Here is a 115,343-nt window from a genome sequence, read left to right on the forward strand (position 1 = left end):
TTTGCAGGAACGATTCGGCCTCGGCCGGCTGCCCCACACCCTCGCAGATGATGCCAAGGTTCAGCAGGGCCTCGACGTCACGCGGGGATTTCTCGAGGAGTTTAAGGTAGATGGAGATCGCCTCGTCGACCGCGTCGGTTTCGACGTAGAGGAGATCGGCCAGGTTCTTCAGGTAGACGTCCTCGTCCGGCTGCAGACGGACCGCTTCGCGGTAGTGCTTGAGAGCCTGCTCGCAATCGCCCAGCTGGTAGCTCACCGCGGCCAGATCGTTGTGCGCCACCGCGTGGTTCGGGTAGCGCAGCAGGTGCTCCTTGAGCGTCCTTTCCGCCTTTTCCATGTCGCCACCGGAAACAAGCGGCTTCAGGTTCGCGTACGCCTCGTCCGCGCTGAGCGGAGCTGCGGCTGTTTGCGCTGCCTGCGGCTCGGGCGCTTTTTCGAAGCCCTGGAACGGCTGCGAGGTGAACTGCTCCTGTACCGGCATCGCGGTCGCGCGGGGCTCGGACTGGACGGCCTGGCTGCTCGCGGCGATCAGCTTGAGCCCGGTGAACTCTTCGATGTGCTGGATACGGAAGCGCTCCACCGTCTTCAGCAGGAACTCGCGCATGCCGTGGTTCGGGTACCCCTCCGGGATGAAACCGATGCTGTCATGCAGCTCCCTGCGCCAGAGCGGGTGCGGTGCCACCTCGGAGAGCTGGGAGAGCTGCTGTACCGTGTAGTCGGGCCAGATCACCTTGCCGTAGCTTGTATGGTGCGCGAAGTTTTCGTGGGGGATGGCGGTAAAGCAGGTGTCGCCGTAGGCGAGCATCGCGGTCGGGTTGGTTTCCAGCGCCGCGGCCAACTGCTCGTAGGCGTCGCGCCTCATGCGGTCGGTGGCGTCGAGTATGGTGAGGTACCTGCCCGACGCCATCTTGAGCGCCATGTTCACCGCTTTAACCGCGGATGCGGCGGGGACCTTAAGCGTGATGAGGTTTCCGTACCGCCTTTGCAGGTCAGCCGCCACGGCCCATTCGCATTCGTCGGAGCCCTGGTCCACCAGGATGACCTCCATCCTGTCGGCGATGCTCTGCTCCATAAGTCCGCTAAGGCACTCCCTGAGGTGGGATTCGCGGTTGCGGGTGACGACGATGGCTGAAACGAGCGTGCCGTTCTCAACCACGGCGACCGGGCCGCCGTTCGGGCGGGTAACTAGCTGGCTCATGAGTATCTCCATTACGATTTTGGTCGACAGCCTGCCCGATTCGGGTCTCCGCCAGGTGCGGGCGATGCTGATCAGGTTGATCGAAAGCAACTGCCATGCCAGAGGCCGGAGCGCTTGGCGCCGGGCTGGTAATCCTTCGGGGCGGGAAAGGCGGGGCGCGGCTTCGCGCGCCCGACAGAAGGCAGGCGTGTAAGAGCGGTGGCCCCCGGCGACATCTCCGTCAACATTTTGAAAAGATTATATGCTGCGGTTATGTCAATTTCCCGACGGCTTGCGGCGTTGCCGTTGCGGGCGACCGATCACCCGCCGAGCACGATGAGGAAGACGCCCGCCAGCATGATGAGGGTGGGGACGATGCCGCCGCGTTCCTTGAAGAGGTAATGGCCGTAAAGGACGCCGAAGAGAAGGCTCAGGCGTTTCACCGCAATCATGTAGGCCACGTTGGTCAGGTTGACCGCGTAGACGTGGGTGAGCGCCTGCAGCGCGTAGCAGACGCCGGGGAGGAGGGCGGACTTCACCGTGCCGTTGCGCGCGGCCTCTCCCAGTTCGCCGCGCGCCTTGTAAAGGGCGATCGGGGTGACCGCAAGAACCAGGAGCGGCAGGTAGACGGCGGCGAAGAAAAGCGGAGAGGAGGCGGCGATGGCGCGCTTGCCGAGCGTCGAGGTGACGCTGTAGATCGCCGCGACGCCGAGCATGCAGAGGGCGCCCTTTTCCCGCGCGATCGCTTTCAGGGGGGCGAGGAACCCGCTCTCCCCCTGGCCCGATTTCAGCTGGTAGCCACCAAGCGCGATGAGGAGGATCCCGGCCCCCCCCATGGGGGAGATCCGTTCACCCAAGAGCAGAAACGGCACCACCAAAAGGAGTAGCGGCGTAAGCGACAGAAGCGGCAGGGTGAGCGACAGCGGCGAGAGCTTGAGCGCCTTTGTGTAGAGGATGATGGCGATGGTTTCCAAGGGCAGCGCGGTGAAGACGCAAAAATAGAAGTCGTCACCGATTTTCGGCACCGGGATGAAGGGGAGCGGAATCAGAAAGAGCGGCAAGGTGGGGACGATGCGCAGCCAGGTAACCAGGTATTCGTTGCGCCCCTCGAGGGCACGCTTCGTCGTCGCGTCGCTGGTGGCGAGGAAGAAAGCTGAGATCACGGTGAGAGGAAACCATAGGGGCATCATGTCGGAAATGATAACGGAAAAAAGCGGCGCTGCAGCAGTAACCCCGCGTATGCGCGGGAAAGAATGTCGCCGGGCGGTTGACTGGCGCGTAAAAAGGGGCCTAATTAGACATGTGGGGCCGGGGAATTAACCTGTACAGGAGGGTGCCATGTCCAAGAGCATTTTGATCCCGTCCATCGAGCAGAGGCTGCGCGGGCTGATGGAGGTGGGCCGGAGGAACCTGCATGAGCACGGCTTCGTGAACGTGGAGCGGAGCAACCCGACGGTCACCATCACCCGCGAGTTCGGCTGCGAGGGGTATCCGGTGGCGGAAAGGCTGCAAGCGCTTTTGGAGAGCCGCAGCGGCAAGCCCTGGCTGGTGATGGACCGCGCCCTGCTCGATGCGGTAGCGAAGGACCATAACCTCAACCAGGAGATCCTGGAGAACCTGGGGATGAAGAACCGCTTCCTCGACGACATGCTCTCGACCTTCTCGCAGCGCTGGAAGAGCGACAAGGACTATTACCGCCTGCTCTGCCGCCAGATCTTGGCGCTTGCCACCGAAGGAAACGTGATCCTGGTGGGGCGGGGTGCCTCGATCCTCACCCAGAACACCGGCAACTGTTACCACTTCCGGATCGTCGCCCCGATGAGCTTCAAGGTGAAATCGGTCGCCGCCCGCTGCGGCATTTCCGCGGACGAGGCCCAGGACAAGGTCCGGGATAAACAGCACCAGCGCGATGCCTTCCTGAAGGATTTCCTCGGGCGGGACATCACCGATCCGACCCTCTATCACCTCATCTTCAACAACAACCGGTTCACGGCGACGCAGATCGCCACCCTGATGGCCGACGTGGTGCTGCCGCCATCCGGCCGCTGAACTTCCGTCCACCCTGCAACATAACCCTGCGTCCACCAGACATCTTTGACTTCCCCTTTGCCTGACGCTATCATGCTCGGCGATTCGAAAGGGGAGGGGGGCAAGATGGCCGATTTCGCGGTGAGCGAGGAGAAAAACCGCTGGCTCAGGGAAAAGATGGAACAGCTCGGGGTTGCCGAGAAGGATCTGGAAGAGCGCTTCGTTCACGCCTCCGGGCGCGGCGGGCAGCACGTGAACAAGAGCTCTTCGTGCGTGTACATCAAACATCTCCCGACCGGCATCGAGGTCAAATGCATGGAGTCGCGCAGCCAGTCGCTGAACCGCTTCCTGGCCCGGCGCCTGCTTTTGGAGAAGCTGGAAGGTGCCGGTGGCGGCAAGACCAAGAAGGAGATGGCGGCGGAAAAACTGAAGCGGCAGAAAGCGCGCAGAAAACGTCGCGGCACCGCGAAATATGGCACCGATGCTGCAAATGAAGCGGAGATGGGGCCGGAAAGCGGGGAAGAGGCGTCAACCGGACAGGATCTGTGACAATAAATTGACCGCGTTACGGTCACAGAACGCCCTGCTGTTTCTTGCTCCGTTCGTCTGATTTTCCCTTTAAAGCTTCTAAAAATAAAGTTGACAAGGTAATGAGGACAAGGGTATAAATTTCCATTATCCTCAATAAGACCTTTAGCAGACACCTTGAATACCCCAAACTTTCTCATACCGAACCGGCTCGACACCTCTAGAGTAAACCAGGGTTAATAATTCACAGATCCTTTACACGTTAGCGCTCATCAGGCACACCTCGCATGTACATCCATGCCGTTTCGGTGCGACATCCCCGTGCTTTCCATTCAGGCGAACGCCGTTAGCTCTACATTTGCGTCATATCAGGAGAACAGATGAACCTACAGGAACTTAAAGAAAAGAAAATCAACGATCTCACGGCCATTGCCAAGGCGTTGAACATCGAGGGGGCTTCGAGTCTCAGGAAGCAGGACCTGATCTTCGCCATCCTCAACGCCCAGACCGAGAAGAACGGCATGATCTTCGGCGAGGGGGTCCTCGAGACCCTGCCTGACGGGTTCGGTTTCCTGAGGGCGCCGGATTACAACTACCTGCCGGGGCCGGACGACATCTACGTTTCGCCGTCCCAGATCCGCCGCTTCAACCTGCACACCGGCGACACCGTTGCCGGCCAGATCAGGCCGCCGAAGGAAGGCGAGCGCTACTTCGCGCTCCTCAAGGTCGAGACCGTCAACCACGAGTCTCCCGAGGTCGCCCGCGACAAGATCCTCTTCGACAACCTGACCCCGCTCTACCCGGAAGAGAAGCTCATCCTCGAGACCACCCCGGACAACATGTCGAGCCGCGTCATGGAACTGGTCGCGCCGATCGGCAAGGGGCAGAGGGGGCTCATCGTCGCTCCGCCGCGCACCGGCAAGACGATGCTCATCCAGAACATCGCGAACTCGATCGCGCTGAACCACCCCGAGGTGTTCCTGATCGTCCTCCTGATCGACGAGCGGCCGGAAGAGGTTACCGACATGCAGCGCTCGGTTAAGGGCGAGGTCATCTCCTCCACCTTCGACGAGCCGGCCTCCCGTCACATCCAGGTTGCCGAGATGGTCATCGAGAAGGCGAAGCGTCTCGTCGAGCACAAGCGCGACGTCGTCATCCTGCTCGACTCGATCACCCGTCTGGCGCGTGCCTACAACACCGTGATCCCGCCGTCCGGCAAGATCCTCTCCGGTGGTGTTGACTCGAACGCACTGCATAAGCCGAAGCGCTTCTTCGGCGCCGCCCGCAACATCGAGGAAGGTGGCTCGCTCACCATCATCGCAACCGCCCTGGTCGATACCGGCTCCAAGATGGACGAGGTCATCTTCGAGGAGTTCAAGGGCACCGGCAACATGGAGCTGCACCTGGACAGAAAGCTCGTCGAGAAGAGGACCTTCCCCGCGATCGATATCAACAAGTCGGGGACCAGGAAGGAAGAACTCCTCATCCCGCAGGCCTCCCTGAACCGCATCTGGATCCTCAGGAAGGTGCTGCACCCGATGAACGTGGTCGACTCCATGGAGTTCCTGATCTCGAAGCTGCAGGGGACCAAGACGAACCAGGCCTTCCTCGATTCCATGAGCAAGTAAAAAACTATTGAAATTTTGCGGGAGAGGTGCTATTTATGGCTACTTTCCGGCAATACCTATCAAGCTAGATAACGGGGTGCGTCCCCGCGAGGAGGAAGATAATGAAAGAAGGGATCCACCCCAAGTACGAAGAAATTACCGTAAAGTGCCTGTGCGGTAACGAGTTTCAGACCCGTTCCACCAAGGCTGAGATCAGCACCGAGATCTGCTCACAGTGCCATCCGTTCTACACCGGCAAGCAGAAGCTGATCGACACCGCCGGCCGCGTCGAGCGCTTCCGCAAGAGATACAACCTGGAAAAGTAGATGCTTTCGCGTTTGCGAATCCGTTCGGAGGGGATTTTGTCACATGGCGAAATCCCCTTGTTTCGTTTTCTATGACACGATTGCACAACCTGTTGTCTTTTGAAGGATCTTCATGAAGGTTGCCCTTCTGCAACACACCCCCGAGCCCGAGTTGACCATCGCCTTGGCGGCCCGGCTCTGCTATTCGTCGGCAGATATCGAGGCGCTCAAGGAGAAGCTTTCCGGCGCTGACGTAAAAAAATTCCTGGACAAGATCATGTCGCTTGGGCACCAGTCGGTGCTGGAGCACGCCTCGTTCACCTTCGGCGTGGACGGGATCTCGCGCGTCACCAGCCATCAGCTGGTGCGGCACCGGGTTGCCTCCTTTTCCCAGCAGTCCCAGCGCTACGTCTCCCACAAGGAGCGTTTCGCGGTCGTGACCCCCGATTCCATCGCCGGCAACCCCGAGCACCTGAGACTTTTCGAAGCGCAGGTGGCCGCGGTGCATGCAGCCTATGCCGCGCTGGTAGAGGCGGGTGTTCCGGCGGAGGATGCGCGTTACCTGCTCCCGAACGCGACCGAGACCAAGATCATCATCACCATGAACGCCAGGGAGCTTCTGCACTTCTTCGCGGTGCGCTGCTGCGAAAGGGCGCAGTGGGAGATCCGCGCCATGGCGATCGAAATGCTCCGGCTGGTGAAGCCGGTGGCGCCTACCGTCTTCGAGAAGGCCGGTCCCGGCTGCCTTGGTGGCCCCTGCCCCGAAGGCGCCATGTGCTGCGGGAAGATGGCACAAGTCAGAGAGTTTTTCCGGGAAATGTAGTTTTCCTTCGTTTCAACACACGAGGTAACACGTGTCAAAGATCAACATTGGCGGACAGGCGGTTCTGGAAGGTGTCATGATGCGGGCTCCGCGCTCGCTGGCCATTGCGGTACGGCGCCCCGACGGCGACATATCCGTTAAGAGCGAAACGGTGATCCCGCTCTCCGAGCGGTACCCCATCACCAAGCTCCCCATCGTGCGCGGCGCGGTGGCGCTCTTCTCGTCGCTGGCTACCGGCATCAAGGCGCTCAACTTCTCCGCGAACGAGGCGCTTGCCGAGGGTGAGGAGAAGGAAGAGATCAACAACTGGGCCATCGCCGGCACCATGGGTGCTGCCTTCGGCTTCGGCATCCTGCTGTTCTTCATCCTCCCGCTCTACCTCACAAAGCTGCTCGTTCCGGTCATCGGCGACTCGAACATCGTCTTCAACCTGGTCGACGGCGTGATCCGCGTTGCCGTGTTCCTCATCTACATCGTCGGCATATCGAGGATGAAGGACATCCAGCGGGTGTTCCAGTACCACGGCGCCGAGCACAAATCGATCTTCACCTTCGAGGCGGGCGAGGAACTCACCGTCGAGAACGTGCGCAAGTACAGCTGCCTCCACCCGCGTTGCGGCACGAGTTTTCTTCTCATCGTCATGCTGGTCAGCATCGTGGTGTTCTCCCTGATCCCGAAGCTCTGGCCGTTTTATTTCAAGGCCGGTTCGAGGATCGTCCTGCTGCCGATGATCGCCGGGCTTTCCTACGAGGTCCTCAGGTGGACCGCGAAGCACGATAACCACCCGCTGGTGAAGATGATCATCGCGCCGGGGCTTGCCCTGCAGCGCCTGACCACCCGCGAGCCGGACGACAGCCAGATCGAGGTTGCCATCAAGTCCATGCAGGTGGCGCTCGAGCTGAACGGCGGCCACAAGGACGACCGGCTGGTCGTTTAACTTAATAAAACACGTTCTATGTTCTGCGTTCTACGTTCTACGTTGGGAGCCCTAGACATAACTGTCTGCTTTTAACGTAGAACGTAGAACTTAGAACGTAGAACCTCTTTGAGGTTTTAGATGTCCATCTTTGACAAAATCGCAGATCTTGAAGTCCGTTTCGAGGAGCTCGAGTCGCTCCTTTCCGACCCTGAGGTGCTGGCGAACCAGGCCGAGTTCCGCAAGCTCTCCAAGGAGCACTCCGGCCTCGCCGAGCTGATCACCGCCTACCGCGAGTACAAGAAGGTGCTTGCCGACATCGAGGGGAACAAGGAACTCCTTAAGGAGCCGGACCAGGAGATGCGCGAGATGGCCCAGGCCGAACTGCAGAGCCTCGAAGAGCGCCGCGAGCAGTTGGAAAGCGAGATCAAGGTCCTGCTGCTTCCGAAAGACCCCAACGACGACAAGAGCGTCGTTCTCGAGATCCGTGCCGGTACCGGCGGTGACGAGTCCGCCCTCTTTGCCGGCGACCTCTTCCGCATGTACAGCCGCTTCGCCGAAACCAACCGCTGGAAAGTCGAGATCATCTCCGCCTCCGAGTCCGAGCGCGGGGGCTTCAAAGAGGTCATCGCGCTCGTCGAGGGGGATGGCGTCTTCGCAAAACTGAAATACGAGTCCGGCACCCACCGCGTGCAGCGCGTTCCCGAGACCGAGGCGCAGGGGCGCATCCACACGAGCGCCTGCACCGTCGCGGTCATGCCCGAGGCCGAGGACATCGATATCGACATCAACCCCACCGATCTGAAGATCGACGTGTACCGCTCCTCAGGAGCCGGTGGGCAGCACGTCAACACCACCGACTCCGCGGTCAGGATCACCCACCTCCCGACCGGCACCGTGGTGGCCTGCCAGGAAGAGCGCAGCCAGATCAAGAACCGCGCGAAGGCCATGAAGGTGTTGAAGTCCAGGATCCTGGACAACATCCAGATGGAGCAGAACGCGAAGCTTGCCGCCGACAGGAAGAGCCAGGTAGGCAGCGGCGACCGCAGCGAACGCATCAGGACCTACAACTTCCCGCAGGGGCGCATGACCGATCATCGCATCGGACTCACCCTTTACCGTCTCGACTCCATCATGGCCGGTGACATCACCGAGATCGCCAATGCCCTGCGTGCCCATTACCAGATGGAAGCCCTGCAAGCACAGAGCGAAGGGATGTAACTAAGCCGTTCACGGCCCCCTTGAGTCCGCCGGCCTCACCGGTCCACCAGGTCCACAACAAGCAGGTTGCCATGACCACCAACCCAGAAAAATGGGATGTCCTCAAGGTTCTCAACTGGACCAAGGGGTACCTTGCCGAAAAAGGCGTTGAGAACCCGCGCCTTGATGCGGAGTGGATGCTCTGCGACGCACTTTCCCTGGACCGGGTCGGCCTCTACCTCAACTTCGACAAGCCCCTGTCCGACGCCGAACTCACCGCCTACCGTGGTATGGTGGCGCGGCGCGGCAAGCGCGAGCCCCTGCAGTACATCCTCGGGACCCAGGAGTTCATGGGCCTCGAGTTCCGCGTCACCCCGGCGGTACTGATCCCGCGTCACGACACCGAAGTCCTGGTGACCGAGGCGATCGCGAGGGGAGGAGCCGCTGCAAGCATCCTCGACATCGGCACCGGGAGCGGCTGCGTTGCCGTCGCGCTCGCGAAAGCGCTGCCGCAATGCGAGGTGAACAGCGTCGACGTCTCCGGCGAGGCCCTCGAGGTTGCCCGTGGCAACGCCGAGGCCAACGGCACCGCGGTGCAATTTTTTGAGGGCTCCCTGTTTGAACCGTTTGCCGGACGCCGCTTCGACATGGTAGTATCCAACCCGCCTTACATCCCCAACCACGAAATGGCGACATTGCAGCCCGAGGTACGCGGCTTCGAACCGGCCGGAGCGCTCGACGGAGGGGCCGACGGCCTCGACTTTTACCGCAGCATCGTAGGCGCAGCCCCCGAACACCTGAACGCCGCAGGCTGGCTCATCTTCGAGGTGGGTGCCGGTCAGGCCCCGCAGGTTCTTGGCCTTTTGAAGGCAGGCGGCTTCACCGAGGAGACTTTCACGCAGACCGATCCCGCCGGTATCGAGCGGGTCGTCGGCGGCAGGCTGACAGGCCGGACCGCCTAATAAACGAAGAAACAGACAGAGGTAACAGTGGAAAAACTGGTAATCAAAGGTGGCAACAAACTCTCCGGAGAAGTGACCGTCAGCGGGTCGAAGAACGCCGCCCTCCCCATATTCATCTCGACCATCCTGGCACCCGGGTGCCATACCATCAGCAACGTCCCCTTCCTGAGGGATATCAACACCACCATCAAGGTGCTCGAGAAACTCGGTGCCAGGGTCGACGGCCGCGGCAACGTGGTGAAGATCGACACCACCGACCTGAACAGCTGGGAGGCCACCTACGACCTGGTGCGCACCATGCGTGCCTCCGTCCTGGTGCTCGGACCGCTCCTCGCCCGTTTCGGCCAGGCCCGCGTGTCGCTCCCCGGCGGCTGCGCCATCGGCGCCCGCCCCATCAACCTGCACCTGAAGGGTCTCGCCGCGCTTGGTGCGGAGATCACCCTCGAGCACGGCTACGTCGAGGCGAAGGCCAAGAAGCTCAAAGGCGCCCGCATCAACTTCGACATCTCCACCGTCGGCGGCACCGAGCAGCTCTTGATGGCCGCCGCCACCGCCCAGGGGGAGACCATCCTCGAGAACGCCGCGCGCGAGCCGGAGATCGTCGATCTCGCCGAAATTCTCACCAAGATGGGCGCCAACATCGAGGGCGCCGGCACCGACACCATCAGGATCAAGGGTGTCGAGCAGTTGACCGCGGCCGAGCATGCCGTGATGCCGGACCGCATCGAGGCCGGGACCTTCATGATCGCCTCGGCCATCACCGGCGGCGACATCAAGATCAAGAACATGCGTCTGGAGCATCTGGACGCCCTGACCTTCAAGCTGCAGGACGCCGGCGTCGAGATCACCAACAAGGACAACGTGGTTCGCGTCAAAGGGCCCAAGAAGATCAGGAATGTCAACATCAAGACCCGTCCGTACCCGGGCTTCCCGACCGACATGCAGGCCCAGTTCATGGCCCTCATGTGCATCGCCGAAGGCGCCAGCGTGATCTCGGAGAACATCTTCGAGAACCGCTTCATGCACGTCTCCGAGCTGCTGCGTTTCGGCGCGGACATCATCTGCGAGGGGAACAGCGCCACCGTGAAAGGCGTCAAGAAGCTTTCCGGCGCGCCCGTCATGGCGACCGACCTGAGGGCATCCGCCTCGTTGATCCTGGCCGCCCTTGCCGCCGACAACACCAGCGAGATCTCGAGGATCTACCATCTGGACCGCGGTTACGAGAACATCGAGAAGAAGCTCGCCGCCCTCGGCGCCGACATCGTCCGCGTCCCGGACACCGAAGGTCCCTAGTTCGGAAGGGGGCATCCGCCCCCAAGCCTCAAGGCCCCGTGCCGCCGGCTCCAGGTTCATCAGGTCCACAGTTTTAAATGCCATGCTCCACCGGAGTTTTTAAAATGACCGATTACGTCACCATAGCCATCCCCAAAGGCCGCATCCTTCAGGACTCCGTTGCCCTCTTCAAGAAGATCGGCATCGACTGCGAAGAGCTTCTCTCCGACACCCGTAAACTCGTCTTCGTGAACCACGAGCAGAAGATGCGTTACATGATCGTCCGCGCGACCGACGTTCCCACCTACGTCGAGTACGGCTGCGCCGATCTCGGCATCGTCGGCAAGGACACGCTGATGGAGGCCGAAAAGGATCTGTACGAACCGCTCGACCTGAAGTTCGGCTACTGCCGCCTGATGGTTGCCGAGCCGGTGGAACTCTCCAGCAAGGACGATCCCGCCGCCTGGAACAACATCAGGATCGCCACCAAGTACCCGAACGTCACCGAGAAGTATTTCGCGGCGAAGGGGGTGCAGGTCGAGCTGATCAAGCTCTACGGCTCCATCGAGCTGGCGCCGCTCGTCGGACTTTCCGAGCGCATCGTCGACCTCGTTTCCACCGGAGAGACGCTGAAGCAAAACGGCCTGGCCGAGATCGAGACCATCGCCGAGATCACCTGCCGCCTCATCGTCAACCGGGCGAGCCTCAAGACCAAGCACGAGCGCATCTCCAAGATCATCGAAGGGCTCGAGCAGCACATCTAATTATTTTTCAATGCCATGATTTGCGAGGTTTAAAGATGCAGTTCCTCGACATTAGGGAAGCAGGTTTTCAGGCGAAGTTCGACGCCATCGTCGAGCGCGGCGAGGAATCGGGCCGCGAGGTGGAAGAGGTGGTGCTCGGCATCATCTCGGACGTGCGCAAACGCGGCGACGCGGCGCTCCTCGAGTACACGCATCGCTTCGACCGCCTGGAGTGCGACGCCGCCGGTCTCGAGATCACCGGAGCCGAGTTCGAAAAGGCCTTCGCGCAGGTCGACGAAAAAGACCTCGCTGCGCTGAAGGTTGCCGTCGAGCGGGTCGCCCGCTTCCACGAAAAGCAGAAGCAGCAGACCTGGCTTTCCACCGAGGAAACCGACATCATGCTCGGCCAGAAGGTGACCCCGCTCGCGAAGGTCGGCATCTACGTCCCGGGCGGCAAGGCCTGTTACCCCTCCAGCGTCATCATGAACGCGGTCCCCGCGAAGGTCGCCGGTGTCGGCGAGATCGTCATGGTCGTCCCCACTCCGGGGGGCGAAACGAACCCGCACGTCCTGGTGGCCGCCAAACTCGCTGGCGTCGACCGCGTCTTCCGCATCGGCGGCGCACAGGCCGTCGCAGCACTCGCCTACGGCACCGCCACCGTCCCCAGGGTCGACAAGATCACCGGTCCGGGCAACATCTACGTCGCCACCGCCAAGAAGCTCGTCTTCGGCCAGGTCGGCATCGACATGATCGCGGGCCCGAGCGAGATCCTCGTCATCAACGACGGCAGCGGCAACCCGGTCCACATTGCCGCCGACCTCCTTTCCCAGGCCGAGCACGACGAACTCGCCTCCTCGGTGCTCATCACCACGGACCGCTCCTTCGGCGAGAAGGTGGCAGCCGAGGTGGAGCGCCAGTTGAAGGAACTCTCCCGCGAGGCGATCGCCCGCAAGTCCTGGGAGTCCTTTGGCGTCATCATCGTGGCTGGCAACCTCGAGGAGGCCGTCGCCTTCTCCAACCGCATCGCGCCCGAACACCTGGAGCTTGCCGTGGAGAACCCCTTCGAGGTGATGCCGCTCATCACCAACGCGGGCGCCATCTTCATGGGGCACTACACCCCCGAGGCCTCGGGCGATTACCTTGCCGGCCCCAATCACACCCTCCCCACCGGCGGCACCGCGCGCTTCTTCTCGCCCCTTTCCGTGGACGACTTCGTGAAGAAAAGCTCCCTTATCTACTTCACCAAGGGTGGCTTGAAACGAGTCGGCGAGGACGTGGTCAGGATCGCCAAGCTGGAAGGGCTCGACGCCCACGGCAGGTCGGTCAGCTTCAGGCTCGAAGACTGATTTTCAATTCATTGCAGCTTTGACATTCATGCAAGGAGGCGGCATGGCTAGATCGGCAAGTATCGAACGGATCACCAGGGAGACACAGATCAAGCTCTCCCTCGAAATCGACGGCAAGGGCGAGGCGCAGGTCTGCACTTCGGTTCCCTTCCTGGATCACATGCTGGACCTCTTCGCCAGGCACGGCCTCTTCAACCTGAAGGTCGAAGCCCACGGCGACATCGACATCGACTTCCACCACACCGTCGAGGATATCGGCATCGTGCTCGGCAGCGCCTTCAAGGAGGCACTCGGCGACAAGTGCGGCATCCGCCGTTACGGCCAGGCCACCGTTCCGATGGACGAGACCCTGGCGAGCGTCGCCACCGACCTCTCCGGCCGTCCCTACCTGGTCTACAACGTCGACCTTCCCAAGGTGAAGATCGGCGACTTCGACGTCGAGCTGGTACGCGAGTTCTTCCAGGCCTTCGTGAACCACTGCGGCGCGAACCTCCACTTGAACGTGATGTACGGCGACAACGTGCACCACATCGTCGAGGCCTGCTTCAAGGCCGCCGCCCGCGCCCTCGATATGGCCACCCAGATGGACTCCCGTATCGAAGGGGTCATGTCCACCAAGGGCAAGCTTTAAGGAAGGAACGAGATGATCGCGATCATAGATTACGGCATGGGGAATCTCCGCTCCGTGCAGAAGGGGTTTGAGAAGGTCGGCTGCGATGCCGTCGTCACCTCCGACCCCAAAGTGCTCCTGGACGCCGAGCGCGTCGTGCTTCCGGGTGTGGGCGCATTCCGCGACTGCATCAGGAACCTCGAGGAGGGGGGCTTCGTCGAGCCGATCCTCAAGGTCATCAAGGAAGGAAAGCCCTTCCTCGGCATCTGCCTTGGGCTGCAGCTTCTCTTCACCGAGAGCGAGGAGTTCGGCATCCACAAGGGGCTGAACGTCATCCCCGGCAAGGTGCTCCGCTTCCCCGAAGGGATGCAAGAAGCCGGCGAGGAGCTGAAGGTCCCGCACATGGGGTGGAACCAGCTCGACGTAAAGCGTCCCTCCCCGCTCTTCAACGGGATCGACAGCGGTTCCAACGTCTACTTCGTGCACTCCTACTACGTGAAGCCCGAGGACGAGAGCGTCGTCGCTGCGACCACCAACTACGGCATCGACTTCTGCGCCGCCATCTGGCGCGACAACGTCGTCGCCGCCCAGTTCCACCCCGAGAAGTCGCAGGATAAGGGGCTCGCGATGCTGAAGAACTTCGCGGCGATGAAGTAGTCTCCTGCTCCGCTGGTGGGCTTGTCCCCCCTCGCCCTACGGGAGAGGGGCGGGGGTGAGGGCGCAGCAATCTGCAACAATGTCGCTTCGTGGCAACGCCCTCACCCGGCCTTCGGCCACCCTCCCCGGGGAGGGGAGGGATTAGACGGCGAGTGAATATTGAAATATCGATGAGGAATTGAAATGATCATTATTCCGGCAATAGATCTGAAAAACGGCTGCTGCGTTCGTCTTGAGCAGGGGCTGATGGAGAAGGACACCGTTTTCAACGACGATCCGGGTGCGCAGGCGGCCGAGTGGCAGCGCCAGGGCGGCGAGATCCTCCACATCGTCGACTTGGACGGCGCCTTCGCCGGCGAGCCGAAGAACCGCTCCGCCATCGAGTCCATCGTCAAATCCGTCACCATCCCGACCCAGTTGGGCGGCGGCATCCGCGACATAGCCACCATCGAAGCCTACCTTTCCCTCGGCATCGGCCGGGTCATCATCGGCACCGCGGCACAGCGCAATCCCGCCTTCGTAAAAGAGGCATGCGCCAAGTTCCCCGGTAAGATCGTGGTCGGCATCGACGCCAAGAACGGCATGGTAGCGGTGCAGGGGTGGGCCGAGGTAACCGGCATCACCGCAACCGAGCTCGCCAGGCAGTTCGAGGGTGACGGCGTCTCCGCCATCATCTACACCGACATCAGCCGCGACGGCATGATGCAGGGACCGAACATCGAGGCGACCAAGGCGCTGGCCGAGTCGATCAACATCCCGGTGATCGCTTCCGGCGGCCTTTCCTCCTTAAAGGACATCGAGAACCTCATCGCCATCGAGTCCTCCGGCGTCACCGGCGTCATCACCGGCAAGGCCATCTATTCCGGCGCCATCAACCTCGCGGAAGCCATCGCGCTGACCAAGAGGCGGTAACCACCCCTACCCCCGCCCGCAAGGGGAGGGGGAATAAGTTATCCGGAGTTCCAGATGCTGACTAAGAGAATCATCCCCTGCCTTGACGTGAAGGGTGGGCGGGTAGTGAAAGGGGTCCAGTTCCTCGGCCTGCGCGACGCGGGGGACCCGGTCGAGATCGCCGAGCTTTACGACCAGCAGGGCGCCGACGAGCTCACCTTCCTCGACATCACCGCTTCCTCGGACGAGCGCGACATCATCATCGACGTGGTGCGCCGCACCGCGGAGCGCGTCTTCATGCCGCTCACCGTCGGCGGCGGGGTGCGCACCGTGGACGACATCCGGCGCCTTCTGAACGCCGGTGCCGACAAGGTCTCCATCAACACGGCGGCGGTACACCGTCCCGAGTTCGTGAACGAGGCGGCGGAGAAGTTCGGTTCGCAGTGCACCGTGGTCGCCATCGACGCGCGCTCCAAGGCCAACGGCGGCTGGGAAGTCTACACCCACGGCGGCCGTAACCCGACCGGCATCGACGCGGTCGAGTGGGCGCAGCGCATGGAAGAGCTCGGTGCCGGAGAGATCCTCCTCACCAGCATGGATCGCGACGGCACGAAGGACGGCTACGACCTGCCGCTCACCCGCGCCGTGGTCGATGCGGTCAGCATCCCGGTGATCGCATCCGGCGGTGTCGGCGGGCTTTCGCATCTCTACGACGGCTTCACCGAAGCGGGTGCTAGCGCCTGCCTTGCCGCCTCCATCTTCCACTACCGCGAGTACACCATCGAAGAGGCGAAGACCTACCTCCGCGGCCGCGGCGTCCCGGTAAGGCTCTAGATTCCCACAGGAGTAAAAGATGCAAGATCCCAAAGACGACATCATCGCCGCGGTCTACCGCGTCATCCAGGAGAGGAAGGCTAACCCGAGTGAGAACTCCTACACGGCGAGCCTCATGGCCAAGGGGATCGACAAGATCCTCAAGAAGCTTGGCGAGGAAGCGACCGAGGTGGTCATCGCAGGCAAGGGGGGCAAGCGCGAGGAGATCGTCTACGAGACCGCCGACCTTATCTTCCACAGCCTCGTTCTGCTCGGCTTCTATGACATAGATCCGGAAGAGGTGTACTCAGAGCTGAGGCGTCGCTTCGGCATGTCCGGCATAGAAGAGAAAAACTCCCGCGGATAACTGTTCCACACTGGCACAATTGCCTTGACAAAAAAGACGGCAATGGTATATTGCTGGTTCCTTGAATATTGTCTGCCGGCCCGTACCCACAAAGTTTGTAAATCTTGCTAGAGAAGGGGGGGGAATATGAATGCCGGGAGTAAAGGTAAAAGAAGCTGAACCGTTTGAGCTTGCACTGAAGAAATTCAAAAAGCAGTGTGAAAAAGCCGGGATCCTTTCTGAGGTCCGTAAAAGAGAGCACTACGAGAAGCCGAGCATCAAGAAGAAGAAAAAGGCTATCGCTGCTCGCAAACGCGCTCTGAAAAAACAGCGCAAGATGGTCGACTAAGAGGGTTTCATGCAACTGAGGGAGAGACTTAACGCGGAACTGAAGGAGGCGATGAAAAGTCGCGACACCCTGCGTTTATCAACGATCCGCATGGTACTCTCCTCGGTGAAAAACCGCGACATCGAACTCAGGCGTGAACTGAACGATAGCGAGATCACCGAAACCATCGTTACCCTCTGCAAGCAGCGCAGGGAATCCATCCGACTCTTTAAGGAAGCAGGCAGGCAGGAGTTGGTGGATAAAGAGGAAGCGGAGCTCGCGCTCCTTATGGGCTACCTCCCCCAGCAGCTGACACGGGAAGAGCTGGAAGCCCTGGTGATGAAAGTCATCGCGGAAGTCGGCGCTACCGGCGGCAAGGATATGGGCAAGGTCATGAAGACCATCCAGCCCCAGGTCGCCGGCCGTGCAGATGGTAAATTGGTGAGCGAAGTTGTGAAGGAAAAACTCGCGTGAAAAGAATCCCCGGGACTCGTTCCCGGGGGGACTTCAGCGGGTTCGGATGTCATGAGTAGGGGCGAATCGCAGCGATTCCCCCTTCTTTTGCTTTGTGGCTGCTGACCAGGTGTTTGCATGATCCTTCTCGACATCCTTATCTGGGTCGTACTGATTTTCTTCGTGGCAAAGGGATTCTCTAAGGGGCTGGTCCGCGAGGCCTGTTCCCTGTTGGGGCTCGTCACGGGCGGCTGGGCCGCCTTCCGATACTATTCCTCTCTCAGTCTGGGGATCAGGCATTTCATCAACCTCCCCCCGCAGGTGGCGCAGCCGCTGGCGTTCCTCCTCATCTTCATGCTGCTCGGCATGCTCTTCTATTTCCTCGGGCATCTGCTAACCGTCGTCCTCAAGGTCATGCTCCTGGGCGGGATCAACCGGGCCGGCGGCATCGTGTTCGGCTTCCTGCAGGGAGGCTTCATCCTCTGCGTGATCCTGTACCTCGCCACGACGAAGCCGATGCCGGAGAAGGTGAAGGTGTGGATCGGAAGCTCGAAGACCGCAGCCGCCTTCGCCACGACGGGAGCGGACATAGCGGCAGGCTGGGAAGGTGCCGTGGCGAGAAACACCGCGGATAAGGCTAAAGAAAACGGGAGCGCGACATCCGGAGCGCAGGCCTCGCACGGAGCGCATAAGAAATAAAGGATCCGCAGCAGTGTCGATGATACCGGACGACAAGGTCAGGGAGGTACGCGAGAGGGCTCCCATCCTCCAGGTAATCTCCGACTACATGAGCCTCAAGAAGTCCGGGGCGAACTATCAGGGGATGTGTCCCTTCCATGGCGAGAAGACTGCGTCGTTCAACGTGAACCCGGCGCGCGGCATCTTCCATTGCTTTGGTTGCGGCGTGGGCGGAAACGCCTTCGACTTCGTCATGCGCATCGAGGGGCTTTCCTTCCCGCAGGCGGTCAAGTTCCTCGCCAAGAGGGTCGGCGTCGAGATTCCGGAACGCCCCCTGACGAGGGAAGAGAAGCGCAAGGTTGACGAGCAGGAACAGGCCTACCGGATCAACGAGCTGGCCTGCGAGTTTTACCGCGGCGTGCTGGAATCGGACGAGGCGGGTGCTGCCGGAAGGGCCTACCTGGAGAAACGCGGGGTGAGCCCGGAGATTGCCGCCGTCTACCGCATGGGGTTCGCCCCCGCAGGGTGGGACAGCCTCACGCGCTACCTGCAGAGAAAGGGAATAGCCGCGGCGGAAGCGGAAAAGTTGGGACTACTGAGGAAGCGGGAAGGGAAGGACGGCTACTACGACACCTTCCGAAACCGTCTCCTCTTCACCATAGCCGATCTGCACGGACGCCCGATCGGTTTCGGGGGGAGGGTCATGGACGACTCGCTCCCCAAGTACATCAACTCGCCCGAATCCCTGGTGTACCGCAAAAGCGAGGTCCTCTTCGGGGTCGACCTGGCCAAGAAGGGGATGCGGGAAAAGGGAAGCGCCATCGTCGTCGAGGGGTATTTCGACCACCTGGCGCTGTACAAGGCAGGGTTCACCAACGTGGTCGCCACCTGCGGCACCGCGCTGACCCAGCCGCACGTAAAGCTTTTGCGCCGCTACGCCGAGCGCACCTTCATGCTCTTTGACGGCGACGAGGCCGGGCGCAAGGCGACGGTCCGCTCCATGGAGCTCTTCCTGGAAGAGGCGTTCCCGGCACGGGTGGTCGAGGTTCCCTCGGGAGACGACCCGGACACCTTCATCAACCGCGAGGGGGGCGAGGCGTTCCAGCCGCTTCTGGACAAGGCGCTTCCCATCTTCGAGTCGTTCTACAAGGGGCTTTTAAAGCGCCTGGACGTGAGAAGCGTGGAGGGGAAGGTCGCCTTCGTGAACGAGGTCTCCCCGAGGCTGCAAAAGATCGTTGATCCGGTGGAGCGCGGGCTTTACGAGAAGGAGATCTGCCGGGCCCTCGGCATAGACCGGGCCATGCTGCTCCAGAAGGTCGGCATCCCCGCGCGGCAGGCCCCGCGTCCCCCGCAGAAGGGGGCGCCGCAGAAAATCGGCACCGAAGAGGTGCTTTTGACCCTGATGGTGAAGTACCCCGAAGTAGTGTCAAAAGTTCGGGAGCACGGCGCCGATAAGCTCTTCAGCGCCAGCCATCTAAAGCTCGCCGAGTCCATCCTGGCGCAGCCTGAGGACGGGGAACTCGATCTCCCCCTGTTGTTGGAACAGATCGAATCGCACGAGGAAAGAAGCCGTCTCTACTCACTGTTCGTGGAGGACGCGCACCTCGAGGACCTTGACCCGGTCAAGGCCTTCGAGCAGTGCCGCCAGGCTCTGGAACGGAGGGCGCTCAAGGGGGACGGCAAGGCCCTGGCGAGGGAGCTTGCCACGGTCGATCCGGATTCTCCGCGCTACCTGGAGATCCTGGCTGAACTTGAGCGGTTGCGTAATAAAAAATCGAAATTACTATAGTAGGATTCAAGCGGTAGCGGAGCTGGATTCAAGCTGTAGCGGAGCGTGGTAAATGGCCAAGAAAAGCATGGACGAAGTGAAACAGCTCATCGACCTGGGCAAGGAAAAAGGTTTCCTCACCTATGAGGAAGTGAACGACCTGCTTCCGCCCGACATCGTCTCTTCCGACCAGATCGACGACGTGATGAGCATGTTCGGCGATATGGACATCGAGATCGTGGACTCCGCCCAGAAGGTGAAGATCCCGAAGATCAAGATGGACCTCGAGGAAGAGGAAGAGCACGAAGGTAACGAAGAGGAAGTCGAGTTCGAGCCCGGCACCCTCGGCCGCACCAGCGATCCCGTGCGCATGTACCTGCGCGAGATGGGTTCCGTTTCCCTGCTTACCCGCGAAGGCGAAGTCGAGATCGCGAAGAGGATCGAGGTGGGCGAGCGCGACGTCGCCAGCGTCATCCTGAACACCCCCATCACCGTGCGCGAGGTCATCAACCTGGGCGAGCGTCTGCGCAAGCTGCAGATCGGCGCCATCGAGATCTCCAAGGACGTCGAGGAAGAGGTTCTGGAAGAGGGTGAAGAGGATCTTCAGGCCCTGCGCGTGCTCGGCATCATCGACGAGATCAGCGAGATGTCCCAGCGCATGGAGCAGATCCAGACCACGCTCGAAGGGAAGGTTTCCGCCAAGGAGAGCGAGGCGCTCAACGCAGAGCACGGCGAGCTCAAGGTGAAGATGGCCGAGACCCTCAAGTCGCTGCGCCTGAAAGACCGCCACATCGAGAAGATCGCCCAGCGTCTGAAGGAGCTTTCCTGCAAGGTCGACACCGTGATGCAGGAGATCGCCGAGCTCGAGAAGGAAACCAGTACCGTCAAGGACGTCTTCCTCCCCGCGTTCGAGAGCCTCAAGGGGGCTTCCGATGCTGACTTCTCCAAGAAGATGAACATGACCCTCGAGGAGGGGCAGAAGCTCGAGAAGCGCTACCGCTCCAGCGAGGCGAAGCTCAAGAAGATCGAGCAGGAGTCGGGCTTCAAGGCGAGCGAGCTCGCCAACGCCCTCCTCGCCATCGAGGAAGGGGAGCACAAGGCGAAACTTGCGAAGAGCGAGCTCGTCGAGGCGAACCTCCGCCTGGTCGTTTCCATCGCCAAGAAGTACACGAACCGCGGTCTGCAGTTCCTCGACCTGATCCAGGAAGGGAACATCGGCCTCATGAAGGCGGTGGACAAGTTCGAGTACCAGCGCGGCTACAAGTTCTCCACCTACGCCACCTGGTGGATCCGTCAGGCCATCACCCGCGCCATCGCGGACCAGGCCCGCACCATCCGTATCCCGGTGCACATGATCGAGACCATCAACAAGCTGATCCGCACCAGCCGCCAGCTGGTCCAGGAGATCGGCCGCGAGCCCTCCCCGGAGGAGATCGCCGAGCGCATGGCGCTGCCGCTGGACAAGGTGAGAAAGGTCCTGAAGATCGCCAAGGAGCCGATCTCCCTGGAGACTCCGATCGGCGAGGAGGAGGATTCCCATCTTGGCGACTTCATCGAGGACAAGGGCGTGGTATCCCCCCTCGAGGCGGTCATCAAGGCGAACCTTTCCGAGCAGACCTCCCGCGTGCTCTCCACCCTGACGCCGCGTGAGGAGAAGGTCCTCAGGATGCGTTTCGGGATCGGCGAGAAGAGCGACCACACCCTGGAAGAGGTGGGTCAGGACTTCGAAGTCACCCGCGAGAGGATCCGGCAGATCGAGGCCAAGGCGCTCAGGAAGCTCAGGCACCCGAGCCGGGCGAAGAAGCTGAAGAGCTTCGTGGAGTAGTCGACAAGGCCGCACCGGAATCGCCGGCGCGGCCTTTTTTTTTGAAAGAACACAGAGGTACGTGATGAAGAAAAAAGCGGTAATCCTTTACAGCGGCGGACTTGATTCAACGACCTGCATGGCCATCGCCAGGCACCAGGGCTTCGAGCCCTACGCCATGAGCTTCAGCTACGGCCAGCGCCACCAGCACGAACTGGCGGTATGCAAGCAGAACGCACGCCCCATGGGGGCCGTGGACCACATGCTGGTCGAGTTCGACCTGAGGATGATGGGCGGCAGCGCCCTCACCTCCGATATCGCGGTCCCGAAGGAAGGGGTGGGCGAGGAGATCCCGGTCACCTACGTGCCGGCGAGGAACACCATCTTCCTCTCCTTCGCACTCGGCTGGGCCGAGACGCTGGGCGCCTTCGACATCTTCATCGGCGTGAACGCGCTCGACTACTCGGGCTACCCCGACTGCCGCCCGGAATACATCGCGGCATACGAGACGATGGCGAACCTCGCCACCAAGGCGGGTGTTGAAGGGAAGAAGATGACCATCCACACCCCTCTCATCAGTTTAAGCAAGGCCGAGATCATCAGGACCGGGCTCACCTTGGGCGTCGATTACGGCAAGACCCATTCCTGCTACGATCCGACCGAAGACGGCGCCTCCTGCGGCCTGTGCGACTCCTGCCGCCTGCGCCTGAAAGGCTTCGCCGAACTGGGCGTGACCGACCCGGTCCGCTACGCGAAGCGCTGAGGAAAAAGGCATGAGCAAAGTGACCGATCAGAATAAAGAAGCGCAACCACTCACCGACGTGCAGCTGACCCGCGACACCCGCAACATCCCGATCAGCAAGGTTGGCGTGAAGGACGTCTCCTATCCCATCGTGGTGATGGACAAGAACAAGAAGTTCCAGAACACCATCGCCCGCATCAACATGTACGTCGACCTGCCGCACCACTTCAAGGGCACCCACATGAGCCGTTTCGTGGAGATCCTGAACAAGTACCGGGAGGAGATCGCCCTCGACAAGCTCGAACTGATCCTCGCCACCATGAAGGAGAAGCTCGGCGCATCGAACGCGCACCTGGAGATGGAGTTCCCCTACTTCGTAGAGAAAAAGGCACCGGTGTCCAAGGCGAAGAGCCTCATGGAGTACACCTGCACCTTCAGCGCGTCCCTTTCCGACACGTTCGACTTCGTGCTCGGGATCAAGGTGCCGGTCACCTCGCTTTGCCCCTGCAGCAAGGAACTCTCGAGCTACGGCGCCCACAACCAGCGCTCCATCATGACGGTGCAGGTGCGCTACAGCGAGTTCATCTGGATCGAGGACCTGATCGAGGTGATCGAGGAGTGCGGTTCCTCGCCGGTTTATTCCCTGTTGAAAAGGGAGGACGAGAAGTTCGTCACCGAGCGGGCCTACGAGAATCCGCGCTTCGTCGAGGATATGGTGCGCGAGGCGACGGTGCGGCTGCTATCTATGGAAAATATCACGTGGTTTTCCATAGAGGCAGAAAACTTCGAGTCGATCCACAAGCACTCCGCCTACGCCGCCATCGAACGCGACAAGCGATAATCCTCGGCGGGCAAGTCAACGACTTGACTTGCCATGCTGTGGATAACTTTGTTGATAAGCCGGAAAACTGTGGACAACCCTAGCTTTTAATCCTTCATTTAACCTGCTTAAGGTTTACGCATCTAATGAAACGCGCGCTCGCCATCTTCGCCAAAACTCCACTCCCCGGAAAGGTCAAGACACGTCTGTCTCCGTCCCTGTCGCCGCAGCAGGCCGCCGACCTTTACCGCTGCATGCTCCTGGACACCCTGGAGCGGGTGGCGGCGCTTGACGCCGAAAAGATCCTCTTTCACGACGGGGAATCCGCATTCTTCAGGGAGACGGCGCCGGGAGTGTCGTTGGTTGCCCAGGCAGCCGGCGGTCTCGGCACGAGGCTTGAGCATGCCTGCGATACGCTCAGGTCGATGGGTTACGGGCCTTGCGTGGTGATCGGCACCGATGCCCCGGACCTTCCCGTCGCTTACATCGAGGAGGCCTTCAAGGCGCTGGAGCAGGGGAGTGATGCGGTGTTCGGCCCGGCGGGGGACGGCGGTTACTACCTGGTTGGCTTGCGGGGAGGGTACGGGTCCCTGTTTCGGGACATCCCCTGGTCCACCGAGAAGGTGCTTGAGAAGAGCCTCGTGCAGGCGAAGTCCTCCGGGTTCTCCGCCCCGCTGCTTCCCCCTTGGCATGACCTGGACTGCTACGAGGACCTGCTGCGCCCGGACCTCATGGACCCGGCCAACGGGGCCATCAGGACTCAGGCCTTTATCGCCGGACTCGACCTCGCCCTTCCGACGGCAGCCGGCGCCCTCTGACCGGCCACGGCTTGACAAGGTTCCCATACCTGTTTTCATCTATGCGGCCGGCAAAACTTCCCCGCCTGCAAAAGGCTTGACCATGCCACTCTCCCCCATACAGATCCTGAACGATATCTTCGGCTACAAGGCCTTTCGTCCCCGGCAGCAGGAGATCGTGGATACGGTCATCTCCGGCAGGGACGCCTTCGTGCTCATGCCGACCGGCGGCGGCAAGTCGCTTTGCTTCCAGGTCCCCGCCCTCTGCCTTCCCGGCACGGCCATCGTGGTATCACCCCTGATCTCGCTGATGAAGGACCAGGTCGACGCGCTGCGTGAAAACGGCATCGCCGCCGCCTGCTACAACTCCTCACTCGGCGAGGCCGAGGCGCGCCGCGTCCTGGCCGAGCTGCACGCGGGGGAGCTGAAGCTCCTCTACGTGGCGCCCGAGCGGCTTCTTTCCGACGGTTTCATCGAGCGGATCAAGAGCCTCGACATCTCCCTCTTCGCCATAGACGAGGCGCACTGCGTCTCACAGTGGGGGCACGACTTCCGGCCCGAGTACGCCCAGCTCGGCATCCTGCGCGAGATCTTCCCGCAGATCCCGATGGTTGCGCTCACCGCGACCGCCGACGCGCAGACCCGCGGCGACATCCTCTCGCGCCTGGGGCTGAAGGACGCCACCTGTTTCTTCACCGGCTTTGACCGCCCGAACATCCGCTACACCGTCGTGGAAAAGAACAAGCCCTTCAGCCAGTTGATGGGTTTTCTCGCCAGCCGCAAGGACGAGGCGGGGATCGTCTACGCCCTCTCGAGGAAAAGGGTCGAGGAGGTGGCGAGGAAACTCTGCGAGGCCGGCGTCAAGGCCGCGGCGTACCATGCGGGGCTGCCGGACCGCGAGCGCCACGAGGTCCAGGAGGCCTTCCTGCGGGACGACGTCAAGGTCGTGGTGGCGACCGTCGCCTTCGGGATGGGGATCGACAAGTCCAACGTCCGCTTCGTCGTGCACTACGACATGCCGAAGAGCATCGAGAGTTACTACCAGGAGACTGGCCGTGCCGGGCGCGACGGACTTCCCGCCGACGCGCTCCTGCTCTTTGGCTACGGCGACATCGCGGTCGCCCGCGGGCTTATCGGCAACGGCGGCAACGAGGAGCAGAACCGGATCGAGCTGCACAAGCTGAACTGTATGGTGGGATTCGCCGAGGCGCAGACCTGCCGTCGTCGCGTCCTGCTAGGCTACTTCGGGGACAAGCTGGAGCACGACTGCGGCAATTGCGACATATGCGAGAGTCCGCCCGAGCGCTTCGACGCCACCGAGGACGCACAAAAGGCCCTTTCCTGCGTCTACCGGGTGGGGCAGCGCTTCGGCATGGGGCACGTCATCGACGTGCTGCGCGGCTCGCAGAACCAGAGGATCCTGGAGCTGAAGCACGACCACCTTTCCACCTTCGGAATAGGGAAGCACCATGCACAGGATGTCTGGGGGAGCCTTCTGCGCCAGCTGATACACCTTGGCTACCTGGAGCAGGACATGGCGAATTTTTCGGTGCTGAAGCTGACGGAATCGGCGCGTCCCCTGTTGCGGGGTGAGGCCAGGCTTGAGCTCGCGAAGCCCAGGGACACGAGGGTGGTCGAGAAGAAGAGTGCGGCGAAGAAGCCGAGCTACGATGGCGCGCTCTTCCAGGAGCTGCGGGAGCTGCGCAAGCATATTGCGGACGAGCAGCAGGTGCCCCCATATGTCGTCTTCCCCGATGCGACCCTTGCCGAGATGGCGGCGCAGATGCCCAAGGACAAGTGGGAGCTCTTGAAGATAACCGGCGTGGGGCAGCACAAGATGGCGCGCTACGGCGATGCGTTTTTACGTGTGATAAAGGAACACGGGCAGGCGGGGGAGTCGCAGGGCGGCGATTGAGTAAGCGGCCGCCGCAACTGGCATTGCGGCGGCCGGAGCAGGTTACCTCATGACCTCGATCTGGTATCCGCACTTGCCCAGGTGACGGATCACCTCCTGGATGTGCTCGGCACCGCGCGTTTCCAGTTCAACCAGCACCTCGGTCTTCCCGATCGGCAACGACTCGGAGCGCCGGTCATGGGTGATGATGGAGATGTTGGCCCGTGCCTCGGCGATCTCGGTGGCGAGCCGCGCCAGGGCGCCCGGGACGTCGTCCAGTTCCACCTTCAGCTTCAGGTAGCGCCCCGCCGCCAGAAGACCGCGCTCGACCACCACCGCGATGGTCTTCACGTCGATGTTCCCTCCCGAAAGAAGCGCCACCGTCTTCCCGGAAAGCTTCTTCACCTTCCCGTTCAGAAGTGCCGCAAGGCCCACCGCACCGGCCCCCTCCACCATCAGCTTGTTCCGCTCCATGAGCGAGACGATGGCAAGGGCGATCTCCTCCTCGTCCACCAGCACGATCTCGTCGACGTACTCCTTCACCACGGGAAAGGTATCAATCCCTGCCGTCTTCACCGCGATGCCGTCGGCAAGGCTCGCCCTGATCGGGATGGTGACGACTTCGCCCGCCTTCACGGCATGACGCATCGAAGGGGCCGCTGCCGATTCCACGCCGATCACCCTGACATGGGGATGCGTCTCCTTGATGGCACGCGCGACCCCCGCGATCAAACCGCCCCCACCGATCGGTACCAGCACGTTCGCCACGTCCGGTATATCCTCGAGGATCTCGAGGGCGATGGTCCCTTGGCCCGCCATGACGAGGGGGTCGTTGAAGGGGTGCACGAAGAGGGCCCCGGTCTGTTCCGCCTGCCTAAGCGCTGCGGCGCACGCCTCGTCGAAGTTCTTCCCTTCCAGCACGACTTCCGCGCCGTAATCGCGGGTTGCGAAGACCTTTTGGGGCGGCGTGCTCTCCGGCATGTAGACCACCGCCTTCACGCCGAGCAGGTCGGCGGAGAAGGCGACACCCTGGGCATGGTTACCCGCCGAGGCGGTGATCACGCCGCCGGCTAAGGCCTCGCGCGGCTGTGCCGTCATGAAGTTGAGCGCGCCGCGGATCTTGAAGGCGCCGGTGCGCTGCAGGTTTTCGCATTTGAAATAGAGGGGGAAGCCGAGCCGCTCGCTGAAGTGGTGGGCGTGGATCAGTTCCGTGCGACGCACCCTTTTCTTGAGCCGCTGGGCCGCGTCGAGGATCAATTCGTAATCAAGCATCTAGTCTACCGTCCAATCAATGTGTATGGTCGTGATGGTGCCCCGAGCAACTGCCGTGCGGGTGCTGGTGCGGGTGCGCATGCGCGTGCGCCACTGCGGAGGCGCGCGGCCGGTGCCGGAACTGTTTAGCACCCTGCACCTCGGTGCAGCGGGTCTTTTCCAGTTGCAGCGTGGTGTGGGAGATGTGGAAGTGCTGGAAGAGCTTCTCCTCGATCTTGCCGATGATCTTGTCGTGTTCGTCCTGGTACTGCTCCGGAACCACAACGTGCGCGGATAGCGCGATGATGTGCGAGCAGATGGTCCAGATGTTCAGGTGATGCACCTCTTCGACCCCCTCCACCTCGCTGATGGCGAAGGCCACCTGCTTAACGTCTATCCCGCGCGGCACCCCTTCCAACAGGATGTGCACCGATTCCCGCATCACGCGCCACGAGCCCCAGAAGATGATGAAGCCGATGCCCATGGAGATGATCGCGTCGAGAAGGTACCAGTTGGTGAAGTACATGACGATGCCGCCGACGATGACGCCGACCGAGGCCGCCGCGTCCCCGATCACGTGCAAAAACGCGCTGTGCACGTTGAGGTCGTCGTGGGAATGCGAGTGAAGTGCGCTGGCGGAGAGCAGGTTCGCAACCAGGCCCACCACGGCGATGATCAGCATCTCCAGGCTCTTCACCGCCTCGGGATGCATGAAACGGCCGACCGCCTCGTAGCAGATGATGCCGGCGATGATGAAGACGGTGCTGCCGTTTATGAAGGAGGCGAAGACCTCTGTGCGGTGCCAGCCGAAGGTGCGGGTGTCGCTCACCGGGTAGGAGGCGAGCTTGATGGCGCCCAGGGAGAGGAGCAGGGCGAAGAGATCGAGGAACACGTGCGCCGCGTCGGATAGGAGTGCGAGCGAGTTGGTCCAGATGCCTCCGACCAGTTCCGCCACCAGGGTCAGCGAGGTGAGGACTATGGCGTACTTGAAGCGTCCGGTGATGCTCTGGTCGAGATGGGTGTCGGCGTGGGCGTGCATGGTGTACCCCGGCGGGAGGGGCTAAAGCCCCTCCCTGGTGCAGTAGTTAGAAGCTAATGGCTCCCTTCAGCGAGTAGATGGGGCGCTCCTGGTATTCGACCTCGGCAGTAATGCCGAGAAGCGGGAACGGAGTGATCTTTACGCCGCCGAAGATGCGCGGCTGGAACACATTTTCCGTGTCGAGCGGGGCACCCGCAGCGGCCGCCATGGCCTTCAGGTCACCCTTTGCCTCGCTGTTCACCCATACCCCGCCCACGCCGGCGTACGGCGTGAGGAACAGGAACCCCTTGCTGATGGAGGCGTCGATCCCCGTGGTCTGCAGGTCGAGATCGCTGACGCCGGAGAGCCTGGTGTAGGTGGCGCGTACGCCGAGCGCCGGCGTCGCAGCGGTCCCTTCCAGAATCGCCTTGCTCACCTCGATGCCCCAGAGCTTGATGTTGGAGTCAGGAACATAAGAGTACATGGCGCCGACATCGATGCCGAAGGGAAGCCCCTTCCTTGCGCGCAGTTTCGGAATAACGAGGTACGACGGTGCATCGTTGCCGAAGGCTGCTTCCCAGTAGCCGCTGCCGCTGATGTCGATGGCCGAAACCTCTATCCCAGCATCGAAACCGGTGATGCCGAGCGGCTCCGCGGGTGCGGTATTACGGTAGGAGAGGGCGGCGCCCGCCTCCCTGGTAAGGTCCTTGAAGGCTTTCTGGGAGATGGCGCTGGAGAAGTTTATATCTCTGGCCATGGCCTGGGTGCCCCCCAAAATGGACAGGGATAATGCAAGTAAAGCTACGATTTTTTTCACAATTCGCCTCCTTTTCATTATACGGAACAATGCCCTGAATCTTAACAGAGCTGACTATGCGGGTCAATGCGTTAGCGGCGTGGTACCTTGCAATTTTGAATATATACTGCTATCTTTCGGGCTAAATTTCAGTCGGAGGTTTTTACAAATGGAACCGATGCACCATCGTCTCATCATCTTAGGATCAGGTCCCGCGGGCTACACCGCAGCGATCTACGCGGCGCGTGCGAACCTGAACCCGGTCCTCATTACCGGGCTGCAGGCGGGGGGGCAGTTGATGACGACGACTGATGTGGACAACTGGCCGGGCGATGTTGATGGGGTCATGGGCCCCGATCTCATGGAGCGGATGCGCCAGCACGCCGAGCGCTTCGGTACCCAGTTCATCTTCGACCACATCAACAAGGCACAGGTGATGAAGCCTCCCTTCGTCCTCGAAGGGGACAGCGGCGTGTACACCTGCGACGCCCTGATCATCGCCACGGGCGCCTCGGCGAAATACCTGGGGCTTCCGACTGAACACGCCTTTAAAGGTAAGGGCGTTTCCGCCTGCGCCACCTGCGACGGCTTCTTCTATCGCGGTAAGCCGGTCGCCGTAATCGGCGGCGGCAGCACGGCCGTAGAGGAGGCCCTCTACCTCTCCAACATCGCAAGCCACGTTACCGTTGTGCACAGAAGGGACAAGTTCCGCGCCGAAAAGATCATCGCCGACCGGCTGATCGAGAAGACCAAAAACGGCGGCAACGTCACCATCGAGTGGAACCATCAGCTGGAAGAGGTGCTGGGGGACGCGTCCGGCGTGACCGGAGTTCGCCTGCGCCACAAGAGCGGTTCGGACAAGGTGATTGACGTGCATGGCTGCTTCATCGCCATCGGACACCAGCCGAACACCCATCTTTTCGAGGGGCAGCTCGACATGGACGAGGGTTACATCCGCACTGCCTGCGGTTACGAAGGTAACTCCACCGCGACCAGCACCCCGGGGGTCTTCGCCGCCGGTGACGTGCAGGACAGAAACTACAAGCAGGCGATCACCTCGGCCGGCACCGGCTGCATGGCCGCTCTCGACGCCGACCGCTACCTCGAAATGCTGAAAGCCTAATTACCCTTCCTTTTCCCTCCCCTCCCGGGGGGAGGGAGAAGGCAAGAGGGTCGCCGAACCAGAAGCAGCGCACCACCGCAGCGACCGCAGGAACTCACCCTTCACCTTCAGTTGGGGGTTCTCATGCTTGCCAAGGTCTTTTCCAGCGCGCTTGTGGGTATAGATGCCATTCTCGTCGACGTCGAGGTGGACATCGCCCAGGGGCTTCCCCAACTCTCCACCGTCGGCCTACCCGACGGCGCGGTCAAGGAAAGCAAGGACCGCGTCAAGGCCGCCCTCAAGAACTCCGGCTACGATTTCCCCAACCGCAAGATCACCGTCAACCTCGCCCCCGCAGACGTAAGGAAGGAAGGAGCCTCCTTCGACCTCCCCATTTCCATCGGCATCCTCGCCGCCACCGGTGTCATCAAGGAAGGGCTTTTGAAGCGCTACATCCTCTTGGGGGAGCTGTCGCTGGACGGCGGCGTGAAACCGGTCCGTGGCTGTCTCTCCGTCGCCGTCGCCGCACGCGAGGCGGGGCTCGCCGGGATCATCATCCCCGCCGAGAACGTTGCCGAGGGAGGTGTCGTCGAGGGGGTCGATGTGATCGGTGTGACGGAGCTCGCCGAGGTGGTGGAGTTTCTGAACGGCAACCGGGACATCGTCCCGTACCGCGCCGACATCGACGCCCTCTTCGGGCAGGGAGGCGACCCCGGCGACGATTTCAGCGAAGTGCGCGGTCAGGAGCACGCGAAGCGCGCCCTCGAGGTGGCCGCGGCCGGAAGCCATAACCTCCTGATGATCGGCCCGCCCGGCTCCGGCAAGACCATGCTGGCGCGGCGCATCCCCTCCATTCTCCCCCCCATGCTTTTCGAGGAGGCGATCGAGACGACCAAGGTCTACAGCGTCATGGGGCTTTTGGAGCGGGACCACGCGCTCATCTCCACCCGTCCCTTCCGCTCCCCGCACCACACCATCTCCGACGTGGGGCTGATCGGCGGCAGTAACACCCCAAAGCCCGGCGAGGTGTCGCTTTCCCACAACGGGGTGCTCTTCCTGGATGAGCTCCCCGAGTTCAAGCAGCACGTCCTCGAGGTGCTGCGCCAGCCGATGGAAGACGGCCGGGTCACCATCTCCCGCGCGCTCTCCTCGGTCACCTATCCCTCCCGCATTATGCTCGTCGCCGCCATGAACCCATGCCCCTGCGGCTACCTCTCCGACCCTGTGCATCAGTGTTCGTGCACGCCGCTCATGATCCACCGTTACCGTTCCAGGGTTTCCGGGCCGCTCCTGGACCGGATCGACATTCACATCGAGGTGCCCGCCGTCAAGTACCGCGACCTTTCGGACCGTGGCGAGACCGAGAGTTCGGCGGCGATCGCCCTGCGTGTGTCGAGGTCGCGGGAAGTCCAGAAGGAGCGCTTCAAGGGAACCCGCGTCAGGAGCAATGCGCAGATGACCGCCAGGATGATCCGCAAGTTCTGCGAGCCGGATGAGGCCGGAAACCGTATGCTTGAAGTGGTCACCGACCGCCTCGGTCTCAGTGCCAGGAGCTACACGAGGATCCTCAAGGTGGCAAGGACGATAGCCGACCTCGAGGGCGTCGAGAATATCCAGGAGCACCACATCTCCGAGGCGATCCAGTACCGCAGCCTTGACCGGAAGACCTGAACGCTGACTGCCGTGAGACGGAAAAGGGGGACTGGCACCTACGGAGCCAGTCCCCCTTCTGCGATCGGGCGTGAAAAACTGTGGGATAGGAAATGCCTCAAAGGGCTCTTTAGGTCGTGTATTTGCTGATTTCACGTATTTATGTGACTGAACTCACATGATGTGAATGCATCAATGGTTGCGTATGGGGGGCGGCTGGTATACTGTTAGCTGTCGTTTATGACAGTTCATTGCTATTTTGATACTTTCCTAAGCTGCGCCTGTGAGTGAGCTATGCATAACATAGACATAAACGTGCACATGGTCGAACCGAATCCTGAAATGGAGATGGTTGCCGCAGCGAAGAAAGCGCTGGGAGAGGCGGGACTCCGCTCCGCGCGCTTCCCGGAACCGCTGGAGTCCACCTTCGACAGGTACTACTGCGAAAAAACACTGAAGCACGTGCGGGTCGCCCTCCTCACGGGCCTCATGCTCTACGCGGTGTTCGGGGTCGTCGACCTCATGCTTTTGCCCGCCGACCGGGCGCACATGTGGACCATCAGGTACGCCATCGTCTGCCCCACTGTCCTTGCCGGTCTCGCCTTCACCTATTCTGCCCACCTGAGACGCTTCACCCAACCGGTCCTCTGGCTGGTGATGCTGGTGGGAAGCCTCGGCATCGTCGGGATGGTCTACTACGACCCGACCCCCGCCAAGAACTACTACTACTCCGGCCTCTTGCTCCTCATCATGGGCGCCTTCACCTTCGTGAGTCTCAGGCTCCGCTACGCCGTCAGCTGGGCGGTGGCGACCACGCTCGCTTACGAGGCGGTGGCGATCTTCATCAACAAAACCGATGAAACCATCCTGATCCAGAACAGCTTCAGCATCGTGGCAACCATCATCATCGGCGCCTTCTCGAACTCCCTCATGGAGAACTACCTGCGCCGCGACTTCCTGAACGCCAACCTGTTGGAGCACGAAAACCGCCAGCTCCAGAAGGCGACCCTCGAGCTGCGACGCCTGTCGATTTCCGATGCCCTGACGAACCTCGGCAACCGCAGGCACTTCGAGGTCATGCTCGACCAGGAGTGGGCGCGCGCCATGCGTACCGAGATGCCGATCTCCCTCATCCTCCTCGACATCGACTTCTTCAAGAACTTCAACGACAACTACGGACATCAGGCCGGAGACAACTGCCTGAAGGCGGTGGCCGACGCCATCGGCGCCCATGCCCGGCGCTCGGCCGATACCGCTGCACGTTACGGCGGTGAGGAGTTCGTGCTGCTTCTGCCTGGGCTCGCACTGGAGGAGGCGGCAGCCGTCGCCGAAGATTGCCGGCGCGCGGTCGAGGCGCTCAACACCACCCACGGCCATTCCGAGGCCGCGGAGGTGGTGACCATCAGCGCAGGAGTGGCGTCCATGGCGCCGCTGCGGGAAGCCAACAGACTGGATCTTGTCGAGGCGGCGGACAAGGCACTGTACCGCGCCAAAACGAAGGGTAGAAACCGTGTCGTCTGCTGGGAGGGTGAAGAGCATTGCTCCCCCAAGGCCTATTCCCATGCTGCCGTATAAAGACAATTAGCCTTCCTTCCTCCTTCTGGGTGCGTCCATGTCGCCCCCGCGTGTTCCCCCTTCCCAGCTTCTTTCCCACTCGCTTGACCTTGCCGCCTGAACCATTATCATTCATGAGTCTAAAAGGGGACGACAATTCATCTTCGCGGACGAGCGCTCCGTCGTTGCCAACCGGCAGGCGGAGCGGCGGTCGGATAGGAGGCAGGCATGGATTCGGAGGTACGGTTTAAGGCGCTGGTGGTCGAGAAAGCGCCGGATGGCTCTTTTACCAGGAGCATCGCGCAACGCCGTGTGGACGATCTCCCCGAGGGGGAGCTCCTGGTGCGGGTGTGCTACTCCTCGCTCAACTACAAGGACGCCCTGTCGGCCACGGGGCATCCGGGGGTGACCAGGCAGTTCCCGCACACCCCTGGGATCGATGCCGTGGGGGAGGTTGTTTCCTGCAGCGATGACGCCTTCGCGCCGGGAGACGAGGTGATTGTTACCGGGTACGACCTCGGGATGGAGACCGACGGCGGCTGGGGGGAGTACATAAGGGTTCCGTCGAAGTGGGCGGTGCACCTCCCGCAGGGGCTTTCCCCACGCCGGAGCATGATGCTCGGCACTGCGGGGTTCACCGCGGGGCTCTCGGTGTTGAAGCTCGAGTGGGCGGGGGTGAGGCCGGAAAGCGGCGAGATCCTCGTCACCGGGGCGACCGGCGGCGTCGGGAGCATCGCGGTCAGCATCCTCGCCAAGGCGGGATACCGGGTGGTGGCGGCTACCGGCAAGGCGGCCGACGAGGCGTTTCTCAAGGAGTTGGGTGCGGCACAGGTCATTTCCCGTGAGGAGGTGACCGCGGGAGTGGAGCGCGCCCTGATGAAGGAGCGCTGGGCCGGGGCGGTGGACGTGGTGGGGGGAGAGACCCTCTCCGCGGTGCTTAAGTCGACGCGCTACGGGGGGACCGTCACCTGCTGCGGCCTGGTAGGCTCGGCCGAGCTCCCAGTGAACGTCCATCCCTTCATCCTTCGCGCCGTGACGCTCATCGGCATCGACTCTTCGCATTGCCCTTCGGTCCCGAGGCAGGAGGTGTGGCGCCGCCTGGCCGGGCCCTGGGAGCCGCAAATGCTCGATAGCATGGCGACCGAGGTGACGCTGGACGGATTAGAGGAGAAGATCGGGCTGATCCTGCAAGGCGGTGTCAGGGGGAGGGTCGTGGTGAGGTTGTGAACGGATTTTCCTCTCAAGCAGCTCCGGAGTCTGTCGATAAATCAGGCATCTAGTCAAGACTTGGTCCCGGGCGAGGCCGCGGTGACGCAAAAGTGAGGCCGTATGCAGTGGTTCAGAGATTCCTCCATTCGCACGAAGCTTGTTTTATCGTTCCTCATCCTCCTGTTTCTCACCGCCATCCTGGGGGGATTCACCATCTTCAGGCTCGGGTCCATAAGCGACTCCGCCGGCAATCTGGCCCAGCGCCAGATGCCGAGCCTGCTTTCGATTTCAAAGATCAAGGACTACTTCGGGAGCTATCGGCGCGGCGAGCTGCTCCAGATCGTGTCGGATGACACGAAGGACGTGCAGAAGTACGTCAAGAGAAACGCCGAAATGCAGGAGAAACTGAAGGGCGAGATGGCGAGCTTCGGCAAGCTCATGGACAGCCCCGATGAAAAGCGGCTCTTTGACAAGTTTTCCGAGGAGTTGACGCTCTACCTCGCGGAGGATCCGGAGATCAGCGCACTGGCCCAGGCGAACAAGGACGTCGAGGCCGGCACCCTAATCCGCGGCGCCTCAAGCACCCATTTCAATGCCGCGCTGAAGGCGCTCGACGAGCTCATGGAGGTGCAGGTCAAGCAGACCGTGGCCGAGACCGAGACCATGGATCAAAGCAGTTCCGGGGCGCGCAAATGGGTGATCGTTGCGCTGGCGGCCTGCCTCGTGATCGGCATGGGCATGGCGTACGTCATCGCCTACCTGATGAGCACGCCTCTGCGCGATCTCGCGGTGAAGGCTGAGCAGATCGCACAGGGTGATCTGAACGTCGACGTCGAGTGCTCCTCCGACGACGAGATCGGTCACCTGGGCGGGGCTTTCGCCACTATGACGAAGAGTCTCAAGGGGGTGATCGGGCGCCTCTCCGAAACGGCGCAACGCCTCTTCGATGCCTCAAACGTGCTGAGGGGGAGCGCGGAACGGATCTCCGTGGGGACGGAAGAGGTCGCAGCCCAGGCGACCACCGTCTCCGTGGCCAGCGAGCAGATGGCTGCGACGTCTGCGGACATAGCCCACAACTGCCACCTTGCCGCCACCAGCGCCCGCGACGCGGCGGCAACCACCGAGGAAGGTTTCCAGGTGGTGCAGCGTACCGTTCAGGGGATCCGGCAGCGCGGTGAAGAGGCGCGGGCGAACTCGAAGAACATCGAGTCGCTTGCCGAGCGTTCCGACCAGATCGGCGCCATCGTGGCGACCATCGAGGATATCGCCGATCAGACCAACCTCCTCGCCCTCAATGCCGCCATCGAAGCGGCGCGGGCCGGCGAGCAGGGTAGGGGCTTCGCCGTCGTGGCCGACGAGGTGCGCGCGCTGGCCGAGCGGACCACCCGCGCCACCAAGGAGATCAGCGACATGATCAAGGCGATACAGAACGAGACCAAGACCGCCATCGTGCTCATGGAAAACGGCGTGCGCGGCGCCGAGCAGGAAGCAACGGCGGCGGCCCAGCTCGAGGCGTCGCTGCAGATGATCCTCGCCCAGGTGGACGCCGTGAGCACCCAGGTGAGCCACATCGCCACCGCGGCAGAGGAGCAGATGGCGACCACCGGGGAGATCTCGAGCAACATCCAGCAGATCACCACGGTAGTGAACGAGACCTCGCGGGGCGCGCAGGAATCGGTTTCCGCGGCCTCCGGCCTGGCGCAGCAGGCGGAGGAACTGCTCGGCCTGATGCGCCAGTTCCGCACCTGAGGCACCTGCAGCGGGCCTTCGCATCAAGGGAAAACTCGAAACGAAAAGGGCCGCGTGAGCGGCCCTCTTTGCACCTTTTGTCTCCTACCTTTTCTCAGCTCACCTGCACCTCGATGCGCCGCGGCTTCGCGATCTCGGCCTTCGGTATGCGCAGGGTCAGGATGCCGTTAACGAAATCGGCCTTCGCCTTGCCGTGGTCGAGTGTTTCCGGGATGGTGAACTGCCGGAAGTAGCTGCCCAGCTCGAACTCGCGGTAGGCCGGGGTCCCGGGCATGGAGACCTCCACGGGTGCGCTGATGGTGAGCACCCCTTTCTCCACGTTCACGTCGATGCTGTCCTTCGCCGCACCGGGGAGGTCGGCGGTGACGAAAAGTCCTTCCTCGGTTTCGATGATGTTGACTGCGGGGCGTATGAACCTCTCGTTGGACCTCGTCTCCTCACGGGGCTGTACGTTCATTGCGTCGTTTCTTTCCGTCAAGCTGTTGGGTGCCATAGTCATGACCTCCTTCGTCATTGATTTATCGTTACGATAGCTTGATCTCGATTTTCTTCGGTTTCGCGTGTTCCGCCTTGGCCATGGTGACGGTCATGATGCCGTCCTTGCACTGAGCGGTGATCCTGTTCGGGTCGATGTCGACCGGGAGCTCGAGCGTGCGGCTGAACTTGCCGGAGCCGAGCTCGGTGCGGTGGATGATCCCCTTCACTTCCGCGAAGGGCCGGCGCTCGCCGCTGATGGTCAACGTGTTCCTGAGCACGGAGAGATCGACGTCCTTCGGGTCGACGCCCGGGAGCAGCGCCTGCACGTACACGCTCCCCTCGTCCTCGCTGAAATTCACCATCGGGAAGCGGCGGGCGGTGGTCGGGGAAAGGAACGTCGGTCCAAACGGCCGGCTGAAGCCTACGCCACGGAACGCTTCGTCAATCTCTCTCCTAAGGTTGTCCAGCTCTCTGAAAACATCCCAACTTGCCATGTGGAATACCTCCTTTCGTGATCGGTGTGATCCGTTTCTGCGCCTAAAATAATCATCATTTTTGCGGTGTCAAGGGGGTGCACGGTGCGGAAAGTGACGCTCGTCCGGCTGCTTGCGGAGGGGCGCGCCCCTGCTGGGTGCGGTATACTCACCGCATCAAGCCAAAGGGGGTGGCACATGCACTCGGTGGGTAACGCGGAATTACTGAAACTGCACAAGATCGCTTTCCTGTGTTCGCGGCGCTTTCCCCGGGAGGCGGCGGAGAGGGCCTATCGGTGGGCGGACGAGCAGCGCGAGGCGGGGACCTGCGTAATCTCGGGGTATCACTCCCCGGTGGAGAAGGAGGTGCTCTGCAGGCTGTTGCAGGGCGCCCAGCCCGTCATCATCGCGATGGCGCGGGGGCTTAACAGGCTGGCCCCGGAATGGGAGGGGGCGATCGACGCCGGACGCCTGCTGGTCATCTCCCGCTACGCGCAGAGCGTCAGCCATCCCTGCGAGTCGAAATGCTATCAGCGCAACCTGTTGATGGCTGACCTGGCCGACTCTATTGTCATAGCGCATGTCGCGTCCGGCGGGAGCCTGGAGCGGCTGTGTATGGATTATCCCGACAAGATCGTCCTTCTCTAGCAGCGCACCCTCTGAGAATCCTAAAAATAAAAATATTGACAACTCTGGCTCCCTCCTTTATAAACGAATTCAATTTTCAAAACCAACGTGTGACCCCACCCGAGCATCGCATCAAATAACCGATTTCAAGTCAGGTTTTGCCTGCAGCTGAGCGGTCGTGATGGAAGACGTTACAGCTCTGTGAGCTTTTGCGCCTTCGATGAAAGTGGATGTCATTGTATTTGAATGCCGGGAGGGAAGCCTCCTTCAAACCGAGGCGGTAGTGACGCAGAAAAAACAGAAGGTGAAGGAGCAGTTCCACCTTTTTCTCACCAAGAAAAGGCTCAAGGCGACCCTGCAGCGCAACCTGATCCTGGATGCGTTCGTGGACCTTGATCGCCCCACTCATATGGACGAGCTGTACCTTATCTTGCGCAGCAAGCACTCCCACATAGGGCATGCGACCGTTTACCGGGCGCTGCGGCTCTTCGCCGCCGCTGGCATCGCCCGGGAATTCAGCCTGGGCGACGGGCTCACCCGCTACGAACTCGCGGGGCACGGCAAACGGCATGACTACCTGGTCTGCAGCGACTGCGGCACCGTCACCGAATTCGACAACAGCTCCATCGAGGAGCGTCAGTTGGCGGTCGCCCGCAGCATGGGCTTTACGGTGGAGGCGCTGAAGATCGAACTGCGCGGTGTGTGCAGCCGCTGCCTGACACAGTCGGGCTGAAAGTCCGGCCATACGGTCATAGCATAACCGTCATCCCTGTTTCACGGCACATATGCAGTGTCACGGTCTCTTCTTTTGGAAGAACCGTGGCAGTGATAAAGGGACAACTGTTTTTTTAATTCACTAATGAAATTGGCATTCAGTTTTATAAACTGGGTCCGATAACTTTAAAAAGACATACGTCACAAGCTGATCCAGTAATTATCGTGCTTGCTCTACGTTTGATGCAGCAGCGTGAGTAACAAAGAGAAAGAGGAGGGAATCTATGTTTCAGATGAAGAAGATGAGTGTCGCCGCCGCGTTCCTTTTGGGGAACCTGTTCCTAAGCTCCGGTGCTGCCTTCGCCCTGCACCCGGATCTCGTCGTTCCGGAAAAGGTGGAGTGCAAACATAAGGCATGCCAGGAGATCCTGCGTCTTGGGAACAAGTACCAGGTCGAGGGTCTCTTCTCCAAGGAGTTCCAGGAGGGGAAGGCGGAGTGCACCCGCATGGACGTGGCGCTCGCCGTGCATCTTCTGACCGAAAAAATGGCGGAGAAGGTGCTGAAGGAAGGGAACCAGGCGGTGGACAAGGAGGACCTGGTGCTGCTTAGCGACCTCAAGGAAGAGCTGCGCGCCGAGATGCTGCTGGTCAACACGAGAACCTTCCAGAACCGCCACGAGGATCTCGGCACCAAGTTCACCGCCCTCACCAGGAACATAGCCCTTTCCGGCGGCATGGTCGGCGTGCTGCAGGGCTCCATCGGCAACAGGCCCAAGGACAGCACCGATGTCGTGGGGCGTGCCGACCTCGTCTTCAACTTCAAGGTGGGGGACAACACGATCGCCGTGATCGACGTGGAAGCCACCGGCGGCGACGGCATCGACGCCAAGGTCCCCTCCTTCTCTGGGCTGAACGGCGTTGCCGGTTCCACCGGAGACCGGGTCCGTTTCCGCGAGGCCTGGATCGAGCACTCCGCGCTGAACGACCACCTGCTGCTGACCGCCGGCAAGGTGGACCTCTCCAACTATTTCGACTCCAACACGGTAGCCAACGACGAGAACAGCCAGTTCCTCTCCCCCGCCTTCGTCCACTCCGCCGTGCTCCCGTTCCCGGCCAACGGCCCCGGCGCGAGAATCCTGGCGAAGCTCGCCGAGCCTATCACCCTCGGGATCGGCTACGGCAGCGGAGACGCCGACAGTACCGACAACTCCGACAGCGCGAACATCTTCGACCACGGCTTCGGCATCGCCGAGCTTACCTACAAGCACAAGGTGGGGGAGCTCGAGGGGAACTACCGCGTCTATGCCGCGGTGGACGGCGCCGAGCCGGACGGTGCAAGCAAGCTGACCAAAAAGAACGCCTACAGCTTCGGCGTGAGTTTCGATCAGCAGGTTACCGACAAGCTGACCCTGTTCGCCCGCTACGGCGAGCGTGACCGGGACGTCTACGCCGTCAACCAGGCCTGGAGCGTCGGCGGGCAGTACCAGGGGGCGGTTCCCGGACGCAAGGACGACGTGCTAGGTTTCGCCTACGGCCAGGTGAAGGGGGCAGGAGCGGTGGCGGACGCCCAGGAAAGGCTCGCCGAGCTTTACTACAACTACAAGGTGAGCGAGCAGATCCAGATCTCGCCGGTGGTGCAGTACCTGGCGAACCCTGCGGGGATCAGGGCGAACGACGATGTGGTGGCGCTGGCCCTTCGCACGAAGATCAGCTTCTAAAAGAGACCGGTTACCGGCTTAAGTACAAAGGCAAAGGAGCAGTCATGATTCCACTGGGACTTTTGAGCGCAGGAGAAAACGGCCAGATCGTCGAGATCATGCTCGGCAAGGGAGAAGGCGTGAGCGGCGCCGGGCAGGACAAGACCTCGGTCCGCGTGGAGGAAATGGGGCTGCGCATAGGCAAGAACGTGGAGATGCTGACCAACGGGGGCAACACCATCCTGCTCAGGGTGGACGAGGCGCGGATCGCCCTGGCCCGCCGCATGGCGATGAAAATCATGGTGAGGAGATAATGCGATGAATCTGGCAAAGCTTAAGCCGGGGCAGAAGGGGAAAATCACCTCGATCGGGTCGATAGGCCCCCTGAAACGGCGGCTCATGGACATGGGCGTGTTGGTCGGGGAAGACGTGAAGGTACTGAAGGTGGCCCCAATGGGGGACCCGATCGAGGTCAGCATCAAGAGCTACAACCTTTCCCTCAGGAAAAAAGAGGCGGAAGGGATCGCGGTGGAGGTGGCAGGGTGAGTACGCAGCTCAAGTACAAGGAAGAAGAGGAAACGGCAGGCAGCGCCCCGGCGACGGCACGTACCATCACCGTGGCGGTGGCCGGAAACCCCAACTCCGGGAAGTCGACCCTCATCAACGCCATAGCGGGGACGAGGCTCCACGTCGGCAACTGGGCGGGCGTGACCGTCGAGAAAAAGGAGGCGCTCTTCGAGTTCGGCGGCAGGAAGATCCGTCTCGTCGACCTCCCCGGCACCTATTCGCTCTCTCCCTACTCCCAGGAGGAGATCGTCGCGCGGGATTACCTGGTGCACGAGCGTCCCGACCTGATCGTGAACGTGGTCGACGCCACCAACCTGGAGCGTAACCTCTACCTCACCGTACAGATCATGGAACTCGGCATCCCGGTGGTGATGGCGCTCAACATCTACGACGAGGCGCAGGAGAAGGGATACCGGATCGACGTAAAGGGGATCGAGGAGATGCTGGGGATCGCCGTGGTCCCCACCTCGGCCACCAAGAAGACCGGCCTGGACGAGCTGCTAAAGAGGGTGCTTGCCGTGGCGGACTCCCCGACCGGCAGCGCACCGAGAAAACTCAATTACGGCGAGGACGTCGAGACCGCCGTCGATTACGTCGCCGAGGCGCTCGAGCGGAACTACCCATCTCTTCTGGAGCGTTACCCGAAGCGCTGGCTCCTTTTGAAGATCATGGAACAGGACAGCCAGGTGCTGGAAAAGGTGAACCTTGCCGACGAGAGTTTCCTGGACGAGGCGCTGCATCACCTGAAGCGCGCCCACGGCGAGGACATCGAGTCGATCATGGCCGACGTCCGTTACTCGCTCGCCTCCGGGCTCACGCGGGAGATCCTGGAGAAACCGGAGCTGCGCCAGACCGAGCTCACCGAGAAGATCGACCGCATCGTGCTGAACCGCTTCCTCGGGATACCGATCTTCATGCTCGCCATGTGGCTGTTGTTCAAGCTCACATTCGACCTATCCGCCCCCTATGGGGACTGGCTCCGCGCGATGACCGAGGGCCCCTTCAAGCGCTGGGCCTCCGCCATCCTGACCCCGCTGGGCGCACCGGACTGGACCGTGTCGCTCGTGAACGACGGCGTCATCGCCGGGGTCGGTTCCGTCATCGTCTTCGTGCCGGTGATCTTCGCCATGATGTTCTTCATCACCTTCCTGGAAGGTAGCGGCTACATGGCGCGCGCCGCCTTCGTCATGGACCGCACCATGCATTCCATCGGCCTGCACGGCAAGTCCTTCATCCCGATGCTGCTCGGGTTCGGCTGCAACGTGCCGGGGATCTACGCGACGCGCACCCTGGAGAACCCGAAGGACAAGGTGCTGACCGCGCTCCTCGTGCCGCTCATGTCCTGCGGCGCACGCCTGCCGGTGTACGTGCTTTTCGTCGGGATCTTCTTCCCGAACAACTCGGGCACGGTGATCTGGTCCCTGTATATCATAGGGATCCTGCTCGCCGTGTTCATGGGGCTCATCTTCAAGAGGACCCTCTTCCGCGGCGAGGCGCCCATGTTCATCATGGAGCTTCCCCCGTACCGCATGCCGTCCTTCAGCAGCCTGTGCGTGCACACCTGGGAGAAGGGGAAACACTTCCTTTTCAAGGCCGGTACCTACATCTTCGCCGTCTCGGTCCTCGTCTGGTTCCTTTTGAACCTCCCCTGGGGGGTCGAGCACAAACGCGACTCCTACCTCGGGCAGGCGGGTGCGGCGGTGGCTCCCATCTTCCAGCCGGTCGGCTTCGGCACCTGGGAGGCGGCGTCCTCCCTCATCACCGGCGTCATCGCGAAGGAGATCGTCGTCGGTACCATGGGCGAGATCTACGCGCCCAAGCACGGCGAGGAAAAGAAGGAGATCCCTACCCTGAAGGAGGATCTCAAGGAGATAGTAACCTCCTTCGGGGAGGCTTCGGTTAAGGCAATGAAGACGCTTCTCTATCTCCCGCAGCCGGAAGAGAAGGAGGAGGATCAAGGTGGGTTGAAGCTCGCCATCGGCGGGGCCTTCACGCCGCTCACCGCCTATGCCTTCATGGTGTTCGTTCTCCTCTACATGCCGTGCGTGGTAGCCATCGCGGCGATGCGGCAGGAGTTCGGTACCTGGAAATGGGCTGCGGTGGGGCTTTTGTACCAAACGGCGCTCGCCTGGGGTGCGGCGCTTATCGTCTACCAGGGGGGACGTCTCCTGGGATTGGGAGGTTGATATGGGAATTGCCGACGTTGTCATCGCGGCCGTCATCGTGGCCGGGGCATGCTACATCCTTTACGCGACGCTTTGGAAGAAGAAGGGGTGCTGCGGTTGCGAGGGTGGAAGCTGCTGCAAGAAATGATCAGGTGAAAAGGCTACGGGCCGGAGGGGTTTCCCTCCGGCCCGTGCTGTTTCGGGTGGCTGCTGCGGGATTAGGCGTAGGTAGAAAAGCCTTCCTGCGGGTTCACCGTCGCCGCCTGCTGGGCGAGTATGTTGGCCATCTGCATCTGCGCTGCGGCTGCGTTTTTGACCAGTTCCATGGAAATTGACTGCTGCATGAGTGATGCGGCGCCTGCTACCTGGGCGGCTGCTATGGTACTGACATCCATGATTCTTACCTCCTGCCTCGTCTACCTCGGCCGTTGCAACACTTATCGGCCCGGCATGCCGAAACTTTAGGGGAACATGGTCCTCCGTGACCTCCGCGGCCCTCTCCCCCCTTGTTATTCCTTCAACGTGGTGTCGACGCGGATTTCGCCGGTCAGGGTGCGGTGCACCGGGCACTTCTCCGCGATCTCCAGGAGCTTCTGCCGCTGGTCCTGGTCCAGGTCGCCGATGAGCTCGAGCTCGCGGGTGAACTTGTCGATGCGCGCGTCCTGCGATTCGCAGTCGCGGCAGTCCTCGGCGTGGATCTTGTGATGGGACAGGCGCACCATGGCGTAAGTGAGCGGCCACCCCTTGCGCCGGGCGTACATCTGCACCGTCATGGTGGTGCACGCCCCGAGGGCGGACATGAGGAATTCGTACGGGGACGGTCCCTCGTTGGTGCCGCCGTAACTCACCGGCTCGTCCGCCACCAGGCTGAACCCGTTGGCGGAGATCTCGGTGCGAAACCCCTCTTCACCGGTGCGGGCGGTGACCCGGTTGTCGGCGGCCTGGAATTCGGGCTGGGCCAAGGGGGCCTTGTCGACGACGTCTAGATAGCGCGCGGCCCAACTGGCTATGACCTCGCCCGCGTACCGCGAGTCCGCGGCGTTGGACAAAAGATGGTCGGCCTCGCCGAGGGAGATGAAGCTCTTCGGGTGTCGCGCGGCCTGGAAGATCTGCGTGGCGTTTTCAATCTGCACGATGCTGTCGGCAGGCGAGTGCATGACGAGGAGCGCTCCCTGGAGCCGGGCGAGCGTTTCCGCCGGGCGTTGCGTCTCCAGGTCTTCCAGGAGCTCCTTCCTGATGGTGAAGTAGTTCTCGCCAAGATGCACAGTTGCCTCGCCATGCCGCTCGATCTGGTCGGCCGAGTCTCCGAGCAGCCTGCGCAGATGGGCCGGGTTGTAAGGGGCGGCGATGGTGACGATAGCGGTCGCCGAAGGTATCTCCGCTGCTGCGACAAGAACGGCGGAGCCTCCCAGGGAGTGCCCCACCAGAAGGCTCGGTGCCTGGTACTCGCGCTCCAGGAACTGCGCCGCCGCGACCAGATCGCTCACCTGCGTCGTGAACGTGGTGCTGGAGAAATCGCCCTCGCTCTCCCCAAGGCCGGTGAAGTCGAAACGTAGCACGGCGATGCGCCGGCTGCTCATGGCGCGGCTTATGTTCACTGCCGCTTTTATGTTCTTTGAGCAGGTGAAGCAGTGGGCGAATATGGCATATGCGACAGGCGGCTCCCCATCGGGCAGTTCCAGACGCGCGGCAAGCTGTAGTCCGCTGCTGTTGGTAAAAGTAACCTTCCTGGTTTCCATGCGGAACTCCTTTCGTTGGTTGTGACCCATAGGTAACAATCATAGTATCCGCCGGTGACACGTCAACAAATGCGATCCGCTGTGAAGGCATTTGGCCGCGGTGTCTGCTTGGGTGTTTACAAATACAGATAAAGCAATTTAAATCACAAATGCTTGTGCTTTACCTCTTTTCTCTTTCCGGTGAATAGGATATATAACAGGTTCTTGTAGGAATATTATGAAATGCAATGCCATCCTGGGAGTTATAGATGTTTGCCATGTGGTCCATCAAGAAGCGTGTTGTAGTATCCGTCCTCACTCTCTGTCTCGCCAGTATCACCATCCTCGGAATCTTCGCCTACCAATATCAGATGCACCAGATGCGTGAGGGGCTAAAAGATGAGGCCAGCAACAACGGCCGCCTCTTTGAAGCGATCCTCAAGGGGGACGCGGAGGGGCTCGCACGGGCCCACACGGGACTGGACCGGCTTGACATCCTGCTCGCCCCGTTCGCCGCGGGCAAGAAGGACGCACTGCTCGCCGTCGCGAAGCCCATCTTCGGCGAGATCAAGCAGAACAACAACATAACGCACATGTACTTCATACAGCCCGACGGCAAGGTGCTTTTGCGGGCGCACAAGCCCGAACAGGACGGTGACATCCTGAAGCGGGAGACCTTCCTGAAGGCGCAGGCGACCAAGCAGATGGCGTGGGGCTTGGAGATGGGCAAGAACTTCTTCTCCTTGCGCTGCGTGAAACCCGTCTCCTATCAGGGGAGGGCGCTTGGTTACATGGAGGTCGCAGAAGAGATCGACCACGTCTTCCAGCAGATGAAGCAGATCACCGGGAAAGAGATGAGCCTTTTTCTCACCAACGATTTCCTGAAGAGCAAGGGGACCGACGTCAAGACCGAGCAGGCAGGGAACTTCCGCATCCTTTACCCGACGCAGAAGGCGGTGGCCTTGGGGCTCGCCGCAGGGCTCGCCTCAGAAATGAACCAGGCGCTCAAGGAACCGCAGCTCGCCATCGTTTCCTTCAAGGGGGGCAAGTACCTGGTAGGCATCGGGCCGGTCAAGGACGCGTCCGGTGAAACCGTGGGGGTTCTCTTCTCCCACAAGGAGATCGGGCCCCTGTTCGCCACCATGTGGAAAGGGGTGGCGGCCCAGATGGGTATCTTCATCGCCATCCTCCTGGCCGGTGTCACATTGCTTTACCTCTCGCTCAAGCCGAGCCTCGCTCTCTTCGAGACCCTCAAGAAGCACATCGTTTCCGTCACTACGGACTGGGATCTCAACAAGCGCCTTCAGGTGGACACCCGGGATGAGATCGGCGAGCTTGCCGCAGACTTCAATACCATGACCGAGAAGCTTGCGCTTATGGTGCGGCAGGTGAACGCCTCCAGCGACGAGCTTGGATCCGTCTCCGGAAACCTGGTGCAGGTTTCCAGCACGGTAATGGGAGCGGCAGAGCAGCAGTCTTCCTCGGTGCACGAGGCCTCGAGCGCCATGACCCAGATTACCGGCTCTATCAAGGGGGTGGCGAAGGCCGTCGAGGGGCTGTCCCAGTCGGCCTCGGAGAGCTCATCGTCGATCCTCGAGATGGCCTCGAGTGTCGAGGAGGTGGCCCTGAACGCCGAGGCGCTCGCCCACCAGGTGGACGAGGTGGGATCGGCCATCATCGAGATGGCTGCTTCCATTAAACAGGTGGGGAGAAACGCGGATCTCCTGCTCCAAGAGGCGAGCATCAACTCCTCCTCCATCGTCGAGATGGACAGCACCATAAAAGAGGTGGAGAAGAACGCACTGAACACGGTGAAGATCTCCGAGTCGGTGAAGCAGGACGCCGAGTTCGGCAAGGGAGCGGTGGAATCGACCATCCTGGGCATCAACGCGATCAGGCAATCATCGCGCATCACCTCCGAGGTGATAGCGAACCTCTCCCAGCGCGCAGGCGACATCGGGGCGATCCTCTCCGTCATCGACGACGTCGCGGAGCAGACCAACCTTCTGGCGCTGAACGCGGCCATCATCGCCGCCCAGGCCGGGGAGCACGGCAAGGGCTTCGCGGTCGTGGCAGGGGAGATCAAGCAACTCGCCGAACGGACCAGCGCCTCGACCCGTAAGATAGCCGATGTCGTGAACGGGGTTCTCTCGGAGACCGACCGCGCGGTGGTCGCGATTTCACAGGCGGAACAGAACATCGCCCAAGGGGAAGAGCTGTCCAGGAAGTCCGGCGAGGCGCTCGAGAAGATCGTGAGCGGGGTGCAGATGGCGACCGAGCAGGTGAACGGCATCGCCCGCGCCACCGCCGAGCAGGCGCGCGGCAGCATGATGATCCGGGACACGACGGAAAAGGTTACCACCATGGTGCGTCAGATCGCCACCGCCACGCGCGAGCAGGGAGAGGGAAGCAGTCTGGTTCTTTCCGCGGTGGAGAAGATGAGGACCCTGACCGAACAGGTGAAGAATTCGACGCGCGAACAGAGCAACGTGGGGAACTTCATCGCGAATTCAACGGAGAACATCACCGGCATGATCCGCCACATCCAGAAGGCTTGCGACGAGCAGAGCAGGGGGGCGGACTTGGTGCTGCCCGCAGTGGAGAACATCAAGAGCGCCACCGAGAGCAACCTCGGGGCAGTCAAGGTGCTGGGCGAGAGCATGTCGGCGCTGGCGGCCCAGATCGAGGTACTGCAACAGGAGATCGACCGCTTCGACGTTTCATCGTCTTAAATAGGTGGGGCGTCCGGGAATTCCGAGGGGCCGGCGTGTGTTCCCACGAAGCACCGCAGGTGACCTCGCGTTCCCCCCTTCGCAAAGGGGGGAACGTGGGGCTCATGCAGTGCTTTGTAGGCCGCTGCACTTTGCATTCCCCCAAAACTCCCTAAAGAACCTTAACGGTGAACACACACGCGCGGTGCGAGACCTCTTCCACATTGCGCGAGCCCCTTTGCACACTGCGCGAGCCCCCTTGCACACTGCGGAAGACCCCTTGCACACTGCGGAAGACCCCTTGCACACTGCGGAAGACCCCTTGCGCACTGCGGAAGACCCCTTGCGCACTGCGGAAGACCCCTTGCGCACTGCGGAAGACCCCTTGCGCACTGCGGAAGACCCCTTGCACAGTGCGGAAGACCCCTTGCGCACTGCGGAAGACCCCTTGCACACTGCGGAAGACCCCTTGCACAGTGCGGAAGACCCCTTGCGCACTGCGGAAGACCCCTTGCGCACTGCGGAAGACCCCTTGCACACTGCGGAAGACCCCTTGCACAGTGCGGAAGACCCTTTGCGCACTGCGGAAGACCTCTTGCGCACTGCGGAAGACCCCTTGCACACTGCGGAAGACCCCTTGCACACTGCGGAAGCCCCCTTGCGCACTGTGGAAGACCCTTTGCACACTGCCCGAGACCTCTTGCGCACGGCAGCACTCCTTCCTGCGCTTGTCCCTCTCATCTGCAGCTACTTTTTACGTATCGAAAGTTCCCGCCCCTTTTGCCTGCGCCTCCCTGAAAACCGGGTATAATTCCTGTCGTTGTTTTTCCTATGGCTCCCTCGCGGCAAGAAAGGGCGGCAGTCCGTATGACCCAAAACAATGACACCTTCACCGTCATGACCTATAACGTGCACCGGCTGACCGGCAATGATCGCCACACTTCAGCCGCGCGTATCGCACAGGTCATCGAAATGTATCAGCCCGACATAGTCGCTCTTCAGGAACTCCCGGGGGCGCGTTTCCGCCCTGAAATCGGTGGCGCTTGCCAGGATTTGACGCACGAATTGGCGTTGGTGGTAAGAAGGGACGTCCACTACAACCTCGAGCGCGAGCGCTGGGGTAACGTGGTCTTCAGCCGGTTTCCCATGCGGCTGGTTCGGGCGGGGGGGTTGCACCCGGAGAATCGGTACCGGACCATGGTACCGCGGGGCGTGATGTGGGTGGAGATCGACGTCAACGGGCATAAGCTGCAGTTGGTGAACACCCACCTCGGGCTTACCCCGCAGGAGCGCAGCTACCAGGCGAAGGTGCTTACCGGGGCGGACTGGCTCGCCCATCCCGATTGCCGTCCGCCGGTGGTCTTGTGCGGCGACTTCAACGCCATGCCGAGCTGGAGCATCCACAAGCGCCTCAGGAACGCGCTGCAGGATGAGCAGGAGCGGCTGAAGTTCGGGCACACCCAGTTCACTTTCCCGAGCAACATGCCGATCGTCAGGTTCGACCACATCTTCATCTCGCCGGACCTGAGCGTGGAAAACGAGCTGATCCCGCGCACCAAGCTGACTGCAGTCGCTTCAGACCACCTGCCCCTGATCGTGACGCTTCGCTTTGGCGCCAATGGGAAAAACGGCGGTGGGAGATAATTGCGTCGAGGGGGGCAAAAGGCCTAAAGTCGGAACCGTGATCGACCGATGAGGAGTAAGAATAGGAACAACGTCGAACACTGGGAATGGAGAGGTGCCATGAGCGAATACACCGAGATGCCGGAAGATATGGAAGTACAGGAAATGATCATTGATCGGGTCCTGCAGAACACGGGGGCTTTGCTGGAAATCTGCCTGGTCAAACACGGCAAACAGTATGAAGCGGCCATTTTCGTAGACAAGAAGTACAAACCGGGCCCCCCGCTGCCCCGTCCGCTGGAGTCCCCCTCCGGCCAGGCCACCCACTGGATGGGGGTCCGTCCCAAGGTCGGGCTCTCGCAGGAGGAGACCGAGAAAATCATCTACGAGGTCCAGGGTGTGAACGCTCTGCACCGCATCACGATGAAGGATACCTGGGGAAGCCTGCTGGACACCGTCTAGTCAGGCATCGAATCCCCAACTGACGTGAAAAGGGCCGCTCCCGTGAGGGAAGCGGCCCTTTTGTGTTTCCGGATGGACGGCTGGGTGAGGGGGGACGGTTACATCTCTACCCGGGTCAAGACGCCCTGCAGTTTGCTTGCGGGAAGCTGGTTGAACTGCACGAAGTTCGGGCTCAGCTTCTTGATGGCGTTGAAGATCTTCCAGATCGGGTTCCCTGTCGTGATGTCTTCCACGCCGTAGAAGATGACCTTCTCGTTGATGTTGTTCTTCTTTAGCAGGGCCTCGATGTCGATTACCTCCATGTAACCGGCGAAGATCTCGAATGAATCAAGGCCGCTGCCGCGCTTCTCGGTCAGCTTGTGGGAAACTCCGAACGGCTCATCGGTCCTGATGATGGAGATGAAGACGTTGCGCTCGTAGATGATATTGCTCCGGATGATGCAGTGCACCACATAGGGGGGGACCACCGCCCACTCACGGGTGAAAAAGAGCCCGGTGCCGGGGATGGTGCGCCCCTTGGCGAAGATCTGCTCGTAGGAGAGGAGGAAGGTCTCCACGTCCAGCGGCTTGAGCGCCTTGTAAAGCGCCCGCTGTCCCTTGGTCCAGATCAGAATGGTCATGAAGGGAATCGAGGCGAGGATGATGGACCAGTAGCCGCCGTGGGGAAGCTTGTTCAGGTTCGCGACCAGGAAGACGGCGTCGATGAGGGTGACCGCAAGGGCGATGGGCGCCTTCCACTTCTTCGTGGTATTGGCGAAGATCCAGGTCATCATGATGCCGGTGATGGTCATGGTTCCGGTGACGGCAAGGCCGTATGCGGCCGCGAGGTTCTCCGACTTGCCGAACAGCAGCATGATGAAGATGACCAGCACCAGGAGGGTCCAGTTCACCGAGCTGATGTAGATCTGGGACTTCAGGTGGCTGGAGGTGTAGTCCACCTTCATGAGGGGCATGATCCTCGTCGTGATCCCCTGGTAGATGATGGAAAAGACGCCGCTTATCAGCGCCTGTGAGGCGATCACCGTGGCCAGGATGGTGAGGAGGAGAAACGGGATGTACATGATCGGAGACTGCCCGTGTATCATCGCGAACAGGGTGTTCTTCTCGTGCTGGTGTTCCAGCAGGAAGGCGCCCTGGCCGAGGTAGTTGATCACCAGGGCCGCGAAGACGAAGTACCAGGCGCGCACGATCGGCTTTCTCCCCAGGTGCCCCATGTCGGCGTATAGCGCCTCGCCGCCGGTGGCGCACAGGATGACCTCGGAGAGGACGAAAAAGCCGGAAATGCCGTTATCGAGAAAGAACTTGATGGCATACCAGGGTGAGATGGATTTGAGCACCTCGGGATGCCCCGCGATGGCGATGAGGCCGGAAAGGGTGAGGGCCGAAAACCAGAGCACCATCAACGGCCCGAAGGCGCCCGCGACCTTGTCGGTTCCCTTGGATTGGAAAATGAAGAGGATGACGGCGATGGTTGCGGCGATGGCGATCACGCCTGCCTGGGAGAGGTTGGCCGTGGCCGGGATGAGCTCAAGGCCTTCGACCGCGGAGAGTATCGAGATTGCAGGTGTTATGACGCCGTCGCCCAGCAAAAGCGAGACGCCGATGAAGGAGAGCAGGCCGATTAACCCCATGGCGCGCCCCCCTTTAAGCAGGCGAACCAGGATCTCCTTCAAAACGATGGTGCCGCCTTCCCCCTTTCTCCCCAGGCTCATGGCGAGCCAGGCGTACTCGACGGTGACCAGGATGAACAGGGTCCAGACGATCAGCGACAGGATGCCGTAGATGTTGTCCGGGGTCGGCTTGGTGAGGGCGAAGATAACGGTGAGGGTATATATGGGGCTCGTGCCGATGTCGCCGAACACGAGGCCCATCGATTTTACAATCCCGCCCCAGTAGGACGGTTCGTGTTTTTGCATGGAGTACCTCTGTTTAATGTGGCGGCGCAACATATAGCACCGGTCTTAACCGGAGACAAGTAAAACCGCGCAAGTTGCTGGTGTATCTACATCTCCACCCGCGTCACCACCCCCTGCAGCTTGGCTGCGGGAAGCTTGTTGAACTGCACGAAATTCGGTGTGACCTTCTTGATCAGGTCGAAAAGTCTCCATACCGGGTTCCTGGTTTCGATATCTTCCACGCCGTAGAAGATCACCTTTTCCTGAATGCCGTGGTCCTTCAACTGCTTCTCGATGTCCAGCACCTCCATGTAGCCCGCGCTGATCTGGAAAAACTCGAGACCGGTGCCCACGTCCTTCTTGTGCCGTGCGATATTGCCGAAGGGTTCGTCGGTACGGATGATGGAGATGAGCACGTTCCTCTCGTAGATGATGTTCGAGCGGATCATGCAGTGCACGATGTAGGGAGGAATCACGTCGAGCGCCTTGATGAAGAAAAGGGCGGTCCCCGGAATATTCTTCGCCTTGGCGTAGATCTGCTCGTAGGAGAGGAGGAAGATGTCGAGATCGAGCGGGCGCAGTGCGCGGTACAAGTGGCGCTGCCCGTGGGTCCAGACCTGGATGGTGATGAAGGGAATGGAGGCCAGGATGATGGACCAGTACGCGCCGTGCACGAACTTCGGGAAGGTCGAGGTGAAGTAGATCACATCGATGACCAAGATGACGGCGACCACGGGCACCTTCCACTTCTTGGTGGTCCTGGAGAAGACCATGATCATCATGATGGCGGTGATGGTCATGGACCCGGTAACCGCCATGCCGTAGGCCGCGGCCAGGTTGCCTGATTTCTGGAAGAAGAACATGACGAAGATGACCGCGCACATGAGGGCCCAGTTCACTGCTCCGATGTAGATCTGCGACTGCATGTGGGTCGATGTGTAGTCTACCTTGAAAAGGGGCATGAGCCGCGTGGTGATCCCCTGGTAGACGATGGAGAACACGCCGCTGATGATGGATTGTGACGCGATGATCGTGGCGAAAATGGTGAGGATGAGGAACGGGATGTATAGCAGCGACGACTGGCTCTGGATCATGGAGAAGAGGATGTTCTCGCTTCCCGGGTTCCTGAGGAGATGGGCGCCCTGCCCGAGGTAGTTCATGTAGAGAGCGGCGAAGACGAAGTACCAGGCGCGGATGATCGGCTTCTTCCCGAGGTGTCCCATGTCGGCATAGAGCGCTTCCCCGCCGGTGGAGCAGAGGATCACCTCGGAGAGCACGAAGTAGCCCGCTATGCCGTTTTCGCGGAAGAAGTTTACGGCGTGCATCGGGTTGATGGCGGAGACTATTTCGGGGGTGCTCGAGATGGAGACAGCACCCGAGACGAAGAGCGAGCCGAAGTAAACGATCATGATCGGTCCGAAGATGCCGGTGATCTTGTCAGTGCCGCGCGACTGGACGAAGAAGAGGGTGATGGCGATGATTGCGGCTATAGCGACCAGGATCCCCTGGCGCGTTTCCTCAAGCCCTGGGATGAGGAGCAGCCCCTCTACAGCCGAAAGGATCGAGATGGCGGGTGTGATGACGCCGTCACCCAAAAGGAGTGAAACCCCTAGGAAGGAGAGGAAGCCCGCGAAAGCGAGGACGCGCCCCTGCCTAAAGAGCTTGATGATGATCTCCCGTAGCACGATCTCGCCGCCTTGCCCCTTCTTGCCGAGGCTCATGGCGAGCCAAGCGTACTCCGCCGTGACCAGGATGGTCATGGTCCAGAAGACCAGGCAGAGTATCCCGTAAATATTGGACTCCGTGGGCTTGGTCAGGGTGAAGACGACGGTCAGGGTATAGATGGGGCTTGTGCCGATGTCGCCGAACACAAGGCCCAGTGCCTTGACTATGCCTCCCCAGTAGGAAAGCTCGGTTTTCTGACTCATAAGACTCCAGCGAAAAGTTGCAGGCGACACCCCCAAAGGGAAAAGCGGGGGTAATTCAGTGGTGCAAGCGGTTTATACACTATTACTGGTTGTTCTGTCACCCTTCCTTGATTATGGGCTACTCCTTAAAGGCGCCACTCCCGGCTCGAAAACAGCGGAAATCCCTGTTTGCGCTTGACATTACTCATTATAGCTTGTAGCTTAAGTCGTTTCTCTCATGGCTTAATCAGACAGCTTGGAGGCCGTTTACATGGATTACAAGGACACTCTCAATCTCCCCAGTACCAATTTCCCTATGAAGGGCAATCTTCCCCAGCGCGAGCCCGAGATGCTCAAGCACTGGAACGAGATCGACATAAACCAGAAGATCGACGAGGCGGGGGCGAACCGTCCGCGTTACATCCTGCACGACGGTCCTCCGTATGCCAACGGTCACATCCATATCGGCCACGCGCTGAACAAGATTCTCAAGGACATCGTCCTCAAGAGCAAACGTATGGAAGGCTTTGCCGCTCCTTACGTGCCGGGGTGGGACTGCCACGGCCTCCCCATCGAGTTGCAGGTCGAGAAGAACCTGGGCTCGAAGAAGCACGAGATCTCGAAGCTCGAGATGCGCAAGCTCTGCCGCGAGTACGCCGCCAAATTCGTCGGCATCCAGCGCGAGGAGTTCGAGCGCCTCGGGATCTTCGGCGACTGGGACGAGCCCTACCTGACCATGAACGCGAGCTACGAAGGGGCGACCGCCCGTGAACTGGCGCGCTTCGCCGAGAACGGCGGCCTCTACAAGGGTAAGAAGCCGGTGCACTGGTGCTCTTCCTGCGGCACGGCGCTCGCCGAGGCAGAGGTCGAGTACGCCGACCACAAGTCTCCCTCCGTATTCGTCAAGTTCGCCCTGAAGGAGGACCTGGGGAGCGCGGTGCCCGCGCTTTCCGGCAAAAAGGCCTCCATGGTGATCTGGACCACCACCCCCTGGACCCTTCCCGCGAACCTTGCCATCGCGCTGCACCCGGAACTCGACTACGTGGCGCTTGCGCTTAACAGCGGTGACGTGGTCATCGTGGCCGACGGCCTGAAGGAGAGCTTCCTGAAGGAGATCGGCGCGGAAGGCGAGGTGCTGGCCAAGTTCCCCTCCAAGATCCTGGAGAAAAAGCTGGCCCGCCACCCGTTCTACGACCAGGACTCCATCATCCTGCTGGGTGAGCACGTTACTCTCGAAGCCGGTACCGGCTGCGTCCACACCGCGCCGGGCCACGGCCAGGAAGACTACGAACTCGGCCTGCAGGCGGGGCTCGACATCTACAACCCGGTCGACAACCGCGGCCGTTTCTACGAGAACATAGAGTTCTTCGCCGGCCAGTTTGTCTTCGACGCCAACAAGAACGTGATCGAGAAGCTGATCGAGGTCGGCGCGCTCCTGGGCTCCAAGGAGATTTCCCACTCCTACCCGCACTGCTGGCGCTGCAAGAAGCCGGTCATCTTCCGCGCTACCGAGCAGTGGTTCATCTCCATGGAGAAGAACGATCTGCGCGGCAAGGCGCTCTCCGAGATAAACAACGTGAACTGGATCCCGAAATGGGGCCGTGAGCGTATCTACGGCATGATCGAGAACCGTCCCGACTGGTGCGTCTCCCGTCAGCGCTCCTGGGGCGTCCCCATCGCAGCCTTCTACTGCAAGAGCTGCGGCAACGTGATGGCCGACGGCAAGGTCATGCACCACGTGGCGGACCTCTTCGCCGAGCACACCTCCGACATCTGGTACGACTGGGATGCCGCGAAATTTCTGCCGGAAGGGACCACCTGCCCCTCCTGCGGCAAGGACGAGTTCGAGAAGGAAGGCGATATCCTCGACGTCTGGTTCGACTCCGGCACCTCGCACGCCGCCGTCCTTGAACTGCGCGAGAACCTCGGTTCCCCGGCCGACATGTACCTGGAAGGAAGCGACCAGCACCGCGGCTGGTTCCACTCCTCGCTGCTTGCGAGCGTCGGCACCCGTGGGCGCGCTCCCTACAAGAACGTGCTCACCCACGGCTTCGTCATGGACGGCGCCGGTCGCAAGATGAGCAAGTCGGTGGGCAACGTCGTGGCGCCCGAGGACGTCATCAAGAAGTTCGGCGGCGACGTGCTCCGCCTCTGGGTGGCGGCGCAGGACTACCGCGACGACCTGCGCATCTCCCAGGAGATCCTGACCCGTCTCTCCGAGAGCTATCGCCGCATCAGGAACACCTGCCGCTACATCCTGGGCAACATCCACGACTTCAACCCGGAAACGGACTGCGTGGCGTACGCCGACATGCCCGAGCTTGACCGCTGGGCCATGCACCAGTTGGAGCTTCTGAAGGAGAAGGTGCTCGCTTCCTACAACGACAGCGAGTTCCACATCCTCTACCACGCGGTGAACGGCTTCTGCACCGTCGAGATGAGCGCCTTCTACCTCGACATCCTAAAGGACCGTGTCTACACCTCGAAGAAGGATTCGGTGGCAAGGAGAAGCGGCCAGACCGTGATGTACAAGGTGCTCGACGCCCTGGTGCGCATGGTGGCACCGGTGCTCTCTTTCACCGCCGAAGAGGTCTGGGCGGAGATGCCCGGCAATCGCGAGTCGAGCGTGCACCTGGCGCTCTTCCCGGCTCTCACCCCCGAGGTCAAGGACGATGCGCTTTCCGTCCGCTGGGAGAAGATCATCAAGATCCGCTCCGAGGTCTCCAAGGCGCTTGAGCTTGCCCGCGTGAAGAAGGTTATCGGGCACTCGCTCGACGCCGCCGTCTCGCTGAAGGCAAGCGGCGACACCGAGGCGTTCCTCAAGGAGTACGCGGCGCAGCTTCCCGAGATCTTCATCGTCTCGAAGGCTGAGCTTTGCGACGGGCTTTCCGGCGAGGTGTACCAGGCGGAGGGGATCGAAGGGCTCGAGGTGGCGGTTTCCGCCGCCCCCGGCGAGAAGTGCGAGCGCTGCTGGTGCTACAGCGAAGAGCTTGGCAAGGACGCCGAGCATGCGGCCATCTGCCCGAAGTGCCTTGCGGCGGTGAAATAAATTGGGCGGGTGAGGGGGGCTCCTCCCTCACCCAGTCCCTCTCCCGCCTGTGGACCGAAGCCTTTTGGTGAAGGTTCGGAGGCCGAAGAGGGGATACCGGACCTAAAGGACCCTATGAAACTCAAATACATTATCCTCGCGGCCGTTTCGGCGCTGGTGCTGGTACTGGACCAGGTGAGCAAGGTCTACATCGACAAGACCATGACCCTGCACAGCTCCTTCTCCGTCATCGAGGGGCTCTTCAACATCACCTATCTGCGCAACAAGGGTGCGGCCTTTGGCATCCTGGCCTCGTCGGCCTACCGGCTTCCGTTTTTCCTGCTGGTGTCGACCGTAGCGGTCGTGGTTATCCTGATCGCGGTCAGCAAGCTGCGCGACGACCAGAAGCTGAACGTTGCCTCGCTGTCGCTCATCTTCTCCGGCGCGCTCGGCAACATGATCGACCGCGTCCGTCTGGGTGAGGTGATCGACTTCCTCGACGTGCACTGGAAGGGGCACCACTGGCCCGCCTTCAACATCGCCGATTCCGCCATCTGCGTCGGCGTTTTCATCCTGGCCATCGACATGCTCCTCGAGGAGCGCCGGGAAAAGCAGAAGACGCCCCCCGCGAACTGAACATCCTCATTGCTTCCCTATAGGTCGGGGCATCTGTCCAAAGCGCCGCATTAGACCTCACGTCCCCCCCTTTGCGAAGGGGGGACAGGGGGGATTGCCTTGGCCAAGCGGCCTCAACCTTCCTGCGGGGTCTCCTCCAAAAGCCTCGTGAACAGCTCCCTGATCTCGTTCGGCAGACGCTTTGCCTTCATCTCGGGACTGACACACGCAAGCGTCACCTTCGCCTCCACGAGCAGTTTTTCATCATCCTTCCGAACCACCTGCTGTGCCACCGTGAAAGAGCTGTTCTTCAATACCGCGATCTGGGTACGCACCACGAGCAGGTCGTCCAGTCGCGCCGGTGCACGGAAATTGGCATCGATGTGCACCACGGGGAAGATGATCCCCTTGTCGTGCATCTCTCTCACCGAAAGCCCGTGCGTCCTGAGAAATTCGGTCCTCGCCCGCTCCATGTAGCTTATGTAATTGGAGTGATACACCACCCCGCCCGCATCGGTATCCTCGTAATAGATCCTTACTTCCATGCTGCCTCCTAAATAAAAAGACCCCATGCCGGGGTCGGTCTGTTGGCCTCGATATCCGGGAGAGGACGGCCGCAGACGAGTGAGGGCGATGCCCATGGCGCAGCCCTCACCCCTGCCCCTCTCCCGTAGGGCGAGGGGGTACTGCTGACTCGCCTTCGCCTCCGAGTATCCTGCCGTACACCTCGCGCACCGCCTCGGTGACCCGTTCGTAATCGGCCATGAGCGCCTGTCCCGGGTTCTTGAGCATCGGATCGTAACCAAGGCGTCTCGCCAGTTTGTTCAGGTACTTGAGCGGTCCGCCCAGATCGTTCATCGAGTAGTCGTGGATGATCCTCAGCCGGTTCTCCAGGCGACGCAGGAAACGGTACCCCTCGGCGAGGGCCTGGTAATCCGGCTCGGAGAGAAGCCCTTGCATGCGCATGGCGTCCATCGCTTCAAGCGTGTTGGGACAGCGGATCTCACCGTGCTTGCAGCCGTATCTGAGCTGCATGAACTGGATGATGAACTCAACGTCCACCATGCCGCCGCGCCCGGTCTTAATGTTGTAGCTGCCGGTCGACTCCTTGGCCAGCTCGTTCTCCATACGCATCCTGAGCCGGTGGATCTCCGCGCGCACCCCGTCGTCGGCGCTGGCACCGTAGACCGTCTGCTCGATGACCCGCTCGATGGCAGCCTTGAGACGCGGATCGCCGTAGGTCACCCGCGCCTTGGTGAGCGCCTGGCGCTCCCAGATCTGCGCCTCGGTGGCATGGTAGCTCTGGAAGGACTCCAACGAGGTGACGAGAGGTCCTGCGTTGCCGGACGGGCGCAACCGCGTGTCGATCTTGTAGGCGTACCCCTCGCGGGTCTGCGTGGTGAGTACCAGGATGATCTTCTGCCCGAGTTTGGCGAAGTACTCGCGGTTGGTGATGCTCTTCTCGCCGTCGGTGAACCCCTGCCCGTCGTAGATATAGATGATATCGAGGTCAGAGTGGTAGTTGAGCTCGAAGCCCCCCAATTTCCCCATGGCGACGATGGCGAAGGAGGCTTCATGCTTCGTGCCGTCCTCCTCGACCACCATCGGACGCCCGAAACGGGCGAGCTCTCCGGTCGCCATGCAGCAGGCGGCGGCGAGGGTCACGTCGGCAAGATCGGTCAGCTGCTGCGCCACTTCCGGCTGTTTCATCTTGCCGTAGATGTCGTTCATGCCGATGCGCAGGAACTCCTCGTGACGGTAGCTTCGCATGGCGTCCAACTGCTCCTCGAAACCGTCCGCCTGGGTGAGGAAGGTATCCAGCTCCTTCGCCATGGCGGCGCGTTCCTTTTGCAGGTAGGCGTACTCGTGCGAGGCCATGCTGTCGAGCAGTTCCGGGTGCCCGATGAAGATCTTCGAGAGGAACTCGGACATCCCGAAAAGCGAGGTGAGGAGCTTCAGGATGTCCCGGTTCTCGGCCAGCAGGGCGTAGATAGATGACCTGGTCCGCTGCGAGGACAGGAAACGCTCCAGGTTGGTGAGGGCGAGGTCGGGGTCGGGAGCCGAGAAGACCTCCTGCAAGAAGAGGGGCGCGATCTTCTCGAGGGTGCGGCGCCCCTGTTCGGTGAGGTTCACCTTGGCCGGGCCGTCGCGCAGCACGAGGAGGTTCTCGTAGCCGGCGTCCGGGTGCTCGAAGCGGCGCTCCTCGAGCATGTCCTTGATGAGGTCGGGGTCAGCGTTGTGGTCGAAGAAGAAGTGAACCTCGGGGAGGACCTCCTCCTTGATCTTCTCGTCGCGCGACAGGAAAAGGTCGCCGTAGATGGCGGAGACGGCGCGGCGGTGCCGCTCCAGCGTCTCGCTGAAACGCTGCTGCCCGTCCTTTCTGAGGTAGCCGCAGCGCCGCGCCAGGGCCGAGAGTTCCTCGTCCTTGCGGGGCAGGGCGTGGGTCTGTCGCTCCTGCACCACCTGGATGCGGTGCTCGACGGTGCGCAGGAAGCGGTAGGCGTCGGAGAGCGAGGCGCAATCGATCTCCTTGATGAGGCGGGCCTGGTACAGGGTTTTCAGGGCCTTGAGCGAGTTGCGCTCCCTCAACTGCGGGTTCTTCCCGGCGTAGACCAGTTGCAGGGCCTGGATGAAGAACTCGATCTCGCGGATGCCGCCGCGTCCGAGCTTGATGTTGACCTCACCCTCCTGCTTCCTGGCGAGCGAGGCGTCGATTTTCTTCTTCATCGCCATCATGTCCTCGATCAGGTTGTAATCGAGGTAGCGGCGGTAGACGAAGGGGGTGAGCGCGGCGAGCAGGCGCTCCCCGAGTTCGATAGAACCGGCCACGGGACGGGCCTTCATCATGGCGGCGCGCTCCCAAGACTGTCCCCACGCCTCGTAGTACACCTCGGCGGAGCGCATCGAGGTGGCAAGGTCCCCCCCCTTGCCGTCGGGCCTCAAGCCCATGTCGACACGGAAGACGAAGCCGTCCTCGGTGACCTGTGAGATGGCGCGGCTCACCATCTCGGAGAGTTTCACGAAGAAGGCGTGCAGGGACAGCTTGTTCCTGAAGCCGCCGCGTCCGTCGGGGACGCCGGTGCATTCCCCCTTGTCGGACGAGTAGAAGTAGATGAGATCGATGTCCGAGGAGAAGTTGAGTTCCCGCCCGCCGAACTTCCCCATGCCGATGATGGTGAACTCGGCCGGTACCGGCCCGTCGGGCCCCTCTTCCATCGGGGTGCCGTGTTCGCGCACGAGCTCGCGGTAGGCGGTCTCGTAGGCGATCTGCAGCGCCGCGGCGGCAAGGGAGGAAAGTTCCGCGGTGACTTCCTCCAGCGGGGCGAGACCGTTCAGGTCGCGGGCGGCGATGCGCAGCATCTCGGCGTACTTGAAACGGCGCAGGTGGGAGAAGATCTCGGCGTACCCGGTCCCTTCCGGGATGCGCTGGCGCAGAGCCTCCAGCATCTCCTCTTCGCTGCGCCGGATCATGATCTCGCGGTCCATGAAGAGGCGCTGCAGTGCCGATGGATCGCGGCAGATGATGGTGGTGAGGAAGGGGGAGGAACCGCAGATGTTCATGAGCTGCGCGGTGAGCGCGCGGCGTGAGCAGAGGTTGACGAGCATGTCGCGCGGGACGATGGTGCTGATGCGCTCGAGGCCGTTCAGCGCCATGTCCGGCATGGGCGCGGCGAGCGAGGCGATGGCCACCTCGACCAGCCGCTCGCCCGGCAGCACTTCGGAAAGAAGCCTCAGGTTCTCGACCGTGCGTGCACCGTAGCTGAAGCCCCCCTGCTCCAGGAGATGGGGGAGGTCACCCTTGTCCGGCTGCGACAGGGCGGACAGCAGCAGTGCGGCGAGGTCGGAAAGGCGGCTCATAGTCCGACCAGTGCTCTCAGTTCCTTCTCGTAATCGCCGCGCACCACACCTTTTTCGGTGATGATGCCGGTGATGTAGCGGGCGGGGGTGACGTCGAAGGCGGGATTCCTGACCTTGACCCCTTCCGGTGCGATGGATACCCCCTGCACCTTGGTCACCTCTTCCGGGGCGCGCTCCTCGATCGGGATCTGGTCGCCGTTGGAAAGCTTCAGGTCAAGGGTGGAGATGGGGGCCGCCACGTAGAACGGGATCCGGTTCTCCTTGGCGAGGACGGCGACGCTGTAGGTGCCGATCTTGTTTGCCGTGTCGCCGTTGGCGGCGATGCGGTCGGCGCCGACGACGCAGAAATCGATCTGCCCGCTCTTCATGAGCCAGCCCGCCATGTTGTCCGAGATGAGCGTCACCGGAATGGAGTCCTTCATCAGCTCCCAGGCGGTGAGGCGCGCACCCTGGAGCCAGGGGCGTGTTTCGTCGGCGAAGACGCGGATGTTCTTGCCGGCCTCGTGGGCGCCGCGGATCACGCCGAGCGCTGTACCGTAGCCTGCGGTGGCGAGTCCGCCGGCGTTGCAGTGGGTGAGGATGGAAGCCCCTTCCTTGACGAGCGCGGCGCCGTGGCGGCCGATCTCCTTGCAGATGGCGAGGTCCTCCGCCTCGATGCTGATCGCCTCGGCCTTCAGAAGCTCGCGAATCGAGTGCAGGTCCAGTTCCTTGTGCTGCAGCGCCACGCGCTTCATGCGCTCGAGACCCCAGAAGAGGTTGACCGCGGTGGGGCGGGTGCGGCCTAACACGTCGCAGACGTTTTCAAGCTGGCGGTAGAAGGTGTCGAAGCCGTCCGCGATGATCTCACGGGCGCCGAGGGCAACCCCCATTGCGGCGGCGATGCCGATGGCCGGAGCCCCCCGGACCACCATGCCGCGGATCGCCTCGGCGACCCCCTGGAAGTCGGTGTACTCGTTGTAGACCTCCTCGGCGGGGAGCCTCGTCTGGTCTATCATGATCACCTTGTTGTCGCGCCACTCTATGGTTCTGAAGGACATCGTCCACCTCGTTTTAAAGCTTTAACGCAAAGACGCAAAGCCGCAGAGACGCAAAGGGTAAACCGTAAAACGGGTTTAAGGTCTTAACCCCGAATAGCTTTTCTCCGCGTCTTCGCGCCTTGGCGTTAATTGCCTTGTCTGGTCTTTATGCTTTCAGTTTCTTAAGCAGCAGCTCGTTCACCACGGCGGGGTTTGCTTTTCCCTTGGAGGCGCGCATCACCTGGCCTACGAAGAAGCCGAAGACGGTCTCCTTGCCGCCGCGGTACTGCTCGACCTGGCCGGGGTTGTTGTTCAGCACCTCGTCGACCATCGCCTCGATGGCCCCGGTGTCGGAGACCTGCACCAGCCCCTTCTCCTCGACGATCTTCTCCGGCGCCTTGCCGGTCTTGTACATCTCGTCGAAGACGGTCTTCGCGATCTTGCCGGAGATGGTCCCCTTCTCCATGAGCTTCAGGAGGTCGGCGAGGAGTGCCGGGGTGACCGGGCAGTCGGTGATGGAGCGGTTGTTGTCCTCGTTGAGGGCGCGGGCCACCTCGCCCATGACCCAGTTGGAGACGATCTTAGCCTGCGGGAAGAGGGCGACGGTCTCCTCGTAGTACTGGGCGAGCTCGCGGCTCGAGGCAAGCACCTCGGCGTCGTACTCGGGAAGCCCAAGCTCGGCGACGTAGCGGGCGCGCTTCGCCTCCGGCAGCTCGGGGAGTTCGGCGCGCACGTCCTCGATCCACTGGTCCGCGATCAGCACCGGGACGAGGTCCGGGTCCGGGAAGTAGCGGTAGTCGTGGGCCTCCTCTTTTCCGCGCATGGAGCGGGTGGTGCCGGTGTTCGGGTCGAAGAGGCGGGTTTCCTGGATCACCTTGCCGCCGTCGTCGAGGATCTCCGCCTGGCGCTCGATCTCGTACTCGATCGCCTGCTTGATGAACTTGAAGGAGTTGATGTTCTTCAGTTCCGCGCGGGTGCCGAAGACGGTGGAGCCTACCGGCATGAGCGAGACGTTCGCGTCGCAGCGGAAGCTCCCCTCCTCGAGGTTGCCGTCGCAGATGCCCAGGTACATGACGATCTGGTACAGCTTCTTGAGATACGCGATCGCCTCGTCCGGGGAGCGCATGTCCGGCTCGGAGACGATCTCGAGAAGCGGCGTGCAGGCGCGGTTCAGGTCGACGCAGGAATCGTCCCCCACCTCGGAGAGGTCGGCGTGCACAAGCTTGCCGGCGTCCTCCTCCATGTGGATGCGGGTGATGCCGATCCGCTTCGTTTCCCCCTCCACCTCGATGTCGAGGTGCCCGTGCTGGCAGATGGGGAGGTCGAACTGGCTGATCTGGTACCCCTTGGGGAGGTCCGGGTAGAAGTAGTTCTTCCTGGCGAAGACGTTTCTCTGGGTGATGGAACAGTTGGTGGCGAGGCCCGCGCGGATGGCGTATTCCACCACCTGCCGGTTCAGGACCGGAAGCGCGCCGGGGAAGCCTAAGCAAACCGGGCAGGTCTGGGAGTTCGGCTCCGAGCCGAACTTCGTCGAGCAGCCGCAGAAGATCTTGGTGTTGGTGGTGAGCTGGGTGTGTACCTCAAGCCCGATGACGACCTGATATTTCATAGTGGCTCCGAAAAGCTTTTTTTAGGTGTTAGAGCGGCGCCTTCTTCAGGTGCCACTGGGTCTCCTGCTCGAACGCGTACGCGGTGGAGAGGATGGTCGCTTCGCCGAACGGTTTGCCGATCAGCTGCAGCCCGATGGGGAGTCCCGCCGCACTGAAACCGGCGGGGATGCTGATGCCGCAGGTCCCGGCCAGGTTCACCGGAATGGTGAAGATGTCCGAGAGGTACATCTGCAGCGGGTCGGCCAGTTTCTCGCCGATCTTGAAGGGCGGGGTCGGCGCGATCGGGGTGAGTAGCACGTCCACCTCGTTGAAGGCGTTCAGGAAGTCCTGCATGATCAGCGTCCTGACCTTCTGGGCCTTTACGTAGTAGGCGTCGTAGTAGCCGGAGGAAAGCGCGTAGGTGCCGAGCATGATCCTGCGCTTAACCTCGGAGCCGAAGCCCTCGGCGCGGGTCTTCGCGTACATCTCCTTCAGGCCCCGGATCTCCTCGGCGCGGTGCCCGAAGCGGACGCCGTCGTAGCGGGCGAGGTTCGAGGACGCCTCGGCGGTGGCGATCAGGTAGTAGGTGGCGACGGCGTACTCGGTGTGCGGCAGGCTCACCTCGCGTAGTTCCGCGCCCAGGCTCTTGTACAGGGCGATCGCCTCGTCCATGGCGCGCTTCACGTCCGGGTCGAGCCCTTCGATGAAGTACTGCTTGGGGAGGCCGATCTTCAGCCCCTTGACGCCGGTCTTAAGCCCCGCGAGGTAATCCGGCACCGGTGTGTTGACCGAGGTGGAGTCCTTGGGATCGTAACCGGCGACCGCACCCAGAAGGAGGGCGGCATCGGTCACGTCGCGGGTGAGCGGGCCGACCTGGTCGAGCGAGGAGGCGTAGGCGATGACGCCGTAGCGGGAGACGCGGCCGTAGGTCGGCTTCACGCCGACGCAGGAGCAATGCGAGGCGGGCTGGCGGATGGAGCCGCCGGTGTCGGTGCCAAGCGTCGCGGTAGCGGTGCGCGCGGCGATGGCAGCGGCGGAGCCGCCGGAGGAGCCGCCCGGGGTGCACTCGAGGTTCCATGGGTTCTTCACCGGGCCGAAGTAGGAGGACTCGTTGGAGCTTCCCATGGCGAATTCATCCTGGTTCAGCTTCCCCACGATGACCGCGCCCTGTTCCTTCAGCTTGGCGACCGCGGTGCCGTCGTAGGGGGGGACGAAGTTCTCCAGGATACGGGAGCCGCAGGTGGTGCGGATCCCCTTGGTGATGAAGATGTCCTTGAGCCCCATCGGGATGCCAGTGAGGGGTGCGATGTCGCCTGCAGCGATGCGGCGGTCCGCGGCTTCAGCCTCGACGAGCGCCTGCTCCGGGGTCACCGTGATGTAGGCGTTCACCTGGCCGTCCACGGCCTCGATGCGGTCCAGCATGGCGCGGGTAGCCTCTACGGAGGAGACCTCCTTCGCCTTTAGCTTGTCGTGCAGCTCGTGTATGGTAAGGTCGAAAATTTCCATTAAACACTCCGATCTTGTAGTGTCCGACCAGTCGGACCTGTCGGACTGGTCAAACTAGACTGACTATTCGATGACCTTGGGCACCCTGAAGAAGCTCTCGGCGCGCAGCGGCGCGTTGGCGAGGGCGTTCTCCACGCCGATCGAGCCGGTCGGCTCATCGGCCCTGAAGGCGTTCTCCATGGGGACCGCGTGCGAGGTGGGAACGATGCCGTCGGTGTCCAGTGCGTTCAGCTTCTCGACGTAGGCTAGGATGCCGTCCATCTGGCCGGTGAAGGTGTCCAGCTCCGCGTCGGTAAGCTCCAGTCGGGCGAGCCTTGCTACGTGCTCGACCTCTGCTCTTGTAATCTTCATGCCTGCTCCAAATACGCCCCGCGAAGGGCGTCTTCATGTTATTTAGCGTTCCCGGTTATTATCATGAACCACCTGAAAAGGCAACGTGCCTACTCCGGCAGCACGAGCCCCGCTTCTACGACATTGGAGGGGGCGCTCTCGACGGTATCGGCGCCGACCTTGGCAACGCTCGTCACCGTGTAGCGGTAGGCCAACCCGAGCACCAGCTCCTGGTCCCGGTAGGTGGTACCGGCAAGCGGCTCCTTGTTGACCGGAGCGAGCGGCGCCGGTTCGTCCTTCTTGCTCTTGTAGATGTTGTACCCGACGAAGGTTCCCTCCTCCGGGGGGAGGGCGACGTAGTTCAGCTCCACCTCGTTGGGAGAGCCGTGCGCCTCGAGCACCGGAGGAAGCGGGGGCGTGACCGCGGAGCGCCGCACCTTGTTGGAGTCCTTGCTCTGCGCCCCGTCCTTGCTGTAGGAACGCACCTTGTACTGGTAGGTCCGCCCTTTCTGCAGGTCGAAGTCGTCGTAGATCCAGAGCCCCCCGGCCCGACGCACCCTTTCGGGAAGCTCCAGGTCCACCTTGGCGAGCTGGCTGTAGGCACCAGGGCACTCCTCGCAGTCCTCACCGGGTGGGAGCACGTTGCGCCGGAACAGGAGAAAGCCGGCGAGGTTCTCGAGCTTTCCTCCCCCCTCCTGCTTACCGGGTCCGCTCCAGCTCACCTGGAGTTCGCCTCCCTTTTGCGCCACGGCGAGCGAGGCGATCGGTGCCGGGACCAGCGCCTCGGGGGGGACGAGCGTTCCCTTCTTGCCGCACCCGGCAAGGATGGCAAGCGACGCCGCAACTGCAACGGCGGGAAGGAGTCGACGCGATGCCGCCACGGCTAGCGTCCTTCCTTCGCCCGGGCGATCTCGGCCTTCACCCGCTCGAGCGCGGTGCCGCCGGTCGCCTTGCGTGCGTTGACCGATGCTTCGAGGGTGATGGCGCCGAAGATGTCGTCCTCGATACGTCCAGAGAAGATCTGCCATTCGGCGAGGGAGAGTTCCGGGATGTCCATCTCGTTCTCGATGCAGTAACGCACCGCCTTACCAACGATCTCGTGCGCATCGCGGAACGGGATTCCCTTTCTTACCAGGTAGTCCGCCACGTCGGTCGCGGTGGAGAAGCCGGCAGCGGCCGCGACCTTCATACGGGCCGCGTTCACCTTCATCTCGCGCACCATGTCCGCGAAGATTTTCAGCGACCCTTTCACGGTGTCGATGGTGTCGAAGAGCGGCTCCTTGTCTTCCTGCATGTCCTTGTTGTATGCAAGCGGGAGCGACTTCATCAGCGTGAGCAGGGACATGAGGTTCCCGTAGACGCGGCCGGTCTTGCCGCGCACGAGCTCCGGGACGTCCGGGTTCTTCTTCTGCGGCATGATGGAGGAGCCGGTGCAGAAGGAATCGGAGAGGTCAACGAACTTGAACTCGCTCGTGGACCAGAGGATGAGTTCCTCGGCGAAGCGGGAGAGGTGCATCATCAGGATCGAGGCGGCGGCGCAGAACTCGAGGGCGAAGTCGCGGTCGGAGACCGAGTCGAGGGAGTTTCTGCTCACCTCGGGGAACTCCAAAAGCTCCGCCACGTGTTCGCGGTCGATCGGGAAGGTGGTCCCGGCCAGGGCGCCCGCGCCGAGCGGCAGCACGTTGGTGCGCTTCAGGCAGTCCTCCATGCGCCCCTTGTCGCGCTTGAGCATCTCGTGGTAGGCCATCATGTGGTGCGAGAAGAGGATCGGCTGTGCGGTCTGCAGGTGGGTGAAGCCGGGCATGATCACGCCCAAGTTCTCTTCCGCCTGGTAGATGAGAGAGTCGATCAGGAGGTCGATGTAGGCGGAGATTTCCACCAGCTCGTCGCGCATGTAGAGGCGGATGTCGAGGGCCACCTGGTCGTTTCTGGAGCGGCCGGTGTGGAGCCTCTTGCCCGCGTCGCCGATCTTCTCGGAGAGGCGCGCCTCGATGTTCATGTGGATATCTTCCAGGGAGACCGAGAAGTCGAAATCGCCAGCCTCGATTTTGTCCAGGATTTCCCTGAGGCCGTGCACGATTGCCTCGACGTCCGCAACCGGGATGATCCCCTGCTTGCCGAGCATGGTGGCGTGGGCGATGGAGCCGCGGATGTCCTGGTGGTACAGGCGCTTGTCGAAGTTGATGGAGGCGGTGAACTCTTCTACGAACTTGTCGGTGGGCTGGGTGAAGCGTCCGCCCCACAGTTTGTCTTTGGACATGTCTTTCGGTCTCCTGCTGCTGATTTTTGTTGAACTGCAACTTCTTTAACGCAAAGACGCCAAGCCGCTAAGGCGCAAAGAAAAGGCTGTAGTGTCTTACCCCGTCACAGATTTTTACTTTGCGTCTCCACGCCTCTGCGTCTTTGCGTTGAAATCCTTTTTACAAAACCTGCCCCTCGCCGTCCCCCACCTTCACCCATCCCGCGTCGTCGGTCCAGCGCAGCACCGAGTGCACCTTCAGGGGGACCCGCGAGCTTCTCGGGTCGAGTTCGTGGTAGAGCGGCAGGTTGAAGTAGTAAAGCCTCGTTCCCGTGCCGAAGCGCAGGCGGCAGACCGGTGCGCCCTCGAAATCGTCGCTGGCGAACTCACGGTCCTGGAAGGGGGACATCTTGTGGCGCGCGCTGATCACCACGAAGGAAACCCCGTAACAGCTCTGGCAACGCACCCCTTCGATCTCGCTTTCGTCCGAGCAGTTGCCGAAGACGGTCACCGTCTCGCGCACGCCGGGGGTATCCTCCAGGAACTCGCCGTAAAAGCCGGAGAGCACCTCGCGGTATGAGCGGTGCTCGGGCTTCGGGTTGCACTGGATCACGAAGAGGGCGTCGAGCGACTGCCTCATGGTGAAGAAGAGCCGGTCCGCGTGATCGATGATCTGCTTGATGTTTGAGGAGTAGAGGTCCCGGTACAGGTAATCAAGGCAGATGACCGTCATGAAATTGAAGCAGGCCGGCTGGGCGCGGAACAGGTAGAAGTGCCGCCCCCGGTACAGGTCGTGGTCCTTGTCCAGGAACTCCTCGCCCCGGAAAGGGTGCGTCTTCGCCTCCAGAAAGACCCTGAGCCGCCCGTCACGCTCCTTGATGGCGATGCAGCACCAGTTGACCGGCATCCCCAGGATGTCGCCAGAGTCGATGTCGCGTTCCACGCAGTCGAGCGCCTCGGCGTTGTCCTCCTCGAAGCGCCTGAGGAGCGCACGGTACTGCTCCAATCGGATCTGTTCGAGCCCGAACATGGTGACCGTGTTGGGGCGGAAGCGCTCGTCGATGATGTTCAGCAGGTCGTCGAACCGGGAGAGCGGTACCGAGGTCTCGGGGAACATCAGGAAGTGCAGTCGCTTCAGGTTGCCGGAGCCTTCGGCGACCAGGTCGAGTACGCTGCGCACCAGGCGCCACTGTTCCTCGGCGTCGACGAGCGTGAACAGATGATCGCGGCGCTGCAACCGGTTCGGTATCTGCGCGATGAGACAGTGCAGGTGATGCCCGAGGGGAAAATCAAGCTGGACCTGTTTCTCGACGATCTTGACCAAGCAGCACCCCGATTGACAATGGAAAATTGACTAATTGACAATTAACGCCCGGAGAAAAGTGCCAATTGTCACGACGCTGCGCTTTGCCAGTATGAGATGGCAGGTCGCCGTATCAATTGTCAATCGTCAATTGTCAATTGGTTTCAAAGATCTTAGTAAGGATGAAGCGGGCGCCGGCGGGGATCTTGTACTGCTCCAGTTCGCCCGGCTCGACCCAGCGGGCCTCGGCCACTTCGTCCTTGTTGTGGTTAACGTCGCAGTAAAGCGGCGTGCACCGGTAATAGATGATGATGAAGTGGTAGTTGTCCTCTCCCGGCGTCACGTGTTCGAAGACGTCGATCAGGTCTCCCACTTCCACCTCGAGGCCGACCTCTTCCCATACCTCGCGCTTGAGGGCCGCCACGATCGGTTCACCGAGGTCGATCTTGCCGCCGGGCATCACCCATTCCCCCTGGAAAGGGGGGACGTTCCTCTTGGTGAGGAGCACCCTGCCATCGTTGTCGATGATGACCGCGACCACCGAAGTGACGATGTGACTCGCCTTGAAACCGTTTTGCTCCATATACACGGATAGGGGCACGAGTGTCTCGTGCCCCTATGAGCCTCCAGATACTTCCCTTTACCTACTTCTTGTTGGCCAGCATCAGGGAGCGGATCCTGAGCCTGAGCGAGTTCAGCTTGATGAAGCCCTCGGCATCCGCCTGGTTGTAAACCTGGTCCTTCTCGAAGGTCGCGAAGTCGAGGTTGAAGAGGGAGTCGGACTCCGACTTCCTGCCCACGGTGCGCACGTGGCCCTTGTAGAGCTTGAGGCGCGCGACGCCGTTCACGGTCTTCTGCGAGTCATCGATCATGCACTGCATCATCTCGCGCTCCGGCGAGAACCAGTAGCCGTTGTAGATCATCTCGGCGTAGCGCGGGATCAGGGAATCCCTCAGGTGCATGACCTCGCGGTCCATGGTGATCTGCTCGACCGCCATGTGGGCTTCGCGCAGGATGGTGCCGCCCGGGGTCTCGTAGACGCCGCGGGACTTCATGCCGACCGAGCGGTTCTCGAGGAGGTCGACACGGCCGATGCCGTGCTCGCCGCCGATGGTGTTCAGGTGAGCCAGAAGCTCCGCCGGGGACATGCGCACGCCGTCGACTGCGACCGCGTTACCCTTCTCGAACTCGATCTCGATGTACTGCGGCTTGTTGGGGGCCTTCTCCGGCGACTTGGTGAGCACGTACATGTTCTCGGGCGGCTCCAGCCAGGTGTCCTCCAGGATGCCACCCTCGAAGGAGATGTGCAGGAGGTTCCTGTCGGAAGACCAAGGACGCTTCTTCGTGATCGGGATCGGGATGTCGTTTCTCTTCGCGTAGTTGATCAGCGCCTGGCGGGAGTTGAGCTTCCACTCCCTCCACGGTGCAACCACGGTGATGGCCGGGTTGAAGTGATAGTAGGCAAGCTCGAAGCGCACCTGGTCGTTCCCTTTGCCGGTCGCACCGTGGGAGACGGCGTCGCAACCTTCGATCTGGGCGATCTCCATCTGGCGCTTCGCGATGAGCGGGCGGGCGATGGAGGTGCCGAGCAGGTAGGAACCCTCGTAGATCGCGTTGGCACGGAACATCGGGAACACGAAGTCGCGCACGAACTCCTCGCGCAGGTCGTCGATGTACACCTTGTCGGCGCCGGTCTTGAAGGCCTTCTCGCGTACCGGCTCGAGCTCGTCGCCCTGGCCGAGGTCTGCGGAGAACGTCACCACCTCGCAGCCGTACTCGTTCTTGAGCCACTTGAGGATGATGGAGGTGTCAAGCCCGCCCGAGTAGGCGAGGACGATCTTTTTCACTTCTTTCTTTGCCATGGGTTCTCCTTTGGTCGTTGATCGGCGGGCCGTCCCTTTCGGGTATGGCCTGTCTGTTCTTATTTCATCAAGGTGGCCATGATGGCCTTTTGCACGTGCAGGCGGTTCTCTGCTTCGTCCCAGACGACGGAGTTGGGGCCCTCGATCACGCCATCGCTGATCTCCTCGCCGCGGTGCGCGGGGAGGCAGTGCAGCACGAGGGCGTCCTTCTTGGCGAGGGCGAGGAGGTTCTCGTCCAACTGGTAGCCTGCGAAGGCCTTCTCGCGGATCTTCTGCTCCTCTTCCTGTCCCATGCTGGCCCAGACGTCGGTGTTAAGGACGTCGGCGTCTTTCGCGGCCTCTTTGGGATCGCGGACGACCACGATCTTCGAGGTGCCGTTATTCTTCGCCCACTCGAGCACCTGCGGGTTCGGGTCGTAGCCTTCCGGGCAGGCGAGGGTCAGGTCGAAGCCGAAGATGGCGGCCGCCTCGATCCAGGAGTTCGCCATGTTGTTGCCGTCGCCGATCCAGGCGAACTTGAGCCCGTCGTAGCTCCCCTTGTGCTCGATCACGGTGAAGACGTCCGCCATGATCTGGCAGGGGTGGTGCAGGTCGGTGAGGCCGTTGATGACCGGGATGGAGGCGTACTTGGCGAACTCCTCGACGGTCTCCTGGGCGAAGGTACGGATCATGACGCCGTCGCAGTAGCGTGCCATGACGCGGGCGGTGTCCTTGATCGGCTCGCCGCGGCCCATCTGGGAGTCCTTGCTGGAGATGAAGAGCGGGTGTCCGCCCAGCTGGTACATGCCGACCTCGAAGGAGATCCTGGTGCGGGTCGAGGACTTCTCGAAGATCATGGCGAGCGACTTGCCCTTAAGCAGGTGGTGCTCGACGCCGCTCTTGGTCTTGGCTTTGAGGTCCTTGCAGAGGGTGAACATGGCGTCCAGCTCGGCTTTGGTGAACTGGCTCAGGGCCAGGAAGTCTTTTTTCATGGTTTGCGGTTCTCGCTTCTCTGTTTTGATAGTGCCGGATCTGGGCACATTGAAACGTCATTGCAGCTCTTAGAGCGCGGCCAGGATCTCGGTCAGCCCGGCGATCATCTCGTCCACTTCCTTCTTGCCGACGATGAGCGGCGGGACGAAGCGGAGCACCTTCTCCTGGGCGCAGTTCAAAAGCAGCCCGCGCGAGAGTGCGGTCTTCACGATGTCGCCGCCGGGAATGGTGAGCTCGACGCCGATCATGAGGCCGATGCCGCGCACGTCTTTGATGAGGCTCGGGAACTTCTTGTGCAGCGCCTCCAGTTCGCCCATCAGGTACTCGCCCATCTCCTCGGTCCGGTTCAGGATGCCTTCCTCCTGGATGGCGCGGATCGTGGCGACTGCCGCGGCGGTCACGAGCGGGTTGCCGCCGAAGGTGGAGCCGTGGGTGCCCGGGGTGAAGGATTCGGCGAGCCGGTCGGTGGCGAGCATGGCGCCGATCGGGGCGCCGCCGGCCAACGCCTTGGCGAGGGTCATGATGTCAGGGGTGATGCCGAAGTGTTCGTGGGCGAACATCTTGCCGGTACGCCCCATGCCGACCTGCACCTCGTCGAAGATGAGGATCAGGTTGTTCTCGTCGCAGATCTTGCGCACTTCCTGGAAGTAGGCAGCGTCGGGGACGACCACGCCGCCTTCGCCCTGGATCGGCTCCAGCATCACGGCGCAGGTGCAGGGGCCGATGGCCTCCCTGAGTGCCTGGGCGTCGTTGAAGGGGATGTGACGGAAGCCGTGCAGGAGCGGATCGAAGAATTTCTGCACCTTCTCCTGGCCTGTGGCCGATACGGTCGCCATGGTGCGGCCGTGGAAGGAGGAGATGGCGGTGATGATCTCGTAGCGGTCGAGGCCGTACTTCTCGCGGCTGTACTTCCTGGCGAGCTTGATGGCCGCCTCGTTCGCCTCAGCGCCCGAGTTGCAGAAGAAGGCCTTGTTGGCGAAGGAGAGGTTGCAAAGGAGCTCGGCGAGCTCTATCTGGGTCGGGATGTTGTAGTAGTTGGAGCAGTGGATCAGCTCCGCGGCCTGTTTGGCGAGTGCCGCCGTCACCTTCGGGTGGCAGTGCCCCAGGTTGTTGACGGCCACCCCGGCCAGGAAGTCGAGGTAGCGTTTGCCGTCCGCGTCCCAGAGGTAGCACCCCTCGCCCTTCATCGGGACCAGCGGGTACCGGCCGTACGTCTTCATGATATATTTGTCGCCCTTCTCGATCCATGCGGCTGAATTCATAAAACCTCCTGAAACCCCGTTCAACGTTCAGCGTTCAACGTTCGATAGAAGACCTCCGCAAGAAGCGTCTCCACCTTGGCTGCACCGTACGGGTTAAAGGCCATAGGCGCGGCAGTTGTTGAACATCGACTTTTGAATCTTGAACGGCAGTCCCGTGCCGTACCGGTCAGATGACCATCGGCACAACACTTGTTGAACGTCGAACGTTGAACGTTGAACGGCAGTTAAGCGTTAAGCCTGTATCTCCGTCCCTATTCCGACGTTGGTGAAGATCTCCAAAAGGATGGCGTGCTCGATCCGGCCGTCGACGATGTGGGCCTTCTTCACACCTGCGGCGAGCGCGTCGGTGCAGCAGGTGACCTTCGGGATCATGCCCCCGGTCACGGTGCCGTTTTCGATCAGCGCGGGGACGTCGGCAAGCGGGATGCTGGAAAGCAGCTCCCCTTCCTTGTCCTTCACGCCGGAGACGTCGGTCAAAAGGATCAACTTCTCCGCCCCGAGCGCAGCAGCAACCTTGCCGGCCACCACGTCCGCGTTGATGTTGTAACTCTGCCCGTCGCGCCCCACACCTACCGGTGCGATCACCGGGATGAAGCCACCCTTCTCCAATGCCTGCAAAATGGCGGGATTCACTTCGACGACATCGCCCACGAAGCCGATGTCGACCATCTCGACCCCGCCGCCTTCTCGTCGGATTTCCTGGAGCAGTTTTTCGCAAACAAGGAGGCTGCCGTCCTTGCCGGAGAGACCGGCGGCACGACCGCCGTGCTGGTTGATGTAGCCGACCACCTCGCGGTTTACCTGGCCGGTCAGCACCATCTCGACGACACCCATGGTCTCCGCGTCGGTCACACGCATCCCTTTGACGAACTCTGACACTATGCCGTAGCGCTTCAGTGTCTCGTTGATCTGGGGACCGCCGCCGTGCACTACCACGGTGTTGATGCCGATGTATTTGAGCAGGATTATGTCTAGGGCAAAAGACTTTCTGAGCTTCTCTTCTGCCATGGCGTGACCGCCATACTTGATGACGATGGTCTTTCCGGAAAAGCGTCTGATGTAGGGGAGCGCCTCCATGAGAGTGCTCGCCTTTTCTATGAGATGCTGCATAGGTGCCTCTTCCAGCGTTAATTAGTGCACAGAAAGACGTTAATATAGCAGATAGAGGGAAATAATCAACTTGAAACAGGGCTAAGACTGAAGGTTATCAGGGGCTTTGGCTGGCTGTGTTGGGAAGGGTTATCAGGACGCGGGTCCCCTGGTTCTCTTCGCTTTCGATGCTGATGCTGCCGCCGTGCATGCGAATGAACTCACGGGCGTAGAAGAGGCCGAGCCCGAAGCCGCGCACCTGGCCGGTCCGGTCGGCGTCGACCTGGTAGAACTTCTCGAAGAGCTTGGGTAACTGATCCTTGGAGATGCCGATGCCGTTGTCTTCGATGCTGATCTCGCACTGCCCATCGGCGTTTCTCATGTTGACGCAAACGACGCCGTCTTCCCTGGAAAACTTGATGGCATTGTCGATCACCTGGCGCAGGGCGAAGCTGATCTTGTCGCGGTCCAGCATAAGCTCCGGGATCGTCTGCTGCGTGATGTGCGTCGTGACACCGGGGCGGGCGGCGATGATGTAGGCCTCGCTCAGGATCTTGGGGAGGAGCAGGTTCAGGGTACACGGCTCCAGGTGCAGGCCGCCGCCGCTGTCCATGACCGAGGAGAAGGTGAGGAGGTCGGTGACGAGGTTCCCCAGGTAGCAAGCCTCGTTGTAGATCAGCTTGATGTGCTCCTTGGCGCCGTCGTCGGAGGGATCGATGATGCCCGAGGCCAAGTTCTGCAGGAAAAGCGAGATCGAGGTGATCGGCGTGCGGAACTTGTGGGAGATGAGCGAGAGAAAGACCGTTTTGAAGCGGTCGAGGTTTCTCAGGTTGGCGATCTCCTCCTTGAGCGCCTTCTTGACCAGGGCCTTTTCGATGGCGCTTTTGAGCTGCAGGAGGTTGAGCGGCTTGGTGATGAAGTCGTCCGCGTCCGCCTTGAGCGCCTTCAGGATGAGGTCTTTGTCGGCGAAGCCGGTCATGATGATCACCACCATGGTCGGCTCGCGCTCCTTCAGTTTCTTCAGCAGTTCGATGCCGTCCAGCCTCGGCATCATCACGTCGGTCAGGATCACGTCGATGCCGCCGCGCAGGAAGATCTCGTAAGCCTCCTGGCCGTCCGCCGCCTCTACGATGTCGTAGCCGTTCAGGACCCTCTTGCACAGGTCGCGGATCACCGCTTCATCGTCCACGAGGAGAACGGTTTTCCTTTCCTGAACGGTTTCGAGACTTTGGTTGGAGGTAAGTTCGAGCATCGGCATGTCCCGGTTTTACTGGATTTATCGACCTGCGTGCGTAATTGCTGACTTCTTCCTGCTCCTCCCCCTGGAGGGGGGAGGCTGGGAGGGGGGAAGGCGCTGCCTTGGCAGCTCCTACCCTACGATGTTGTACACGGCCTCGAGCGCCTCGGCGAGGTTCTCGGGCTTGGAGCCGCCGGCCTGGGCGAGCTCGGGCTTGCCGCCGCCGTTGCCGCCGACGATCGGTGCGATCGCCCTGATGATGTCGCCAGCTTTCCAGCGCGCGGTGAGGTCGGCGGTGACGGCGACCAGGAGGTTCGCCTTAACGCCGTCGGCGGTCCCGAGCACGATGATGCCGGAGCCGATCCTGTCCTTCAGCGTGTCGGAGAGCTCGCGCATCGCCTTGGCGTCGCCGTCCACCTTCACGGAGAGGATCTTGACGCCGTTTTGCTCGCGTACCTGCTGAACGAGGTCGGCGGACTTGGAGGCGTTCATCTTCGCCTGCAGCCCCTCGAGCTCCTTTTGCAGCTCGCGCTGTGCTGCGATGAGCTTCTCGACGCGGTCGAGCACGCTAACGCCCTCGGCCTTCAGGAGCGCGGCGACGCTTCTCTGCTCGTCTTCCATCTGGTGCACCACGGCGAGCGCGCCGTTGCCGGTCTGCGCCTCGATCCTCCTCACCCCGGCGGCGATACCCGCCTCGGAGATGATCTTGAAGAAGCCGATCTCGCCCGCGCCGTGCACGTGCGTGCCGCCGCAGAGTTCCATCGACACGTCGCCCACGCGCACCACGCGCACCACGTCGCCGTACTTCTCGCCGAAGAGTGCGGTGGCCCCGCCGGCAAGCGCCTCGGCTGCCGGCATCTCGCGTGCGTCGACGGTCGCGTTACCCATGATGTTACCGTTCACGATGGTTTCGACCCTGCGGATCTCCTCGGCGGTCATCGGGCTGAAGTGGGTGAAGTCGAAGCGGAGGCGGTCCGGGGTCACCAGGGAGCCTGCCTGCTTCACGTGGTCGCCCAGCACTTCCCTCAAGGCTGCCTGCAGCAGGTGCGTCGCGGTGTGGTTGCGCGCGGTGGCGGCGCGCCCTGCGGTAGCGACCTTCAGGTCGACCGCCTCGCCGTTACGGACGTTGCCGGAGACCACCTTGCCGCGGTGCACGATGAGGTCGGTGAAGGGGCGGCTGGAGCTCTCCACCTCGATGTGCGCGGCGCCGGTGGAGATGACGCCGGTGTCGCCTGCCTGGCCGCCGGACTCGCCGTAGAAGGGGGTCTTCGCGGTGATGATCTCGACCTCGTCGCCGGCGTTCGCCTCCTCGACAAGGACGCCACCCTTTACGATGGCGCTGATGGTGGAGTAGGCGGTCTGTTCGGTGTAGCCCACGAAGTCGCTCGCGATGCCGGAGCCGTGCAGTTCCTTGTAGATGGAGGCAAGGCCCTGCTCGCCGGACCCCTTCCAGTTCTCCCTCGCCTTGACGCGCTGCTTCTCCATGCAGAGGGCGAAGCCGTCCTCGTCCAGGGTGAGTCCTTCCGCCTCGACGATGTCGGCGGTGAGGTCGACCGGGAAGCCGAAGGTGTCGTACAGCTTGAAGATCACCTCGCCGGAGAGGACCTTGTCCCCTTTGGCCTTGAGCGCCGCGGTCTCCTCGTTCAGGATGGCGAGGCCGCGGTCGAGGGTCTCGATGAAGCGCTCCTCCTCGGCCTTGATCACCTTCTTGACGTAATTCTCGCGCTCGAGCAGCTCCGGGTACGCATCGCCCATCATCATGTTGACGGCGTCGACCACACGGTAGAGCATCGGCTCGGAGACCCCCAGCATCTTCGCGTGGCGGGCGGCGCGGCGCATGATGCGGCGCAGCACGTAGCCGCGACCCTCGTTGGAGGGGAGCACGCCGTCGCAGATGAGGAAGGTGGTGGCGCGGGAGTGGTCGGCGATGACGCGCATGGAGACGTCGTCCTTCTCGTCGTCGCGGTACTTCTTGCCGCAGATGGTCTCGATGTGGCGGATGATCCCCTGCAGCAGGTCGGTGTCGTAGTTGGAGGTGACCCCCTGCATGACAGCAGAGATGCGCTCAAGGCCCATGCCGGTATCGACCGAGGGTTTGGGGAGCGGCGTCATGGTGCCGTCTTTGTCGCGGTTGAACTGCATGAAGACGTTGTTCCAGATCTCCATGTAACGGTCGCAGTCACAGCCGACGGCGCAGTCCGGGGAGCCGCAGCCTGTGCCGGGGCCGTTGTCCCAGAAGATCTCGGAGCAGGGGCCGCAGGGGCCGGTGTCGCCCATGGACCAGAAGTTGTCCTTCTCGCCGAAACGGTAGATGCGCTCGCGCGGCACCCCTTCCTGGTTGTGCCAGATGTCCGCCGCCTCGTCGTCGTCGTTGTACACCGTCACGTAGAGGCGGTCCTTGGAAAGGCCGAGCTCAACGGTGAGGAATTCCCAGGCGTAGGCGATGGCATCCTTCTTGAAATAATCGCCGAAGGAGAAGTTACCGAGCATCTCGAAGAAGGTGTGGTGGCGTGCGGTGCGGCCGACGTTCTCGAGGTCGTTGTGCTTCCCGCCTGCGCGGACGCATTTCTGCGAGGAGACGGCGCGGATGTAGTCGCGTTTTTCAAGGCCCAGGAAGACGTCCTTGAACTGGTTCATCCCCGCGTTGGTGAAAAGCAGGGTGGGGTCGTTTTTGGGGATGAGGTTCGAGCTCTCCACCAGGGTGTGACCCTTTTTCTGAAAGAAGTTGAAGAACTGCGCCCGGATCTCTTTGCCTGTCATAAAAAACCTCAGTGAATGGGATATCTAAACCAGTTTGTTCAAACGGCCTTCTCTCGCCTTGTGAAGGGAAGGTTAAAGTCCCCCTTTGCGAAGGGGGATTTAGGGGGATTTTTAGCGGGTTCGGCAGAGGCAAATCCCCCCTGTCCCCCTTCGCAAAGGGGGGGACGCTTGGGCTCGTGAAACGCTTAGTTTGCAACTTACTCAGCGCTTTAGACGCACTGGACTCAAAATCCAGCGGGGGAAACTCGGAATTCCCTGAAGAACCTTCCCGTCTTTCAATCCTCCTGCGCCCTCAGCTCCCTGAAGATCGCGGAGAGCGAGAACCCTTTCCTCTGCAGGTAGCCGATGATGCGCCGCTTTTCCTTGTCGCTCGCCGTGGCCGGATCGAAGCCGGGATAGCGCCGCGCGATGGTCTGCACCAGGAGCTCCCGCTCGCTGTACTCCCCGGAAAGCTCTTCAAGCACCTGGCTCACGATGGGACCTGCCACGCCGCGCTTGGCTAGTTCCAATTTGAGCCGCGGGCCGACCCCCTTGCCGTTTCGAAGCGCCGACGAGGCGAAGGCGCGCGCGAAGCGCAGGTCGTCCAGGTAGCCGAGCTCCTTCATTCGGGCCACCGCCGCCTCGCTCTCCCCTTCCTCGTAACCCTTGCCGGAAAGCTTCTTTCTAAGCTCCGCCTCGGAGTGGTCGCGCAGGGTGAGAAGCCGCAGACAGCAGTCGAGGGCCGTACCGCGCTGCACCTAGTACTTCTCGATGACCAGCTCCTTGTCGCCACCTTCCGCCGGCGGTTCCTCGTCGGTGAAGGTGTCCCAGCTGGAGTCCGAGGTGGACGATATGCCGGAGACCTTGAGAGCGAAGTCGTCGGGGTTGCTCGACTGGCGCATGGCCTCTTCGTAGGTGATGAGCTTCCTGGTCAAAAGCTGCATGAGCGACTGGTCGAAGGTCTGCATGCCGTAGCTCGTGTGCCCCTGGGCGATGGCGTCCGGGATCTGCTTCGTCTTCTCCTTGTCGTCGATGCAGTCCCTGATGCGGGCGGTGCCGATCATGACCTCGACCGCGGGGACGCGCCCCTTGCCGTCGACACGCGGCACCAGGCGCTGCGAGATGACCCCTCTCAGGATCCCGGCGAGCTGCATCCTCACCTGCCTCTGGTGGAAGGGGGGGAAGACGGAGATGATGCGGTTGACGGTCTCGGCGGCGTCCAGGGTGTGCAGGGTGGAGAGCACCAGGTGTCCGGTCTCGGCTGCGGTGAGCGCCGTCTCGATGGTCTCGTAATCGCGCATCTCGCCGACCAGGATGACGTCCGGGTCCTGCCTCAGGGCCGAGGTGAGCGCCTTGCCGAAGGTGAGCGTGTCGAAGCCGACCTCGCGCTGGCTGATGAGGCTCTTCTTGTCCTTGTGCAGGTACTCGACCGGGTCCTCGATGGTGATGATGTTGCAGGTCCGGTGCTCGTTTATGTAGTCGATCATGGAGGCGAGCGTAGTGGACTTGCCGGAACCGGTGGTGCCGGTTACGAGGATCAGGCCGCGCTGCTCGAGAGAGAGCTTTTTAAGGACCGGCGGCAGGTTCAGCGTTTCCAGGGTGGGGATGGCGATCGGGATGGCGCGCAGCACCATGGCGACCGTGCCGCGTTGGGCGAAGGCGTTGACGCGGAAACGCCCGAGCCCGGGGACCCCGTAGGAGAGGTCGACCTCGTAGTTCTCCTCGAAGATCCGCCTCTGCCGATCGTTCATGATGGAGAACGCCATGTTCCTGACCGCCTCGCTGGAGAGGCGTTCCGCGTTTGGGATGGCGCGCAGGGATCCGTCGATCCTGACGATGGGGGGGAGCCCCGCCTTCAGGTGGATGTCGGACCCCTTGGCCTTCATGGCTATGCCGAGGATCTCGTTGAGGGTCATGGTCTAGGCTGCGCCGGACGCGGCGTCTTGTTGCGGTGCGGTGAGTTTTTCCCTGATCTCGGCAAGGATCTCCGGGTGCTCCTTGAGGAACAGTCGGGAATTCTCGCGCCCCTGGCCGATGCGCTCCTTGCCGTAGGAGAACCAGGCGCCGCTCTTTTCGACCACGTTGCGCTCGACGGCCAGGTCGAGTACGTCGCCTTCCTTGGAGATACCCTCGCCGTAGAGGATGTCGAATTCGACCTCCTTGAAGGGGGGGGCCACCTTGTTCTTCACCACCTTCACGCGGGTTCTCGAGCCGATCATGTCGTTGCCCTGCTTGAGCGCCGCGATCTTCCTGATGTCCATGCGCACGGAGGCGTAGAACTTGAGGGCGTTGCCGCCGGTGGTGGTCTCGGGGTTGCCGAACATGACGCCGATCTTCATCCTGATCTGGTTGATGAAGATGACGCAGCAGTTGGACTTGGAGATGATGCCGGTGAGTTTTCTGAGCGCCTGGGACATGAGGCGTGCCTGCAGGCCCATGTGCGAGTCGCCCATGTCGCCCTCGATCTCCGCCTTCGGAACCAGCGCGGCGACGGAGTCGACGACGAGGACGTCGATGGCGCCGGAGCGCACCAGGGTCTCGGCGATCTCGAGTGCCTGCTCGCCGGTGTCCGGTTGCGAGACGAGGAGGTCGTCGGTCTTGACGCCGAGCTTTCTCGCGTAGCCGATGTCGAGGGCGTGCTCCGCGTCGACGAAGGCGGCGATGCCGCCCAGTTTCTGGGCCTCGGCGATGATGTGCAGGGCGAGGGTGGTTTTACCGGAGGATTCCGGTCCGAAGATCTCGATGACGCGGCCGCGGGGGACGCCTCCCACCCCAAGCGCCAGGTCCAGAGAGAGGGAGCCGGTCGGGATCGACGCCACGTCCGGGAGCGCCTCCTCGTTACCGAGCCTCATGATGGCCCCTTTGCCGAACTGTTTCTCAATCTGGCTCATCGCCAGGTCCAGGGCCTTTTCCGCTTTTTCCTTATCGAGCATCGTTTTATATCTCCTTCGCCTTTCCAGGCGGTTTTTGGGTCTGGGTTTTCAGCCCATCACACATAGCACAAGTAAAACCGCAAACGCAAGGTTCAAGGGCACGTTCAACGACAAGGTTCTAGGTTCTATGTTCTACGTTCTAGGTTGAAAGCTTAACAAATTCGGGGTTCCGCTTTACGTCGGCGGCGATTTATCCTGCGCGCTTGCCCCACGAGCCTGCAACGTAGAACTTAGAACTTAGAACGTAGAACGGGTTCTAAAACAAAGCGGGCTGGATAAGTTCCTGCTCGAGCGGGAGCACGAGGAAGAAGGAACTCCCATCGCCGCTCTCCACCCAGACCATGCCGCCGTGCGCCTCGACCATCCCCTTGACGATGGCAAGCCCCAGCCCGGCCCCGCGTCCCTGACGCCGCCTGCTCGAGTGGTGCCGGATCTCGCCTACCTCGTAGAAGATCTCGAAGACGCGCTGCTGCTCGTCCATGGGAATGCCGATGCCGCCGTCGCGCACCTCGACCTCCAGGTAGCAGCGCTCGCCGCAGCGCCTCAGGAACTCGGGGTTGAAACGGGTGAGCGTTCCGGAGCGCACCGAGAGGGCCTCGTGGTCGACGACGCGGCCGGTCACCACGATCTCGCCCCCCTCGGGGCTGAAGCGGATAGCGTTCAGCAAAAGCTCGTAGAAGACCCGCTCCAGGTAGGTGCAGTCCCCCTGGAAGAAGGGGAGATGATCGAGGTCGCGCAGGGTGATCGCCTGCCCGCGCTCCTCGAAGAGCGGCTGGAGCTGGTCCAGGAGGGTTTCGAGCAGCATGCGCAGGTGGATGGCGCTCGTCTCGAGCCCCTCACGGCGCGCCTCGAGCCGGATCAGCTTCAAAAGATCGGCGACCAGCGCCTTCAGGCGCAGGCTCCCGTCGCGCACCATCTCGAGCACCTGACAGGCGTCTTCCTGGGAGACCCATTCCTGCTGCAGCAGGTGATCGACGCCGGCGACGATGCTGGTGAGCGGCGTGTTGAACTCGTGGGAAACCATCCCGAGAAACTGGTTCTTCATGCGATCCAGGCGGGTCTGCTCCTGGTGCGCCTGCTCGATGAGGGCGAGGTTCTGCTTGAGTTTAGTCTCAGAGAGGGAAAGGCTGTGGCTACTCCTCTCCAAAAGCCGGTGCGAGCGGAGCAGTTCCTCGCTCTTCCACTTGAGCTCCTCGAAGAGCCGCACCTGCTCGATGATGTTCCCCATCTGCCGGCCGACGCTCTCAAGGAAGCGGAGCTCCTTCGGGCCGTAGTTGTGCGGGACGCGGTGGATGAGATGGATGAAGCCCAAAAGTCGCTCCTGCGAGCGGATCGGGATCGAGGTGAGGCTCCCCCAACCGTTGCAGGCGTCCTGAAGCGGCGCGACACGGACTTCGCTCAACCGTTCCGTGCCACCCTCCACGCTCTCCATGATCACACGTTCCAGTTCGGCTGGGGCCTGGCGCGAGGCGCAAAGGGCGGGGGAGGGGTCCTCCGGCGTGGAGAGGTGCAGCGTCCCCCCCTCTGACTGGAAGCGGTCCATCAACTCGAGGAGGGTCTCCTCCTGCATCGTTTTCAGGTCGGTCCCCTGGCTCATGCTGGCAAGCATGTTGTTGAGGATGGATAGCTCGCGGTTTCTCTGCCAGATCTCGTGCTCGGTGCGCCGCTTTTCCGTGATGTCGCGCAAAAGACAGTGCGCCACCTGCTCGTCGCCGAGATCGATGAGGCGGGCGTTTATCTCGCCCATGAAGAGGGAGCCGTCCTTTCTCTTCATCTGGGCGCAGTCCCAGTCCGCCTCCCCCTGGCGCACGAGTTGGTAGATGAAGGTGCGCAGCCGGTCGTGCTCGGAAGGGGCGAAGATGTCGCGCACCTCCATGGAGGCGAGCGCCTCCTTGCTGAACCCGATGAGCTCACGCCCAAGGCGGTTTTCTTCCTGCAGCAGCGCAGTCTTCACGTTGAAGATGAAGATCGCATTGCCCGCCCCCTCGAGAAGACTCTTGTAGCGCCGGGCGCTCTTGTGCGCCTCCTGCTGCATCTCGTCGATCTCGCGGCGCAGCCCGTCCACCATGCTCGCCTGGCGCTGCCTGAATAGCGCCACGAAGCAAAGGAGCACCGTCGCCAGCGACACGGCGACGGCAAAGTGGAGCCGTCCGGGCAGCGGCGTGTACTGCTCGATCAGAAGGAGCAGCAGTTCGCAGGCGACAATCACGAGGAGCGGTGCGAAGTGCACGGCATTTTCCCCTGTACCAGCGTGGATTAGGGCCATCTTCGTTGACGGCCCGGTTGATCAGTGGAGGGTGAGGAGGTATTTGCGCAGCCAGTCCAGTGCGGTAAAGGTGGTGATGGAGCGGACGCGGGTCCGGTCTCCTTGGAAATTGAAACGTTCGGCGCGGCAGCCGGCGGCGTCGGCAATGCCGATGTACACGGTGCCGACCGGTTTTTCCGTCGTGCCGCCGTCGGGGCCGGCGATGCCGGTCACCGAAACGGCGAGGTCGCTGCCCGCGGCCTTTCTCGCACCTTCGGCCATGGCGCGCGCCGTTTCCGCGCTCACCGCGCCGTGCTGTTCGATGAGCTCGGCCGGCACGCCTAGCATGCGCGTCTTCGCCTCGTTGCTGTAGGTTACGTTCCCCTCGAGGAAGTATGCGGAGCTCCCAGCCATGGCGGTGATCCGGGAGGCGATCATCCCGCCGGTGCAGGATTCGGCGAGGGAGAGCGTCACCTGCTTCTCCCGGAAAAGCCGTGCGAGAACAGAGTCCATGGTGTCGCCGTCCTCGGCGAAAAGAAATGCCGCGAGGCGCTCCCGCACCGCAGCCGCCGTCTTCTCGAGAAGCGTCGCGTCCGCTGCCGCGGCCCGCAGGATCACGTGGATCTCCGGGTACTTGACGCAGTAGGCGAGCTGCACCGGGGAGTCGTCGGACAAGGCCCCTTCCAGGCGCTCCGCAATGGCCGCCTCGGGGATCCCGAACACCTTCAGGGTCACCCGTCGCCACGGCGCCGGAAGCCTTTTCCCCAGCTCCGGGAGGACCGTGTCGGCAAGCATCCGCTCCATCTCGAAGGGGACACCGGGGAGAAAGGAGACTTCAGCCCCCCCGATCTCGACCGTGAAACCGCACGCGGTGCCGAGCGGATTCGGGATCAGGCGGCACCCGCGCGGCACAAGGGCCTGGCGCCGGTTGGACGGGTGCAGCGGCCGTGCGATCCTCTCCTCGAAGCGGGCAAGATGGTCGAGGGCCTCCTGCGAGAGCTCGAGCGGTACCCCCGCGGCACGGGCCGCTGCCTGCGCCGTGTAGTCGTCGGGGGTGGGGCCGAGCCCGCCGGTTGCAATCACCGCGTCACTTGCCCCGGCAAGCTCAAGGATCGCCTCGACGATGGCATCCTCGTCGTCCGGGACGGTGACATGCCGGAAAACGCGCGCGCCGGTTTCGTAGAGCCGGTCCGCGATGTGGGCGGCGTTCGTGTCCACCACCTCGCCGGAGAGGAGCTCGTCGCCTATGGAGAGGACGGAGACCCTCACGGCAGGAACCTCAGGATGAGGTGCGTCGCGGCGCAGGCGTAAATCCCGGCCGCGATGTCGTCCATCACGACACCGTAGCCGTTTTTGAGCGACCGGTCGAACCAGCGCGCCGGCTGCGGCTTGACGATGTCGAAGATGCGGAACATGACGAAGCCGGTAAGCACCCCGACCCAGGTGGCGGGGACCGCGATCATGGTGACGAGATATCCCGCCACCTCGTCGATGACGATCTTTCCGGAGTCGTGCTCGCCCCAAAGCTCCTCTCCGAAACCGGCGGCCCAGCAGGCGAAAACGGTGAAGGCCACCGTGGTCAGAAGGTAGAGCGACAGCGGCATGCGCGACAGGAGCAGGAAGAAAGGGATTGCCCCCGCGGTGCCGACCGTCCCCGAGGCGAAGGGGGCGAAGCCGGTGCCGAACCAGGTGGCGGAAACGATAACGAATTTTTTCATCCCTTGCTGCACTCCCTTTCCACGATGCGGTACACCTCGATGAGCGGCATCCCCTTTTCCAGCGCGACGGCGCGGCACGAGTCGTATTCCGGCGTCACCCGCCCGTCCCCAAGCACCTTGACGGAGACGCGCCCGACTGAGGTCTCGCGGGTCTCCACGTGGCGCTGCGCGACGATGCGGTTCGCCGGATAGTAGCGAAGGCCGATGGCGCTCGACTCGGAGAGCACGATTGCTGAGAGGCGCTCGAGGTCGGCGGGTTTCGCGATCACGGTGAGCCGGGTCCCCGGGCGGTTCTTCTTCATCTGCAGGGGAGAGAAGGCGACGTCGAGGGCGCCTGCCTCCAAGAGCCGCTCCATCAGAAAGCCGAAGATCTCGGCGGGCATGTCGTCGATGTGGGTCTCGAGGACCAGCACCTCCTGCACCGCGCCGGGTGTTGCCTCCTCACCGAGCACCAGGCGAAGCAGGTTCGGCAGTTCCGGAAAATCCTTCTCCCCCGCGCCGTAGCCGGTCCCTTGCACGGTCATGGCCGGTGGGGCGCCGAAGCGGTCCGCAAGGGCCGCGACGATGGCAGCGCCGGTCGGCGTCACCCGCTCCCCTTCGCCGATGTCCGGGCCTACCGGGATACCCTCCATGAGCCTCGCGGTGGCCGGGGCTGGTACCGGGAGAAGGCCGTGCGCCGTCTTCACGAAGCCTCGCCCGTAGGGGAGCGCCGAGGCGCAGACCCGTTCGATCCCGAGGTAGTCGAGGCCGATGGCGGTTCCGACGATGTCCACGATGGAATCGATGGCGCCCACCTCGTGGAAGTGCACCCGTTCGAGCGGCACCCCGTGCACGGCGGACTCGGCCTGCGCGAGTTTGAGGAAGATGCGCCCGGCAAGCTCCTTCACCCGGGGCTTCAGCCCGGACTTCTCGATCATCGCGGCGATGCCGCTGTAGTGGCGGTGCGGCTGGTCCGCCTCGATGCAGGTCACCTTGAAGGAGGTGCCGGCGACACCGTGGCGCTCCGTCTTTGCCGACTCCAGTGTGTAGCCCGAGAGCGGGAGCGCGGAGAGCTCACGTTGCAGCGTCTCGAGGGGAAGCCCGAGCTCGATCATGGCGGCCACGGTCATGTCGCCCGCGATACCGGCGAAACAGTCGAAATAGAGAACCTTCATCCGTGCACCCTGTTCATGAGGCTCGCGGCGTAGGCCGCCCCGAAGCCGTTGTCTATGTTCACCACGGTCACCCCGGCGGCGCAGGAGTTCAGCATCCCGAGCAGGGCGGCGACACCGCCGAAGGAGGCGCCGTAGCCTACCGAGGTGGGGACGGCGATTACCGGCTTGTCCACGAGTCCGCCCACCACCGAGGGGAGCGCCCCCTCCATGCCGGCCACCACGATGATCACCGCGGCCTCGGAGAGCGTCCCACGGCGCGCGAGCAGCCGGTGCAGGCCGGCCACCCCCACGTCGTACACCTTCTCCACCTCGTTCCCCATGAGCTCAGCGGTGAGCACCGCCTCGGCCGCCACCGGGATGTCGGAGGTGCCGGCGCAGACGACGAGTACCTTGCCCCGTCCGCGCCGCTCCACCGGGTGCTGCTCGATGGTGAGTGCGCGCGCATCGGCGTGGTAGACCGCCTGGGGGAAGGACTCCATGAGCTTCGCCCCCTTGGCGCGGTTCACCCGCGTGGCGAGGACGTTGCCGCCTTTGTCGAGCAGCGCCTGGATGATGGTGCGCATCTGTGGGATACTCTTGCCCTGTCCGAAGATGACTTCAGGAAAGCCCTGGCGCAGCGTGCGGTGGTGGTCCACCGTGGCGCAGCCCAGGTCCTCGAAGGGGAGGTGCTTCAGTTTCTCAAGGGCGTTCGCGACGTCCACCGACCCGTCGCGCACGTCCTGTAGTATCTTCTCAATAGTTTTGCTTTGCATGAATCTGGTACTGCCTCCGCAGGTTGGAAAATAGCATTAAGGCTAGCATAGAAACCGCTGCTGCGCTGCTAAAAAATGTGATTTTGGAAGGGATGGGGGATTTTTCTGTCAAAGCGGGTCGCTGATAGGGGGATGATGGGACAAATCGCCGTGTTAAAAGGGGAAATGCCTATGGGAAAGGCGCCGGTGCCAGAGCCTTCCCGAAGAAATCGTCTCCAAGTTCCGGAATGTCCGAGTAGTCGATCTCTTCGTCCCTGAGCGCATCGATTTTATCCCAGTCGGTTTGCGATGGCGCTTTCGAATCTCTCATTTTCACGACTGTTCACCTCCATGTGAGATAGTGTGGTCCGAACAGGCGTCATTGTATGTACGGTCGTATTTTCAGTCAAGCGGTGATGGCGCAACTAGCACCCCTCCTCCGGGGGAGGGGCGCTTCGACAACACGCGATTTGGCAGCGGTTGCAGCTAAGGATGTTTATGTTTGCGAACCGGCTCCCCCTGTTGTAGCTTTTGAGCCTGTTTGAGCCGGGAAAAGGAGGATGGATATGGGAGACAAGGAAAACGGGATGAAGGTGGCGCTCGTGACAGGTGCGGGGCGCGGTATCGGTTACGGGATCGCTAAAAAGCTGCTTTCGGAGGGGTATGCGGTGGTGCTGGCGGATATCGACGGGGCATCGGCAGATACTGCCGCGGCCGGTCTCGGCGCGCCGGAGCGGCTGCTTTCCCTGCAGGCGGACGTCTCGGACGAGCAGTCGGTGCTCTCGATGGTAGAGCGGAGCGTCGCCCGCTTCGGTCGCCTCGATCTGCTGGTGAACAACGCAGCGCTCGCGGGCGCCCACGCCGCTCCCGTGCACGAGCTGCCGCTTGAGCAGTGGAGCCGGGTCATCGCCACCAACCTGACCGGGGTATTTCTCTGCGCGAAGCACGCGGTGCCGCATTTGAAGAAAAGCCGCGGCAGCATCGTCAACATCTCTTCGACACATGCCCTGCAGTCCGAGGCGGACACCGAGGCGTACTCGGCAAGCAAAGGGGGCGTCGTCGCACTCACCCATGCCCTCGCCATGAGCCTCGGGCCGGAGGTGCGGGTCAACTGCGTGAGCCCGGGGTGGATCTACAACGGTGCGGAGTCGGAGTTGAGCCAGGCCGACCACGCCCAGCACCCGGTCGGGCGGGTGGGACGCGCCGACGACATCGCGGAACTGGTTGCCTACCTCGCCTCGTCTCGCGCGGGGTTCATCACCGGGCAGAACTTCGTCGTCGACGGCGGCATGACCCGCAAGATGATCTACGCCGACTAGCGCCTCCTCAATTCCCCTCGATGCCTTCCGCGATCACGGGATGTGCCGCGACGGGAATGGGTGACGCCGCGGCAAGGGGAACCTCGGCCTGTGGCGCCGTCACGAGATACCGGTACGGAAGGTACAGGAAGAGCGGTATGAGCCAGCAGATGATGGCGCTGTAGAAGTTGTGCGACAGAAAGTGTGCGCCGCGCGCCATCTGGCCGTAGGCGTAGATGCTGCCGAGCGCGGTTCCTGTCGCGAGCCACGTCCGTGCCAGAAAACTCCTGCGGTCGCGCCAGGCGAAGTAGCCGGCGAGAAGCGCGAAGCCCCCCGAGGCGTGGCCGGCGGGGAAGCAGTTTCCCGGTGCACACGCCTGCGGCGGCGCTTCGGTGAGCCGGGTATAGGGAACGCTCCCGCCGTAGCGCGTGATATCCCACGGGCAGTGCCTCCCGATTTCCTTCTTCATCACCGCTACGCTCGTCGTGCTGAGGACGATGGCAAGGGCGAGAAAGAGCAGGGGCCAGCGGTCGCGGCGCAGGCGCTGGCAGCGCCACGAGGTGAGCCATCCGGCGAAGGAGCCCGCGGTGATCAGGATGATCAGTTCCTTGCCCCGCTGATGGATCAGCCACTCAGCCCACCAGGAGTGGCGCGCGGGCCAGACCCCTGCGGAGAAGTCGAAGAAGCGGTCGGCGAAAACGAGGTCTACGCCGGTAACTTCACAGTAAACTGCGGCAGCGAGGAAAAGAAAAAAGGGTACGGCTAGATGCCGTACCCAGAAGTTTCCATCCAGTTTTGATTCCATCTAGCGTATCCGGTTCAGCCTGTGCTGGTAGAGGTAATCCGCCCCCTGGTAGTAGGCGAGCATGTCGGTCAGCATGGCGTCGGAGACCGGCTCTGCTTGCGCCTTGCCGCTCTTTCTGTCCACCTTGTACTGTGCCGCGTACTGCTGGGGGCCGAGCACGAGGAGCCTGTCCTCGGTGAGGTACCCAAGCTTCTGGTAGGTCGACACGAAGGCGCGCGGGGCCCGGTCGGAATCCTTCAGGATGTCCTGCCCGAGGAAGTCGCTCTTATAGCTCATGTTCATCAGGCCGAGGACGGTCGGCGCCACGTCGATCTGGCTCATCATCCTGTCGACATGCGCGGGTTTTACGTGGGCCGGGGAGTAGACGATGAGCGGGATCTCGTACTTCTTGATCGGGATGTCCGTTTTCCCGGCGCTGCTCGCGCAGTGGTCCGCCACGATGACGAAGATGGTGTCCTTGAACCAGGGCTTGCTGCTTGCTTCGGCCACGAGCCTGCCGATCGCGTAGTCGGCGTATTTGACCCCGCCCTTTCTGCCGCTCTTGGCGGGGATGTCGATCCGGCCGGCGGGGTAGGTGAAGGGGCGATGGTTCGAGGTGGTCATCACCATGGAGAAGAACGGTTTCTTGGCGGCGTAGGATTTATCCCCCTCGCGGATCACCTTGCGGAAAAGGTCCTCGTCGCACACCCCCCAGACGTTGGAAAAGGACACCTCGTTCTTGGCGAAGTCCTGACGGTCCACGATTGAGTAACCGTTGCCGGAGAAGAAGGCGTTCATGTTGTCGAAGTAGCCATGCCCCGCGTAGATGAACTTCGATTCGTACCCCTTCCCGTTCAGGATCTCACCCCAGGAACGGAAGCCGCCGTTGTTGGGGCGCTTGACGATCGATGTGCCCGGCAGGGGGGGGATGGAGAGGGTGAGCGCCTCCAGCCCGCGTATGGTGCGGGTGCCGTTGGCGTAGAGGTTCGTGAAAAGAAGCGACTGTGAGGCGAGGCGGTCCAGGTTCGGCGTCAGGTGGTCTTTGTTGCCGAAGACGCCCAGGTACTCGCCGGAGAGGCTCTCCTCGGTGATCACCACCAGGTTCAGCCGCTTTTCCGGACCTTCGCCGCGGATCTCCCTCGTGAAGCGCTCGGATTTCGCGTCGGCGAAGCGGTTGTTTCTCTCGGCCACCAGGGTCCTCAAGCGCGCGTTCACCTTGTCCTGCGGCAGCGTGCGGTAGAACCTCGTGAAGGAAAGCTCGTTGTTCACGAACGCGGCGAAGAGGTTGTAGACCCCGTTGCCGGCGATCTCGTTGGCGAAGTTGTTCTGTGAGATCGTCGATTGCGAGACGTTGACCACGCCGTAGGAGAGAAGCGGAGCGATGAGCAGCACGGCGCCGATCTTGTGGTATGCGCCGTTGAAGGTGATCTCGGCGCCCCGGGCGATGGCCCTGCGCAGAAACCAGGACGCCGCAATGGCGACCGTTGCGATGCCCGAGAAGATCACCGGGAGGGGATACGACTCCTTGATGTTGCCGATAACCTCGGTGGTGTAGAGCAGGTAGTCGACGGCGATGAAGTTGAAGCGTGTACCGAATTCATCGAAGAAGAGGTACTCGGCGCAGATGTCGAAGACCAGAACGCCCACGAACAGCGCGAAGAGCGCCCGCACGCCCCAGACATGCCAGCGGTGCGTCGTCACCCGGCGCGGCACGACGATGAGGTAGAGCGCCAGCGGTACGAGGGCGTAGGCGAGCGTGGCCAGGTCGAAGTAGAACCCGGTGCAGGCGGCCTTGAGGACCAGGGAGAGCTTCAGGCCCGACCCCTTGGGGGCCATGCTGAGGAGCATGATGCGGATGGCGGCGTTTACTGAAAGAAAGGTACAGGAGACAAGGGCGACAAGACCCAGTCGGCGTTGCGGCATGTATTAAACCTCACAATTATCGTGATACTGCGCCACGAAGCATACGATAAGACGCCTTTCCGAAAGATTGCAGAACGATGACATTTTTGTCATTTGTGCGCCCCTTGCCCCCTTATGCCTCCCCTTCCGGGCCTTCGCCCGCCGAAGGGCCATCCTCACGGGGGGGCGGGGACGCCGTCCCGGAGTCAGCCCCAGGGGGGGAGGGCGCGTCGATAACCTCCCGCACCTTGACGGCGAGGTCGGTCATCGAGAAGGGCTTGGAGATGAAGTTCACCCCCCTTTCCAGTACGCCATGGTGGGCGATCACGTTGGCGGTGTAGCCGGACATGAAGAGGCACTTAGCTTCCGGGCAGAGCGGCTGCAGCCTGCGCGCCAGTTCCCGCCCGTTCATCTCGGGCATGACCACGTCGGTGACGATGAGGTCGATGCCACGCCCATACTCGCCGGCCAGTTCCAGCGCCTCAGAAGGGGCCTTGGCGGAGATGACCTGGTACCCCTGCAGGGCGAGGAACGACACCGCCACGTCGCGGATGCTCGGCTCGTCCTCCACGATCAGGATGGTCTCGTTCCCACGGATCTCCTTGGCGGCGGTCGGCCCGGCGAGCGGTTCCGCCTCGTCCCCCCGGTGCCGCGGGATGTATATCTTGAAGCTGGTTCCCTTGCCCGGCTCGCTGTAGGTGTTGATGAAGCCGCTGTTTTGCCTGACGATGCCGTACACCGTGGCGAGTCCCAGGCCGGTCCCGCGTCCCACGTCCTTCGTCGAGAAGAACGGTTCGAAGATGTGGGAGAGGGTCTCCTGGTCCATGCCGCAGCCGTTGTCGCTCACGGCGAGCATGACGTAGTCGCCGGGGACGAAGCCGAAGTGGGCGTTGCAGTAGTCGGTGTCGAAGACGACGTTGCGGGTTTCGATGGTGATCTTGCCGACGTCGGCGATGGCGTCGCGGGCGTTGACGCAGAGGTTGGCGACGATCTGGTCCAGTTGGGAAGGGTCCATGCAGACCCGCCACAGCCCCGCACCGGGTCCCCAGGCGAGGTCGATGTCCTCACCCACCAGGCGCTTCAGCATCTTGAGCATCTGCTCCACGGCCCCGTTCAGGTCGAGAACCCTCGGCGCGATGGTCTGCCTGCGGGCGAAGCCCAGGAGCTGGCTGGTAAGAGCCGCCGATTTGTCTGCGGCCTGGCGGATGCCTTCGAAGCGGACCCGGGCCGGATGCTCGGACGGCAGCTCCCGTGCCCCCAGCTGGGCGAGCCCCATGATGACGGTAAGGAGGTTGTTGAAGTCGTGGGCCACCCCGCCGGCCAGCCTTCCCACCGACTCCATCTTCTGGGCCTGCTGCAACTGCGCCTCAAGGGCCGCTTTCTCCTTCTCCGCGCGTTTAAGCTCGGTCAGGTCCGAGATCAGGACGTAGAAGCCGCGGACGCTCCCATCCACGGTGTCCGGGATGTAATGGGCCCAGTGGTGGTAGGTCACCTCTCCGCGGACGATGGTCCTCTGGAAGTGCTGCGGCTCCCCGGCGAGGACGGCACGCGCATGCGACTCGTTCTGTCCGGCGAGCTCCGGCCCGAGGACCTCGATCATCCCCTTGCCGATCATGTCCTCGGCGTCTTTACCGACCCACTGCCGGTACTCGCGGTTCGCGAAGCGGCAGGTTAGATCGCTGTCCCAGTAGCAGACCATGCCCGGCAACTGCTCGGTCATAAGGCGCAGGAACCGCTCGTTCGCGCTCAGGGCGTTTTCGAAGCGCTTTCTTTCGGTGATGTCCTCGGTGAAGATGAGGATGCCGCCGACCTCTCCGGCCGCGTCGTACCAGGGGCGGACCTCCCATCTTACGTACTGCACCGCCCCGTCCCCCCTGACGAATTCGTCAGCCTCCTCGGAGAGGATCTCGCCGGCGAGCCCGCGGCGGTGGAACTCCTTCCAGCGTTCGGGGATCTCGGGGAACACCTCGTAGTGCGAGCGTCCGAGGACGTCGCCGTCTCCCAGGCCGTACATGGCGAGCCAGCGGCGGCTCACCTCCAGGTAGCGCATCTCGCGGTCGAACATCGCCAGCGATGCCGGGGCGTACTCGAAGAACAGACGCAGGTGGGCGTTTTTCTCGTTCAGGCTTTCGAGGCTTTGCATGCGGGCGCCGTCGGCGGCCGCCACGGCGTTGAGGTACCGGTCGATCAGGACGTAGAGGAGGGTCGCGGTGCAGAGGATGAAGAGAAAGCCCTTGGCGACGGCGATCCGCATCAGCGTCTGCCGGTCGTCGAAGAGCCAGTCAAGGACCGTGTCCGAGCCGTAGATCCAGGCGAGGCCGAAGACGGCGTAGATGACGACGATCCGTACCGTTTCCCTTCGATTTTGGCGCAGGCGCGTGAACATCGTCATCCTTCCTGTGCCGCCGGTGCGCAGTCATGCGCGCGGCACCCGGGGCGGGGAGGAGGAAAGCCGAGGGTGACCGCCGTTCCCTTGCCGGGGGCGCTCGCCATCGAGACGGTGCCGCCGTGCAGGCTCATGATGGAGCGGACGATGGCGAGTCCAAGCCCGCTTCCCTGGTTGTAGACCTGGCGTGCCTGAGGCGAGCGGTAGAAGCGGTCGAAGACGCGCGGGAGCTCGGCCGGGTCCACTCCCATGCCGTCGTCCTCGACGATCAGCTCGAGCCCCGCGTCGGAGAGCGGTCTTAGCTTCACCCTGATCTCGCCGAACTTCTTCGTGTAATGCAGGGCGTTTGAGATCAGGTTCCCCACGGCGCGCTGGAACAGGTGCGGGTCGACGCAGGCCTCCCCCTCCCCCTCGATGACGATGGCGGTATTATCCTCGTCCGCCACGTTGCCGTAGTAGTCTGCCAGTCGCTCCACCTCGGCGCGGACGTCGATCAGCTCCGGCTGGTAGGAACGGTCCGGGCGCGCGAGGAACAGGATGTCGACCACCATGCGGGAGAGCCGCTCGTACTCCTCGATGGCGGACTCGATGATGTGACGGTACTCGTCCTCGGAACGGGCACGGGAAAGGGCCACCTCCGCCTCGCCGCGCAGGTTGTTGATCGGGGTGCGCAGTTCGTGGGCGAGGTTGGCGGAAAACTCGGAGAGGCGCCCGAAGGATTCCTCGAGCCGTTCCAGCATCGCGTCCAGGGCGATCGTAAGTTCTTCCAGCTCGCGCGGTGTACCCACCATGCGGGTGCGCTGGTGCAGGTCGGCCTCGGTGATGCCGGAGAGCTTGTCCGCCATCTCCTTGAGAGGTCTGAGACCCCTGTGTGCAATGATGACCCCGAGCACGGCGGCGAGCACCAGCCCGATCACCACCGACGACGCGGTCCGGATCAGGTACTTCGACATGAGGGCGTCGTCCTTGGTGATGTTCAGGGCGACCTGTACCAGCCGGTAATGCGGGTCGCCGTCGCGCCCGGCCCAGGCGGCGTTCAGCAGGTAATGCTTCTCTTTCCCGGCGCGATACTTGACGCCGCGGCCGATCTTCTCGCTGCTGGTCACCGCAGGCGGGAAGAGGTCCACCGGAATGGTCTCTATCCCGTGGGACTGCAGCAGGGTACGTCCCTCGGCGTCCTGGATGCGCACCAGGTGGTGGCTTTGCTGTCCAGGTTTGTTGGCGGGCATCTGGTCCTTGAGCGCGTCGGGATGACGGGCGATGATGTCCCTCAAGTTGACGATGCGTTCGACAAGGAAATCGTTGTCCTCGTAGTCGAGGTCCTTGGAGAGCCGCTTGAACTGGAACCAGTTCGTGCACAAAAGGATCAAAAGCGTCGCGACGAAGTAGAAGCCGACCAGGCGGGCGGTAAGCGAGATGGCGCGGGGGCGGTCAGGACGCTTCTTCGTCGATGACATAGCCGACCCCCCTGATGGTGTGGATGAGCTTCAGCGTGAAGGGGTCATCCACCTTCTTCCTGAGCCTTCTGATGGCGACGTCGACCACGTTGGTGTCGCTGTCGAAATTGATCCCCCAGACCTGCTCCGATATCGTGGTGCGCGAGAGTACCTCGCTGCGGCGCCGCAGCATAAGGGTAAGCAGTTGGAACTCCTTTGCGGTGAGGTCGAGCGATTGACCAGCCCGACGTGCCTTGTGGCGTACCATGTCGAGTTCGAGGTCCGCCATCCTCAAAAGTTCGGACTGTTGCAGCGGGTGGCGGCGCAGTATGATCCTGATGCGGGCAAGCAGCTCCGAGAAGGCGTACGGTTTCACCAGGTAGTCGTCCGCCCCGAGCTCCAGGCCGTGCACCCGGTCATGCACCGCGTCGCGCGCGGAAAGGAAGATGACCGGGACGTCGTTGCCCGCAGCGCGCAGCTCCTCGATGATGGCCCAGCCACCCTTTACCGGGAGCATGACGTCCAGGATGATGAGGTCGTAGCTCTCCGTCATGGCGAGGTGCAGCCCGTCCTCGCCGTCGTTGGCGATGTCGACGCTGAAGCCGTTTTCGGTAAGACCTTTCTTGAGGTAATTGGCGGCCTTTTGCTCGTCTTCGATGATGAGGATGCGCATCCTACTCCCAGCCTTTCATGAGTTTGCCGGTCGAGTATATATCATCAGCGCGCGGAGAGCGATAACTTCTTACACCCTGAACCATCCCACCATGCCGTTCAGCTCCGTGGCGAGCTGTGAAAGCCCGCCCGACGAATGGCTTATGTCGGTGAAGGAGCTCCTGAGCTCCCTGGCGATGGTGTGGATGCCGTCCATGTTTTTCGAGACCTCTTCGCTGGTCGAGGACTGCTCCTCGGCGGCCACGGCGATCCTCTGCACCATGTCGGCCACCTGCTCGACGTAGTTCACGATCTCCCCGATGGCGACCAGGGTCTGTTGCACCTGCCCCTGCACCGTCTCCACCGACTCCCGCTCTTCGTGCATGAACGCGACGGAGTCCCTGACGCTGTTCTGCATGGTCTTGACGGTCTGCGATATCTCCTGCGTCGCCGTCGCGGTCCGTTCGGCGAGTTCGCGCACGTTGTCGGCCACCACCGCGAAGCCGCGCCCCTGTTCGCCCGCGCGCGCCGCCTCGATCGCCGCGTTGAGTGCAAGGAGGTTCGTCTGGTTCGCGATGTCGTTTATGAGGGTCACCACGTCGCTGATTTCCTCGGACTGTTTGCCGAGAGATTCCACCTTCTGGGCCGCCTCCTTCACCGATTCGGCGAACCGGTCGAGCTCCCGCGCCGTTGACTGCATCGCCACCTTGCCCCGGTCGGCGATTCCCTTCATCTGCACCGCGGCGTCGGAGGTGTCCGTCGAATTCTTCGCCACCTCCACTGTGGTCTGCGTCATCTCGGTCATGGCGGTAGCGGACTGGTCGATGCGCGTGGTCTGCTCTTCGGCGCCCCGCTCGAGGGCGACGGCCGTCGCGGAGAGCTCTTCGGAGCTGCTGGCAAGGCTCTGGGTCGCATCCTTTATCTTCCCGACCATGCCGCGCAGGTTGTTCACCATCTCCCCCATGGCGAGCTGGACCTTGCCCACCTCGTCGCTGTTGTTGGTGTCGATGCGGACCGACAGGTCGCCCTTGGCCACCGCCTGCGACACACCTAGCAGTTGGGCGAGCGGCCTCGATATGGAGCGATAGACCCAGACACCGAAGACGATCCCGAAAAGGATGGCCCCGAGGCTGATAGCGCCGATCAGCAGGGTCGAGAAGCGGACCATCCTGTTCACCGTCGTGATCGCCTTTTCCTGGTCCACCTGGGCCACGCTCACCGTCTTTTGCCCGCTTTCCGCCTGTTTCTGGACGATCTCGCGCAGCTTGCCCATGGCGGCCGTCGCCTTTACCTCCATTTCCAGGCGGTTGCGGATCTTCGAGAGCACCCCGTCCTTGACGAAGAGGAGCCCCTTCACCGTGCCGAGGGCCCCCTCCGCCTGACGCAGCAGCGCGGTCTCGGTGCGCGCGTTCAGTTTTACGAGCGACTTGGAGAGCTGGGCGTCCACCTGGCTTATGCGGCCGAACAACCCGTTCATTTCGCCTTCGATGGCGTCGACGTCCTTGGCGCTCGTCGCGGTGAAAAGGCGCGAGGTGAGGCCGTCCACCTTGAGGCCAAGGGAAAGGAGTTCCGAGTTGTTCGCCATCACCCCGGTGGCGACGGTGGAGTTACCGAAATAGGAGGCCTGCTTGCGTGTCTCCGAGCCGAGGGTGTCGGTGGCCATGGCGGACTCCTGCTCGAGCACCAGGTTCACCGCGTTCATCTTCTGGGTAATCTCGGAGAAGAGCTGGTCCCGCGCCGAGGTGTCGGTGACGCCGGGGTCGAGGGTCGCGCCTTGGGCCTTGCCGAACGGGACGATCCTCGCGTTCAGGTACTTGAGGTCGGTCGAGATGCCGCTGGAACTCTTGGCGGCTTCGTTTTGCAGCGCCTTGCTTATGGCGGTGTTGCACTTCGCCTGGGAGATGAGGACGCCTTTTTTGGTGGACGCCTTGCTGACCTCCAAAAGCCCGAGGTGGAAGTCCTTCAGGGTGAGTTTCAGCGCCTCCACGCTGCGGGCGCGGTCCGAGACGCTCTTTGTTTCCGTCACCGATCTGCTGTAGGAACTGGAGCTCGTCGACTGTAGCCCCTTGATCTTGGCATCGAGCTCCTTGAGGCGGGTAGTCGCCTCAAGGAGCCGATCGTTTATCGCCTTGTTGGCCGTGGTGGCGTCCTCTTCGGCCTTCAATTTTCCCGAGGTAACCGTGAAGAGTTCCGTGGCTATGCCGGCCAAGGCCTCATGAGCCTCCAGCTTCACGTCGCCGGAGAGGGCCTGCAGCGCCTCCTGCCCGGTCGCCACCTGCGCGAGCGTCTTCTCCGCCTCTGCCTTCGCGCTCTGGAACTCGCTTCGGTTTCTGGATGCGCTGACCTTGATGAGGTCCGCCGTCGCTTCCTGGATCTGGCGCTGGAACTCCACGGTTCTCATCTGGAACGGGGTGCTGCGCTGGGTGAGGTCCTTCAGTTTGCTGTCGACGAAGCGCATGCCGACGATGCTGGCGATGGCGACCCCGGCGACGATGAGGATCACGATGATTACGTTGAGGGTAAGTTTGGTCTTGATGGTCATCATTCACTCCGTCCTTGCGCTGAAGTCCTCTCCCTGGTGCGTCACCCTACTGCCTGATGTACTTCTGCCCCTCGCCGTTTATGAAGGCGATGAGCTTGCGGACCTTCGGGGTCGGTTCCCCCTTGGTGACCAGGATGACCGGGCGCGCCACGTCCGGGGTCTTGACCGTCTTGATGGTGGCGTCCACCATGGTGACCGGGCCGAAGGCTATGGCCTCGGGGTTCGCGGCAACCTTCTCGCGCACGTCCTCGAAGCGGCCAGCATCAACCACGTCCGCGGCGAACGGGGCGTCTGCCATGGCGATCTTTTTGAAAGCGGCGTTGGTGGCGGGGTTGATCGAGGAAAGTACGATGAGCACCGGGGCGTCGTTGCCACCCACCTCTTTCCAGTTGGTGATCTTGCCGGTGAAGATCCCCTTCAGTTGCTCCATGGAAAGGGCGGCGACCGGGTTGTCCTTGTGGGTGACCGTGTAGATCTTGCTGGCGCCGATCACGCTCGCGACGTACGCGGATGGCTGGGGAACCTGGATGTTCTCCTTCGCGGCTGTCTTCACTAGATCTTCGTAGGCAAGCCCGGCTGCGGAAGCGTCCAGTTCGCCAGCCATCAACTGCTTCAAGGCGAGGGTCGCGCTGCTGAAGTTGAGGTTGATGTTGATGCCGGTGCTCTTCTCGAAGGCCTCCTTCACCGGCTTCAGATAGCCGTCGATCGGGGCGCCCCCTCCGCCCACCTTGATTTCCTCGCCGAAGGCGGCTCCGCAAAAGACCATCGATGCTGCGACAGTGAGACTGATCAACCTTTTCTTCATCGCTTCCCTCCTCATGGTGTTGTATTGCAGGTGTGTGCTGCTCCTCTAGCCGCCGGATCTTGTCCGATGGCCTTACTTTGATGATCAGGAGAGGTCGGCCGGCATGGAAGGCAACACGACTGCCGGATTGGGCATTGTTCTCATAGCTGCTCCTCTCTCTTGATGATTTGGTGCGGTGTGTGAATAAGGCTGCCAGCGGGATGACTAAAAGCTTTTCGTCATTGGTATAGTGAGACTTTAGGAATATTAATATCACCTGATTGTGTATACGGTGATGCGGCAAAGCGGGGAGGGGTGACTTCTTTATTCAGAAGATAAAACCGACAGCGCTGCAACACTTTATCTCGAACTGCAGGCGCCATCGCGTAACTGGGACAGGGCGGAATAAGCGGCGATTCCTACGTGCCTCGGCAGGCGGGGGCGAGTAGAGTTCAGCTTTTGCTGCTGCCGATGCAGGCGCCGGTTGCATTTAACTGTTTTTATGCAAGGATTCTAATGCTGTGGCGAATGCCCTTTAAGACAGGAGGAGAGCCATGAGTCGTTCCATTATGAGTTGGATCTACCCGGCGGGATGTTTCTCCTTACCGGAGATCAAGGAGAACCGCTGCCCTCTGTGCGGTAACTTCCGGGCCGACTGCACCTGTACCGATTGCCCGCATCCCGTTCTGGTCGACGGCAAAGAGGGGATATGCGGCGTGCACGGCTGTCTCGAACACCTGCTGGACCGCGAACTGGCCGCGAGGATCGAGACGCTCGAGGGGCAACTTGCCGGGCTCAGGGAAGAGGCGAAAAGGAGGGCGCGGACCACTCCCCCCTGCCCGGTCTGCGGCGAGGTGCAGGTGCTGGAGATTTACGACGACGGGCCGTGCTCCTGCCACGGTCACTTCTACGCCGGCGAGAAGTACGGCTGGATCAGGAAGGAGAGTTACTGACGCGGGCGCTCCCTTTTGTGCATGGCCTGCCGTAGCCGCGGCAGGCCTTCTCTGTGCCCCAGCACTCTGCCCCCGCATCCCATACCACCCACCCCGCACCCGGTCCACCGTCCACAAGCAGAGACTGCCGGTTGTCTGGCGGCAGCGCGCCCCGGCAGCGCGTTAGCAGTTGCACAGCGCTCCCAGCTGTTGTATCTATGCTCAATCCGACCCTAGGAGGAGACGATGGAGCCGCGTCAACTGCTTGAGAAGATGTTCCAAGCCGCCGTCCGTTCCGCCCTGCCGGAGCATTGCCTGAAGGCCCATCTCCCCGAGCTCCCCCGCGGGAGAGTGGTCGTGATCGGTGCCGGCAAGGCTTCCGCCGCCATGGCGCGCGCCTTCGAGGAGGCCTGGACCGGCGAGATCTCCGCCGGACTCGTGGTCACGCGCTACGGCTACGAGGTCCCCTGCCGCCGCATCGATATCGTGAGCGCCGCACACCCGGTTCCGGACGAGGCCGGCCGGCACGCCGCAAGGCGCATGCTCGAACTCGTCGACGGCCTTACCCCCGACGACCTCGTTGTCTGCCTCATCTCCGGCGGCGGCTCCGCGCTCCTGCCGCTCCCCATCCCGGGCGTGACGCTCGAGGAGAAACAGGAGTTGAGCCGCGCCCTGCTCGCCTGCGGCGCAAGCATCTCCGAGATCAACTGCGTCCGGCGTCACCTCTCCGCCATCAAGGGGGGACGGCTCGCCGCCGCCTGTCATCCGGCCCGTGTCGTCACCCTTGCCATCTCCGACGTGCCCGGCGACGGCCCGACCGACATCGCCTCCGGCCCCACCGTTGCCGATCCGACCACCTGCGCCGATGCGCTCGCCGTCATCGACCGTTACGGCATCAAGCTGCCTGACCACCTACGTCAATGCCTGGGCTCCGGCGAATCGGTGAAGCCGGGGGACCCGCGCCTTGCGCGCGCGGAATTCCGGCTCGTCGCCACGCCGCAGGGCGCCTTGGAAGCGGCAGCGGAAACGGCGCGCCGGGAGGGGGTCGCCGCGTACATCCTAAGCGACAGGATAGAGGGGGAGGCGCGCGAGGTCGGCAAGGTCATGGCCGGGCTTGCCCTGCAGGTCGCGCGTCGCGCCGAACCTTTTCAAGCCCCCTGCGTGCTCCTCTCCGGAGGCGAAACAACGGTGACGGTGAAGGGTAAAGGGCGCGGCGGGCGCAACGTGGAGTTCCTGCTCGCCCTGGCGGTGGCACTTGATGGCGCGAAAGGGATCTACGCCCTCGCCGGTGACACCGATGGTGTGGACGGGCAGGAGGAGGTCGCGGGGGGAATCGTGACGCCGGAACTGCTTAAAAGGGCATGGGATTTGGGGATCAACCCGAGGGCGCGCCTGGACGACAACGACGGACACGGTTTCTTCGAGGCTCTGGGGGAAAGTCTGGTCACCGGCCCCACCCTCACCAACGTGAACGACTTCAGGGCGATACTGGTGACAGGGTAGCAGGTCAGCGCTGCGGTTCGGTCATCATCTTTTTCATCACGAGAACGAGGAAGGCGACCGCGGCGATGAGGGCCATGTCCTCGAGGGAGTTCCATGGCTTGAAGGTGAGTGCGGAATGGCTGTAGTAGTCGGAGAAGTAGCGGGCAAGGCCGGACAGCAGGGAAACGAGGACGGCGCCGCGTGCGCCGTTAAGCCAGGAAACCATGGCGACCGGTCCGAGGTAGAAAAGAAGCAGCGAGTAGTCCCCCGTCACGTAATCGACGTAGCCAAGGACGATCACCAGCAGATACCCGCAGGTCACCAGCCCATCCCAGCTGTAAGCGACTTTGCGCATCAGCCCCCCGTTGTTACGATTGCACTCCCACCCGAGCGGGCTCAGGTTTACGGCACAGCATCAACTGAAAAAGCCGCCCGATGGTCATCCAAGGGGCGGCTTTAACGTTACAGGTTAAGACCTGATTACTTCGCAGCCGGAGCAGCTTCAGCAGCCGGAGCTTTCTCGTCTTTCTTCTCAGCTTTCTTTGCTTTCTTTGCTTTCTTAGCAGCTTTCTTCTTGGCAACTTTCTTAGCCGGAGCTTTTTCTTCTTTCTTAGCTTCCGGAGCGGCCGGAGCAGCAGCCGGAGCAGCGTCAGCAGCGAAAACAACACCAGCGAAAGCAACAGCAACGAGAGCAGCGACTACGGAGGAAACGATCTTTTTCATTGTGGATCTCCTAAAGTTTGTTTGGTTTGAACTTCTGTCTTCCCTTATAGCATTCCCCGTGCCAAGTTTTTCGGCTGTGATGCAAGTTGCAGAAATTGCGGCAGTTGATCTCGTCCAGGGCGAGATGGGGGCGCGCGTAGCGGTGCCGGGAGCGTCGGATTATACCTCAAATGAGGTATGGAATCTCCCAAATGAGTCAGTCGCTCCCTGCCCGGGCTGTGCCGTGGCGGCAGCCCGGAGGGCACCGGCAGGGGGCACGTTTGACTTGAGGCTGCAAGGTGCTATCAATAAGGCGTTTGTCAGTCAAAAGAACTCAAGGAGGTAACAGGATGAAACTCATAGCACACAAAAACGTTGTCTTAACCCTGCGCGTTGCAGCATTCGCCCTCGTTTTTGCCGGTGGTTATCTGTGCGGTTCGGTCACCGAGCACAGGGCCGACGCGCAGATGGGCGACCTCGGTTCGGAACTGCTGCAAAAGGCCGCCGGCAGTGGCGGCGTGATCGGCAGCGTCGCGCAACTGGGTACCACCATTTCCGACATGGAGAAGAACGTGAGCGGTCTGCAGAAGAACATCGACACCCTGAAAAAGGTGAAGGCGGTGTTGGGGGGCAAATAGCAGCGGCGCGCCTCCCTGTTCGCCGGACGTGTCGACATATGCAGGAAATCTCATTGACATGCTTTTCGACGTGCGATATGTTTTCGCTCGTAATACCAGAGAAGGATAGACGACAATACTAAACCATCCGCGAGGATGGGACGGAAAGCCTACAGGGTCTCACCGAGACAGCCGGGTCGCCGAAATATCACTTAAGATATCGAGGCCCCGGCTTTTTTGCGTTCATGGGGCGTGCGAAACGTATCAGAGCATACAGCGTTAACATTCCGGTGACTGGCATGACGCCATGTGCGGAGGGCTTATGTTTAACACGAAATGGACCCCGGATCTGGAGACCGGCATCGATGACGTCGACCAGTGTCACCGGTACATCGTCCGGATGATAAACGACGCGTACGACGGCTTCGTGGTCGGCATCAACCCTGAGAGTTACATCCTCGATGAGATCCTCGTCTGCATGTCGCAGTGCTTCGACTACGAGCTGATGCTGATGATGGAGACCTGTTATCCCAATTTTCTCGCACACCGGGACGAGCACGAGCTTTTCAGGCAGAGGATGATAGACGTGCACAGCCGCCGCAACAAAGAGGGGAACCTGACCATCGACCTGCTGGTCATCCTGGACCACTGGGTCAACCGCCATATAAGGGAGTGCGACGCGAAACTCGGGGCGTATGTTGGGGAGCTCTCGGCGCCGGAAGGGATGTGCCGTACGGCGTGAAACGGGGAGATGGGCGCTGCTGGCGGTGCTGCGCAGGCAATCGAGGGGATGGTGAAAAAGTAAAGGCGTGTAAAAAAAATGTTGCAATCGATAAAGTCATCTGCTAAAAGGTGACCCGTCGTTACAAAGCATTAAGTAAAGTTCTCCGAACGGGCAAAACCAGAGTGATCTGGTGACGCAAAGCCACGGGTCCTGACATAAAGGATAGCCGGGTTGCCGAAGAGATGAGTATCCATCTTGGCATCCGGGCATATACCGATACAAGGGGCGCTCTCATCTTTTGGCAGATGAGAGCGCCCTTTTTTTATTCCGGCGGCCGATTGCGGCCGTCGAAAAAGTGAATACGTTCTCCGAACGGGCAAAACCAGAGTGATCTGGTGACGCAAAGCCACGGGTCCTGACATTAGGATAGCCGGGTTGCCGAAGAGATGAGTTACCATCTTGGCATCCGGGCATATACCGATACAAGGGGCGCTCTCATCTTTTGGCGGATGAGAGCGCCCTTTTTTATTGCCCACAATCAAAACCTGCGAGGCATGCAATGAAAGAGATGACGATACGGACCCTCGATCCTGAGTGGAAGAAGAAGCTCACCGAGTGCATGAAGGAGATAGGTCTTCTCTCCGCGCCGCACCTGCAGGTCACGGTGAACATCGCCGACTACCGCGTCTGCGACGCGGTGCGAAACGAGCGGATGAAGTAACAACGGCCTGCGGGCCGCCGTAAAATCGAACAGCGGTAAGTCTCATCCCTACGGGGCAAGTGAAACCCGCGTCAACAGCCGAAGCACCGGCTGTGGCGCGGGTTTTTTATTTTTACGTGTGTGGTGCAATTTCTTCGTCGAGGGCTGAAGTGAGAAATCTTATCCGGATAAAGCTGACGGTATCGATGGTCGCAGGGCTGCTGCTTCGGACTTCCTCCCGTCTCCGCCTGACTCTAACCGCGCTCCTGCTCTTTGCCGCACTCGGCACGGGTTCGACCGCGTTCGCCGCGGGGATCTTCTGCTCCCAGTTCGGCGGCGTGGTCGACGGCAACAACCCCGCCACCCTGGCGGCGGTGCGCAGTGCCTCCACTTTCGGGATCGACACGAACTGCACCATCAAGAACTTCCCCGATTCCATCGGCGGCTTCCCGATCACCAACATAAACTTCAACTTCCCGCAGCAGCAGTCCTACTACATCGCCTTCCTGGACGTCTTCTACTACGGCAACATGTCGTGCAACGACCCGACCCAGTCCGATTTCTGGATCTACTGGGCGCCGGGCGGGTACAACAACATAAGCCCCTCCTGCCAGGCCTTCATGGTGCCGGTGGACGCGGTCTCCAAGAAGAACCCGCCGGCGCAGACCACCGCCGCGGTGGGCGCCCCCTTTACCTACACCATCAGCGTGCCGCTCCTCGGGAAACTCGACGCCTCCGGCACCTTCCAGTACATCTCCAACGCCGACGACGCGACGGTCACCAACGTGGTCATCCCGGACGACCTCACCGCGACCGGGGCAGCGCTCAGCTACGTGACCAACACCGCGTATCTCGTGAACCCGTCGACCGGCGCCAGGACCCCGTTAAACGGCGGCGCGCCCCTTGCCCTTGGTGCCAGCGCCTCCTGGCTTTCCAACCACCCCGGCATCCTCTCCGACGGCACTAAGCACCTGGTCTTCTCCTACGAGAACAACGCGGCCCTCGCCTCGCTTCCGGCGGGGTACAACCTGGAGATCCAGGTCACCGTCGTCCTCGACAACGCCCCCGCGAGCGTGAACCTCGCCGGGACCCAGTTCTCCAACACCGCGAAGATGTGGTTCAACAAGCCGATCAACACGACGAGCATGGTCGACCTCCAGGCCTGGCCCGGCACTACACCGCCGATGACCGTGGTGGAGCCGTTGCTCACCCTCGAGAAGACCGGCTCGGCCGCCACGGTGAACATGGACTCGCAGGTGCAATACACCCTGAACGTGCAGAACACCGGCGGCGGGGACGCCTGGAACGCGACCGTCACCGACCGCATCCCGGCGGGCATGGCGGGGGCGTCCCCCGTGGGCACCCTATCCGCCCGGATCTACGCCTCCGACGGGATCACCCCGGTTACCGCACCGCTTGTAAGCGGCACCGACTACACCCTCACCTGGAGCGGCGGAAGCGGCACACCGGGGCTTCTCACCCTCACCCTGCTCGACACGGTGAAGATCGCCCCCACCCAGCGCCTCATCATCAACTACCAGGCCCAAGTCGACTCCACCGGCGTCGCCTCGGGGGCTAGCTTCACCAACATCGCGGGTGCGACCAGGTGGTACAGCGCGGGTAGCGGCTTCGCCGGGCGCCGCGAGTACGACCGCGCCATCACCGACGGCACCCCCGGCACCCTTGACTTCCAGGACGCCTACACGGTGACCGCGGCGCTTGCCGGCTACTACTTCCAGAAGACGGTGCGCGACGCAACCACCGGGACCAACCCGGCCGCCGCCGCCTTCCCGGGCGATCGGCTGCACTACACGCTTCTTCTGCAGAACTTCACCTGGCCTCCGCTCACCAACGTGAGCATAAGTGACGTCCTCCCCGTCGGGCTCGGCTCCATCGCCAACGTAACCGTCACCCCGGCCGGAGGGAGCACGAGGGTCCTCCAGCCCACCGGCACCTCCCAGGGCGCGATCACCGTGACCGGGCTCACCCTCCCCGGCGGGACCACCACCAACGCGCAGCTCATGATCGAGTTCGACGCCACGGTGGACGCGGCGCTTCAAAACGGCGCCGTCCTTTCCAACCAGGCGAGCGTCACCGGCATCGACAACAGCACCGTCCCGGCGACCAGGTGGGCGGGGGTGTCCGACGACCCATACGTGAACGGCACCGTGCTCCTTGGTTCCGGGGGCGACCCGACACGGGTGACGGTCCAGGCGCCGGGGGCGCTCTCCAAGGCGAACCCCGCCCAGGCCACTGCCACCATCGGCCAGCAGTTCAGCTACCTCGTGAAGGTCCCCGCCGTTCCGGCCGAGGTGCCGCTTTACGACGTGAGGATCCTCGACAACCTGGGGCTCTCCGCCGCCGGGATGAGCTTCGTGAACGCCGAGGTGATCTCGGGAGGCGCCTGGAACCTCACCAACACGGGAACGGCCGGCAACGTCATCCTCCAGGACCTCGCCACCGGGGTGGACATACCGGCAGGGGGACAGGTGGTGGTCCAGGTGACCGTCGCGCTGCAAAACGCCGCCGCCAACAAAAACGGGCTCGACTTCGCGAACACCGCGTCTTACACCTACAACAAGATTAACGGCGACAGCCTGAGCCAGGCGGCGGGAGGGGCCGCGACCACGGCCGCCATGACCGTCGTCGAACCGCATCTCACCGCGACGAAGGCGGCGGCCTACGCCTCCCCGGCCGGGAAGGACGCCTCGGCGCCCGCGGTGCCGGGGGACGTTGTACGCTACACGGTCACCGTCAAGAACGACGGCACCTCCCGTGCCTACGACGCCGACGTGATGGACTTCCTCCCCGCAAACCTCTCGCTCGTCCCCGGCTCCGCCTCGGCCCAGATCGACGGCGCCACCGTGAGCGGCTTCGTGACGACCCCCGCGGCCCGCGCAGGAGGTGAGGTGGTATGGGGGGCGCAAAACGGCGACGCGAGCCTCGACATCCCCGCCGGCGGCACCCTGGTCATAAGCTACCTGGCCACCGTGCTCGCGACCGACGGCGCCCCCATCGTGAACCGCGTCTACGCCGACTGGACCTCCCTCTCCGGCGCCGTCGCGGGAGAGCGCACCGGCGCCGGGTGTCCGAACGTCACCGCGCCCAACAACTACTGCACCGGCCCGGTCACCACAGAGCTCGCCTCGTTCGACCCCACCACCCTCGTAAAGAGCGTCGTCTCCGACTCCTGGATCGGTGCGGGCGCGAGCGCCACCGACGCGACCCTGCGCGTGGGGGACACCGTGGTCTACAACCTTGCGCTTAACCTGCGCGAGGGGGTGACCGGAAACGTGGTGCTCACCGACCTGCTCCCGCCGGGGCTCGCCTTCGATTCCCTGGTGAGCGTCGCCCCCGCCTCGGGGGGGAACTTCAGCTACACGCTCATCTCCCAGCCCGCGCCGGGTACCACCGGGAGCGTCACCTGGAACCTGGGTAACGTGACCAACGTGGCCGACAACAACGCGGCCAACAACACCCTGACCATCCAGTACCGCGCGCGCGTCCTGAAGAACACGCTGGCGCAGTCCCCGACGGCGCAGCAGCTCGTGAACGGGGCGACCCTCTCCTACGCCGTCAACGGCGTCGCCGCGACACCGAGGAAATCGGAGGCGACCCTTAACCTCTGGCAGCCGCTTTTGAGCGTCACGAAGAGCGCCGCGACGGCAAGCGGCGGCACGGTGATCGCCGCCGGAGAAAACGTCGCCTATACGGTCAAGCTGGTGAACGCCGGCACCGCGCCCGCCTACAACGCGGTGCTTGCCGACACGCTCCCCCTGGGTCTGCGCCAGGGGGGTGTCAGCACGACTTCGGTGACGCTTGTCGACAGCGCCACGGGTGTGGTGAGCGCTACGCTCCCGATCCTCCCCCCGAGCTACAGCCAGGCCACCGGCGTCGCGACCTGGAACTTCGACGTCGCGGGCTCCGCCTCGCTCTACGCCATTCCGGCCGGCAAGACGCTGCAGGTGGTCTACACCCTGAAGGCCGACGCGGGGCTCGGCGCAGGGGTGACCCTCAACAACCAGGCGCAGGCCACCACCTACTATTCCTTCGACAGCCAGGATGTCCCGGCGGGAAGCGTCGTCGACCAGCGCCAGGCCTACCCGGCCACTCCCCCGGCCACGGTGCAGCTCACAACGGCGGCGGCGACCGCCCTCGGCAAGAGCGCACTCGTCGACAAGACGGCCATCGGCCAGCCCTTCACCTACCGGATCACCGTCCCCGCCGTGCCGCAGCCGACCGCCATGTACGACGTGCGCGTCCTGGATGAGCTCGGTTCCGCGGCGACCGGCGTCGATCTCCGCTTCGTAAGCGTGCAGCGGATCTCCGGCCCCGCCTTCACCCCGGTGAACACGGGGAGCGCCACGAGCCTCGTCATCGAGGATGCCGCCGCAGGGATCGACATCCCCGCCGGTCAGCAGGCGGTCCTCGACGTCACCCTCGTGCTCACCAATGCGGCGATGAACGCGCCGGGCAAACAGTTCCAGAACACGGCGAGCTACACCTACAACGGGGTGAACGCCACCCCGGCGACCAGGGCCAACGGCGCCCCGGGTGCCAGCGGCGCGGTGACCATCGTCGCCCCCGCACTCACGCTGCAAAAAAGCGGGCCCGCCACCATCAACGCGCTCGCCCCGGGTCTTTTCACCCTGGATATAAAGAATACGGGCGCGAGCACGGCCTGGCAGGCCGTCATCTCCGACCTCCTCCCCAACGTCACCACCCCGGCACCGGGGAGCATGTGCGGCTCGGCCCCCACGAACGTGACCGCGCGCATCTACCAGGCGGACGGGGTCACCCCGGTCTCGGGGACACTTACGAACGGCACCGACTTCACGGTGAGCTTCGCGCCCGCGCCCGCCTGCACCATGACCGTCACCATGAAGTCGGCCCAGGCGGCGCTCGCGCCGAACCAGCGCCTGATCGTCACCTACGCCGCAGCACTCGACCCGTACACCGCGGGTGGCATCACCCTCACCAACGTCGCGGGGGCCGCGAGCTGGCAGAGCGCCGACCCCGCGGTCACCGCACCGGGGAACATCCAGACCTTGACCGGAGCGCTCACCAACGGCACCCCCGGGGTCGTCGACACCCAGGATGCCTTCACCGTGACCACCCAGGCGCCGCTTTTAACCTTCACGAAGACGGTGGCGAACGCGACCACCGGCGGGACGGGCGCCACCGCGAAGCCGGGCGACATACTTAAATACACGCTGACCGTGAAGAACGTCGGCGCGCTGGGATCGGCGAACTTCACCCTGACCGACGAGCTCGACAGGCTGAACCAGAGCGCCATGTTCGCGCCGGGGAGCCTGAAGCTCCTCACCGTCCCGGCCGGCGCGACAACCTCCGCGACCTCTGCGACCGGCGGCCTCAAGGGAACCGGCGTGGTGAGCATCGGCAACCTGAACATAGCACCGCAGGGGGAGGCGGGAGACACGGTGGTGGTTGAGTTCCAGGCGACCCTCGCACCGGTCCTCGACAACGGCTCGCTCGTCGCGAACCAGGCGCAGATCGCCTCGCCGCTTCTTCCTGCGCAGCTGAGCGACGACCCGTCCCTTTCTGGCAGCACCGATCCGACCCGGACCGTGATCGCCTCCGCCCCCTCCTTCACCTTCCAGAAGACGGTGCGGGACGTGACCTCCGGGACCGGCATCGTGAAGGCGGGCGACACCCTTACCTACACCCTCACGCTGAAAAACGACGGCACCGAGAACGCGACCGGGGTGACGCTGCGCGACCAGGTCCCGGCGAACACCACCTATCTCCCGAACTCCACCACGTTGAACGGCAAGGCGGTGGCCGATCCCGCCGCCGGGGTGAGCCCGCTGCAGGGGGGCATTACGGTCAACTCCCCGGCGAACCTCACCCCGGGTGCGATGCCCGCGGCAGCCGGAACGGCGACCAACGTCGCCACCGTCACCTTCCAGGTGCAGGTGAACAAGAGCGTCGTCGCGGGAACCCTCATCTCGAACCAGGGTGTGGTGGACGGAACCGGCGCCGCGAGCGGTGCCTTCAAAGAGGAGGTCTCCGACGACCCGGCGACCCCGGCCGTGGACGACCCGACCACCGTGGTGGTGGGGAGCCTGCCGCTCGTCTACGCACTGAAGACGGTGCGGCTTGCAACGGACGGCAACGGTAACGGCCTCCTCGATCCGGGTGACGAGCTGCAGTACACCATCAGCATGACCAACTCCGGCGGCGTCGACGCGACCGGGGTGGTCTTAACCGATGCGATCCCCGCCAACACGACTTACGTTGCGGGTTCCACGCGGCTGAACGGCCAGACACTGGCGGATCCCCCCGCCGGCCGTTCACCGCTTACCGACGGCGTCGGTGTCTACTCCGCGGGGCTCTCCGTGTCCTCCTCCCCCGGTGGCACCCTCGCGGCTGGAGGCACCGGCGTCGTCACCTTCAAAGTCCTGGTCGATCCCGGCGTCGTATCCGGGACCGTGATCAGCAACCAGGGAAATGTCGCTTCCGCGCAGCTCCCCGCGGTGAAGACGGACGCCGACGGCAATCCGGGCAACGGCTACCAGCCGACCGTGATCGTGGTGGGGAACGTGCAGCGGCTTACGCTCACCAAGTCGGTCGCGGTGGTGGGTGGGGGCGCCGCCCTTGCCGGAAGCGTCCTCGAATACACCATCCGTGCCGTGAACGTCGGGCTCGTCCTGGCGACCGCCGTGGTCTTAAGTGACGACCTGACGCAGCTCTCCGGGAAAGGAAGCTACGTGGCGGGGAGTGCGCTCATGAACGGCTCCGTCAACGGGGTGAGCTTCACCGCCCCGGTCCTCCTCGCCGACTACGGTACCGCCTACGGGGCGCTCGCTCCCGGCGCCGCCGTCGTGCTTCGCTTCCAGGTGAAACTGAACGCGACCGTCGCAAGCGGAAGCGTCGTCGCCAACACCGCCCAGGCCTCCTGGGACACCCCGTCCCAACTGGCCAACGCGGGGACCTCGGTCACCGTCGGCGGGACGCCCGGAAGCGCCACCCTCGCCGGCACGATCTGGCAGGACGCAAACCACGACAAGACGATGAACGGCGGCGAGACCCCCGCTGCCGGCTGGTCCGTCGACCTCTACCAGGACGGCCGCGTGGTCGGGACGGTGCAAAGCGCCGCCGACGGCTCCTACCGCTTCAGCGGCGTGACCCCCAACCCGGGAGGGGTCCCCGCCTATGAACTGCGCTTCACCGCGCCCGGTGCCACCGCTTCCACGGCCATGCTCGGCTGGTGCAACTCCCCCTTCACGAACGCGATGCAGCGCATCTCGGCCATCGTGGCGGACGGCGGCACGCTCATAGGCGGGCTCGACCTCCCGCTCACCCCCAACGGCGTGGTCTACAACTCCGTCGTGCGCACACCGGTTACGGGCGCGACGCTCGTCATGGTGGAGGCGAAGGGGATGACCGCCGTCTCGAGCGCCTGCTTCAACGATCCCGCCCAGCAGGGGCAGGTCACCACGGCGGGCGGCTTCTACAAGTTCGACCTGAACTTCTCCGATCCCTCCTGCCCCTCCGGCGGCGAATACCTGATCCGGGTGACCCCGCCCGCCTCCGGGTACATGACCGGCGAGTCGCGGCTCGTTCCTCCCGCCTCGGGCGAGGCCACTATCACCTTCTCGGTCCCTGCCTGCCCGGGGAGCGGCCTGGATGCGGTTTCGACGCCCCCCGGCTACTGCGAGGCTCAGGCCTCCGAGCTCGCGCCGGGTGTCACGGTGCTCCCGGGGCCGGCAACCGCCTACTACCTGCGCCTCACCCTGAACAACCAGCAGCCCGGTTACGGCCAGATCTACAACAACCACATCGCCGTCGACCCGACCCTCGACACCGCCATCTCCATCAAGAAGAGCGTGTCGGTAACCAACGTGACGCGCGGCCAGCTGGTCCCCTACACCATCACCCTGAACAACACGCTCGGCGCGGCGCTCAGGGACCTGAGTGTCGTGGACACCTTCCCGCTCGGCTTCAAATACGTCGCTGGATCGGCACGCCTGGACGGCGTGAAGAAGGAACCCGCGCTCAACGCGCGGCAGATGGTCTGGACCGTGGGCGAGCTCGCGACGAAATCGAGCCACAGCATCACCTTCCTCATGATCGTCGGCTCCGGCGTCTCGGAAGGGGAGTACGTGAACCGGGCCCAGGTGCTCAGCACGGTCACCGACAGCGTCGCCTCGCTGGTCGATTCCGCCACGGTGCGCGTCGTCCCGGATGCCGACCTCGACTGCACCGACGTCATCGGCAAGGTCTTCGACGACGGTAACGGCAACGGCTACCAGGACGAGGGGGAGAAGGGGCTTGCCGGCGTGCGTGTCGTGACGGCGCGGGGGCTCATCGCCGGCACCGACCAGTTCGGGCGCTTCCACATCACCTGTGCCGTCGTCCCGGACGAGGAGCGCGGCAGCAACTTCATCCTGAAACTCGACGAACGCACCCTCCCCACCGGCTACCGGGTCACCACGGAGAACCCGCAGGTGGAGCGCGCGACCCGCGGCAAGATGCTCCGCTTCAACTTCGGCGCCGCCATCCACCGGGTCATCTCCATGGACGTTGCAGACGGCGCCTTCGAGCCGGGCAAGACCGAGCTGCGTCGGCAGTGGCGGCCGCGCATCGAGCTCCTCATGAAGGAGCTCGAGAAGTCCCCGGCCGTCCTGCGCCTCTCCTACCTGGCCGAGATCGAGAAGGATTCGCTGGTGCAGGGTCGCCTGAAGGCGCTCAAGAAGGAGATCACGGAACGCTGGGGTGACGGCTATCCCCTCACCGTGGAAACCGAGATCTTCTGGCGCCGGGGGGCTCCGCCGTGATGCCTGCCGACTGGAAGAGAAGTGAACAAGGCAACCCGACCCTTTGGACCGGATGGATGGGAGAAATGGTGAAGCAAAGTATCGCCCTTACATGCTTGTTCCTGGTTTGCATGGCAGGCTCCGCCGCCGCGCAAGAGACCGTTGCGACCGCCGCGACCAAGGCGCCGACTCCGGCCGCGTCCGCCCCGGCGGGTGCCGCTCCCGGCGTCCGCGAGGCGGCCGGCCCCGGCGAGACCACCGAGGGACACCTCCCGAAGGACGTGAGCTATACGCCGTGGCTCCTCGACCCCGCCGTCTTCGGTGAGGACCAGGGGGACCGCACCGAGAAGCGCCAGGTTCCCGAGAAGGATGTGAAGACGGTCAAGGTGGCGAACCTCGTCCCGCCGATCCACTTCCGCACCGGCGACGCGGAGATCACCAGGGAATACCTCGACCTTTTGCGCGGCGTGCTGGAGAAGATGCGCGGGCGCCAGAACGTCCGGCTCCACTTCGTGGGACATGCGGACAGCCAGCGGCTGAGCCCCACCCTCCAGGGGAAATTCACCGACAACACCGGGCTCTCCCGCGAGCGCGCCGGGACCACGGCCGAATACTGCCAGCGCGCCCTGGGGCTTCCCCCCGAGGCGATCTCCTACGAGGGGCTCGGGGATACCCGTCCGGTCGCCTCGAACCTGACCGAAGAGGGGCGGGCCCAGAACCGCCGCGTCGAGGTGGAGGTCTGGTACGACGAGATCGGCGAGAAGATGGTGGAGAAGGAGGTCATCGTTCCCGCCACGGTGAACCGCGTCAAGGTCTGCCGCACCGAAACGGTCTGCAAGATGCGCTACAAGGAGGGGCTTGCGCACCGGGTGAGGCTCAAGCACCTCGTGGCCCCGATGCACTACGATGCGGCGCTCGTCACCGTCCCGGAGGAGTTTCTAAGGCAGGTGCGCCAGGCGCTCGACAACCTGAAGGACAAGCAAGACGTCGCGGTCCGCTTCACCGCCTACAGCGACACGGCACCCTTGGAGGCGCGCGACGAGCGCATCTACGGCGACCAGATCGGCCTCTCGCGGGCGGTGGCGCGGCGCGTCGCCCTCGCGGTCCAGGACACCCTGAAGGAAAAGAAGACGGTCTTCGAGAGCGACGGCAAGGGGAGCGTGCAGCCGGTCGCCACCAACGACACCCAGCAGGGGAGGGGGCTGAACCGGCGCGTCGAGGTCGAGTTCCTGCACGACGACCCCCTGCAGGAACTCCCCGACGAGCCCCAACTCTGTCCCGAGGACGCAGGAAGCGAGACGGTGACGCGGGTCTACGATCCCCCCTCCGGCCCGGTCGCCCCGATCCTCTTTGCGGACGGCAACCCCGTCCTCCCGGCGGGTTACACCGAGCGCCTGACCGAACTGATGGCGCAGATCCGCGAGCGGGCCAACGTACGGCTTCGTTTCACCGGCTACATCGAAAACGAGCGGCTCGACCGGCGTAACGCCGCCATCTACGGCGACGACGTCGGCTGGGCCACGGCGCGCGCCCGCCGCAGCATGCTCGCGGTGAGCGAGAAGATGGGGCTCCCCCCGGCAAGGGCGGAGTTCGAGGGGCGCGGCTACGTCCAGTCCGACGACGTGGTCGCCACCGGCTTCACCGGTACCGGCGCCTCCCGCGTCGAGGTGCAGGTGATCTACGACGAGAAGGTCCCCGTGAACGACTACGAGGGGGTGGACATCCTGCGCATGACCCGCGAGGTGAACACCGTCGATCCCCTTGCCTTGAACCTCATGCGCATCTCGGTGGACGGAAAACCGGTCGACGATCTGAACAAGAGCGTCCCCGACCTGCAGCGCTGCACCGACCTGGCGCTTGACCGCGCCGAGATCCAGTTCCGCTACGACGACCTGAAGGCGGAGCCGAGGCTGAACGTCACCGCCTGGCCGCGCAGCATCGCCTACCGGGAAGAGGGTGTGGACGGCGACGGGGACCTGGTCCGCTTCCGCCTCTACACGAACTACCACAGCTTCATCAAGCGGGGCGAGGTGCGCATCTTCGACGCGGCCGTCTCGGAGCGCGACCTGCCGCTCGCCGTGGTTCCCCTGGACGGCGAAGGGGTGGGGGAGTGGCGCGCATCGTTTGAAACCCTTGCCGCACCGGTGAGGGAACTGAAGTACCTGGTCCGGGTCTACGACGCCGAGGGGAACTTCGACGAGACGGTCCCCCAGCCGCTCTGGGTGATCGACCATGCCGACCCCGCCGCCGCGAAGGCGGACCCGGAGCGCGAGCTTCTGGCCGGATACGGGGGAAGCCGCATCGCGGCTAAGAACATCCCGGTCGCCGGCGGCAGCGTCCTCGCCCACGGCAGCGCGATTCCTACGGGGCACCGCGTCTGGCTTGCCGGCTACCCGGCACCGGTGGACGCCAAGGGGCGCTTCATCGCCGAGGAGATCCTTCCCAAGGGGACGCACACTGTCGAGGTGGCGGTGCTCGACCAGGCGGGGAACGGCCAACTCTACCTGCGCGACCTCGCCATGAAGAAAAACGACTGGTTCACCGTGGGGATCGCCGACCTGACCCTCTCCGCCAACAAGACGAGCGGCCCTGCCGAGCTCCTCGCGCCGGACCGGCCGCAGTACGGCCGCACCCTCGACGCCGAGGGGCGCCTCGCCTTCTACACCAAGGGGAGCTTCGGCGACGGTTGGGGGCTCACCGCCAGCGCCGACACCCGCGAGGGTCCGCTGAACGAGATCTTCTCCAACTTCCTGGAGAAGTCCCCCGAGGCGCTTTTCCGGCGCATGGACCAGGACTACCACTTCCCGACCTACGGCGACGACGGCACGGTGACCGAGGACGCGCCGACCAGCGGCAAGTTCTACGCGAAGCTCGCCAAAAACCAGAACTACGGTCTGTGGGGGAACTTCAGGGTCGGCTACACCGACAACGACTTAGCCCACGTGGACCGCGGCCTCTACGGCGGAAACCTCCATTACCAGCTCCCGGGCGTGACCGGCTTCGGCGAGAAGCGCTTCGTGGTGGACGGCTTTGCCGCCGAGCCGGGGACCATGGCGGGACGCGACGAGTTCCGCGGCACCGGGGGATCGCTCTACTACCTGCGCCGCCAGGACGTCCTGCAGGGCTCGGAGCGGGTGCGTGTTGAGGTGAGGGACAAGGACAGCGGCATCGTCCTCGCGACCAAGGACCTGACCGCGGTGCAGGACTACGACGTCGACTACCTGCAGGGACGCCTGGTGCTCACCCAGCCCCTCGAGTCGACCGCCTCGGACAACCTCCTCGTCCATAGTGACGCCATCGGGGGTAACCCGGTCTACCTGGTCG

Annotated in this window: 95 protein-coding genes and 3 riboswitches (2 of these 98 cut by a window edge); of the genes, 50 read left to right on the forward strand and 45 right to left on the reverse strand. The window is 62.5% G+C overall.

The window, feature by feature from the left end:
• Window positions 1–1,198, reverse strand: partial view of a tetratricopeptide repeat protein gene (locus E4633_RS05845; RefSeq protein WP_135869294.1) — the 5' portion only. Its footprint begins 599 nt before the window's first position; the window shows 1,198 of its 1,797 coding nt (coding positions 1–1,198); the start codon lies at window positions 1,196–1,198; the stop codon falls past the left edge of the window.
• Window positions 1,199–1,497: 299 nt separating this feature from the next.
• Window positions 1,498–2,340, reverse strand: a complete 843-nt coding sequence (locus E4633_RS05850; protein WP_246037922.1) for an EamA family transporter — start codon at window positions 2,338–2,340, stop codon at window positions 1,498–1,500.
• A 175-nt stretch (window positions 2,341–2,515) separates the two neighbouring features.
• Between E4633_RS05850 and E4633_RS05855 the strand changes: the two genes are divergently transcribed.
• The 25 genes from E4633_RS05855 to recQ all read left to right on the forward strand — a co-directional run bounded on the left by E4633_RS05855 (window position 2,516) and on the right by recQ (window position 25,529).
• Window positions 2,516–3,226 (forward strand): cytidylate kinase-like family protein, encoded by a 711-nt coding sequence (locus E4633_RS05855; protein WP_135869295.1) that lies wholly within the window; start codon window positions 2,516–2,518, stop codon window positions 3,224–3,226.
• A gap of 72 nt (window positions 3,227–3,298) precedes the next feature.
• Window positions 3,299–3,754, forward strand: coding sequence for a peptide chain release factor family protein (locus E4633_RS05860; RefSeq protein ID WP_407925447.1), 456 nt, complete (start codon window positions 3,299–3,301; stop codon window positions 3,752–3,754).
• A 359-nt stretch (window positions 3,755–4,113) separates the two neighbouring features.
• Window positions 4,114–5,361: a transcription termination factor Rho gene (gene rho / locus E4633_RS05865; protein WP_135869296.1), complete on the forward strand. Its 1,248-nt coding sequence runs from the start codon at window positions 4,114–4,116 to the stop codon at window positions 5,359–5,361.
• A gap of 101 nt (window positions 5,362–5,462) precedes the next feature.
• Complete coding sequence (gene rpmE, locus E4633_RS05870; RefSeq protein ID WP_129124746.1) at window positions 5,463–5,666, forward strand: 50S ribosomal protein L31; 204 nt, start codon at window positions 5,463–5,465, stop codon at window positions 5,664–5,666.
• Window positions 5,667–5,778: 112 nt separating this feature from the next.
• Window positions 5,779–6,468 (forward strand): FAD-dependent thymidylate synthase, encoded by a 690-nt coding sequence (gene thyX, locus E4633_RS05875; protein ID WP_135869297.1) that lies wholly within the window; start codon window positions 5,779–5,781, stop codon window positions 6,466–6,468.
• A 31-nt stretch (window positions 6,469–6,499) separates the two neighbouring features.
• Window positions 6,500–7,405, forward strand: coding sequence for a DUF1385 domain-containing protein (locus E4633_RS05880; protein WP_135869298.1), 906 nt, complete (start codon window positions 6,500–6,502; stop codon window positions 7,403–7,405).
• Between the two features lie 126 nt (window positions 7,406–7,531).
• Complete coding sequence (prfA, locus tag E4633_RS05885) at window positions 7,532–8,605, forward strand: peptide chain release factor 1 (protein ID WP_135869590.1); 1,074 nt, start codon at window positions 7,532–7,534, stop codon at window positions 8,603–8,605.
• A gap of 71 nt (window positions 8,606–8,676) precedes the next feature.
• Window positions 8,677–9,546, forward strand: a complete 870-nt coding sequence (gene prmC, locus E4633_RS05890) for a peptide chain release factor N(5)-glutamine methyltransferase (protein WP_135869299.1) — start codon at window positions 8,677–8,679, stop codon at window positions 9,544–9,546.
• 27 nt (window positions 9,547–9,573) lie between these two features.
• Window positions 9,574–10,839 (forward strand): UDP-N-acetylglucosamine 1-carboxyvinyltransferase, encoded by a 1,266-nt coding sequence (murA, locus tag E4633_RS05895; protein ID WP_135869300.1) that lies wholly within the window; start codon window positions 9,574–9,576, stop codon window positions 10,837–10,839.
• A 104-nt stretch (window positions 10,840–10,943) separates the two neighbouring features.
• Complete coding sequence (hisG, locus tag E4633_RS05900) at window positions 10,944–11,582, forward strand: ATP phosphoribosyltransferase (protein ID WP_129124741.1); 639 nt, start codon at window positions 10,944–10,946, stop codon at window positions 11,580–11,582.
• 35 nt (window positions 11,583–11,617) lie between these two features.
• The gene (hisD, locus tag E4633_RS05905) at window positions 11,618–12,907 is read left to right on the forward strand and encodes a histidinol dehydrogenase (protein ID WP_135869301.1); all 1,290 of its coding nucleotides are present in this window, start codon (window positions 11,618–11,620) and stop codon (window positions 12,905–12,907) included.
• Window positions 12,908–12,950: 43 nt separating this feature from the next.
• A complete protein-coding gene (hisB, locus tag E4633_RS05910; protein ID WP_135869302.1) occupies window positions 12,951–13,538 on the forward strand; it encodes an imidazoleglycerol-phosphate dehydratase HisB in 588 nt (195 codons plus the stop codon).
• A 12-nt stretch (window positions 13,539–13,550) separates the two neighbouring features.
• The gene (hisH, locus tag E4633_RS05915) at window positions 13,551–14,174 is read left to right on the forward strand and encodes an imidazole glycerol phosphate synthase subunit HisH (protein WP_135869303.1); all 624 of its coding nucleotides are present in this window, start codon (window positions 13,551–13,553) and stop codon (window positions 14,172–14,174) included.
• A 183-nt stretch (window positions 14,175–14,357) separates the two neighbouring features.
• Entirely contained in the window at window positions 14,358–15,086 is a 729-nt protein-coding gene (gene hisA / locus E4633_RS05920; RefSeq protein WP_135869304.1) for a 1-(5-phosphoribosyl)-5-[(5-phosphoribosylamino)methylideneamino]imidazole-4-carboxamide isomerase, read from the forward strand.
• A 54-nt stretch (window positions 15,087–15,140) separates the two neighbouring features.
• A complete protein-coding gene (gene hisF / locus E4633_RS05925; RefSeq protein WP_135869305.1) occupies window positions 15,141–15,899 on the forward strand; it encodes an imidazole glycerol phosphate synthase subunit HisF in 759 nt (252 codons plus the stop codon).
• Between the two features lie 19 nt (window positions 15,900–15,918).
• Window positions 15,919–16,245, forward strand: a complete 327-nt coding sequence (locus E4633_RS05930; protein ID WP_135869306.1) for a phosphoribosyl-ATP diphosphatase — start codon at window positions 15,919–15,921, stop codon at window positions 16,243–16,245.
• A 130-nt stretch (window positions 16,246–16,375) separates the two neighbouring features.
• Window positions 16,376–16,573, forward strand: coding sequence for a 30S ribosomal protein S21 (rpsU, locus tag E4633_RS05935; RefSeq protein WP_011940832.1), 198 nt, complete (start codon window positions 16,376–16,378; stop codon window positions 16,571–16,573).
• A gap of 9 nt (window positions 16,574–16,582) precedes the next feature.
• On the forward strand, window positions 16,583–17,026 hold the full coding sequence (locus E4633_RS05940) for a GatB/YqeY domain-containing protein (protein ID WP_129124734.1): 444 nt from the start codon (window positions 16,583–16,585) through the stop codon (window positions 17,024–17,026).
• 117 nt (window positions 17,027–17,143) lie between these two features.
• Window positions 17,144–17,704 carry a CvpA family protein gene (locus tag E4633_RS05945; protein WP_246037924.1) on the forward strand — a complete coding sequence of 187 codons (561 nt, stop codon included), beginning with the start codon at window positions 17,144–17,146 and terminating at the stop codon, window positions 17,702–17,704.
• A gap of 13 nt (window positions 17,705–17,717) precedes the next feature.
• Window positions 17,718–19,472, forward strand: coding sequence for a DNA primase (dnaG, locus tag E4633_RS05950; protein ID WP_135869307.1), 1,755 nt, complete (start codon window positions 17,718–17,720; stop codon window positions 19,470–19,472).
• 52 nt (window positions 19,473–19,524) lie between these two features.
• On the forward strand, window positions 19,525–21,276 hold the full coding sequence (gene rpoD, locus E4633_RS05955; protein WP_135869308.1) for an RNA polymerase sigma factor RpoD: 1,752 nt from the start codon (window positions 19,525–19,527) through the stop codon (window positions 21,274–21,276).
• A gap of 64 nt (window positions 21,277–21,340) precedes the next feature.
• Window positions 21,341–22,018 (forward strand): 7-cyano-7-deazaguanine synthase QueC, encoded by a 678-nt coding sequence (gene queC, locus E4633_RS05960; protein WP_135869309.1) that lies wholly within the window; start codon window positions 21,341–21,343, stop codon window positions 22,016–22,018.
• Window positions 22,019–22,028: 10 nt separating this feature from the next.
• The gene (folE2, locus tag E4633_RS05965; RefSeq protein ID WP_135869310.1) at window positions 22,029–22,838 is read left to right on the forward strand and encodes a GTP cyclohydrolase FolE2; all 810 of its coding nucleotides are present in this window, start codon (window positions 22,029–22,031) and stop codon (window positions 22,836–22,838) included.
• A gap of 125 nt (window positions 22,839–22,963) precedes the next feature.
• Window positions 22,964–23,635, forward strand: coding sequence for a TIGR04282 family arsenosugar biosynthesis glycosyltransferase (locus tag E4633_RS05970; protein WP_135869311.1), 672 nt, complete (start codon window positions 22,964–22,966; stop codon window positions 23,633–23,635).
• Window positions 23,636–23,717: 82 nt separating this feature from the next.
• Window positions 23,718–25,529 (forward strand): DNA helicase RecQ, encoded by a 1,812-nt coding sequence (recQ, locus tag E4633_RS05975; RefSeq protein ID WP_135869312.1) that lies wholly within the window; start codon window positions 23,718–23,720, stop codon window positions 25,527–25,529.
• A 42-nt stretch (window positions 25,530–25,571) separates the two neighbouring features.
• Here the strand turns inward: recQ and ilvA are convergent, their stop codons facing one another.
• The 3 genes from ilvA to E4633_RS05990 are packed head-to-tail and all read right to left on the reverse strand — an operon-like array spanning window position 25,572 to window position 28,534.
• Window positions 25,572–26,780: a threonine ammonia-lyase gene (gene ilvA, locus E4633_RS05980; protein ID WP_135869313.1), complete on the reverse strand. Its 1,209-nt coding sequence runs from the start codon at window positions 26,778–26,780 to the stop codon at window positions 25,572–25,574.
• Window positions 26,781–26,796: 16 nt separating this feature from the next.
• Complete coding sequence (locus tag E4633_RS05985) at window positions 26,797–27,798, reverse strand: cation diffusion facilitator family transporter (RefSeq protein WP_135869314.1); 1,002 nt, start codon at window positions 27,796–27,798, stop codon at window positions 26,797–26,799.
• Window positions 27,799–27,844: 46 nt separating this feature from the next.
• A complete protein-coding gene (locus E4633_RS05990) occupies window positions 27,845–28,534 on the reverse strand; it encodes a hypothetical protein (protein WP_246037926.1) in 690 nt (229 codons plus the stop codon).
• 208 nt (window positions 28,535–28,742) lie between these two features.
• On the opposite strand from E4633_RS05990, the gene trxB reads away from it, so the two are divergent.
• From trxB to E4633_RS06015, 5 genes are all read left to right on the forward strand, one after another.
• A complete protein-coding gene (gene trxB / locus E4633_RS05995) occupies window positions 28,743–29,696 on the forward strand; it encodes a thioredoxin-disulfide reductase (protein ID WP_135869316.1) in 954 nt (317 codons plus the stop codon).
• A 123-nt stretch (window positions 29,697–29,819) separates the two neighbouring features.
• Complete coding sequence (locus E4633_RS06000; protein ID WP_135869317.1) at window positions 29,820–31,346, forward strand: YifB family Mg chelatase-like AAA ATPase; 1,527 nt, start codon at window positions 29,820–29,822, stop codon at window positions 31,344–31,346.
• Window positions 31,347–31,619: 273 nt separating this feature from the next.
• Window positions 31,620–32,900, forward strand: a complete 1,281-nt coding sequence (locus E4633_RS06005) for a GGDEF domain-containing protein (RefSeq protein WP_135869318.1) — start codon at window positions 31,620–31,622, stop codon at window positions 32,898–32,900.
• Window positions 32,901–33,107: 207 nt separating this feature from the next.
• On the forward strand, window positions 33,108–34,106 hold the full coding sequence (locus E4633_RS06010; protein WP_135869319.1) for a YhdH/YhfP family quinone oxidoreductase: 999 nt from the start codon (window positions 33,108–33,110) through the stop codon (window positions 34,104–34,106).
• 102 nt (window positions 34,107–34,208) lie between these two features.
• Window positions 34,209–35,837 carry a methyl-accepting chemotaxis protein gene (locus tag E4633_RS06015; protein WP_135869320.1) on the forward strand — a complete coding sequence of 543 codons (1,629 nt, stop codon included), beginning with the start codon at window positions 34,209–34,211 and terminating at the stop codon, window positions 35,835–35,837.
• Between the two features lie 94 nt (window positions 35,838–35,931).
• On the opposite strand, the gene E4633_RS06020 is transcribed toward E4633_RS06015, so the two are convergent.
• Window positions 35,932–36,330: an Hsp20/alpha crystallin family protein gene (locus E4633_RS06020; protein WP_135869321.1), complete on the reverse strand. Its 399-nt coding sequence runs from the start codon at window positions 36,328–36,330 to the stop codon at window positions 35,932–35,934.
• A gap of 31 nt (window positions 36,331–36,361) precedes the next feature.
• Window positions 36,362–36,808, reverse strand: a complete 447-nt coding sequence (locus E4633_RS06025; RefSeq protein WP_135869322.1) for an Hsp20/alpha crystallin family protein — start codon at window positions 36,806–36,808, stop codon at window positions 36,362–36,364.
• A 177-nt stretch (window positions 36,809–36,985) separates the two neighbouring features.
• Here E4633_RS06025 and E4633_RS06030 point away from each other — a divergent pair, with 177 nt between their 5' ends.
• From E4633_RS06030 to E4633_RS06060, 7 genes are all read left to right on the forward strand, one after another.
• Window positions 36,986–37,435, forward strand: a complete 450-nt coding sequence (locus tag E4633_RS06030) for a DNA-processing protein DprA (RefSeq protein ID WP_135869323.1) — start codon at window positions 36,986–36,988, stop codon at window positions 37,433–37,435.
• Window positions 37,436–37,697: 262 nt separating this feature from the next.
• Window positions 37,698–38,147, forward strand: coding sequence for a Fur family transcriptional regulator (locus E4633_RS06035; RefSeq protein WP_136514939.1), 450 nt, complete (start codon window positions 37,698–37,700; stop codon window positions 38,145–38,147).
• A 265-nt stretch (window positions 38,148–38,412) separates the two neighbouring features.
• Window positions 38,413–39,846: a carbohydrate porin gene (locus tag E4633_RS06040; RefSeq protein ID WP_135869325.1), complete on the forward strand. Its 1,434-nt coding sequence runs from the start codon at window positions 38,413–38,415 to the stop codon at window positions 39,844–39,846.
• A 44-nt stretch (window positions 39,847–39,890) separates the two neighbouring features.
• Window positions 39,891–40,139, forward strand: a complete 249-nt coding sequence (locus E4633_RS06045; protein ID WP_135869326.1) for a FeoA family protein — start codon at window positions 39,891–39,893, stop codon at window positions 40,137–40,139.
• Between the two features lie 4 nt (window positions 40,140–40,143).
• The gene (locus E4633_RS06050; protein WP_129124708.1) at window positions 40,144–40,371 is read left to right on the forward strand and encodes a FeoA family protein; all 228 of its coding nucleotides are present in this window, start codon (window positions 40,144–40,146) and stop codon (window positions 40,369–40,371) included.
• Window positions 40,368–42,578, forward strand: coding sequence for a ferrous iron transport protein B (gene feoB / locus E4633_RS06055; RefSeq protein ID WP_135869327.1), 2,211 nt, complete (start codon window positions 40,368–40,370; stop codon window positions 42,576–42,578). The genes E4633_RS06050 and feoB overlap by 4 nt, the downstream gene beginning before the upstream one ends.
• 1 nt (window position 42,579) lies before the next feature.
• Entirely contained in the window at window positions 42,580–42,705 is a 126-nt protein-coding gene (locus tag E4633_RS06060; protein ID WP_135869328.1) for a FeoB-associated Cys-rich membrane protein, read from the forward strand.
• Window positions 42,706–42,775: 70 nt separating this feature from the next.
• Here E4633_RS06060 and E4633_RS20525 read toward each other — a convergent pair whose 3' ends face one another.
• Window positions 42,776–42,952 carry a hypothetical protein gene (locus tag E4633_RS20525; RefSeq protein ID WP_198419388.1) on the reverse strand — a complete coding sequence of 59 codons (177 nt, stop codon included), beginning with the start codon at window positions 42,950–42,952 and terminating at the stop codon, window positions 42,776–42,778.
• Window positions 42,953–43,066: 114 nt separating this feature from the next.
• Entirely contained in the window at window positions 43,067–44,296 is a 1,230-nt protein-coding gene (locus tag E4633_RS06065) for a bifunctional alpha/beta hydrolase/OsmC family protein (protein WP_135869329.1), read from the reverse strand.
• Window positions 44,297–44,544: 248 nt separating this feature from the next.
• Between E4633_RS06065 and E4633_RS06070 the strand changes: the two genes are divergently transcribed.
• From E4633_RS06070 to E4633_RS06080, 3 genes are all read left to right on the forward strand, one after another.
• On the forward strand, window positions 44,545–47,007 hold the full coding sequence (locus E4633_RS06070) for a methyl-accepting chemotaxis protein (protein ID WP_135869330.1): 2,463 nt from the start codon (window positions 44,545–44,547) through the stop codon (window positions 47,005–47,007).
• A gap of 846 nt (window positions 47,008–47,853) precedes the next feature.
• A complete protein-coding gene (locus E4633_RS06075) occupies window positions 47,854–48,630 on the forward strand; it encodes an endonuclease/exonuclease/phosphatase family protein (RefSeq protein ID WP_135869331.1) in 777 nt (258 codons plus the stop codon).
• Between the two features lie 99 nt (window positions 48,631–48,729).
• Window positions 48,730–49,071, forward strand: a complete 342-nt coding sequence (locus E4633_RS06080) for a hypothetical protein (protein WP_135869332.1) — start codon at window positions 48,730–48,732, stop codon at window positions 49,069–49,071.
• A 98-nt stretch (window positions 49,072–49,169) separates the two neighbouring features.
• Here the strand turns inward: E4633_RS06080 and E4633_RS06085 are convergent, their stop codons facing one another.
• Together E4633_RS06085 and E4633_RS06090 are read right to left on the reverse strand one after the other, a co-directional pair.
• Window positions 49,170–50,987, reverse strand: coding sequence for a KUP/HAK/KT family potassium transporter (locus tag E4633_RS06085; protein WP_135869333.1), 1,818 nt, complete (start codon window positions 50,985–50,987; stop codon window positions 49,170–49,172).
• Between the two features lie 86 nt (window positions 50,988–51,073).
• The gene (locus E4633_RS06090; protein ID WP_135869334.1) at window positions 51,074–52,894 is read right to left on the reverse strand and encodes a KUP/HAK/KT family potassium transporter; all 1,821 of its coding nucleotides are present in this window, start codon (window positions 52,892–52,894) and stop codon (window positions 51,074–51,076) included.
• A 250-nt stretch (window positions 52,895–53,144) separates the two neighbouring features.
• Between E4633_RS06090 and ileS the strand changes: the two genes are divergently transcribed.
• Both ileS and lspA read left to right on the forward strand, forming a co-directional pair.
• Window positions 53,145–55,922: an isoleucine--tRNA ligase gene (ileS, locus tag E4633_RS06095; protein WP_135869335.1), complete on the forward strand. Its 2,778-nt coding sequence runs from the start codon at window positions 53,145–53,147 to the stop codon at window positions 55,920–55,922.
• Between the two features lie 114 nt (window positions 55,923–56,036).
• On the forward strand, window positions 56,037–56,537 hold the full coding sequence (gene lspA, locus E4633_RS06100) for a signal peptidase II (RefSeq protein WP_135869336.1): 501 nt from the start codon (window positions 56,037–56,039) through the stop codon (window positions 56,535–56,537).
• A gap of 113 nt (window positions 56,538–56,650) precedes the next feature.
• On the opposite strand, the gene ybgC is transcribed toward lspA, so the two are convergent.
• The 25 genes from ybgC to E4633_RS20420 form a co-directional block, all read right to left on the reverse strand.
• Entirely contained in the window at window positions 56,651–57,061 is a 411-nt protein-coding gene (ybgC, locus tag E4633_RS06105; RefSeq protein WP_135869337.1) for a tol-pal system-associated acyl-CoA thioesterase, read from the reverse strand.
• Between the two features lie 106 nt (window positions 57,062–57,167).
• Complete coding sequence (glnE, locus tag E4633_RS06110) at window positions 57,168–60,374, reverse strand: bifunctional [glutamate--ammonia ligase]-adenylyl-L-tyrosine phosphorylase/[glutamate--ammonia-ligase] adenylyltransferase (protein WP_135869338.1); 3,207 nt, start codon at window positions 60,372–60,374, stop codon at window positions 57,168–57,170.
• A complete protein-coding gene (mtnA, locus tag E4633_RS06115) occupies window positions 60,371–61,411 on the reverse strand; it encodes an S-methyl-5-thioribose-1-phosphate isomerase (RefSeq protein WP_135869339.1) in 1,041 nt (346 codons plus the stop codon). The genes glnE and mtnA overlap by 4 nt, the downstream gene beginning before the upstream one ends.
• A 145-nt stretch (window positions 61,412–61,556) precedes the next feature.
• On the reverse strand, window positions 61,557–62,999 hold the full coding sequence (gene gatB, locus E4633_RS06120; protein WP_135869340.1) for an Asp-tRNA(Asn)/Glu-tRNA(Gln) amidotransferase subunit GatB: 1,443 nt from the start codon (window positions 62,997–62,999) through the stop codon (window positions 61,557–61,559).
• Between the two features lie 28 nt (window positions 63,000–63,027).
• Window positions 63,028–64,485: an Asp-tRNA(Asn)/Glu-tRNA(Gln) amidotransferase subunit GatA gene (gene gatA, locus E4633_RS06125; RefSeq protein WP_135869341.1), complete on the reverse strand. Its 1,458-nt coding sequence runs from the start codon at window positions 64,483–64,485 to the stop codon at window positions 63,028–63,030.
• A 63-nt stretch (window positions 64,486–64,548) separates the two neighbouring features.
• The gene (gene gatC / locus E4633_RS06130) at window positions 64,549–64,836 is read right to left on the reverse strand and encodes an Asp-tRNA(Asn)/Glu-tRNA(Gln) amidotransferase subunit GatC (protein ID WP_135869342.1); all 288 of its coding nucleotides are present in this window, start codon (window positions 64,834–64,836) and stop codon (window positions 64,549–64,551) included.
• An 89-nt stretch (window positions 64,837–64,925) separates the two neighbouring features.
• Window positions 64,926–65,696, reverse strand: coding sequence for a fibronectin type III domain-containing protein (locus E4633_RS06135; RefSeq protein WP_135869343.1), 771 nt, complete (start codon window positions 65,694–65,696; stop codon window positions 64,926–64,928).
• Window positions 65,697–65,698: 2 nt separating this feature from the next.
• A complete protein-coding gene (argH, locus tag E4633_RS06140; protein WP_135869344.1) occupies window positions 65,699–67,075 on the reverse strand; it encodes an argininosuccinate lyase in 1,377 nt (458 codons plus the stop codon).
• Window positions 67,076–67,235: 160 nt separating this feature from the next.
• Window positions 67,236–68,378: a hypothetical protein gene (locus E4633_RS06145; RefSeq protein ID WP_135869345.1), complete on the reverse strand. Its 1,143-nt coding sequence runs from the start codon at window positions 68,376–68,378 to the stop codon at window positions 67,236–67,238.
• 133 nt (window positions 68,379–68,511) lie between these two features.
• Entirely contained in the window at window positions 68,512–68,940 is a 429-nt protein-coding gene (locus E4633_RS06150; protein ID WP_135869591.1) for an NUDIX domain-containing protein, read from the reverse strand.
• A 61-nt stretch (window positions 68,941–69,001) separates the two neighbouring features.
• A complete protein-coding gene (locus tag E4633_RS06155) occupies window positions 69,002–70,219 on the reverse strand; it encodes an argininosuccinate synthase (RefSeq protein ID WP_135869346.1) in 1,218 nt (405 codons plus the stop codon).
• Window positions 70,220–70,278: 59 nt separating this feature from the next.
• Complete coding sequence (gene argF, locus E4633_RS06160) at window positions 70,279–71,190, reverse strand: ornithine carbamoyltransferase (protein WP_135869347.1); 912 nt, start codon at window positions 71,188–71,190, stop codon at window positions 70,279–70,281.
• 69 nt (window positions 71,191–71,259) lie between these two features.
• Entirely contained in the window at window positions 71,260–72,453 is a 1,194-nt protein-coding gene (locus E4633_RS06165) for an acetylornithine transaminase (protein ID WP_135869348.1), read from the reverse strand.
• Window positions 72,454–72,684: 231 nt separating this feature from the next.
• The gene (gene argB, locus E4633_RS06170) at window positions 72,685–73,563 is read right to left on the reverse strand and encodes an acetylglutamate kinase (protein WP_135869349.1); all 879 of its coding nucleotides are present in this window, start codon (window positions 73,561–73,563) and stop codon (window positions 72,685–72,687) included.
• 97 nt (window positions 73,564–73,660) lie between these two features.
• Window positions 73,661–74,794 carry a hybrid sensor histidine kinase/response regulator gene (locus E4633_RS06175; RefSeq protein WP_135869350.1) on the reverse strand — a complete coding sequence of 378 codons (1,134 nt, stop codon included), beginning with the start codon at window positions 74,792–74,794 and terminating at the stop codon, window positions 73,661–73,663.
• A gap of 117 nt (window positions 74,795–74,911) precedes the next feature.
• Window positions 74,912–77,539 (reverse strand): alanine--tRNA ligase, encoded by a 2,628-nt coding sequence (gene alaS / locus E4633_RS06180; RefSeq protein ID WP_135869351.1) that lies wholly within the window; start codon window positions 77,537–77,539, stop codon window positions 74,912–74,914.
• 275 nt (window positions 77,540–77,814) lie between these two features.
• Window positions 77,815–78,276 carry a regulatory protein RecX gene (locus tag E4633_RS06185; RefSeq protein ID WP_135869352.1) on the reverse strand — a complete coding sequence of 154 codons (462 nt, stop codon included), beginning with the start codon at window positions 78,274–78,276 and terminating at the stop codon, window positions 77,815–77,817.
• Entirely contained in the window at window positions 78,277–79,434 is a 1,158-nt protein-coding gene (locus E4633_RS06190) for a type IV pilus twitching motility protein PilT (protein ID WP_135869353.1), read from the reverse strand.
• 3 nt (window positions 79,435–79,437) lie between these two features.
• The gene (gene recA / locus E4633_RS06195) at window positions 79,438–80,451 is read right to left on the reverse strand and encodes a recombinase RecA (RefSeq protein WP_135869354.1); all 1,014 of its coding nucleotides are present in this window, start codon (window positions 80,449–80,451) and stop codon (window positions 79,438–79,440) included.
• A gap of 256 nt (window positions 80,452–80,707) precedes the next feature.
• Window positions 80,708–82,681, reverse strand: a complete 1,974-nt coding sequence (locus E4633_RS06200) for a sensor histidine kinase (RefSeq protein WP_135869355.1) — start codon at window positions 82,679–82,681, stop codon at window positions 80,708–80,710.
• Window positions 82,682–82,738: 57 nt separating this feature from the next.
• The gene (locus E4633_RS06205) at window positions 82,739–83,965 is read right to left on the reverse strand and encodes a competence/damage-inducible protein A (protein ID WP_135869356.1); all 1,227 of its coding nucleotides are present in this window, start codon (window positions 83,963–83,965) and stop codon (window positions 82,739–82,741) included.
• A complete protein-coding gene (locus E4633_RS06210; protein WP_135869357.1) occupies window positions 83,962–84,414 on the reverse strand; it encodes a phosphatidylglycerophosphatase A family protein in 453 nt (150 codons plus the stop codon). Before E4633_RS06210 ends, E4633_RS06205 begins: the two co-directional genes overlap by 4 nt.
• Complete coding sequence (gene larC, locus E4633_RS06215; protein WP_135869358.1) at window positions 84,411–85,568, reverse strand: nickel pincer cofactor biosynthesis protein LarC; 1,158 nt, start codon at window positions 85,566–85,568, stop codon at window positions 84,411–84,413. The genes E4633_RS06210 and larC overlap by 4 nt, the downstream gene beginning before the upstream one ends.
• The gene (larB, locus tag E4633_RS06220; RefSeq protein ID WP_135869359.1) at window positions 85,565–86,320 is read right to left on the reverse strand and encodes a nickel pincer cofactor biosynthesis protein LarB; all 756 of its coding nucleotides are present in this window, start codon (window positions 86,318–86,320) and stop codon (window positions 85,565–85,567) included. The genes larC and larB overlap by 4 nt, the downstream gene beginning before the upstream one ends.
• 169 nt (window positions 86,321–86,489) lie before the next feature.
• Window positions 86,490–86,630: a hypothetical protein gene (locus E4633_RS20420; protein ID WP_162604942.1), complete on the reverse strand. Its 141-nt coding sequence runs from the start codon at window positions 86,628–86,630 to the stop codon at window positions 86,490–86,492.
• A 235-nt stretch (window positions 86,631–86,865) separates the two neighbouring features.
• On the opposite strand from E4633_RS20420, the gene E4633_RS06225 reads away from it, so the two are divergent.
• Complete coding sequence (locus E4633_RS06225) at window positions 86,866–87,618, forward strand: SDR family oxidoreductase (protein WP_135869360.1); 753 nt, start codon at window positions 86,866–86,868, stop codon at window positions 87,616–87,618.
• A gap of 7 nt (window positions 87,619–87,625) precedes the next feature.
• On the opposite strand, the gene E4633_RS06230 is transcribed toward E4633_RS06225, so the two are convergent.
• The 7 genes from E4633_RS06230 to E4633_RS06260 form a co-directional block, all read right to left on the reverse strand.
• A complete protein-coding gene (locus E4633_RS06230) occupies window positions 87,626–88,402 on the reverse strand; it encodes a phosphatase PAP2 family protein (RefSeq protein WP_135869361.1) in 777 nt (258 codons plus the stop codon).
• Complete coding sequence (locus E4633_RS06235) at window positions 88,403–90,304, reverse strand: LTA synthase family protein (protein WP_135869362.1); 1,902 nt, start codon at window positions 90,302–90,304, stop codon at window positions 88,403–88,405.
• A 112-nt stretch (window positions 90,305–90,416) separates the two neighbouring features.
• Window positions 90,417–92,669, reverse strand: a complete 2,253-nt coding sequence (locus E4633_RS06240) for a hybrid sensor histidine kinase/response regulator (protein WP_135869363.1) — start codon at window positions 92,667–92,669, stop codon at window positions 90,417–90,419.
• Between the two features lie 2 nt (window positions 92,670–92,671).
• Entirely contained in the window at window positions 92,672–94,126 is a 1,455-nt protein-coding gene (locus E4633_RS06245; RefSeq protein ID WP_135869364.1) for a heavy metal sensor histidine kinase, read from the reverse strand.
• Complete coding sequence (locus tag E4633_RS06250) at window positions 94,101–94,778, reverse strand: heavy metal response regulator transcription factor (RefSeq protein WP_135869365.1); 678 nt, start codon at window positions 94,776–94,778, stop codon at window positions 94,101–94,103. The genes E4633_RS06245 and E4633_RS06250 overlap by 26 nt, the downstream gene beginning before the upstream one ends.
• Before the next feature lie 69 nt (window positions 94,779–94,847).
• Complete coding sequence (locus tag E4633_RS06255; RefSeq protein WP_135869366.1) at window positions 94,848–97,298, reverse strand: methyl-accepting chemotaxis protein; 2,451 nt, start codon at window positions 97,296–97,298, stop codon at window positions 94,848–94,850.
• Window positions 97,299–97,344: 46 nt separating this feature from the next.
• Entirely contained in the window at window positions 97,345–98,103 is a 759-nt protein-coding gene (locus tag E4633_RS06260; protein ID WP_162604943.1) for a substrate-binding domain-containing protein, read from the reverse strand.
• A gap of 533 nt (window positions 98,104–98,636) precedes the next feature.
• Between E4633_RS06260 and E4633_RS06265 the strand changes: the two genes are divergently transcribed.
• Window positions 98,637–99,035 (forward strand): hypothetical protein, encoded by a 399-nt coding sequence (locus tag E4633_RS06265; RefSeq protein ID WP_135869368.1) that lies wholly within the window; start codon window positions 98,637–98,639, stop codon window positions 99,033–99,035.
• Window positions 99,036–99,260: 225 nt separating this feature from the next.
• Entirely contained in the window at window positions 99,261–100,517 is a 1,257-nt protein-coding gene (locus E4633_RS06270) for a glycerate kinase type-2 family protein (protein ID WP_135869369.1), read from the forward strand.
• Window positions 100,518–100,521: 4 nt separating this feature from the next.
• Here the strand turns inward: E4633_RS06270 and E4633_RS06275 are convergent, their stop codons facing one another.
• Together E4633_RS06275 and E4633_RS06280 are read right to left on the reverse strand one after the other, a co-directional pair.
• Entirely contained in the window at window positions 100,522–100,851 is a 330-nt protein-coding gene (locus tag E4633_RS06275) for a hypothetical protein (protein ID WP_135869370.1), read from the reverse strand.
• 125 nt (window positions 100,852–100,976) lie between these two features.
• Window positions 100,977–101,219: a hypothetical protein gene (locus E4633_RS06280; protein ID WP_129124663.1), complete on the reverse strand. Its 243-nt coding sequence runs from the start codon at window positions 101,217–101,219 to the stop codon at window positions 100,977–100,979.
• A gap of 329 nt (window positions 101,220–101,548) precedes the next feature.
• Here E4633_RS06280 and E4633_RS06285 point away from each other — a divergent pair, with 329 nt between their 5' ends.
• The 5 genes from E4633_RS06285 to E4633_RS06300 form a co-directional block, all read left to right on the forward strand.
• Window positions 101,549–101,836, forward strand: a complete 288-nt coding sequence (locus E4633_RS06285; protein ID WP_135869371.1) for a hypothetical protein — start codon at window positions 101,549–101,551, stop codon at window positions 101,834–101,836.
• A 107-nt stretch (window positions 101,837–101,943) separates the two neighbouring features.
• Window positions 101,944–102,020: riboswitch (cyclic di-GMP riboswitch) on the forward strand.
• A 117-nt stretch (window positions 102,021–102,137) separates the two neighbouring features.
• Complete coding sequence (locus E4633_RS06290; RefSeq protein ID WP_162604944.1) at window positions 102,138–102,557, forward strand: bacteriohemerythrin; 420 nt, start codon at window positions 102,138–102,140, stop codon at window positions 102,555–102,557.
• A gap of 142 nt (window positions 102,558–102,699) precedes the next feature.
• A riboswitch (cyclic di-GMP riboswitch) is annotated at window positions 102,700–102,778 on the forward strand.
• A gap of 126 nt (window positions 102,779–102,904) precedes the next feature.
• Window positions 102,905–102,982: riboswitch (cyclic di-GMP riboswitch) on the forward strand.
• Between the two features lie 116 nt (window positions 102,983–103,098).
• A complete protein-coding gene (locus E4633_RS20530; RefSeq protein ID WP_198419389.1) occupies window positions 103,099–103,260 on the forward strand; it encodes a hypothetical protein in 162 nt (53 codons plus the stop codon).
• Between the two features lie 149 nt (window positions 103,261–103,409).
• On the forward strand, window positions 103,410–112,040 hold the full coding sequence (locus tag E4633_RS06295; RefSeq protein ID WP_135869373.1) for an SdrD B-like domain-containing protein: 8,631 nt from the start codon (window positions 103,410–103,412) through the stop codon (window positions 112,038–112,040).
• Between the two features lie 65 nt (window positions 112,041–112,105).
• On the forward strand, window positions 112,106–115,343 hold the 5' portion of the coding sequence (locus E4633_RS06300) for an OmpA family protein (RefSeq protein WP_135869374.1). Its footprint extends 1,892 nt past the window's final position; the window shows 3,238 of its 5,130 coding nt (coding positions 1–3,238); its start codon is at window positions 112,106–112,108; its stop codon lies off the right edge, out of view.

This window comes from Geomonas terrae (assembly GCF_004791675.1).
Lineage (GTDB): Bacteria > Desulfobacterota > Desulfuromonadia > Geobacterales > Geobacteraceae > Geomonas > Geomonas edaphica.

Bases quoted from the DNA above. Each gene is read 5' to 3' on its own strand.
- rpsU (WP_011940832.1), top strand. From the start codon at position 16,376: ATGCCGGGAGTAAAGGTAAAAGAAGCTGAACCGTTTGAGCTTGCACTG.
- lspA (WP_135869336.1), top strand. From the start codon at position 56,037: ATGAAACTCAAATACATTATCCTCGCGGCCGTTTCGGCGCTGGTGCTG.
- recA (WP_135869354.1), bottom strand. From the start codon at position 80,451: ATGCTCGATAAGGAAAAAGCGGAAAAGGCCCTGGACCTGGCGATGAGC.
- E4633_RS05985 (WP_135869314.1), bottom strand. From the start codon at position 27,798: ATGCACGCCCACGCCGACACCCATCTCGACCAGAGCATCACCGGACGC.
- hisB (WP_135869302.1), top strand. From the start codon at position 12,951: ATGGCTAGATCGGCAAGTATCGAACGGATCACCAGGGAGACACAGATC.
- E4633_RS06080 (WP_135869332.1), top strand. From the start codon at position 48,730: ATGAGCGAATACACCGAGATGCCGGAAGATATGGAAGTACAGGAAATG.
- E4633_RS06190 (WP_135869353.1), bottom strand. From the start codon at position 79,434: ATGACCCTCAACGAGATCCTCGGCATAGCCATGAAGGCCAAGGGGTCC.
- E4633_RS06230 (WP_135869361.1), bottom strand. From the start codon at position 88,402: ATGGAATCAAAACTGGATGGAAACTTCTGGGTACGGCATCTAGCCGTA.
- mtnA (WP_135869339.1), bottom strand. From the start codon at position 61,411: ATGTCCTTCAGAACCATAGAGTGGCGCGACAACAAGGTGATCATGATA.
- E4633_RS06250 (WP_135869365.1), bottom strand. From the start codon at position 94,778: ATGCGCATCCTCATCATCGAAGACGAGCAAAAGGCCGCCAATTACCTC.
- gatB (WP_135869340.1), bottom strand. From the start codon at position 62,999: ATGAAATATCAGGTCGTCATCGGGCTTGAGGTACACACCCAGCTCACC.
- gatC (WP_135869342.1), bottom strand. From the start codon at position 64,836: ATGAAGATTACAAGAGCAGAGGTCGAGCACGTAGCAAGGCTCGCCCGA.
- recQ (WP_135869312.1), top strand. From the start codon at position 23,718: ATGCCACTCTCCCCCATACAGATCCTGAACGATATCTTCGGCTACAAG.
- E4633_RS05930 (WP_135869306.1), top strand. From the start codon at position 15,919: ATGCAAGATCCCAAAGACGACATCATCGCCGCGGTCTACCGCGTCATC.
- E4633_RS06050 (WP_129124708.1), top strand. From the start codon at position 40,144: ATGAATCTGGCAAAGCTTAAGCCGGGGCAGAAGGGGAAAATCACCTCG.
- ileS (WP_135869335.1), top strand. From the start codon at position 53,145: ATGGATTACAAGGACACTCTCAATCTCCCCAGTACCAATTTCCCTATG.
- ilvA (WP_135869313.1), bottom strand. From the start codon at position 26,780: ATGCTTGATTACGAATTGATCCTCGACGCGGCCCAGCGGCTCAAGAAA.
- argH (WP_135869344.1), bottom strand. From the start codon at position 67,075: ATGTCCAAAGACAAACTGTGGGGCGGACGCTTCACCCAGCCCACCGAC.
- E4633_RS06085 (WP_135869333.1), bottom strand. From the start codon at position 50,987: ATGCAAAAACACGAACCGTCCTACTGGGGCGGGATTGTAAAATCGATG.
- E4633_RS05990 (WP_246037926.1), bottom strand. From the start codon at position 28,534: ATGGCCAGAGATATAAACTTCTCCAGCGCCATCTCCCAGAAAGCCTTC.
- E4633_RS05970 (WP_135869311.1), top strand. From the start codon at position 22,964: ATGAAACGCGCGCTCGCCATCTTCGCCAAAACTCCACTCCCCGGAAAG.
- E4633_RS06015 (WP_135869320.1), top strand. From the start codon at position 34,209: ATGCAGTGGTTCAGAGATTCCTCCATTCGCACGAAGCTTGTTTTATCG.
- hisF (WP_135869305.1), top strand. From the start codon at position 15,141: ATGCTGACTAAGAGAATCATCCCCTGCCTTGACGTGAAGGGTGGGCGG.
- E4633_RS06260 (WP_162604943.1), bottom strand. From the start codon at position 98,103: ATGAAGAAAAGGTTGATCAGTCTCACTGTCGCAGCATCGATGGTCTTT.
- rpoD (WP_135869308.1), top strand. From the start codon at position 19,525: ATGGCCAAGAAAAGCATGGACGAAGTGAAACAGCTCATCGACCTGGGC.
- E4633_RS06225 (WP_135869360.1), top strand. From the start codon at position 86,866: ATGGGAGACAAGGAAAACGGGATGAAGGTGGCGCTCGTGACAGGTGCG.
- E4633_RS06040 (WP_135869325.1), top strand. From the start codon at position 38,413: ATGTTTCAGATGAAGAAGATGAGTGTCGCCGCCGCGTTCCTTTTGGGG.
- gatA (WP_135869341.1), bottom strand. From the start codon at position 64,485: ATGGAAATTTTCGACCTTACCATACACGAGCTGCACGACAAGCTAAAG.
- prmC (WP_135869299.1), top strand. From the start codon at position 8,677: ATGACCACCAACCCAGAAAAATGGGATGTCCTCAAGGTTCTCAACTGG.
- E4633_RS06240 (WP_135869363.1), bottom strand. From the start codon at position 92,669: ATGTTCACGCGCCTGCGCCAAAATCGAAGGGAAACGGTACGGATCGTC.
- thyX (WP_135869297.1), top strand. From the start codon at position 5,779: ATGAAGGTTGCCCTTCTGCAACACACCCCCGAGCCCGAGTTGACCATC.
- E4633_RS06245 (WP_135869364.1), bottom strand. From the start codon at position 94,126: ATGTCATCGACGAAGAAGCGTCCTGACCGCCCCCGCGCCATCTCGCTT.
- E4633_RS06010 (WP_135869319.1), top strand. From the start codon at position 33,108: ATGGATTCGGAGGTACGGTTTAAGGCGCTGGTGGTCGAGAAAGCGCCG.
- rho (WP_135869296.1), top strand. From the start codon at position 4,114: ATGAACCTACAGGAACTTAAAGAAAAGAAAATCAACGATCTCACGGCC.
- E4633_RS05940 (WP_129124734.1), top strand. From the start codon at position 16,583: ATGCAACTGAGGGAGAGACTTAACGCGGAACTGAAGGAGGCGATGAAA.
- E4633_RS06175 (WP_135869350.1), bottom strand. From the start codon at position 74,794: ATGCTCGAACTTACCTCCAACCAAAGTCTCGAAACCGTTCAGGAAAGG.
- folE2 (WP_135869310.1), top strand. From the start codon at position 22,029: ATGAGCAAAGTGACCGATCAGAATAAAGAAGCGCAACCACTCACCGAC.
- E4633_RS06075 (WP_135869331.1), top strand. From the start codon at position 47,854: ATGACCCAAAACAATGACACCTTCACCGTCATGACCTATAACGTGCAC.
- E4633_RS06270 (WP_135869369.1), top strand. From the start codon at position 99,261: ATGGAGCCGCGTCAACTGCTTGAGAAGATGTTCCAAGCCGCCGTCCGT.
- E4633_RS06060 (WP_135869328.1), top strand. From the start codon at position 42,580: ATGGGAATTGCCGACGTTGTCATCGCGGCCGTCATCGTGGCCGGGGCA.
- E4633_RS06000 (WP_135869317.1), top strand. From the start codon at position 29,820: ATGCTTGCCAAGGTCTTTTCCAGCGCGCTTGTGGGTATAGATGCCATT.
- ybgC (WP_135869337.1), bottom strand. From the start codon at position 57,061: ATGGAAGTAAGGATCTATTACGAGGATACCGATGCGGGCGGGGTGGTG.
- hisG (WP_129124741.1), top strand. From the start codon at position 10,944: ATGACCGATTACGTCACCATAGCCATCCCCAAAGGCCGCATCCTTCAG.
- E4633_RS05855 (WP_135869295.1), top strand. From the start codon at position 2,516: ATGTCCAAGAGCATTTTGATCCCGTCCATCGAGCAGAGGCTGCGCGGG.
- E4633_RS06255 (WP_135869366.1), bottom strand. From the start codon at position 97,298: ATGACCATCAAGACCAAACTTACCCTCAACGTAATCATCGTGATCCTC.
- E4633_RS20530 (WP_198419389.1), top strand. From the start codon at position 103,099: ATGAAAGAGATGACGATACGGACCCTCGATCCTGAGTGGAAGAAGAAG.
- hisA (WP_135869304.1), top strand. From the start codon at position 14,358: ATGATCATTATTCCGGCAATAGATCTGAAAAACGGCTGCTGCGTTCGT.
- E4633_RS06005 (WP_135869318.1), top strand. From the start codon at position 31,620: ATGCATAACATAGACATAAACGTGCACATGGTCGAACCGAATCCTGAA.
- E4633_RS06165 (WP_135869348.1), bottom strand. From the start codon at position 72,453: ATGAATTCAGCCGCATGGATCGAGAAGGGCGACAAATATATCATGAAG.
- trxB (WP_135869316.1), top strand. From the start codon at position 28,743: ATGGAACCGATGCACCATCGTCTCATCATCTTAGGATCAGGTCCCGCG.
- glnE (WP_135869338.1), bottom strand. From the start codon at position 60,374: ATGAGCCGCCTTTCCGACCTCGCCGCACTGCTGCTGTCCGCCCTGTCG.
- E4633_RS06155 (WP_135869346.1), bottom strand. From the start codon at position 70,219: ATGGCAAAGAAAGAAGTGAAAAAGATCGTCCTCGCCTACTCGGGCGGG.
- larB (WP_135869359.1), bottom strand. From the start codon at position 86,320: ATGCAAAGCAAAACTATTGAGAAGATACTACAGGACGTGCGCGACGGG.
- E4633_RS06235 (WP_135869362.1), bottom strand. From the start codon at position 90,304: ATGCCGCAACGCCGACTGGGTCTTGTCGCCCTTGTCTCCTGTACCTTT.
- E4633_RS06265 (WP_135869368.1), top strand. From the start codon at position 98,637: ATGAGTCGTTCCATTATGAGTTGGATCTACCCGGCGGGATGTTTCTCC.
- E4633_RS06065 (WP_135869329.1), bottom strand. From the start codon at position 44,296: ATGGAAACCAGGAAGGTTACTTTTACCAACAGCAGCGGACTACAGCTT.
- E4633_RS06275 (WP_135869370.1), bottom strand. From the start codon at position 100,851: ATGCGCAAAGTCGCTTACAGCTGGGATGGGCTGGTGACCTGCGGGTAT.
- E4633_RS06045 (WP_135869326.1), top strand. From the start codon at position 39,891: ATGATTCCACTGGGACTTTTGAGCGCAGGAGAAAACGGCCAGATCGTC.
- alaS (WP_135869351.1), bottom strand. From the start codon at position 77,539: ATGACAGGCAAAGAGATCCGGGCGCAGTTCTTCAACTTCTTTCAGAAA.
- E4633_RS06020 (WP_135869321.1), bottom strand. From the start codon at position 36,330: ATGGCACCCAACAGCTTGACGGAAAGAAACGACGCAATGAACGTACAG.
- E4633_RS06150 (WP_135869591.1), bottom strand. From the start codon at position 68,940: ATGGAGCAAAACGGTTTCAAGGCGAGTCACATCGTCACTTCGGTGGTC.
- larC (WP_135869358.1), bottom strand. From the start codon at position 85,568: ATGAAGGTTCTCTATTTCGACTGTTTCGCCGGTATCGCGGGCGACATG.
- E4633_RS06290 (WP_162604944.1), top strand. From the start codon at position 102,138: ATGTTTAACACGAAATGGACCCCGGATCTGGAGACCGGCATCGATGAC.
- E4633_RS06090 (WP_135869334.1), bottom strand. From the start codon at position 52,894: ATGAGTCAGAAAACCGAGCTTTCCTACTGGGGAGGCATAGTCAAGGCA.
- hisH (WP_135869303.1), top strand. From the start codon at position 13,551: ATGATCGCGATCATAGATTACGGCATGGGGAATCTCCGCTCCGTGCAG.
- E4633_RS06030 (WP_135869323.1), top strand. From the start codon at position 36,986: ATGCACTCGGTGGGTAACGCGGAATTACTGAAACTGCACAAGATCGCT.
- E4633_RS06210 (WP_135869357.1), bottom strand. From the start codon at position 84,414: ATGAAAAAATTCGTTATCGTTTCCGCCACCTGGTTCGGCACCGGCTTC.
- E4633_RS05860 (WP_407925447.1), top strand. From the start codon at position 3,299: ATGCTCGGCGATTCGAAAGGGGAGGGGGGCAAGATGGCCGATTTCGCG.
- E4633_RS20420 (WP_162604942.1), bottom strand. From the start codon at position 86,630: ATGAGAGATTCGAAAGCGCCATCGCAAACCGACTGGGATAAAATCGAT.
- E4633_RS06280 (WP_129124663.1), bottom strand. From the start codon at position 101,219: ATGAAAAAGATCGTTTCCTCCGTAGTCGCTGCTCTCGTTGCTGTTGCT.
- rpmE (WP_129124746.1), top strand. From the start codon at position 5,463: ATGAAAGAAGGGATCCACCCCAAGTACGAAGAAATTACCGTAAAGTGC.
- E4633_RS06070 (WP_135869330.1), top strand. From the start codon at position 44,545: ATGTTTGCCATGTGGTCCATCAAGAAGCGTGTTGTAGTATCCGTCCTC.
- argF (WP_135869347.1), bottom strand. From the start codon at position 71,190: ATGAAAAAAGACTTCCTGGCCCTGAGCCAGTTCACCAAAGCCGAGCTG.
- E4633_RS06285 (WP_135869371.1), top strand. From the start codon at position 101,549: ATGAAACTCATAGCACACAAAAACGTTGTCTTAACCCTGCGCGTTGCA.
- hisD (WP_135869301.1), top strand. From the start codon at position 11,618: ATGCAGTTCCTCGACATTAGGGAAGCAGGTTTTCAGGCGAAGTTCGAC.
- E4633_RS06025 (WP_135869322.1), bottom strand. From the start codon at position 36,808: ATGGCAAGTTGGGATGTTTTCAGAGAGCTGGACAACCTTAGGAGAGAG.
- argB (WP_135869349.1), bottom strand. From the start codon at position 73,563: ATGCAGCATCTCATAGAAAAGGCGAGCACTCTCATGGAGGCGCTCCCC.
- queC (WP_135869309.1), top strand. From the start codon at position 21,341: ATGAAGAAAAAAGCGGTAATCCTTTACAGCGGCGGACTTGATTCAACG.
- E4633_RS20525 (WP_198419388.1), bottom strand. From the start codon at position 42,952: ATGGATGTCAGTACCATAGCAGCCGCCCAGGTAGCAGGCGCCGCATCA.
- E4633_RS05945 (WP_246037924.1), top strand. From the start codon at position 17,144: ATGATCCTTCTCGACATCCTTATCTGGGTCGTACTGATTTTCTTCGTG.